Here is a 109,953-nt window from a genome sequence, read left to right as displayed (position 1 = left end):
CGCCGGGGCCGAGGTGCGGGCCGCCGCGGCGGGTCGGGTCGGCTATGTCGGCGATGATCTGGCGGGGCAGGGCCTGACGGTCCTGATCGTCCACCGCGACGGCTGGCGCACGGTCTATGGCCACCTCGGCTCCACCACGGTGCGTGATGGCGACGAGGTGATGCCGGGTCAGCAGGTTGGCACCGTCGGGACGACCGCCGGCGACGGCCGTCCGTCGATCCATTTCGAAACCTGGCGGGTGCGCGGAGACACGCCGTCGGCGGTCGATCCGCTGACCGTGTTGCCGCGATAACGCAGGCCGTTCGGCGCGGTGTGTCGCCGCGTTGCAAAGTGTAACGACGCGCCCTAGGTTCCGCGCCTCATTTTCAGGGGGCGGCGCCGAGGGCGCGCCTCGCGCTTTCGGAGATTCACGTGCAGGAATTCATGGCCGGTCCGGGCTCGATGCTCGTCTTCATGGTCCCCATGATCGTGCTGTTCTACTTCCTGATCCTGCGGCCGCAGTCGCAGCAGGTGAAGAAGCACAAGGCGATGATCGAGGCGATCAAGCGCGGCGAGACCGTGGTTCTGTCCAACGGCATGATCGGCAAGGTCACCCGCGTCGAGAACGACCAGGTCATGGTCGAGATCGCCCAGGGCGTGAACGTCGCCGTCATCAAGTCGATGATCGCCGACGTGCGCAACCGCACCGCCGTCGCCGCCAACGACGCCAAGGCCTGATCGGTCTCCTGAAAGGTTCGGGGCAGCCCGCATGATTCACCTCTCGCGCTGGAAGATCATTCTTCTCGCCCTGTCACTGGTCTTCGGCCTGCTGTTCACGGCGCCGAACCTGCTGACCCAGGCTCAACGGGACGCCCTGCCGGGCTGGCTCCCGAAAAACGCCCTGAACCTGGGCCTCGACCTTCAGGGCGGGTCTTACCTGTTGCTGGAAGTCGATGTTCCGGCGATGCGCGACAAGCGCCTGAACAACCTGGCGGAAGACGCCCGCACGGTTCTGAGCGAGGCCAATATCGGCGTCAGCACCATCGCGCGACAGAGCGACGGCGTCATCGTCACCCTGTCCGATCCGTCGCAGATGCAAGCCGCCCAGGACGCCATGGCGGCTCTGATCAGCGGCAGCCCGCAAGGCGCCGCCGACCGCGTGGTCCAGCGTCAGGGCTCGAACCGCATCCGTTACGCCTTCACCGATGCGACCATGAACGCCATGGGCGCCGACGCGGTCACCCAGTCGATCGAGGTTGTCCGTCGTCGTCTGGACAGCAGCGGCACCAAGGAAATCGCAATCACCCGCCAAGGCGCGGACCGTATCGTGGTCCAGGCGCCGGGGCAGAGCGACCCGGCCGAGCTGGAACGCCTGATCGGCCAGACCGCCCAGTTGACCTTCCAGATGGTCGATGTCGAGAACCAGGCCCAGGCCCTGCAGAGCGGCATCATCCCGCCGGACGCCGAAGTCCTGATGGACGAGCAGGGCGTCCCCTATCTGGTCAAGCGCCGCATCCTGGTCTCGGGCGAGAACCTGACCAAGGCTGAAGTGACGACCGACCAGAACCGGCGCACCGCCATCGGCTTCCGTTTCGACGGCGCCGGCGCCCGCCGCTTCGGCGAGGCGACCGCCGCCAACATCGGCCGTCCCTTCGCCATCATCCTGGACGGCAAGGTCATCTCGGCTCCGAACATCCGCAGCGCCATCACCGGCGGCTCCGGCATCATCGAGGGCCAGTACACCATCGAGGAAGCGTCCGAGATGGTGAACCTGCTCAACGGCGGTGCGCTGCCGGCGCCGCTGAAGGTCGAGGAGCGCCGCGTCGTCACCGCCGAACTGGGGGCCGACGCCGTCAGCAAGGGCGCGCTTTCGACCGCGATCGGCTTCCTGGTCATCGTGGTCTTCATGATCCTGACCTACGGCCTGCTGTTCGGCGGGGTGTCCGTGATCGGCCTGCTGCTGAACGGCCTGCTGATCGTGGCCTGTATGAGCCTGTTCCAGGCGACGCTGACCCTGCCGGGTATCGCCGGTCTGATCCTGACCTTCGCCGTGGCCGTTGACGCCAACGTGCTGATCTATGAGCGGATGCGCGACGAAGCGCGGGCGGGACGCAGCGTCATCGCCTCGATGGACGCGGGCTTCTCCAAGGCCTGGGGCACCATCCTGGACGCCAACGTGACGACCCTGGTGGCCGCGGCGATCATGTTCGTGTTCGGCGCCGGCCCGGTGCGCGGCTTCGCCTGGACCCTGTCGATCGGCGTCTTCACCTCGGTCCTGTCCTCGGTCGTCGTGGCCCAGGTCCTGCTGGCCGTCTGGCTGAAGGTCGCCAAACCCAAGAAACTGCCGATCGCGGACGAGACCCCCGTCTTCGCCGGCAAGACCGTTCCGGCGGCGGAGTAAGACCATGCGTGGATGGCCTCTCATCAAGATCCTGCCGCAGAAGACGAACTTCCGCTTCGTGAAGTACGCCCTGCCGGCCGGCATCATCTCGACGGTGCTCTGCATCGCCTCGCTGGTCGGGTGCTTCTATCCCGGCCTCAACATGGGCATCGACTTCCGCGGGGGCGCCTCGATCGAGGTGTCCAAGCCGGTCGGTCAGGCGATTGATCTGGGCGCTGTCCGCGGCGCCGTCAGCGACCTTGGCCTTGGCGACGTCGGGGTGCAGGGCATCGCCCGCCGCGGCAGCAATGTGGATGACGGCTCGACCGCCATCCTCCGTTTCCAGGTGCCGGAAGGCCGCGACCAGACCCAGGTGGTCCAGCAGGTCGAGACCGCCATCACCGAGGCGGTCGGCGACGTGAGCTACTCCGGCGTCAGCATCGTCGGCTCCAAGGTTTCCGGCGAGCTGTTCACCGCGGGCCTGCTGGCCCTCGGTTCGGCCGTCTTCCTGATGTTCCTCTACATCTGGTTCCGCTTCGAGCCGCAGTTCGGCTTCGGCGCCGTGGCCGGCTTGGTGCACGACATGATCCTGACCTTCGGTCTGATCGTGGTCATGGGGCTGGAGTTCAACCTGACCATGGTGGCGGCCATCCTGACCGTCATCGGCTATTCGATGAACGACACCGTCGTGGTGTTCGACCGCCTGCGCGAGAACCTGCGCAAGTACAAGACCATGCCGCTGCGCGAGGTGATCGACCTGTCGCTGAACGAGACCCTGTCGCGGACGATCATCACCGGCGTCACCGCCGTGGCGGTTCTGGCCGTGCTGGCCATCTGGGGCGGCGAGGCCCTGTTCGGCTTCTCCATCGCCCTGATGATGGGCATCATCATCGGCACCTATTCGTCGATCTATGTCGGCGCACCGATCATCCTGCTGTGGGGCGTGAAGCGCGGCGGTCCGTCCGACGACGCCAAGCCGATCAAGCTGGGCATGGCCTCGCGGCCCTGATCCGGACCGCGACGGAAGACTGATCTGACGGGGCGGGTCTCACGATCCGCCCCGTTTCGCTTGTGAAGGACGCATGACCGATCTCGACGCACAGGTCCGGGAAGCCGATATCGACCGCTGGCTATCCAGTCGGTTCGTCGCTGACCCGCAGGCGCGCGCCGACCTGATCGCCCTGTACGCCTTCGAGGCCGAACTGATGGCCATTCCTACGCGGGTGACCCAGCCGCTGCTGGCCGAGATGCGTTTCACCTGGTGGGCCGAGCAGATGGACGGGGTGTTCAGCGGCGTCGCGCGCAAGGGCCATCCCGTGCTGGAAGCCCTGACCGATCTGGCTGCCCGCCACAGTCTGCCGCGCGCGCCGTTCGACGCCCTGATCGAGGCGCACATCGGCCGTGTGCATAGTCAGCCGCACGATCTGGACGCCTTCTACGTCGGTCCCATGCAAACGGCCGTCCGGATCCTGGCGGGCGAGGGTCATGACGCTGTGGCAGCCGACGCCGCCCGGGTGCGCGGGCTCAGCCAAACGGGACGCCGGGACGAGGCCAGGGCGTTGCGACGCGCCGCCAACGCGGCGCTGAAGTCCCTGCCGATCCACGCCTTCCCGGCCGTCGCCCCCGCCGCCCTGACAAGCCCCGATGCGCCGGAGTTCGTAAAGCGCCTGACGCTCGTGCTGGCGACGGCGCGCGGCCGCATCTGATCCGACGGAGCCACCGATGAACGCCCTCGCCGACATTATCCTTCTGCTGGGTCAGGTCTTCGGTCTGGCCGCCGCGCCCGCCGCCGTGACCGGCGCTGTCATGCGCAACGGTGGCCGCCCGCCGCGCGGCTTCGTCCGGGCCTTCAAGCTGGCCTATGCCCCCTGGCTGCTGGCGATGGCCGCCTATGCCGGGTTCCAGTGGTACTGGGTCTCGATCCTGGGCCGACCCAGCGGCGAGATGCCGGGGTTGGTCATGCTGGGCATTCTCGTCATGGGCGGCTACGGCGCGGTCTATTTCATCCGCGCCGCCGACGGGAAGCTCTGACCTACAGCGTCAGGTGCAGGGCCAGCAGATCCTGAACGGCCTGTCCGGACAGATCATCAATGCGGATATTGAGGGCCATCAGTAGCTCGTGACGTCACGGGGATGGACGCGGACATTCGGCGAGCCCCGGAAGGCCCAGCGGATGAAGCGGGCGGTGGACAGGGCGGCGCCTCGGGTCAGGACGCGTGGCGGTCCGAACGGGCGATCATGCATCGCCTGCGCCCAGTCCGGCAGCAGGTCGAGTCCGGCCTGCATGATCACGCCGGCGGCGGCGTCCACGGCGGGCGAGCCGATCCTGTGGCGCATGACCATCCGCGCGACCTCGCGGGTGCGGGCGTCGGCCTTCAACTGCGGGCGATAGCTCTGGATCAGCGCCTCGGCCTGAGCCCGGGTGCGGGGCAGGGGATCGGCGTGCAGCGCGGCGCCGATCCGGGCCATTTCGTCGAAATAGGCGTCCTGATCGGCCATCGACATGTCCGGCTCCGCATAGCGGATCCAGGCGTCCAGGAAGCTGATCGTCTCGGTCACATGCACCCAGGCCAGCAGGGCCGGATCGGACACCCGGTACGGCGTCCCGTCCGGCAGGACGCCCGCCAGCTTCGCATGGATGCGATTGACCTTGTCGATCATCGCCTGACCGTTCTCGGCGTGATCGTAGGTCGTGGTGGCGATGAATTTGGCGGTCCGGCGCAGGCGGCCATGCATGTCTGCGCGGAAGTCGGAGTGGTCCCAGACCCCCGCCAGCACCGCCGGATGCAACATCTGCAGCAGCAGGCCGGAGACCCCGCCGATCATCATGGTGACGACGTCGCCATTGACCCGCGCCGCCACGCCGTCGGACGGGAGTAGGGCGTCCCCGCGCCGCAGGACCGGCCGCTCGCCCTTGTCGGCGTCATTGAAGACATCGGTGATCTTCTGCCGCACAGCGCGCCGGGCGAAGTCGAAGGAATAACGCTGGTGGTTCATGCCCGTCATTTCGTGCAGGATAGGAGGGATTGAGGGGTTTCGCGACTGTCGGAGGGGAAATGAAACTGCCTGTAAATGCCGGAGTGATGCTGATTGCAGCCGCGATTCTCGCCGGGCCGGTGAGGGCACAGGAGACAGACGACGGTTGGGATCTTGCAACCGATCCCGCGACCGATTCCGTCAGCGCCAGCGTCTCCTATGCGTCCGGGGCGTCCATCATCGTCCTGTGTCGCGCCGGAACCTTGCTGACCGGCATCTCCGGGACGCCCCTGTCGCGCGACTCTTCGCGTCGGGCCCTGCTCACGCGGGGCGATGATTTCTCCACGGAGGGGCAATGGGACCGCTCCGCTGACGGCAGGCTTGGCCTGAGCAATGCCCCGATGACAGCCCGCTTTCTCCGTCTGGGCGGGTCTGTGACGCTTCAGTCCATCGACGGGGATCCCGCGCCGTTCAACGTCGCTTTCGCCCTTCCGGCGTCAGGGGCCGTGGTGGATCAGGTTCTGACGGCCTGCGATCAGCCCCTGACCCGCGAACACGATCGGGCGACGGACGTGTCGGATCTATTGCTGCAGGGGTTAGCGATAGAGATGCCGGCGACGGCGGCCCCGAGGACCGGCGGCGTGCAAGCCATCTCGCTGACCTGCCTGATCGCGGGCGGGCGGCTGACCGGATGTGTCTCGGAGAGCCAGCAGCCGCCGAACCCCGAGGGCGGAGCCGCGACGGCGCGGCGCGCGAACGGCGAGCGTGCACGGTTCAGCAACGAGGCGGCGGCGGAGGGCGGACGCGTCGAGATCGTGGTGACCGGCGCGCGGATCAGGAGGTAGGCGGGGCTGAAAGGGGCTCAGGCCTGACCGGCCGGCGGCTGCAGGCTCAGGATCTTGCGATCCAGCCGGGCCACCTCGTCCTCCAGCCGCGCCTTTTCCGACGCCATATCGACGGGCGTGCCGTCGTCATAGGCGATCTGCGCGCCCTTGGAGATCAGGTCGAGGCGGTAGATCAGGGTCGTGCGGCGGTCGATCAGCCGGCCCAGTTCGGTCTGTTCCGCCATCAGTTCGCGTCCCGCCAGGCCTTCAGGGCCTCCAGTCCCCGGACGCTCATCAACCGCTTCTTGGCCCGACCGCGTTCCTTGGGATGGATGCGATTGCCGTCGGCGTCCTTGCGCGGCGCCTCCAGCGGCGGCAGCAGGCCGTAGTTGATGTTCATCGGCTGGAATTTGGAGCCTTCCATGTGGCCCCCGGTGATGTGCTCGACCAGGGCGCCCATAGCCGTCTCCGGCGGCGGCGCGGACAGCTCGCGGCCCAGCGCCTGGGCGGCGGCGAGGCGACCCGTCAGCAGGCCCATGGCCGCGCTCTCGACATAGCCCTCGACGCCGGTGACCTGGCCGGCGAAGCGCAGGCGCGGCACGGCCTTCAGGCGCAGCTGCTTGTCCAGCAACTGCGGGCTGTTCAGGTAGGTGTTGCGGTGCAGGCCGCCGAGGCGGGCGAACTGGGCGTTCTGCAGGCCCGGGATCATGCGGAAGGTCTCGGCCTGCGCCCCATGCTTCAGCTTGGTCTGGAAGCCGACCAGATTGTAGAGGGTGCCCAGCGCATTGTCCTGACGCAGCTGAACGATGGCGTGCGGCTTGACCGTCGGATTGCGCGGATTGGTCAGGCCGACCGGCTTCATCGGACCATGGCGCAGGGTCTCGCGACCGCGCTCGGCCATGACCTCGATCGGCAGGCAGCCGTCGAAATAGGGGACGTTCTCCCAGTCCTTGAACTCGGCCTTGGGCCCGTTCAGCAGGGCGTCGATGAAGGCCTCGTACTGCTCCTTGTCCATCGGGCAGTTGACGTAGGCGGCGGCGTCTCCGCCCGGGCCTTCCTTGTCATAGCGCGACTGACGCCAGGCGATGTCGAAGTCGATCGAGTCGGCGTGGACGATGGGGGCGATGGCGTCGAAGAACGACAGGCTCTCTTCGCCGGTGGCCTCCAGGATGGCTTCGGCCAGTGCGGGCGAGGTGAGGGGGCCGGTGGCGACGATGACATTGTCCCACTCTTCCGGCGGCAGACCGGCGATCTCCTCGCGCACGAGGGTGACCAGCGGATGGGCTTCCAGCTTGGCCGTCACGGCCTGTGAGAAGCCCTCGCGGTCCACGGCCAGGGCGCCGCCGGCAGGCACCTGATGAGCGTCGCCGCAGGCCATGATGATCGAGTCCAGCGCCCGCATCTCGGCGTGCAGCAGGCCGACGGCGTTGTATTCCCAGTCGTCCGACCGGAAGGAGTTGGAACAGACCAGCTCGGCCAGGCCGTCGGTGTGGTGGGCGTCGGTCTTCACGCCCGGCACGCCGCGCATCTCGTGCAGGATGACGGGAACGCCGGCGTTGGCGATCTGCCAGGCGGCTTCGGAACCGGCGAGGCCGCCGCCGATGACGTGAACGGGAGAGGGGGAGGTGGTCGTGCTCATGGCGGGGTTCTAGCGGCCTCATCGCCAGATGCCAGCGCCCATTGACGGGTTCGTCCTCGCGACCGCTCGCCGCGTCCGGATGGATTTCCACTGACACCCGGCGGACCGGGCACTAGAACGGGCCGCGAGTCACGGAGAACATGATGAAAATCGCCGCCACTGAAGCCGCCTTCGAAGGCTTCCGCCTCAGCCGGCGGCGTCCCGGCGCTGTCGCCCTCTGGGGCGCCGTCTGGCTGGTCGGGCTGATCGCCATGCTGCTGGCGGTCATGCCTCTGCTGGCGCCGCACATGGGAGAGCTGGGGGCCTCCGGCGGCGATCCCGCAAAACTGTCTCCGGCGGCGACGGCGGCGATGCAGCGCATCACCTGGGTCACGATCCCCGTGCTGATCCTGCTTCAGGCCGTGCTGGCCCCGGCAGTCTATCGCGCGGTGCTGCGACCGCAGGAGAAAAGCTTCGCCTCTCTCCGCGTCGGTCGGGACGAGGGCCGGCTGCTGATCGTGGCCCTGGTGGTCGGCTGTGTCAGCGCCGTGGCCAATGTCGGCGGCGAGATCATCGTCAATGCATCCGTGGCGGGCGGCGGCATGATCGTCGGCGCGCTGGTCTGGCTGGTGGTGACGGGCGTGACGATCTGGCTGTCGGTCCGCCTGTGTCTCATCGCCCCGCTGAGCTTCCATCGCCGCCGCCTCGCCTTCGTCGAGGGTTGGAAGGTGACGCGTCCGCTGTTCTGGCCGCTGCTGGGGCTGAACATCATCGTCTTCGCCCTCGCGGCGGTCGTGGTCCTGCTGCTGATCCTGATCGGCTGGCCGCTGCAGGTGGTGATGGCCAGTGGCGGGCCCGCCTCGCCGGGAGCCGCCATCGGCGCCCTGCTGATCCTCATCCTGCTGCCGCTCGGCATGGCGATGGTCTCGACCCTGCTGTGGGCGCCGTTCGCGGCCATCTGCCGGGATATTCCCGAGTCGCGCTGATCCGGCCCTGATCCCGAGCGCGGGCGCGGACCGTCAGGCCCGCGCCTTCGCCTTGGCTTTCACCGGCTTGGCCTCAGCGGGCGCAGACAAGCTGGCGACACGCGCCTTGCGGCGCTGCTCGTGCCGGTCCAGCACCTCCTTGAGGTATTTGCCGGTCCAGCTCTTCGGATTGGCCGCGACCTCTTCCGGCGTGCCCACGGCCACGATCTCACCGCCGCCGTCGCCGCCCTCGGGACCGAAGTCCAGCAGGTAGTCGGCGACCTTGATGACATCCAGGTTGTGCTCGATCACCACGATGGTGTTGCCGTTCTCGACCAGCTCCTGCAGCACCTCCAGCAGCTTGCGGGTGTCCTCGAAATGCAGACCCGTGGTTGGTTCGTCGAGGATGTAGAGGGTCTTGCCCGTCGCCCGCTTCGACAGCTCCTTGGACAGCTTGACCCGCTGGGCCTCGCCGCCCGACAGGGTTGTCGCCGACTGGCCGACCTTGACGTAGCCCAGGCCGACCCGCTCCAGCGTCTGCATCTTGTCGCGGATCGACGGCACGGCGGTGAAGAAGCGCGCGGCCTCTTCCACCGTCATATCAAGGACGTCCGAGATGGACTTGCCCTTGAACACGATCTCCAGCGTCTCGCGATTGTACCGCTTGCCATGGCAGACGTCGCAGGTGACGTAGACGTCCGGCAGAAAGTGCATCTCGATCTTGATCAGGCCGTCGCCCTGACAGGCCTCGCAGCGACCGCCCTTCACATTGAACGAGAACCGGCCAGGGCCGTAACCGCGGGCCTTGGATTCCGGCAGACCCGCGTACCAGTCGCGGATCGGGCCGAAGGCGCCGGTGTAGGTGGCCGGGTTCGAGCGCGGCGTGCGGCCGATGGGCGACTGGTCGATGTCGATGACCTTGTCGAACATCTCCAGCCCCTCGATCCGGTCGTGGGGCGCGGGCGCGTCGGACGCATTGTGCAGACGGCGCGCGGCGGCCTTGTACAGGGTCTCGATGGTGAAGGTCGACTTGCCGCCGCCGGACACGCCGGTGACGCAGGTGAACAGGCCGCCGGGGATCTCGCCGGTGACGTTCTTCAGATTGTTGCCGGTCGCCCCGCTGATCTTCAGCATCTTCTTGCGATTGACCGGACGACGCCCCTCGGGCGGCAGCTCGATCTCGCGCTCGCCGGTCAGGTATTTGCCGGTCAGGGAGTTGGGATTGGCCATGACCTCGGCGGGCGTGCCCTGGGCGCAGACCTGACCGCCATGGACGCCAGCCGCCGGGCCCATGTCGATGACATAGTCGGCGGTCAGGATGGCTTCCTCGTCATGCTCGACTACCAGCACCGAGTTGCCGAGGTCGCGCAGGCCCATCAGGCTTTCCAGCAGGCGGGTGTTGTCGCGCTGGTGCAGGCCGATGGACGGCTCGTCGAGCACATACAGCACGCCGGTCAGGCCAGAGCCGATCTGGCTGGCCAGACGGATGCGCTGGCTCTCGCCGCCGGACAGGGTGCCCGAGCTGCGCGACAGGTTCAGATAGTCGAGGCCGACGTTGTTCAGGAAGCCAAGGCGGTCGTTGATCTCCTTCAGGATCCGCCGGGCGATCTCCATCTGCTTGTCGGTCAGCTTGCCTTCGAGGCCCAGGAACCATTCGTGGGCGTGCTTGATCGACAGCCAGGACACCTCGGCGATGTCCTCGCCCGCGATCTTCACCGCCAGGGCTTCCGGCTTCAGACGCTTGCCGCCGCAGGCCTCGCAGGGGGTCTCGGACTGGAAGCGGCCCAGCTCCTCGCGCACCCAGGCGGAGTCCGTCTCGCGCCAGCGACGCTCAAGGTTCGGCAATACGCCCTCGAAGGCCTTCAGCGTCTCGTATTTGCGGGCGTTGTCGTCGTAGACGAATTTGATCTTCTCGCCGCCCGAGCCGTGCAGAACGACGGTCTGCGCCTTGCCCGGCAGCTCGCGCCACGGCTTGTCCATCGAGAAGCCGTAGTGGCTGGCCAGCGACTGCAGCGTCTGGGTGTAGAGCGGCGAGGGGCCGCGCGACCACGGGGCCACCGCGCCCGCGTGCAGGGTCTTGTCGCGATCCGGCACCACCAGATCGGCGTCGAAGGCCAGCTTCACGCCCAGACCGTCACAGACCGGACAGGCGCCGAACGGATTGTTGAACGAGAACAGCCGCGGCTCGATCTCGCTGATGGTGAAGCCCGAGACCGGGCAGGCGAACTTCTCGGAGAAGGTGATCCGGCGCGGGCCGGTCTCGCCCTCCATGGTGTTGGCCCATTCGGCCACGGCGATGCCGTCGGCCAGCCCCAGGGCGGTCTGCAGGCTGTCGGCGTAGCGGCCTTCAAGCCCCTGTTTGGTGACGATCCGATCCACGACGATGTCGATGTCGTGCTTGAACTTCTTGTCGAGCGCCGGGGCGTCCTCGATGGCGTAGAACTCGCCGTCGATCTTCACGCGCTGGAAGCCCGCGCGCTGCCACTCGGCCATCTCCTTCTTGTACTCGCCCTTGCGGCCGCGCACGACCGGAGCCAGCAGCAGCAGGCGTTCGCCGTCGGCCAGGGCCGTCAGCTTGTCGACCATCATCGAGATGGTCTGGCTTTCGATCGGCAGGCCGGTCGCGGGCGAGTAGGGGATGCCCACTCGCGCCCACAGCAGACGCATATAGTCGTGAATCTCGGTCACCGTGCCGACGGTCGAGCGCGGATTCTTCGACGTGGTCTTCTGTTCGATGGAGATGGCGGGCGAGAGGCCCTCGATCAGGTCCACGTCCGGCTTGCCCATCAGCTCCAGGAACTGGCGGGCGTAGGCGCTCAAGGATTCGACATAGCGACGCTGACCCTCGGCATAGATGGTGTCGAACGCCAGCGAGGATTTGCCCGAGCCCGACAGGCCCGTCATCACCACCAGCTTCTCGCGCGGAATGTCGAGGTCGACGCCCTTGAGATTGTGCTCGCGGGCGCCGCGGACGCGGATGAAGTTGTGCTTTTCGGTCATGGAATCCGGAGAACGCGGAGGGGCCGGGGAGGGTCCGGCGCGACAGCGCTATATGGGGTATGTTTCGCTGAAATCAGCAAGAACATTATAGGAACCCTGACCGCCTTTCGCCAGACTGCTGACAGCAGGTGGCAGCAGCACGGTGGCGCGGGGCCTCCGGATCGGTGTCGGGGCGGTCTCCGGAAACCGCCCCGACCGTGTGATCCTAGTAGCGAACGTTCAGGCCCAGCCAGATGGTGCGGCCGGTCTGCCAGGGCTGGCTGGAATAGGCCACGTTCCGGTTGGGAATGGTGTCGAACAGGTTGGAGATGCGAGCCTCGAGACGGGCGCTGCGGTCACCACGCAGGAGCTCGAAGCTGACATTGGCGTCGACATCCAGCGAGGGCTTGTAGGTCACCGGCCCATAGACGTCGTAGGAGGTGCCACTGATCGACTGGTTCACGCCGGTGTCTTCCAGCCGGGTGAAGCTGCCGCGGTAACGCCCCCCGACGGTGACCGTCAGACGATCGTCCAGCCAGACCGACTGCCAGTCCAGATTGCCCACGAACGGCGCCGAATAGTTCTGGCGCTGGTTCTCGGCGAGCAGATCGGTCAGGGAGATGATCTCCCCCTGATAGACCACCATGGTCGCTTCATGGAGGTCGTCGTCGCTGGGATCGTAATAGTCGATAGAGCTGCTGTGGGTCTCGGACCAGCTGGTGCTGAAGGTCAGCGTATGGTTCGCGATGGGTCGGGAATAGCTGAAGTCGATACCCTCGTAGCTGCTCTCGCCGCCGTTCTCCATGCGGTAGCTGTTGACGTTGCGGGGCACGCCCAGATCGTCATGGACGATGCGCTCGACCAGCGAGCGGGAGAACTGCTTGCGGCTTTCGCGATAGATGCCGCGAAGGCGCACGTCCCCGCCGAGGACCGGGCCGGTCAGGGCCAGGGTGGCTTCATCGCTGTAAGGCGTGTCCAGACCCTGGCCGCTGTACTGGGTCGGCAGGGTGTCACGGGTCTGACGCCAGTTGTCGGACCAGACGTTCTGGCCGTTCACGACGGTGGCGGTCCGGGTCCAGGTCTCGGTGTGGCTCAGCTTCTCACGCATGGCGTAACCGAGATAGCTGCGGCCATGATAGCGGTTCAGGCCGAAGGTGGCGTTGAAGCCCCAGGGCAGGGCGCGGGCGACCGACAGGCGCGGCGAGAAATTGTGGTCGCCGAGGAAGGTCTCGTGGTCGTAGCGCAGCCCCAGCCGGACGTCATAGGCGCCCAGGGTGCGGGTCAGCTCGCCCCACAGGGCATAGCTCTGCAGGCTGACCTCGGCGTTGTAGGCCGGATAGATCACCATGTTCGCCAGCGCATATCGACCGGCGACGCAGGCGCGGTCGGTGGCGACGGCGCACACCGTCGCGGCGCTGTAGCTCGGCGCCGAATAGATGTGGGAGTCGCCCAGGCGGATCTTCTGCGCCTCCACATTGCTGAAATCGAACCCCAGACGCAGGTCGCCGCCCCACAGGGGCTGGCTCCAGGTTCCGTTCAGATTGGTGTCCTTCTGGCGCTGGTTGATCGGGCCCATGCCGCCTTCGTAACAGGTGCCGCTCAGGCACCAGTCCTCGCCCTGTGAAGGCCGGGTGTAATAGTCCTGGGCCGCCTCGCGATCATTGTCGGAGAAGGCGTAGGAGGCCTTGACCGACCACTCGGCCATGCCGCGTTCACCGGCCAGCTCCATGCGGGCCGTGGTGCCGCCGCCGTGGGTGACGATCAGCCCGTCGATGGCGCTGGAGCGGGTGGTTTCAGACCGGTAGGGGGCGTGGTTGACCTGCGCCGTGAAACGCAGATCGCCGGGCAGGTTGGTGGCCAGCTTCAGCAGATAGTTTTCGCTGGTGCTAAAGGAGTCATACTCCCCGGCGCCCAGTCCCGCCGACCAGGTGCTGGTCGTATAGGCCTCGGACAGCGAATAGGCGGCCAGCAGGCTGAGGTTCTCGTTGACCGGGAGATCGACCGAGACGTTCCAGCGCTCGCGCCCGTACTGGGGCTTGTCCGGCAGGTTGTCGGCGAGCTGCGCCTCAAGGTTGGGCGACAGCTTGTAGTGGGTGAGGTTGTCGCCGGTGTAGCTGTAGCCGGCCCGCATGCCGAACATCGGCGACGGATCGCGGGTCACGATATCGACCACGCCGCCGGTGAAGCGGCCGAACTCCGCCGACACGTTGGAGTCCCGCACGGTCATTTCGCCGACGAGGCTGGAATCGACCCAGTTGCTCTGGGCGCTGGCGCCGGCGACCGAGTCATAGTGGATGGCCGAGCCGGACGTCAGGGTTGGATCCAGCAGCTCCATCATCGAGTTCACGCCGACGCCGTCGATCAGGAACAGGTTCTCGCTGGGGCGGCCGCCCGAGATCGAGACCTCGGTCGGACGAAGATCGCGCAGACTGTCCCGGGTCGCGGCGGCGGCGCTTCGCGAGAAATGGGCAGTGGGCAACTGGCTCAGCAGCTCGTTGACGTCGCCCGAGCCGGACGCGCGATCCTCGATCGACTTCTGGGTGAAGGTGACGGAGCCGGAATCGAGCAGGTCCCCCAGGCGGTAGGGCCGACCGGCGGCGCCGCGCGTGGCATCATCGACAACGACCGTGGGCACAGCCTCTTCCGCCTCGGCCGGCTCAGCCTGGAGCGGCAGCGAAACTGACTGCGCCGTGGCGGCCCCGGCCAGCAGACAGGCGAGGGTGAGGGTGGAAGCGCCGGTCACGGCGCGGGTGCGATTGCCCATCGGGGTACTCCTGAACGATGGGCGGCCTGATAATAAGATTGAGAGTCACTCTCAAGTAAAAAGGCAGAGCTTGCTCCGCATTCCGGTCAGGTCTCCGGTGACCACGGTCGCCGGTATCTCTCGCCCGGCCCCAGCAGGACGCTGTTGGCGTTGGCCACGCCCAGTTCGAGGCTTTCGGCGATCCGGCGCGCGCGTTCCATGAAATGGGCGACGGCCACGGGCGGGCAGACCTCGCGCGCGGTCTCCTCGAAAAGGGCCAGCCAGCGGTCGAAATGTGTGGCGTCGATCGGCAGCGGCAGATGCTTCGGCATCGGGCGCCCCTGATAGACGCCGGTCGACAGGGCGACCGAGGACCAGAACAGCTTCATCTGGGCCAGATGCGGCGCCCAGTCCTCGATCCGTTCGGCGAAGACGGGGCCGATCAGGGCGTCGTCGCGGACCCGGGCGTAGAAGCTTTCCACCAGACGGTCGATCATCGCTTCGTCGATGCCGGTCTCGGCCCGGATACGATCCGTCGCCGCCTTGCGGCGCTCGGCGAGGGCATCGGCGGTGTCGGTGTGGGTCATGGCGCTGATCTAGGTCTCCCGTCCGCGCCGGACCAGTCCCGTCAGTCAGACGCGATCAGGAAGTCTCCGGCGTTGAAGGTCATGACACAGCGCGCGTCGCCGCCCGCGGCGTCCACGGTGCAGTAGTCGACCCCCACCATGTTGCGCTCGACCTTCGCCGTCGAGCGGTAGCGGCGACCGTCATGTTCGAACGCCGAGCCCATCCGCTCGCTGTGCGGGCCAAGGGCGTCCCAGAAGGCTTGGGCGATCGAGCCGCTGCAGGTGAACAGCAGGAGCTCGTCACCGCCGTCGATCACCTGCCGATAGTGGCCGGCGGCCGCCGCCAGACGAATGCAATCCGCATAAAGCCGGGCGTGCGGCCCCGTCGGTTGGCCGGCCAGCGGCGCATAGTTCGGAGGGGATGGCGGCGCCTCCGGTCCGTGGGCGCAGGCTGCGGTGGCGATCAGGGTCGTCGCGGCGATCAGCCGGAACAGATGACGCATGAACAGTCCTCCCTCCAGCAGCCTTTCACGCTCTCGTCAGGACCGCCAGACCGGAAAGGGCTTGCGCGGGGAACGATCCGCACCCATCCTTCATTCATCGAGTGAGTTCACTGGAGGCACGACGAACATGATCAGCGCACTGGAAATCGGTTTCGCCCTTTCCCTGATGCTGCTGCCCGTGCTCGCCTATGCCCTCGCTCCCAAGCCGAAACCCGTCCGCATCCGCGCTCGTGACGCTCGATCGCGTCGCGGCCCGCACGCCTGACGGCCACACCCTATTTTCTGATCTGAGCCTCGCCTTCGGGCGCGAGCGCACCGGACTTGTCGGTCGTAACGGCTCCGGCAAGACGACGCTTCTGCGCCTGATCGCCGGCCTGGCCTCGCCCGCCGAGGGCGTCGTCAGCCGGACCGGCACGGTCGCCTGGCTGGCCCAGCGCGCCGATCCCGAACCGGATGAGACAGTCGCCGACACGCTCGGCGTCGGCGCCGGGCTGGCCGTGATCGCCCGCGTCCTCGCCGGTGAGGGGACGGCTGACGACCTCGAGGTGGCCGACTGGACGCTGGACGACCGCATCGCCGCCGTTCTGGCGGATGTCGGTCTGGCCGCGCTCGACCTCACGCGACCGACCGACAGTCTCAGCGGCGGTGAACAGACCCGCCTGCGACTGGCGGCCCTGCTGCTGACGCCGCCGGACCTCCTGCTTCTGGACGAACCCACCAATCACATGGACCGGGAAGGACGCGAGCGGATCGCGGACCTGCTGGGCCGCTGGCCGGGCGGGGTGGTGGTGGTCAGCCACGACCGCGCCCTCCTGCGCCGTATGGACCGGATCGTCGAACTGTCCGGTCTGGGCGCGGCGACCTATGGCGGCGGCTACGATCTCTACGCCGAACGGAAGGTCGCTGAACGGGCCTCGGCCGAGCGGGACCTGGATGTGGCCGAGCGTGAAGCCGGACGGATCGCCCGCGAGAGCCAGAAGGCGGTCGAGAAGAAGGCCCGCCGGGATCGGGCCGGGCGGGCCTTCGCCCTGAAGAAGTCCGAGCCCGCCATCCTTCTGGGCGCCATGGCCGAGCGGGCTGAGAGCTCCGGCGCACGCGAGAACCGGCTGGCTGAACGTCGGGTCGAGGCGGCGGAATCGGATCTGGCGGCGGCGCGGGAGAAGATCGAGCGGGTCCGCGCGCTGGACATCCCCATGCCACCGACCGGTCTGGCCGCCGGGCGTTCAGTCCTGATGCTGGAAGACGCGGCATGGACCACGCCTGACGGCCGGCGGATCGTCGGCCCGGTGTCCCTGCGTCTGACCGGTCCGGAGCGGCTGGCCATCACTGGAGCAAACGGAGCCGGAAAGTCGACGCTCCTCAAGCTCATCGCCGGTACGCTGCAGCCGACGGCCGGGCGCGCCGAGCGTCCGGTCCGGGCCGCATTGCTGGATCAGGAGGGCGCGGTCCTGCACTCGGGCGAGACGCTGCTCGAGGCCTACCGGCGGATCAATCCGGAATCCACGCCCAATGACGCCCATGCCGCCCTGGCCCGTTTCCTGTTCCGCAATGTGGCGGCGCAGAAGCCTGTCGATGTGCTGTCAGGCGGGGAACGGCTCCGGGCGGCCCTGGCCTGCGTCACCGGCGGGGCGCATCCGGCGCAACTGCTGATCTTCGACGAGCCGACCAACCATCTGGATCTGGACGCGGTCACGGCGGTTGAGGCCGCCCTGCGGGGCTACGACGGCGCACTGGTCGTGGTCAGCCACGATCCGGACTTCCTCGACGCCATCGGGATCGAACGAACGCTGGCGCTTTAGCCCCAGCCGACGACCTCGCCCTTGCGACGCGAGGAGACCGGCGCGGCCAGAACCGGCGTTTCGGTGGGACGCCCGAACAGCCAGCCCTGACCATAGTTGACGCCGAGCCCCTTCATGATGTCGGCCTGGGCCTCGGTCTCGACCATCTCGGCGACCGTCTGGATCTTCAGTTCCCGGCAGAGGTCCAGCAGGTGGGTGGCGAGGGTCTTCATCTTGGGATCGGTCTCGATCTCGCGCGCGAAGACGCCGTCCATCTTCAGCAGGTCGACGGACAGTTTGCGCAGATAGGTCAGGGAGGCGGCGCCCACGCCGTAGTCATCCAGACAGACCTTGATGTCCGCCTCTCGCAGCGCCTGCAGGCGGCGATTTGCGCCATCCAGATCGCTGACCGCGGCCGTCTCGGTGATCTCGACCATCAGCCGCTTGCGAATCTCCGGACTGCCGGCGGTCATCCGCAGCAGACCCTCGATATAGTGATCGTTGGACAGCGAGACGCCCGAGACATTGATCGCCGCCTTGACCAGGCCGAAGCCGGGCTTGCGAAGCTGGGACACGGCCTTTTCCGCCACGGCGAGGTCGAAGTCCTCGATCAGCCCCAGCTCCTCCGCCATGGCGATGGGGCCAGTCGGTGCCTGCTGCGCGCCGCCGAAGCGGGACAGGGCCTCGAAATGATGCACCAGTCGGGTGTCCAGCGACACGATCGGCTGCCAGGCGAGGGTGAATTCGCGGGCGCGGACGATGCCGCGGAACCGGTCGGCATTTTCGACCGTGCGGCGCAGGCGCTCGCCGAAGCGCTCGCCGGCGGCCGCGCCGTCCTTGAGGCATTCCTCCAGCGCCAGCCGCAGCGTGCGGACCGCGACGGCGGCCTCCGCATGGCCGACCTCGGCCCGGCTGGAGACCGGCGACAGGTTCAGGCCCTCGGCGGCGCCCAGGGCGCGGATTTCGGCGGCCAGATCGGTGACATCGGCGCTGTCCCGCATCAGGGCGAAGCGATCCGGCGCCAGGCGGGCCGCGCTGACCCCGCCGACCGAGGCCGACTGCAGCCGGGCCTCGATCCGCTCGCTGGCCCTGCGATGCAGGTCGTCGTCCAGGGCGTCGAGCCCCGGGATCTCGAAGAAATCGACCGAGAGCTCCGGTCCAGTCCCGCCAACCGCGAGCAGGGAGCCCAGCCGCTTCAGCAGGCCGCGTGCATCCAGCAGGGGCTCGGTCTTCGGCGGCGCCGCCTGATAGGCCACGCCCTGCCAGGCCAGGGCACAGGAAACGAAGGGCGCCAGATCCGGCAGCAGGAAGGCGCGCAGGCTGGCCTTTCGGGCGCGACCGTCGCCGGTCAGCACCTCGACCTCGATGGGCGACGAACGCACGCCGGGCGCCAGGGTGACGACGGCCGCCTTTACCTGCGCGAGGCAGGAGGCCGCCAGGAAGGTCTCGAGTTTCTGGCCCGACCAGGCCGCGCCGGGATCAACGCCCGGGACCGGTCCCGCGCCAAGCGCCAGGGTGACCCGGTCGCCGTCCAGCTCGAAGAGCACGTCGGATGCGGCGAAGGCCATGCCAAGGAGGCGGGATTTGATCGTCATTCCCGATGTTTATCCCGAGGCGCGTTAAGATCGCCTTTGCAACGGATCACGCCGTTCGATTGAACGCCACGGCGCGGCCGTCGCCCGCATTGGCCCGTCCCGACGCGCCATAGGCGGACGGCGAACCGCGCTGGCCGGCGACCTCGGCGGCGATGGTCTGCACAAGGCCTTCGGAGATCACCCGGGCAGCCTCGACGGCTTGGGCATGGCGGCTCAGCACGGCCTCGAAAATCTGGGTCGCCTTGATCAGGGCCGTCCGCTGAGCCGCGGGCGCCGCGGCGATGGCGCCCGGGTTGGCCTTCAGCTGGGCCGATTCGCGACGATAGCTGTTGGCCAGCTCCTGGGTCGCGGCGACGGTCGCGGCGGCGTCCTGCGGACGGTGCGCCTCGAAGGCCTTGGACTCGTCGATGAGGCAGGCGGTCAGGCGCTCGGTCAGGTCGGTCATCTGCTTGACCCGGGCGGTGGCGTTCAGAACGGCGGCGTCGGTCATTGTTGTCCCTGCTCCTGCATCTTGATCATCTGGGCGACGACCTGGTCCGCCAGGCCGATGCCGCCCGCCTTGACGGTCTGTTTGGCCATGGCGTCGATCATGAAGCTGCGCCACTGGCCTTCGGCCTCGCCGCCGCCGAACATGCCGTCGGTCTTCAGGCCCTCGAACATCGGCTTCAGCATCTGCGACAGGAAGGAGGTCTCGAAGGCCTCGGCGGTCTCGCGCATCCGCGCGGTCTCCTGCGAGGCTCTGCCGGCGGAGCCGGGCAGGGCGGCGTTCAGGATGGACAGGTCGGTCATGCTCACATCACCTCGATGTCGGCCTGGAGGGCGCCCGCCGCCTTGATGGCCTGCAGGATCGAAATCATGTCGCGCGGGCTGACGCCGAGGGCGTTCAGGCCGTTGACCAGGCTGGACAGGGACGAACCGCCGCCCAGCATCCGCATCTGCACGCCGCGCTCTTCCTCGACCGAGACGTCCGATTGGGGCACCACCACAGTCTGGCCGCCGCGGCTGAACGGCTCGGGCTGGCTGACCAGCGGATTTTCCTGCACCGAGACCGTCAGATTGCCCTGGGCGATGGCGACGGTGGAGACCCGCACCGCCTCGCCCATGACGATCACGCCGTTGACCTCGTCGATGATCACCTTGGCCGGGGCGTCCACCGTGACCGGCAGGTTCTCGACGCGGCTGATGAAGCCGGCCATGCCCAGGCCTTCGGGAGCCCGCAGGGCGACCACGGTGCCGTTCTCGGCCAGGGCGGTGTTCGGATAGGACTGGTTGATGGCGGCGGCGACCCGCTGGGCCGTGGTGAAATCCGGATTGCGCAGCGTCAGCCGCACCTCATTCATATTGGCCAACTGAAAGCCGGTCTCCAGCTCGACCGTGGCGCCCGAGGCGATCCGGCCCGCCGTCGGCACGCCGCGCGTCACCGACGAACCCGACGCGCCCGAGGCCGAGACCGAGCCGGTCTGGATCGAGCCCTGCGCCACCGCATAGACCTGACCGTCCGCGCCCTGCAGGCCCGTGACGATCAACGATCCGCCCAGCAGGCTCTTGGCATCGCACATGGAGGAGACGTTCACGTCGATCCGCGCGCCCGGCGTGGCGAAGGCGGGCAGGTCGGCGGCGACCATGACGGCGGCCATGTTCTTGGTGTTGGCCGTGGCGCCGCGAATATTGTTGCCCAGCCGCTCGCTCATGCCCTCCAGGGACTGGCGGGTGAAGGGGCAGTTGCGCAGCGAGTCGCCGGTGCCCGCCAGACCGACCACCAGGCCGTAGCCGATCAGCTGGTTGGAGCGGACGCCTTCGATGGCGGCGATGTCCTTGATCCGCGACTGGGCCATCGCCGGGGCGGCGAATCCGGCCAGGGCGGCGGCGGTCAGGAGGGAGGCCAGCAATTTCTGCATCGGTCAGGTGTCCGGTGAACAGTCGATGCGCCACAGAATGCCAAGGTCGTGCCAGACGGAAAGTTCAATGAAAACAGTCAATGGCTGTCGAACGGTCCCGGCGCCGGCGGCAGATTCTGCCGGGGCGTTAACCAAACAGTGACCAGCCCCCGCGATGGTCGCTCATGTTCCGGAGTCGCACCGCATGAAGGTCACCGGCCCAACAGGCCCCTCGGCGTCCCAGAGCTCACGGCCCACGAAGGCCGTGGGTGGTTTCTCCGTGCCGGGCGCGGCCAGCGCGGCTCCCGCCGGCGCCCCCGCCGCGGCGTCTTCGGTATCAGGCGTCGCCGGAATGACCGCTCTGATGGCGCTGCAGGGGGTGGAGGACGCCACCGAGCGTCGCCGCCGGGCTGTCCGGCGCGGCAGCGGTCTTCTGGACCGGCTGGACGAACTGAAGATGGCGCTTCTCGCCGGCGAGGCGGGGGAGGGCGCGCTGGAGCGTCTGGGCCGTTCCCTCAAGGAAGAACGGCCCGATGACGCCGATCCCGGCCTCAAGGCTCTGCTGGATCAGATTGATCTTCGCGCGCAGGTTGAGCTCGCAAAGGCCGATCTTCGCAGAAACGTCGCCTGATCCGGCGAAATATTGCCCTGAAACACCCGCGCCGCGCGACGGGTGATGAAGAAATGTCACGGTCAGGGCTGCGGATTAATCTTTATCGCTCACGCTCGCGAGAGGCGTGTTGCCGCGACTCCCTCGCATCCGTATACGCAGCGATGCGCCACAGGGGGGCGCTGTTTAAGAGCGTGAGTGCGATGAACGCATTGGCGTCCGTGATCGAGCCGGCTTCGTACAAGCCGTCCGACGACGAGCCGTTCATGAATGAGCGGCAGCTGTCCTATTTCAAGGGCAAGCTCATGGACTGGAAGGATGACATCCTTCGCGAGTCCAAGGGCACCGTGACCAACCTGAAGGCCGAGACGGAGAATCATCCGGACATCGTCGATCGGGCGTCTTCGGAGTCCGACCGCGCGCTGGAGCTGCGCACCCGGGACCGTCAGCGCAAGCTGATCTCCAAGATCGACGACGCCCTGCGCCGGATCGAGGACGGCTCCTACGGCTACTGCGAGGAAACCGGCGAGCCGATCAGCCTTGGCCGTCTCGAAGCCCGCCCGACGGCGACCCTGTCGGTCGAGGCCCAGGAACGCCACGAGCGCCGCGAGCGGGTCCACCGCGACGACTGATCGTTCAGGCGGTCAGCGCCGCCTGGATGTCCGTCTGATTGAAGTCCGCGCCCTTGTAGAGCAGGGGCGCGCCAAGCTCCTTAGCCAGGGCATAGGCGAAGCAGTCGCCCATATTGAGTCGGGCGCGCGTGCGCTTGCCCCAGTCCGCCTCCGCGCCGCAGGCCAACAGGGTCGTTGCATGGGTCACTGGCGTGATCCTGATCGCCAGTCCGCTGATCACCTCGTTCAGCTCGACGAGACCCGCATCTCCACGCAATCCGCGAAGGCGCGTCGCCGCCTCCCAGTAGCCGACCGGGGAAAGCCGGACATCATCGTCCATCAGCATCCGCTCGCGGAAAGCATCGGCCTCAGGTTCATCCAGCAGGATCGCGACAAGCGCCGACGCATCGACCACGATCACTTCGGCAACCCGTCTTCGTCATAGAAGTCGTCGTCGCTCAGCAGAGGGCCCACGACCGGCAGAGCGTTGAAACGCCTGACCGCCTCCTGAACAGCGCGTCGGCGTTTATCGATATCCGCCTCACGCGCCGCCGTCAGCCGCTCATCCCGTTCGCGGACCATTTCCTCGACGAGATCGGTGATGGACTTGCCCTCAAGACGCGCCAGTTCACGCAGGCGTTCCGCGACTTCGGGCTTACGGATTTGCACAGGGGCGTTCATGACGGCGCTTAGCCTATCATGAACGACGTTCTGTCCCAAGTCGGAGCCAAGCCACGCCTTGACTTCGCCGGGTTGCAGCGCGACCTACGCGCCTCGCATTCCAAGGTTGCTCTTCCCATGACCGTCAAGGTTCGTTTTGCCCCGTCGCCGACGGGTAAGCTGCACGTCGGCAACGTCCGCACCGCTCTCGTGAACTGGATGTTCGCAAAAGGGCAGGGCGGTTCGTTCGTCCTGCGCATCGACGATACCGACCTGGCGCGCTCCACGCCCGAGTTCGAACAGGGCATCGAGGATGACCTGACCTGGCTGGGTCTGGTCTGGGACGAGCGGGACAACCAGTCGAAGCGGTTCGACCGCTACGAGGAAGCCGCCGCGCGCCTGAAGGCCTCGGGTCGCCTCTACGCCTGCTACGAAACCTCCGAAGAGCTGGATCGCCGCCGCAAGGTGCAGCTGTCGCGCGGCCTGCCGCCGATCTACGACCGCGCCGCGCTCGAGCTGACGGACGCCGAGAAGGCCGCCTATGAGGCCGAGGGCCGCCGCCCGCACTGGCGCTTCAAGCTGGAAGGCAAGCGCGTCGCCTGGGAAGACCTGGCCCGCGGCCACGCCGAGGTGGACACCGCCTCGATGTCGGACCCGGTCCTGATCCGCGAGGACGGCCTGTTCCTCTACACCCTGCCGTCCGTCGTCGACGACATCGACATGGCCATTACCCACATCATCCGGGGCGAGGATCACGTCACCAACACCGGCGCCCAGATCGAGATCTTCGAGGCGCTGGGCGCGACCGTGCCGGGCTTTGCCCACATGCCGCTGCTGGTCGGCGCCGACGGCGCGGCCCTGTCCAAGCGTCTGGGCTCCCTGTCGATCAGCGACATGCGCGATCAGGGCTATGAGCCGATCGCCATCACCAGCCACCTCGGCAAGATCGGCACCTCGGACGCGCTGGAAATCGGCGCCTCGGTGCAGGCGCTGGGCGAGAGCTTCGCCTTCTCCAAGATGGGCCGCTCGCCCGCCCGCTACGACGTGGCCGATCTGGACCGTCTGAACGCCCAGGCCCTGCACGCCATGGACTATGCGACGGCGCAGCCGCGTCTGGTCGCGCTGGACGCCGATCTGGGCGAGGCCTTCTGGGAGATCGTGCGCCCGAACCTGCAGAAATTCGCCGATGTGGTCGGCCTGGCCGCCATCGTGCGCGGTCCGGTCACCCCGGTGATCGAGGACGCCGCCTTCGCCGCCGCCGCGCTGGAGGTCCTGCCGGAGACGGTGGACGAGACCCTGTGGCCGACCTGGACCAATGCGGTGAAGGAAAAGACCGGCGCCAAGGGCAAGGCCCTGTTCATGCCCCTGCGCCTGATCCTCACCGGCCAGCCGCACGGCCCCGACATGGCCGCCATCGCCCCGATGATCGGCCGCGAGCGCATCGTGCAGCGCCTGAAGGGCGAAACGGCCTGAGCCGTTTCCGGATCATCGGACAGCAAAAAGGCCGCCCCTCGCAGGGCGGCCTTTTCATTTCAACGACGCGCTGGCCGATCAGGCGGCGTTGCAGGCCGTCAGTTCTTCAGCGGTCAGGGCCGTGCCCTTGTAGGTGAAGGCCGAAACGGCGCCGAAGCGGGCGACGACGCGGCGGCAGGCGCGGGTGGCGGTCTGGTTCGAACCGCCCGTGGCGGTGCACGATGCGCCTTCGCAGCGCCAGGTGGCGCCGTCGATGATGGTGCGGCCGGCCGGCGCCTTGGCGGCGTCGGTCAGGGTGGCGCTGGTGCCGGCGGATTGGGCGAAGGCGGGGGCGGCGACCAGCAGGGCCGCGGCGACGAGGAAGGCGCGCATTACAGGGGATCTCCGATGAGGTCGGGCGCGCTCTCGCACCCACCATCTCAGTGTGCGTTGTTATTCAAAACTGTCAAGAGCGCGTTGCCAAACGAAACGCGGTCACGCGACCTGATCGATGTTCACTTAACGCAGATCATGTTGCAAGTGAGGCAGATCGTCAGCCGACTGCATAAGCGCGATGGCCTCCTCGACCGTGTTCACCACGCTATAGGCGTCGCGGAAGCTGTCGGGCGTCATCTTCTGGTCGATGCCGGTTTCAATCGCCGCCAGAAGCGTGTCCCAGAAGCCATTGATGTTCAGGAAGATCACCGGCTTGTGGTGCAGGTCCAGCCGCTTCCAGGACAGCACCTCGATCACTTCCTCCAGCGTGCCGACGCCGCCGGGCGCCACCACGAAGGCGTCCGACTGGTCGTACATGATGGTCTTGCGCTCGTGCATCGAGGTCACGACCAGGGTCTCGACCTCGTCGAACAGACGCTCGCGGCTGCGCAGGAACCCGGGCATCACGCCCAGCACCCGACCGCCAGCCTCATGCGCCGCCCGGGCAGAGGCGCCCATCAGGCCCACGCCGCCGCCGCCATAGACCAGCCGCCAGCCCGCCGCCGCCGTCTGCGCGCCGAACGCCTGCGCGGCGACGGTGTAGGCCGGGTCGGACCGGTCGGAGGAGCCGCAGAACAGGCAGACGGACTTGCCGTCGAACGGCTGGATGGAAATGCTCATGAACCCTCGGGATCGAATGGGAAGACAGCGGCGGCCCCGCCGCGCTATCGGGGGCGTATTCCTAGCTGCGGGAGAGACAGGATGAAACGGGCCATCTGCACCGCGGTCGCCATGGTCGCTTTCATGGGGACCGTCGCGGGCTGCATGCCCGAGCCCGAGCGCCCGGCGCGCGATGTCGCCGGCAACACCACGGGCTGGACCCAGCCGCCGCAGATCCTGTCGGTTCAGCAGGCCGACGCCAGCCTGATCTTTTCGGGCAGCGCCGAGCCGGGCGCCCGCGTGGTCCTGCGCAACGACGAGGGCGCGGCCTATGCCGCCGCCGCCGATGCCGAGGGCCGATTCGAGATTCGCATGGCCACGCCCCGCGGCGCCCTGCTGCTGCGTCCTGAAACCCAGATCGGGCAGGACGCGGCCCTGTCACCGGACCGTCTGCTGATCATCGAGGGCGGACGCGGGCCGATCATCGTGCTGCGCGCCGGGGGACCGACCCGACGGCTGGATCCCGCACCCACCCTCGGCGCCATCGACAGCGACGCCGGCTCCCTGCTGGCCTCCGGACGAACCGGAGGGAACGCCCAGACGGTCGAGGTCTCGTCCGGCGATGACACCCTCCAGGTCCTGTCAGGCGAAGGCGGCCGCTGGAGCGTGCTGCTGGGCGCGGTGCCGCCCGGCGGCACGGTGCGGGTGGGCGAACGGGCCTTCGTCTGGCCCGGCCCCGGTGCGGACACCGGCCCCCTCCAGGTCGAGCGCGCGGGGCAGGGCTGGCGGGTCGGCTGGACCGGCGCGGGCGGCGCCCGTCAATGGACCTGGCTGCCGGATGCCGCCGCCGCGAGCTGATTTACGATCGGTTAACCAATTCGGTCGCACGGAGGGATGTCTTCTCTTCTTCGAGGACACCCACCATCACCGAACTTCTTCAGCCCGGCGTTCGCGTCGGGCTTTTTTCTTGTCGCTTGGCGTTTGCGGCCGCCTGCCGGATTCGCAGGATCCCCGCGGCGCGCCGCTCCGGCGTGTGGGTGGCCAGAACATAGGCCTGCGCCGCCCGCGCCATGGCGATCCGGCCCTCGGGATCGGCGATCAGGCGGTTGATGGCCTCGGTGATCGCGCGGGGCGTGACCGCATCCAGATACAGGGCGTGATCGCCGCTGGCCTCGCGCAGACCGCCCGTGCCGGACGAGATCAGGGCCGCGCCCGCCGCGTGCGCCTCAACCGCAGCCAGACAGAAGGGCTCGGCCCAGACCGAGGGTGTCAGGGCGATGGCGGCGGTCCGCATATGGGTGCGCACCTCGGCCAGCGGGGCCGACTTCAGGATGGTCACCCGCTCGCCATAGCGCTCCAGCGGCGTCACATGCGGCGCCGCCCAGGCCTGGTGATCCTTCCAGTCGTTCAGCATCAGGACGACGCGCCATTCCGGATGCTGGTCCAGCACGGCCGGCAGGGCCGCGCACAGGACGTCCAGACCCTTCTCGGGCATGGCCCGCCCGGCGAAGGCGATCACGGGCTCCCGCCGCTCCGGAGAGGCCAGCCAGGGCGTCGCATGGATCGGATTCGGCGCCGCCAGAGCCTTGGCCGCCAGTCCGGGATAGTCGCGCCGGAACAGATCCCGCTCCGCCTCGCTGACGAAGACAAAGCCGTCCAGCGGGTTCAGCCGCCGGGTATAGCGCCAGGCGTCGAACCGGCTTGCCGGCGTCTTCAGTCCGTTGTGCCGGTACAGCAGGTGCGCCACGCCGGGCAGGGCGCGGGTCACGGCCAGGGCCTGCTTCACCTGCTGATGGTGCTCGATCACCTCGGGTCTGAACTCACGCAGGCCCGCCAGCAGGATCGGCAGCCGATTCTTTCCGTCCGGCAGGGTGTGGACGTTCGCCATCTCGTGATCGGTTGCACCCTCGCAGCAGAAGATTCGCACCTCCTGATCCGCCAGCGGCCCCGCCAGGGTCCGCACGACCGTTTCCATGGAGTTGGGCGACGCCGCCGAGAATCGTGATCCGGACGGCATCAGGATTGCGGTGCGGACCCGCGGCCTCTGGTCATTGGCGACCTCGACCTCGGGCCAGGGCTCCGGCCGGGGGCGGGTCAGGGGAAGCAACGACGTCATGGCGAGGGTCCGACAAGGCGCCACCGCGCGGCGCCCGGATCAGGACGCCACCGACGGCGCGAAGCCTTACGCCGCGCGCACGGAAACGCCCCGCGAGGTGACGTCTGAAGGCTGGATTGTCCGGGACACCCACTTCCCGACGGCGCATGCCGTGGGAAGGATCGGGCGAATGGCTCCGCAGGTAGGATTCGAACCTACGACCAGCCGATTAACAGTCGGCTGCTCTACCACTGAGCTACTGCGGAACAGGTTTCGCTCGGGAAGGCGGGCGCTATAGCAACGGGAATCGAATGTAGGCAACAGGAAATGTCGGACTTTGAAAAACTTCCGCATCGAAAACCCCGATGACCCCCGGATCGCGGGCTTCCGCGACATCCGCGAAAGAGACCTGACCGGGCGTCAGGGCCTGTTCGTGGCCGAGGGGGAGGTGGTGCTGCGCGTCCTGACCTCCGCCCACGCCCTGTGCCGCCCCCGCGCGGTGCTGCTGGCCGAGAACCGGGTCGAGGGGCTGGCGGATGCGCTGCAGGGGTTGCCGGAGGATGTGCCGGTCTATGTGGCGGGGCAGGGGGTGCTGGACGCCATCGCCGGCTTCCCGCTGCACCGGGGCATACTGGCGCTGGGCGAGAAGCCGCCTGTGCCTGCCTTGCCGGACGCGATTGATGCCATGGGCGACGACGCCCTGATCGTTCTCGCCTGCGGAATCGGCAACCACGACAACATGGGCGGCATCTTCCGCAATGCGGCGGCCTTCGGGGCGGAGGCGGTGCTGCTGGACGCCCGCTGCTGCGATCCCTTCTACCGCAAGGCCATCCGGGTCTCGGTCGGGGCCGTGCTGCGAACGCCGATGGTGACCGGGCTGGAGCTCGTCGCGACGGTCGACGCCCTGAAGGCCTCGGGCTTCCGCGTCCTGGCCATGACCCCGTCCGCGACGATGACGCTGGATCAGGCGCCGGTCGGCGGGCGGACCGCCATTGTGTTGGGACCGGAGGGCCCGGGCCTCGATTCGCAGATCATCGCGCGTTGCGAGCCGGTCGGGATTCGCATGTCCGGCGGCTTCGATTCCCTCAATGTCGCCGTCGCGGGTGCAGTGGCCCTGCATCATTTCGCGCGTCGGGCGTAAAACGATCACCAAATCGCGATTAACGATTCATACACCTTGCTGAACTGCCGGAGCTGTGTCGCTCTGGCGGCGTCCGGGGAGGGTAGGCGTATGGTTGGCGGCATTCTCGTATTTGTTCACCGCAACGCGCGCGTCGGCATCGCCGTCGCCGTGGTCGCCGCCGCTGTCGGCGCGGCCGGCGCGATCGGCTGGATCACCGCCCCGATCGCCTGATTTCGCGGAAATCCCGACGGGAAAGCCCGGCGAAAGCCGGCGCGCTCCTTCGTGCGCCCAACGCCGACCGGCGCCGCAACCCGTTCGATAAAGGGAAATTCTCGCGATGGAGGCCTGAGCCGGAATCGAACCGGCGTACACGGATTTGCAGTCCGCTGCGTAACCACTCCGCCATCAGGCCGAGAGCCCTGGAGAAACCAAGCCGTCCATCGCGAGGCGGGTTCGCTATCAGATCGGATTGTCCGCTGCAACGCACAGACCTATAAGCGCGCCAGATTTCAGCAGGATTCTTTCAAGATGGATTTCACCGCCGCACGCAAGGTCATGGTCGACAGCCAGGTTCGGGTGAATGACGTCACCGACCGGGCGCTGCAGGCGGCGCTGCTGTCGGTGCCGCGTGAACGCTTCCTTCCGGCCGACCGCGCCTTCTCCGCCTATGCCGAGGTCGAGCCCGAGATCGCCGCCGGCCGCCGCCTGATGCTGGCCCGCGACCTGTCCAAGCTCCTGATGGCCGTCGGGGCGAAACCGGGCGAGCGCGCCCTGTCGATCGCCGGCCCCTATGCCGCCGCCACCCTGGCGCAGATGGGCCTGAACGTCACAGCCCAGGAATCGGACGCCGCCGTGTTCGAGGTGACCGGCCCGGCCCTGGCCGACGCGGGCGTCGCCGCCGTGGTCGAGCCGTTCTCGGCCCCCGCCGGCGAAGGCTATGATGTGATCGTGTCCGAGGCCGCGGTGCCCGGCCGTCCCGAAGCCTGGCTGCAGGCCCTGTCGATCGGCGGCCGTCTGGCCGTGGTCGAGCGCACCGGTCCCGCCGGCAAGGCGGTCCTCTATGTGCGGGGCGAGCAGGGCGTTTCGCGCCGCGAACTGTTCGACGCCGCCCCGCCGGTGCTTGCGGAACTGGCGCCGGAGCCCACCTTCGCGCTCTGAGGTCGTCGCTCCGACGGAGCGGCAGGCTTCGTGCGTGAAAAAAACTTAACTGGCGCGGGGCTGATCCGTCCCGCATCAGGCCATGGGATACGAAGGGCGCGATGTCCGCGCCAGGCAGGAACAATCATGCTGAACCGCTCGCGTGCGCTTACCTCGGTCGCCGTCATCGCCATGGTCACGGGCGTCAGCGCGCCGGCCTGGGCCGAGACGCTGCAGGAAGCGATCGCCCTGGCCTATCGCACCAACCCTTCGCTGCTGGCCCAGCGCGCCAACCAGCGTGCGCTGGACGAGAGCATTGTTCAGGCCCGCGCCGGCCTGCGCCCGACGCTCGATCTGACGGTCAGCGGCAGCTACACCCGTGACTACAGCGACGGCCCGCTGGTCGATCCGGACAACGACAGCGCCGCCGCCTCGGTCGGCGTCAGCCAGAACCTGTGGACCGGCGGCCGCATCGGCCATTCGATCACCGCCGCCGACGCCCAGATCCTGTCCGGTCGCGAAGGTCTGCGCGAAACCGAGCAGTCGGTTCTGGCCCTGGTGATCCAGTCCTATGCCGATGTGATTCGCGACGGCGAGATCCTGCGCATCCGCGAGGCCAACCTCGGCGTCCTGCGCCGTCAGCTCGACGAATCGACCGCCCGCTTCGAGGTCGGCGAGATCACCCGCACCGACGTCGCCCAGTCCGAGGCCCGTCTGGCCCAGTCGGAAGCCGATCTGGCCAACGCCCGCGCCCAGTTGTCCGTGTCGCGCGCCGCCTACGCCGCCGTCGTCGGCCAGAGCCCTGGTGATCTGGCTCCCATGCCGGTCCTGCCGGGCGTGCCCTCCGATTTCGACAGCGCGCTGGATGTGGCCCTGATCGACAACCCGTCCATCCGCGCCGCCGGCTATGACCTGCAGGCCGCCGAGGCCAATGTCGCCGCCGCCAAGGCCGAGTATCTGCCGTCCCTGCGCGCCACCGCCAGCTACGGCGGCGCCAACAACGACTTCGACCGTTTCGGCGACATCGCCGACAACACCCGCCTGACCGCGGGGGCCACCCTGTCGGTGCCGCTGTTCACCGGCGGCCTGAACTCGTCGCGTGTCGCCCAGGCCCTGGAACGCGCCAACGCCGCCCAGATCGCCGTCGAGGGCGAGCGCCGCAACACCCTGCAGTCGGTCAGCTCGGCCTATGCCCAGTCGATTTCGGCCCGTTCCACTCTCCAGGCCGGTCAGGAAGCGGTTCGCGCCGCCACCGTCGCCGCCGAGGGCGTGCGTCAGGAAGCCCAGGTCGGCCTGCGCACCACGCTGGACGTGCTGAACCAGGAGCTGGAGCTGCGCAACGCCGAGGTCACCCTGGCCAGCGCCCGCCGCAACGAATACGTGGCCCAGGCCAATCTGCTGGCCGCCATGGGCAAGCTGGAAGGCCCGGATCTGGATCCGACCCTCGAGGCCTATGACCCCGCCGCCAACTACAACCGCGTCCGCAACCGTGGCGGCCTGCCGTGGGACGGCGTGCTGGAGACCATCGACCGCGTCGCCGCGCCGCCGATCGTGCCGGCCGCGGATGCCGAGGACGCACCTCTCGACGCCCAGCTGAAATCGGAGATCGTGCGGACCGCTCCGCGCGACTGATTTCGGACGCTCGCTCGCCTGTTTGGGGAAAACGCCCGTTGATTCCGGCGGGCGTTGATGCGACGACATTTCCGTGGGGAGGGGCCCGCCTTTCCCCATCCGCAATTCGTTCAGTCCGCACGCACATGCGTTCGCCCGGGATTTCGACATGACCGACCAGACCGCCCAGGAACCGACGATGGAGGAAATCCTGGCGTCGATCCGCCGGATCATCTCCGAGGATGACGCGCCGGCCGAGACCGCCGCCGCGCCCGCCGCTGCGCCGGAACCCGCGCCTGCGCCGGCTCCCGAGCCTGAACCCGCGCCGGTCGTTGAGGTCGCCGCGCCTGCGCCCGCGCCGGAGCCGGAACCCGAAGCGGTCGAGGACGATGTCCTCGAGCTGACCGAGACCTATGAGGCGCCGACCGAAAGCATCGGCGATCTGGACGTGTCCGCCGCCGAGCCCGAGCCGTTCCCGGCCGAACCCGTCAGCGAGTCGGCTTTCGCCCCGCCGCCGGAGGTCCACACGCCGGAGCATCCGTCGGTCCCGACGACCAGCTACGACTCGCTCGTCGGCGAAAGCGCCGCCGCCAGCGCCGCCTCGGCCTTCGCCGGTCTGGCCGCCAGCTTCCAGAAGCCCGCCGCTCCGGCCCCCGCCGGCGGTCCGGACCTCAACTTCATCAGCGGCAACAGCGTCGAGGCCATGGTCGCCGACATGCTGCGCCCGCTTCTGAAGGAATGGCTCGACGCCAACCTGCCGGGAATCGTCGAGGCCCAGGTACGCAAGGAAGTCGAACGCATCGCCCGCTCGGCCGGCTAGCCTTCACCTGCGCACCGATCTTCACTAGATCATTCCAGGGCGGCTCCGGCGGGGCCGCCCTTTCGCTTTTCTCGCCCGCCCTCAAGCAGCGAGGCCCCGCCGGGCCGAGCGCCAGGGCAAAAGAAGATGACTATGCTCGACAAGACCTTCGATCCAAAAGCGGCCGAACCGCGCCTTTACGCCCAGTGGGAAGAGAGCGGCCTGTTCGCCCCCCGCGCGGCGGTAGCGACCGACGGCGCGGCCGACGCCTATTCGATCGTCATCCCGCCGCCCAACGTGACGGGGTCGCTGCACATCGGCCACGCGCTGAACAACACGCTTCAGGATATTCTGGCCCGCTATCACCGGATGAAGGGCAAGGCCGTCCTCTGGCTGCCGGGCACCGACCACGCGGGCATCGCCACCCAGATGGTCGTCGAGCGCCAGCTGGCCGCCGCCGGCAACGCGGGGCGGCGCGAGATGGGCCGCGAGGCCTTCGTCGACAAGGTCTGGGAATGGAAGGCCGAGTCGGGCGGAACCATCGTCCGCCAGCTGCGCCGTCTCGGCTCGTCCTGCGACTGGTCGCGTGAGCGTTTCACTCTCGACGAGGGCCTGAACGCCGCCGTCCGCAAGGTCTTCGTCCAGCTGCACAAGGACGGCCTGATCTACCGCGACAAGCGTCTGGTGAACTGGGATCCACATTTCCAGACCGCCATCTCGGACCTTGAGGTCGAGCAGAAGGAAGTCGACGGCGCCTACTGGCATTTCGCCTATCCGCTGGCCGATGGCGTCACCTACCAGCACCCGGTCGCCTTCGATGACGAGGGCAAGGCCACCGAGTTCGAGGCCCGCGACTACATCGTCGTCGCCACCACCCGGCCTGAGACCATGCTGGGCGACACCGGCGTCGCCGTGCATCCGACCGACGAACGCTACGCCGGTCTGATCGGCAAGTTCGTGACCCTGCCCATTGTCGGCCGTCGCATTCCGATCGTCGCCGATGATTACGCCGACCCGACCAAGGGCTCGGGCGCGGTGAAGATCACGCCTGCGCACGACTTTAACGACTTCCAGGTCGGCAAGCGCGCCGGTCTGGCGACGCTGAACGTCATGGACTCGCTGGCCCGCATCACCGCCGCCGACACCCCGGACGTGCCTGCCGAGTTCGAGGGCATGGACCGCTTCGCCGCGCGCAAGGCCATCGTCGCCCGCGCCGAGGAGGAGGGCTGGCTCAAGGACATCGAGAAGACCAGGCACGCCGTCCCGCACGGCGACCGCTCGGGCGTCGTCATCGAGCCCTGGCTGACGGACCAGTGGTACGTCGACGCCCATACTCTCGCCCAGCCGGCCATCAAGGCGGTGGAGCAGGGCGACACCACCTTCGAACCGGCCAGTTATTCCAAGATCTATTTCGAATGGCTCCGCAACATCGAGCCCTGGTGCATCAGCCGCCAGCTCTGGTGGGGCCACCGCATCCCGGCCTGGTACGACGCCGAAGGAAACATCTACGTCGCAGAGACCGAGGCTGAAGCCATCGCCCAGTCGGGCGGCAAGGCCCTGACGCAGGACGAGGACGTCCTCGACACCTGGTTCTCCTCGGCCCTGTGGCCGTTCTCGACCATGGGCTGGCCCGAGAAGACCGAGGATCTCGAGCGCTTCTACCCGACCAGCGATCTGGTCACCGCCGCGGACATCATCTTCTTCTGGGTCGCCCGGATGATGATGATGGGACTTCACTTCATGGATGAGGTTCCGTTCAAGCGGGTCATCATCAATGGGCTGGTCCGCGACGAGAAGGGCCAGAAGATGAGCAAGTCGAAGGGGAACGTCATCGACCCCCTCGGCATCATCGACGAGCTGGGCGCCGACCCGCTGCGCTTCACCATGGCCATCCTGTCGGGCACGCGCGACATCAAGCTGTCGAAGCAACGCATTGAAGGCTATCGCAACTTCGGCACCAAACTGTGGAACGCCGCCCGCTTCAGCCAGATGAACGAGGCGAAGCGCGTCGAGGGCTTCGATCCCGCTACCGTCCAGCAGTCGATCAACCGCTGGATCCGCGGCGAGCTGACCAAGGCCGAGCGCCAGGTGTCCGACGCCATCGAGGGCGGCCGTTTCGACGACGCCGCCTCGGCCCTGTACCGCTTCGTCTGGAACGTCTTCTGCGACTGGTATCTGGAACTGGCCAAGCCGGTCTTCCAGGGTTCGGACGAGGCCGCCCGTGCCGAGACCCGCGCCATGACCGCCTGGATGCTGGACCAGACCCTGAAGCTGATGCACCCCGTCATGCCCTTCATCACCGAAGAGCTGTGGGACAAGCTGGCGGAGGAGGGCGCCCCGCGCGAGGAGGCCATGCTGATGGGCGCCGCCTGGCCGGTGCTGCCGGACAGCTTCATCGACGCCGCCGCCGACGCCGAGATCGGCTGGCTGGTCGATCTGGTCACCGAGGTGCGCCAGCTTCGCGCCGAGATGAATGTGCCGCCGTCGGCCAAGCCGCCGCTGACCTTTGTCTCGCCGTCGGCCGGGAACGCGCGTCTGATCGACCTGCACCGTCCGCTGATCCTGACCCTGGCCCGCGTGTCCGAGGTGTCGGTCGCCGACGCCCTGCCGACCGGCGCGGTCTCGCTGGTCGTCAGCGGCGACACGGCGGCCCTGTCGCTGGCCGACATCATCGACCTGACCGCCGAGAAGGCCCGTCTGGTCAAGGAGATCGGCGTCTTCGACAGCGACATCGGCCACGTGAACAAGAAGCTGGGCAACCCGAACTTCGTCGCCCGCGCGGCGCCGGAGGTGGTCGATGAACAGCGCGAGAAGCTGGCCGAGGCCGAAGCCGGCAAGGCCCGCCTCGAGGCCGCGCTGAAGCGGCTGGAAGCGCTCTGAACCGATGAAGACGCGGCTGGACCAGCTGCTGGTCGCCCGTGGTCTGGCCGAAAGCCGGGCCCGGGCGAAGGCCGCGATCGAGGCGGGCGGCGTCACCGTTGACGGCCAGCCCGCCAAAGCCGCGTCACAGTCCGTGGCTGACGACGCGGATATCACCTTCGTGGAAGCCCACCGCTTCGTCGGTCGCGCCGCCCTGAAACTCGACCACGCCCTGACCCTGTGGCCGGTCGCGGTCGAGGGCAGGGTGGTGCTCGACGTCGGCGCATCCACCGGCGGCTTCACCGAGGTCTGTCTGGAACGGGGCGCCGCCCATGTGTGGTCGGTCGACGTGGGGCAGGGGCAGTTGCACCCCCGCATCGCCGCCGATCCGCGTGTGACCAATCTGGAGAAGACCGACGCCCGCGACCTGACGCCGGACCTGATCCCCGACGCGCCCGAACTGATCGTCTGTGACGCCAGCTTCATCGGCCTGTCCAAGGTCGTGCCGGTCGCCCTGGCCCTCGCCGCGCCCGGCGCCGATCTGGTGACCCTGGTGAAGCCCCAGTTCGAGATGGACACCCGCGCCGACGTCGGTCGGGGCGGGGTGGTCAAGGACGCCGAGGCTCGTCAGGCCGCTCTGGCCCGTGTCAGCGATTGGATCGCGTCACGCGGCTGGACGGTTCAAGCCACCGCCGAGAGCCCCATCACGGGCGGTGACGGCAACGTCGAATACCTGCTGTGGGCGACCCGCACCTAGCTCTTGCGATCCGACCGCGCCGAGGTCCGGTACCAGCCTTCCTCGGCGGTCACGAGCCGCTGGATGCGCCGGCGATCAATGGCGTCGGCCTCGGTCTCCACGCCGATCTCGGCGGTGATCTCCGCCCGCCGGAACGGGATCACCTGGATCAGCGGCGTCCCGCGCTCGAGCACATGCAGGCCGTCCTCGCCGGTGGCGATGAAGGGAAAATGGATCGGCGCCGTGTAGCTGTCGGTGTCCACCACGCCGGCGAAGCACTCGAAGGCGGGGTGCGGCCGGTTCAGCGGCGGTACGAACAGACAGCTCCAGCCCGGCGCCGTGCGGATGGTCCAGAAATTGTGGAACTTGTTCGGCGGGCGCGGCTCGTGCGGCCCGCCCGCGACCTGATGGACGCCGTGATTGCTGACCAGCGTCCGGTCGAACTGCCAGCCCGTGTCTACCGTCCGGCCGCCGTCGCGGATCTCCATCTTGACCGTTGCCGCCAGCGGGATGACCCAGCCTTCCATCATCGCGTCGAGGAAGGGCATGCAGCGCTTGACGGTCAGGCCGGTGTCGGTGATCGACCTCTGCTCCGGTGTGACCGGCGGCAGCCGCTTGAACCAGTCGGGCAGGGCGGCCCTTGCCGGCGCCGGCGGCGGGATCACCCCCTCATCCTCTGGCGCGCACACAAAGCGGATCACGGTCGTTTCGGTCATCGCCCCTCCAGCGAAGGCCGCGCCCCGGCCGAAGCAGGGGCGCGGCCCGTCCGATCAATCGTCGTCGTCGGACGAGTTGCTGCTCGAGTTTGAGCTCGAGTTACTGCTCGAATTCGAGCTGGAGTTGCTGCTCGAGTTCGAACTGCTGTTGGAGTTCGAGTTGGAGTTCGAGCCCCGGTTCCAGCGGCGCTCGTCCCGGCGCTCGCGCCAGCGGTCGTCGTTGTTCGAGTTGGAATTCGAGCTGGAATTGCTGCTCGAGTTCGAACTGGAGTTGCTGCTCGAATTGGAACTGCTGTTCGAACTCGAATTGCTGTTGGAATTGGAGTTGGAGTTCGAACGGCTCTGGGGCTCGGCGAAGGCCGACGCGCCTGTCCGCGCCTCCACATGGTCGGCATGGCTTGCCGCGGCAGCGACACCCCCTGCGGCCAGAACCCCTGCGGCGGTGATCAACGCTACTCTGTGCTTGGGCATTGCAGGTCTCTCATCGTAGGCCCACCCTGTCCGTGGATTAGCGCAGCATAATGTGTCCGGTTCCTGACACTGGTTGCAGATTGAGCAATTCGTTGCGCGAAAAAATGAAAAGCCCCCGGCGGATTGCTCCACCGGGGGCCTCCGTCACATCGCCGATCGACAGGGGGGCTGAAAAATAACCGGCGACGCGATCTCGTCAGTAGCCGTTGCAGACTTCCTCGAAGCGGGTGACCAGACGGCCGTTCCAGTCGCGCGTCCGGGTCTCGACCGTGCGGCAGCCGTAGCGGTCGCTGCGATAGTTCGACCGGTCGCCATAGCTGTAGCGGTCGCCGTAGCTGTAGCGGTCGTCCTGACGGTAGCGGTCATCGTAACGGGCGTCGTAGCTGTACCGGTCGTCATACCGGTTGTCGTAGCCTTGGTAGCTGTAGCCGCGGTCGTCATAGCGCTCGCAGTCCTGGGCCGAGCTGTTGCCGACGGCGCCGCCGACGACGGCCCCGAGCACGCCGCCCAGGATGCTGCCTTCAGTGCGGCGGCCTCGCGCGGCGGTCTGCGAGCCCGCGATGGCGCCCAGACCCGCGCCGATGGTGGCGCCCGCGGCGCGACGCTGGCCACGGTCGCTGCGGCAATAATCATAGCTGTCGCGATAGCGGTTGTCGTAACGGTCGCCGTAATTCTGGCCGTAATAGTCGTACCCGCCCTGCGCATACGGATAGCTCTGGGCCGAGGCGCTGGCGGGGACCAGCATCAGGCCGGCGGCCGCGACGGCGGCGGCGCCACAGGCGGTCTTGCTGGCGAGGGAAGCGAACATCGACGACATCCTTGATGGGTTCAGACGTCAACCGAACAATCCGGCCTCGCATCTGTTGCATCCCTTATGAGCGCGCCAAGCTGAACGGCCTTTGATCGCGCCGTTCATCTTCGTTCATGTTTCGCTTGTGGCCGCTTTGCCTCTAGAAGCCCCCGGATGACGGACACACTGACCATCGCGCGCGTGGGCGGGCAGGGCGACGGGATCGCCGCAACCCCCAACGGCCTGATCTTCGCCCCCCTGACCCTGCCCGGAGAGACAGTGCGGGGAACCGTGCGCGAGGGTCGGCTGGAAGACGTCGAAATCCTGACCGCCAGCCCCGACCGGATCGCGCCCGTGTCGCCCCAGTACGGCGACTGCGGCGGCTGTTCGCTGCAGCACTGGGCGGCGGAGCCCTATCTGGACTGGAAACGCGAACAGGTGCGGCTGGCCCTGGCCCGCGAGAAGATCGACGCCGAGGTCGAGCCGACCGTCCCCGTGCCCGCCGGCTCGCGCCGCAGACTGGCCCTGCACGCCCGGCGCGGTCCGGACGGCCGCGCGATCCTCGGCTTCAAGGCGCGCAAGAGCTGGCGGCTGGTCGAGGTCAACAGTTGCCCGGTCGCCGATCCCCGGCTGGTCGCGGCCCTGCCGGCGCTGGCGAAGGTGGCCGAACCCTTCCTCGAACATCCGAAATCGGCGCCGACCCTGCACGTCACCCTGACGCTCGACGGGCTGGATGTGGACGTCACCGGGGTTGAACGCCGGTCGGGCGGCGGCCTGTCCCGCGACGCCCAGATGAAGGCCATCGAAGCCGCGGCCGCCGCCGATCTGGCCCGGCTCAGCCTGGCGGGCGAGACCCTGGTCATGGCGCGCCAGCCGCACGTCCAGTTCGGCCCGGCCACCGTGCCGGTTCCGCCCGGCGGCTTCCTGCAGGCCGCCCCCCCGGCCGAACAGGCCATGGTCGAGCGCGCCGTCGCGGCGGTGAAGGGGGCGAAGAAGATCGCTGACCTGTTCTGCGGCGCGGGCACCTTCACCTTCCCGCTGGCCACGGTCGCGCCGGTCATCGCCGCCGACGGCTCCGCGCCCGGCATCGCCGCCCTGAAGGCCGGCTTCCGGACGGCGAAGAAGATCAAGACCATCGAGGCCCAGGCGCGTGACCTGTTCCGCCGCCCCATGGCCCCCTACGACCTGCGCGGCTGCGACGCCATCGTGCTGGACCCGCCGCGCGCCGGGGCGCTGGAGCAGACCCAGCAGATCGCCCAGACCAAGGCGACGACCGTGGTCTATGTGTCCTGCAACCCGGTCACCTTCGCCCGTGACGCCCGCGTCCTGCTGGACGCCGGTTTCCGGCTGGAGACCGTAACCCCGGTCGACCAGTTCCTGTGGTCGGCCCACGTCGAACTGGTCAGCGTCTTCCGGCGCTAGTTCGCCAGCGCCGTCGTCAGCCGGGCGACGAAATCCGGCTGACGACCGACGTCGTTGTGCCCGGCGGTCGGAAAGACAATCCGTTCCACCCGATTGCCCTGTGCCTCCAGACGGCGGGCGAGAGCACGGCTGAGAGGGGCGGGCAGGGTGTCGTCCCTGCTGGCCTCCAGCACCACCACCTTGCCCGGATAACCGTTCAGGGCGGCGGGGATGTCCACCGTCTCCAGCGCCGGAGCCAGGGTCACGCGCACGAAGGGCCGCATCAGCCCGACCTGCTGGTTCACGGTCGCGCGGGCGCCCGGCGTGGTCGTCTCCAGCACCAGCAGATCGGCGCGGGTGCGCACCGCCATCTCGGAACAGACGATACCGCCCAGCGAGTGGCCCCAGACGATCAGGCGACGGCCCTCGGCGTCCGCCTGACGGCGCGCCTCATCGGCCACCACCTCGCCTACCGCGCGGAAGTTCGCGAAGGTGTCCAGACCAGCGGTGTCGCCATAGCCGGGATAGTCGAACATCAGGACGTCGCCGAACGGGGCCAGGATCTCCGCCCGCGATCCGCCCGCCGCCTCACGCCGGAACATGTTGCCGCCGCAGAACAGGATCAGCGGCCGCGCCGCCTCCGCCGACCGCACCCGCGTCGCCCCGATCGCGCCTTCCGCATAGCGCAGAACCAGGGTCTCGGACCCCGCGGGCGGCGGATTTGAGGGCAGCCTGATATTCTCCCGCGCCAGCCGCGCATCCGGCCAGAAGAAGGCCCGCTCGGGCACATTGACCTTCACGCAGGCGGCGAGGGTGAAGGCGGCGACGGCAATCAGCCCCGTCACCCATGTCTTGCGCAGGACCATCATCGCCTCACTGAAGCGAACCTTGGCAGTTCGCGCCCGGAATCGCTGTTTGTCCAGCGCCGTCAGGCCGCGTCGAACAGGTCCATCTGCTTGCGCGCCGAGGCCGGGACACGGAATTTCGTCTCGTCCAGCAGATGCCGCGGCGCATCCAGCCCGTAGCGTTTCACCGCCGCCCTGAACCGCGTGCCGATCAGCTCCGCGACCGGCCCGGTGCCCTTCATCCGCTGGGACCAGTCGGCGTCATAGTCCTTGCCGCCGCGCGTCTGGCGGACCAGCGACATCACCCGCGCCGCGCGGTCCGGGCGGGCGTCCGCCAGCCATTCGCGGAACAGGTCCTTGATCTCCAGCGGCAGGCGCAGGGTCACATACATGGCCGTGGTCGCCCCGGCCTTGGCCGCCGCCTCCAGGATCGCCTCAAGCTCGTGGTCGTTCAGTCCGGGAATGACCGGCGCGAAGCCCACCCCGACCGGCACGCCCGCATCCGCCAGCCGGGCGATGGCCTCCAGCCGCTTGGTCGGGGTCGAGGCGCGCGGCTCCATCGCCCGCGCCAGTTTGCGGTCCAGGGTCGTGATCGAGACGAAGGCCGAGGCCAGCCCCTCGCGCCCCATGGGCCCGAGGATGTCCACGTCGCGCGTGATCAGCACCGATTTGGTGATGATGCTGAACGGGTGATTGAACCTTTGCAGCACCTCCAGGATCGAGCGGGTCGACTTCAGTTCGCGCTCGACCGGCTGATAGGGGTCGGTGTTGCCGCCTATGTGGATGCGCTTGCAGACGTATCGCGGCTTGCAGAGTTCCTGCTCCAGCAGACCTGCGGCGCCCGGCTTGAAGAAGAGCCGGCTCTCGAAATCCAGGCCCGGGGATAGGCCCATCCAGGCATGGGACGGACGGGCGTAACAGTAGATACAGCCATGTTCGCAACCTTTGTACGGGTTGATGGACCGGTCGAAACCGATGTCCGGACTGGTGTTCCTGGCGACGATCGTCCGGGCCGTCTCGGGCGTCAGGGTGGTGCGCAGCGGCGCCGCCTCGGCATCCTGATCGGTCCAGCCGTCATCGAAGGCCTCGACGGCTTCCGGTTCATAGCGCCCGGTCGCATTCGACCGCGCCCCCCGTCCTTTCGCCGCTTCGACCATGAACAGGAGGATACGCCGAAATGAGAACAAAGCAAGAACTATGAGGGCGACAAAAAAGCCCGCTCTGAAGAACGGGCCGATACACCCTCAAGCAACAAGCGCCGCGCGACGAGCGACGAGCGATAGGGAAAGAACCCGGCCCTCAGGCAGCGAGCGACCGCGTCGCGAGCGATAGGGCGAAAAAGCCCGCACTCAAGCAGCGAGCCGCCGCGCGGCGAGCGATAGGGCAAAAAGAAAGCTGGTGCGGATGAGAGGACTCGAACCTCCACGCCTCGCGGCGCTGGAACCTAAATCCAGTGCGTCTACCAGTTCCGCCACATCCGCATAGGTTCTGCCGGACCGTCTAGGCGAGGTCGCGGCAAAGGAAAAGGCCCGGGATCACTCCCGGGCCTTCTTTGGTCCTTGATCCGGAGATCAGGTCGTCGCCGGCGGCGGCGGGATGTCGCTGTCCTGCTCGTGGACCTCGACCAGACCGCGGCCGACGTGGCTCTTGCGGACGCCGTACAGGAAGTAGATCAGCAGGCCGACGCCGCCCCAGATCGGCAGCACCATCTTGGCGTCGTGCGGCAGGTTCCAGAACAGGAAGGCGCAACCGGCGGCCGACAGCGGCGCGATGATCCAGACCAGCGGCATGCGGAACGGACGTTCGCGATGCGGGTCCTTCACGCGCAGCATCATCACGGCGATCGAGACCATGAAGAAGGCGAACAGGGTGCCCGAGTTCGAGATGTCGGCCAGCTGACCGACCGGGAACAGGGCGGCGCCGATGGCGACGGCCAGGCCGGTGAAGATGGTCACGACGTACGGCGTCTTGAACTTCTTGTGCATCTTGGTCAGGCCTTCCGGCAGCAGACCGTCACGCGCCATCACGAAGAAGATGCGGGTCTGGCCGTAGATCATCATCAGGATGACCGAGGGCAGGGCCAGCATGGCGGCGACGCCCAGGGCGGTGCCGACCTGCTCATGACCAATCACGCGCAGGACGTGGGCCAGGGCCTCGTTCGAGCAGACCAGACGCTCGCTGTTTTCCGCCAGGGCGCACGCCGCGACGAAGGCGGCCGAGCCCGGCTGGACAGCCGAACCGTCAGCACCGAGCACCGGCTGGGCGCCGATGGCGCCGGCGGCGCCGAGGGCGACCAGCAGGTAGAAGACCGTACAGAAGGCCAGCGAACCGATCAGGCCGATGGGCACGTTCTTCTGCGGGTTCTTGGTTTCTTCGGCGGCCGTCGAGACGGCATCGAAGCCGACGTAGGCGAAGAAGATCGACGCGGCGGCGCCGACGATGCCCATGCCCGAATAGGCGCCGAACAGGCCGTTCGGCGCGAAGGGCGACAGGTTGGCCGACTTGATGACCGGCAGGGTCAGCACGACGAAGATGGTCAGGGCGATGACCTTCACGGCCACCAGGATGGCATTGACGCGGGCCGATTCCGTGGTGCCCAGCACCAGCAGGCCGGTTACCGACAGGGCCACGATGATCGCCGGAACGTTGACCACGCCCGCCGAGAAGTCCGGCGTCGGGATCCAGCCGTTCATCGACCAGGTCGGTCCTGCGGACAACAATGCCGGGAAGTCGAATCCTAGCCCTGTCTCGATCAGCCCGAGCACATAGCCCGACCAGCCGACCGACACGGCCGAGGCCGCCACGGCGTATTCCAGGATCAGGGCCCAGCCGACGCACCAGGCCAGCAGTTCGCCCATCACGGCGTAGGTATAGGTGTAGGCCGAGCCCGAAACCGGGGCCATGGCCGCCAGTTCGGAGTAGCAGAGCGCCGCCACGGCGCAGACGGCGCCGGCGATGACGAAGCTGAGCATCATGCCCGGGCCGGCCTTCTGCGAGGCGGCGGCGGTCAGAACGAAGATCCCGGTGCCGATGATGGCCCCGATCCCCAGAAGCGTGAGTTGGACCGGACCCAGCGACCGATGAAGCGACTTCTTCTCGGCCGTGGCCAGAATCGCGTCTAGCGACTTAACGCGCCACATGAATTACCCCTCCGACGTATTATGGAGGCAGCCCTCTCGCTGCCGTATCTGAAGCAGCCCTCTCGCTGCTTTGGGCGGACGCTAGCGGCGCGAAGGAGCGGTGGCAACGCGGTTTCCGATGCGTGAACGTGAGACGACGCTTTCGTGAACCGGCCCGTTGCCGCTAGACCGCACCCCGATGCTGCCGATCCACGCCGTTCTCGACCCTCTGAAGGCCGCCCTCGCGAAAGGGAATGTCGCCGTGCTGGCCGCGCCTCCGGGGGCAGGCAAGACCACGGTCGTGCCCCTGGCTCTGCTGGACCAGCCGTGGTTGGGCGAACAGCGGGTGCTGGTGCTGGAGCCGCGACGCCTCGCCGCACGGGCCGCAGCCGACCGGATGGCCTCATCATTGGGCGAGCAGGCGGGCGGGACCGTCGGCTACCGCACCCGCCTGCAGTCCCGCATCGGCCCGAAGACCCGGATCGAGGTGATCACCGAAGGCGTCTTCACCCGCATGATCCTCGACGACCCGGCGCTGGACGGCGTCGGAGCCGTCCTGTTCGACGAGTTCCACGAACGCAGCCTCGACGCCGACCTCGGCCTGGCCCTGGCGCGGGAGGCCCAAGGCCTGATCCGCGACGACCTGCGCCTGCTGGTCATGTCGGCGACACTGGACATCGCGGGCGTCTCGAAACTGCTTGAAGGCGCGCCGGTCATCGAGGCCGAGGGCCGGATGTATCCGGTCGAGACCCGCTATCTGGGCCGCAACCCCGCCGAGCGGTTCGAGGACGCCGTCGCCCGCGCCGTCCGTCAGGCCCTGTCCGACGAGACCGGCTCCATCCTCGTCTTCCTGCCGGGGCAGGGGGAAATCCACCGCACCGCCCGGGCGCTCGGCGATCGCCTTCCCGCCAATGTCGATCTGGTCCAGCTTTACGGCGGTCTCGACAAGGGCGAGCAGGACCGGGCCATCGAACCGGCCGCGCCGGGCCGTCGCAAGATCGTGCTGGCCACCTCGGTCGCCGAGACCAGCCTGACCATCGAGGGCGTCCGCGTGGTCATCGACGGCGGCCTCTCTCGCGTGCCCCGGTTCGAGCCCTCCAGCGGCCTGACCCGGCTGGCGACGGTCAAGGTCAGCCGCTCCTCCGCCGAACAGCGCCGGGGTCGCGCCGGTCGTGTCGAGCCGGGCGTCTGCTACCGCCTGTGGGACGAGGAACAGACGCGAGGTCTGGTGGCCCATCAGCGCCCCGAAATCCTCGAGGCCGACCTGACCGCCTTCGCACTCGACCTGGCCCGCTGGGGCGCCCGCTCGCCGGACGGGCTGGCCCTGCTGGACCCGCCGCCCGCCGGGGCCTTCGCCGAGGCGCGCAAGGTGTTGACGCGACTGGACGCCCTCGACGCCGACGGCGCCCTGACGGACCACGGCCGCCGCCTGACGAAAATCCCCCTGTCGCCGCGTCTGGCCCATATGGTCGCCGTCGCCAGCGATGAGGGCGACGCCCGGCTCGGCGCGAACATCGCCGCCGTTCTCAGCGAGCCCGGCCTCGGCGGAAACGGCGTCGATCTGGCCGAGCGCCTGCGCGGCTTCGACCGCGAGATCGATCGGTCTCCACGAGCACGGGACGCCATGAAGCTGGCTGATCGCTGGGCCAGGGCGGCCGGAGGCGGGAAGGGTGGTCACCCGGACGCAGGCACCCTGCTGGCCGAGGCCTTCCCGGAACGAGTCGCCAAGGCGCGCGGAAAGCCCGGCGAGTTCCTGCTGGCCTCGGGACGCGGCGCCTTCCTCGAGCCGACCGACGTCATGGCTCGCGAACAGTGGCTGTCCGTCGCCGAACTCGGCGGCGGCGACGCCCGCGACCGCATCCGTCTGGCCGCGCCGGTCGAATTGTCCGCCCTGGAGCATCGGCTGGAGATCGAGGACCGGCTGTCCCGCGAGCCTTCGGGCCGGATGGTGCTGAAGCGCATCCGCCGGATCGGCGCCGTGGTCGTCGACGAGAAGCTGATGGGCGCGCCCGACCGCAAGGCGATCACCGCCGCCCTCAAGACCGAGATCGAGGCGGACGGACTGAAGTCCATCCGCTGGGGCGAGCGCGCCTCGGCCCTGCGCGCCCGCCTGGCCTTCCTGTCCGCTCTGGAGGAGGGCTGGCCCGACATGTCCGACGAGGGCCTGCTGGCCGGGCGCGAGACTTGGCTGTGGCCGCTGCTGGAGAATGTGCAGTCGCTTGAAGCCATCCCCGACGGCGCTCTCAGCGACGGCCTGCGCGCCCTGATCCCGTGGGACCGCCAGCGCGCCCTGAACGACCTGGCTCCCGAGCGGCTCGAGACCCCGCTGGGCTCCGCCGCCATCGACTACGCCGCCGAGGGCGGGCCGCGCGTCGATATCCGGGTGCAGGAGCTGTTCGGGGTGAAGACCCATCCGACGGTCGGCCGGGGCACGCCGCTGACGCTCGCCCTGTTGTCGCCCGCGAGGCGTCCTATCCAGATGACGAAGGACCTGCCGGGCTTCTGGGCCGGGTCATGGAAGGACGTCCGCGCCGACATGCGCGGCCGCTATCCGCGTCACCCCTGGCCTGAAGACCCGTCCGTCGCCGAGGCCACCAACCGGGCCAAGCCGCGCGGGACATAAGATCAGGTCGACGCTTGCCTTTTCGCCCCATCCCGACTAAACGGCCCGCGCACTTCGCACGTGGGCGTGGCGCTTTCGGGGGAGAAATCCTCGTCAGCACCGTTCCGAGGGGCCATCCGGTCCTTTAACCGCCCACGCAACGTCTATCGGAAAAAGGACAAGACGATCATGGCTCTGCCTGAATTCTCCATGCGTTCGCTGCTCGAAGCCGGCGCGCACTTCGGTCACCAGACCCACCGCTGGAACCCGAAGATGGACCGCTACATCTTCGGCGCCCGCTCGAACATCCACATCATCGACCTGTCGCAGACCATCCCGCTGCTGCACCAGGCCCTGGTTGAAGTCCGCAACGTCGCCGCCAAGGGTGGCCGCGTTCTGTTCGTCGGCACCAAGCGCCAGGCCGCTGACCCGGTCGCCGAGGCCGCCAAGCGCTGCGCCCAGTACTACATGAACAACCGCTGGCTCGGCGGCACGCTGACCAACTGGAAGACCGTTTCGGGTTCGATCGCCCGTCTGCGCGAACTGGACGCCCTGCTGGAGTCCGGCGGTGAAGGCCGCGTCAAGCGCGAGCTGCTGAGCCTGCAGCGCGAGCGTGACAAGCTGGACGCCTCGCTGGGCGGCATCAAGGACATGGGCGGCATCCCCGACATCATGTTCGTGATCGACACCAACAAGGAAGCGATCGCGATCCAGGAAGCCCGCAAGCTGAACATCCCGATCATCGCGATCCTGGACACCAACTCGGATCCGGACGGCATCACCTACCCGGTCCCCGGCAACGACGACGCCGCCCGCGCCATCCAGACCTACTGCGACCTGATCGCCGACGCCGTCCTGGACGGCCTGGCCGCCGGCCAGTCGGCCTCGGGCGTTGACCTGGGCGCTGCCGTGAACCCGGAAGAGCCGATGCTGCGCGAGGCTTCGGCCCCGGTCGCCGCTGACGCCGCCCCGGCCGGCACGGAAGCTGTCGCCGCCGAGCTGGAAGCCGCCGCTGAGCCGGCCGTCGCCGACGAAGCCGCGCAAGCCGCGACCTCGGAAGCCAACGACGCCGTCGAAACCGACAAGGCCGCGGTCTAACGATCGCACCAGGGCCTTCCCTGAAGGCCTACGTCGAACTGACACACGGCCGGGGCACAACACCCCGGCCGTTACCGCATACGAATACCCCTCCAAGGAGACTGAACATGGCCGAGATCACTGCCGCCCTCGTCAAGGAACTGCGCGAGCGTTCGGGCGTCGGCATGATGGACTGCAAGAAGGCCCTGCAAGAGAACGACGGCAACATCGAAGCCGCGATCGACTGGCTGCGCGCCAAGGGCCTGTCCAAGGCCGCCAAGAAGGCTGACCGCGTCGCCGCTGAAGGCCTGGTCGCCGTCGCGTCGAAGGAAGACGGCAAGGGCGAAGTCGCCGCCGCCATCGAGTTCAACGCGGAAACCGACTTCGTCGCCCGCAACGAGCTGTTCCAGAACGCCGCCAAGTCGTTCGCCCAACTGGGCCTGGAGCACCACACGGTCGAGGCCCTGCACGGCGCTGAACTGGAATCGGGCAAGACCGTCCAGGACGAAGTGACCAACATGATCGCCACCATCGGCGAGAACATGCAGCTGCGTCGCGCCGCCCGCCTGTCGGTCGAAGAGGGCGTGGTTTCGACCTACGTCCACAACGCCGTCTCGCCGGGCGTCGGCCGCATCGGCGTGCTGGTCGCCCTGAGCGGCGAAGGCGACAAGACCGTCCTGCGCGAGCTGGGCCGCAAGATCGCCATGCACGTCGCGGCCACGGCGCCGCTGTCGCTGAACACCGACGACCTGGACCCGGCCGCCATCGAGAAGGAACGCGCCGTTCTGATCGAAAAGGCCAAGGAAGAAGGCCGCCCGGAAAACATGATCGAGAAGATCGTGGAAGGTCAGATCAACAAGTTCCAGAAGGACGTGGTGCTGTCCAAGCAGCCGTTCGTCATGGACCCGGACGTGACCATCGAGCAGCTGGTCGCCAACTCGGCCAAGGAACTGGGCTCCTCGAACCTGCACCTGGCCGGCTTCGTCCGCCTGGCGCTGGGCGAAGGCGTCGAGAAGGTCGAAGGCCCGGACTTCGCTTCGGAAGTCGCCTCGATGATGGGCGGTCAGTAAGACCGACTGTCCTCAGGGACTGAAATCAGGCCGGCGCTCGCGAGGGCGCCGGCCTTTTTTCTATGTGATTACCGAAGCTCGGCCCGCAGCCGCATCATCAGCTGGGCTGGCGGGCGGTCTGCGTAGACCACGACGGCGCGGCGAGTGTCCGAGCGACACCCAAGCCCGAGCGTGGTCATCACCAGATTGTCGCCGCTCCATCCCGCGCCTGTCAGTTGCGCAGTCGGCGTCGCCGCAACCAGCCGGACAAGATAGGGCTTCTGGTCGCCGTCAGCTCTTGTCCCGGTCGCTCCCAGAAATGCTTCCGCTTCCTCGGCCGTGAGCGCGATGACGGACTGATCTCCCAACCTGCGCAGGGCTTCAGCCTCACGGTTGAGGACGTAGGAGATGTCACCGACGGGAACCGGCTCCAGCACGGCGCTGTGTGTCGGCGTTTCCCGTACCCAGGAATCAGGGACGACGGCGGGGCAGTTAAATTGCGCCTGTAGAACGCTGGTCAGGAGCAGGGCCGATACAGACAGTTCGAGCGGCGACATGACGAGTCCGATCTTGTTGCCTCTGCACTCTGGCACCGTCCGCTGTATGTTGTCCCGCTCAAACCTGACTCGGAGCCACCGGTGAACGGCCCAGAATACTTCGATGCAGACACTGAAGACGGCGGCGGCTATGACGCTGACGACTGGTCCCGCTTGACGCCCTTCAACGGCCGCATCGCCACGCTCGACGACGTGCAGGCCAAACAGGCCGTCTTCGCCCTGAACGACACCGCCGATCCGCGCCTGATCGACATGGACCTGCCCCAGCCGGTGATCTGGTGGGAGGAGGGCGGCGAGCAAGCCGCCGTGGTCGTCCAGGCCGAAAGCCATATCGGTCCCGAGGGCGACGAGATGGACGTGCTGGGCCTGATCCTGCCCGACGGCGGGGCCGCCGTGGCCCTGATGGAGGACTGCGATCTGGTCGATGACACCGATCCGGTCTGGCGCAAGCTGGTCGAGGACGCCATCGATCCGGACGCCGCCACGGACTGACCGCCTCCGGACGATCTTCCTTTGCACTGGGGCGAGGCTTGCAGTCTTATCGCCGCCGTTCAGTGATTCAGGGGATCCGCCATGCGTCTTGCCGCCTTGTTGTCCGCCACCGCCATTGCGCTGACGGCTGTTCCGTTCGCCACCGCCGCGACGGCCCAGTCGCCCGATCTGGTCGCCGTGAACGGCATCATCGACCAGGGCCTGAACCACAGCGAGGTGATGCAGACGGCGGCCTATCTGACCGACCGGATCGGCGGCCGCATGACCAACTCGCCCCAGATGCGTCAGGCCGAGGCCTGGACCGCCCAGCAGTTCCGCGACATGGGCCTGAGCAACGTCCGCGCCGATCCGTTCGACTTCGGTCGCGGCTGGTCGGTCGTCCGCTCCAGCGCCCGCATGATCGCGCCGCGCCCGCTGGACCTGCGCGCCATCCCCATCGCCTGGACCCCGTCCACCAATGGCGTCATCTCGGGCGAGGTCATCGTCGCCCCGATGAGCACGCCCGGCGACTTCGCCCGCTGGCGTGGCAAGCTGTCCGGCAAGATCGTGCTGGTCTCGCGCCCCAACGCCGGGTCGGAACAGACCGAGGCGCCGTTCCGCCGCTGGACCGCCGAGGAACTGGCCGAGCGCGATATCTACAACATGCCCAACCACGCCGCGCCGTCGACCGACAGCCTGCGCGGCCCCGACTTCGCCCGTCAGCTGGACGCCTTCCTGCAGGAAGAGGGCGCTCTGGCCTGGGTCCGCATGTCCCAGCGTGACGGCGGCCTGCTGCACGGCAGCGGCTCGGGCTACCGCATGGACGACAAGCGCCTGACCCCCGGCATGGAACTGGGCGCCGAGGACTATCGCCGTCTCGCCCGTCTGGCCCTGACCGATGACGCGAAGCCGACCCTCGAACTGATGAGCGAAGTCCAGTTCCACGAGGAAGACACCAACGCCTACAACATCCTCGCCGACATTCCGGGGACCAACCGCTCGGGCGAATACGTCATGGCCGGCGCCCACCTGGACAGCTGGGCCGCCGCGGACGGGGCCGTCGATAACGCCGCCGGCAGCGCCGTGGTCATGGAGGCCGCCCGCATCCTGCGCGCCCTCAATGTCCGGCCCAAGCGCACCATCCGCTTCGCCCTGTGGAACGGGGAGGAGCAGGGACTGTGGGGCTCGCTGGCCTATGTCGACAAATATCTGGCCACCCGCGCCCCGCTCGGCGACGCAACGCTGGACGCCCTGCCGAACAACCGCACCTGGCGCCAACGCTGGCCGATCCAGCCGCGCGCCGGCCACGGCGATCTGGTCGCCTACTTCAACCTCGACAACGGCTCGGGCAAGATTCGCGGCATCAACGCCGAGGGCAATGTCGCCGCCGCCCCGATCTTCCAGCAGTGGCTGGAGCCCTTCCACGCCATGGGCGCCGAGACCGTCTCCATGCGCACCTCGGGCGCGACCGACCATGTCTATATGCAGACCGTCGGCGTCCCGGGCTTCCAGTTCATCCAGGACCCGCTCGACTACGGCGCCCGCCTGCACCACACCTCGATCGACACCTACGACCACATGCGGGCCGAGGATCTGCGCCAGGCCGCCATCATCATGGCGACCTTCCTGCTGAACGCCGCCAACTCGGACGAGCCGCTGCCGCGCATGCCGGTGCCGACGCAGCCGACCCCGACGGATCCGTTCCCGTTCCAGTAAGACGGATCCGACAGACGACTGAGGGAGGGCGTCGCGGCTTCGGCTGCGACGCCCTTTTCCTTTGGAGGGGGGCGCGACACCCGTTAAGCAACCTCCTCCATCCCGAGAGTGGAGCCCCCTGATGCCCATCGGTCCCCTGACCATGATCGCCATCTACATCGTCGTCTGGTGGACGGTGCTGTTCGCCGTCCTGCCGATCGGCATGAATCAGCAGGGGCAGGAGAAGCCGACCGACGGCGCTCAATGGGGTGCGCCGGAGAACCCGCAACTGAAGAAGAAATTCATCACCACCACCTGGGTCGCGGGCATCGTCTGGGCCTTCATCATGGTGCTGGTCTTCATCGGCTGGATGCCCCTGCCGCCGATGGCCCCGCCGGTCTAGGAGCCGCCCCATGACCGACCGTCTCTACCTCCTGAACCCCGACTGGCATGACGAGGCCGGCGGCCCGTGGTTCTGCCCGCCCGGAGCCTTCGTCGAAGGCGTCCTGTCCTTCTATCCGGACCTGCGCGAACAGCTCCTGATCACCTATCTGGATCACCCGCGTCCGCGCCCGCCTGTCATCGCCGAGGTCGGCGAGGCGCACCAGAGCTGCCCGCTGCTGGTGCTGGACGGAACCTTCGACTGGCCCGACGCCGAAACCAGCGAAGCCACCGGCCGCCGCTTCCTGCAGGACCGGGACATCATCCCCTACCTCTCGGCCCGCTACGGCATCGGCCTGCCGCATCCGTAGGGAAGGTGACGCGTTAGGCGCTGACCGCCTAGCTTTCGCCCCGTCCTCCCGGCTACACCTCCTGTCCAAGCTTAACTCGCGGATTCCCGACCATGCGCCTGTCGCGCTACTTCCTGCCCACGCTGAAAGAGGCGCCTTCGGACGCCCAGATCGTCTCCCACCAGCTGATGCTGCGCGCCGGCCTGATCAAACAGGAAGCGGCGGGCATCTACGCCTGGCTGCCGCTGGGTCTGCGGGTGCTGCGCAAGATCGAGCAGATCGTCCGTGAGGAGCAGGTCAAGGCGGGCGCCGTCGAGCTGCTGATGCCGACCCTGCAGCTGGCCGACCTGTGGCGCGAGTCGGGCCGCTATGACGCCTACGGCCCGGAGATGCTGCGCATCACCGACCGCCACGAGCGCGAGCTGCTGTACGGACCGACCAACGAGGAGATGATCACCGACATCTTCCGCGGCTTCGTGAAGTCCTACAAAGCCCTGCCGCTGAACCTCTTCCACATCCAGTGGAAGTTCCGCGACGAGCGCCGTCCGCGCTTCGGCGTCATGCGCGGCCGCGAGTTCCTGATGAAGGACGCCTATTCCTTCGACATCGACGAGGCCGCCGCCCGCGTCGCCTACAACCGCATGTTCACCGCCTATCTGAACACCTTCGCCCGCATCGGGCTGAAGGCGGTTCCGATGCGCGCCGACACCGGCCCCATCGGCGGCGACCTCAGCCACGAGTTCATCGTTCTGGCCGAGACCGGCGAGAGCGAGGTCTTCTGCGACCGCAAGCTGGTCGAGATGCCCGCACCGGGCCACGACTTCAGCCCCGAGGCTGTGCAGGCTGTCTTCGACGAGCGCACGGCCCTCTACGCCGCCACCGAGGAAATGCACGACGCGGCGGCCTTCGAGGCCCAGACCGCCGAGGGCGACCGCCTGTCGGCCCGCGGCATCGAGGTCGGCCACATCTTCTACTTCGGCACCAAATACTCCGCCGCCATGAAGGCCAACGTCCAGGGCCCGGACGGCAAGGAAGCCCCGGTCCACATGGGCTCCTACGGCGTCGGCGTGTCGCGCCTGCTGGGCGCCATCATCGAGGCCAGCCATGACGCCGGCGGCATCATCTGGCCGGACGCCGTGGCCCCGTTCGACGTGGTGGTCATCAACCTGCGCGCCGGCGACGAAGCCGTCTCGACCGCCTGCGAGGAGGCGGTCCACCGCCTCGAGGCCGCGGGCAAGGACGTCCTCTATGACGACACCGACGAGCGTCCGGGCGGCAAGTTCGCCACCGCCGACCTGATCGGCGTGCCGTGGCAGCTGACTATCGGGCCCAAGGGTCTGGCGGACGGCGTGGTCGAGCTGAAGCGCCGCGCGACGGCTGAGAAACTGACCCTGCCGCTGGACGAAGCAATCTCGAGGCTCATCGGATGACGAACGCCGCGCCGGCCGCCCAGCCGACGAAGCCGATAAAGCCCGCCGGGCCCTTCTCCGCCTGGGAGCTGGGGCTGGCCGTCCGCTACCTCCGCGCCAAGCGCAAGGAGGGCGGCATCGCCCTGATCGCCATCATCTCGTACGTGGCCATCGCCCTGGCGGTGATGGCGCTGATCACGGTGATGAGCATCATGGCGGGCTTCCGCGCGACCCTGCTGGACCGGATGCTGTCCTTCAACGGGCATATGTACGTCTCCGGCGACCTGCTGCGCTCGCCCGAGCGGGACGCGGCCGTGGCGCGGATCAAGGCCGTGCCCGGCGTGGTCTTCGTCACCCCCATGACCAACGACCAGAGCATCGTGCGCGCGGGCGGTGCGACCACGGGCGCCATCGTCCGCGGCATCGCGCCCGGCGACCTGCGGTCGATGCAGTATGTCTACGACAGCCTCTCCGACGACGCCCGCCGGACATTCGGCCAGGGCGACTACGGCGGCGACAACATCCTGATCGGCAAGGCGCTGGCCGAGGGCCTTGGCCTGCGCGTCGGCGATCCCATCACCCTTTATTCGCCCACCGGCGCCTCCAGCGCCTTCGGCAACCTGGGCGGGCTGGAGAAGGCGTACCGCGTCGGCGGAATCTTCAGCTCCGGCACCATGGACTTCGACCAGGCCTTCATCTTCATGCCGCTGGAGCAGGCCCAGCTCTTCTACGGCAAGGAAGCCGCCTGGGACGTAATCGAACTGAAGATCGACCAGCCGGACCGCGTCGAGGCCCTGCGCACCCCGGTCCAGCAGGCCGCCGGCCAGACCGGCCTCGTCACCGACTGGCGCGACCGCCTCGCCGCCTTCTGGGGCGCGCTCAAGGTCGAGCGTGTGGCCATGAGCATCATCCTCGGCCTCGTCGTCGCCATCGCCGCGCTGAACATCATCTCCGGCATCGTCATGCTGGTGAAGAACAAGACCCGCGACATCGCCATCCTGCGCACCGTCGGGGCCAGCCAGTCGTCGATGCTCCGCGTCTTCTTCCTGTCCGGCGCCATGATCGGCGTGGCGGGGACCCTGACCGGCCTGATCCTCGGCCTGCTGTTCTGCCTGAACATCGGCTCGATCCAGCATTTCCTGGAGTGGGTCTTCCAGACCGAGCTGTTCAACGCCGACGTCTACATGCTGGACGCCGTGCCCGCCCTCGTCGATCCGGTCGACGTCTTCTGGGTCACCGTCTGGTCCTTCTTCATGAGCTGCGTCGCCGGGCTGATCCCGTCCTGGCAGGCCGCCAAGCTCGATCCGGTCGAGGCCCTCCGCTATGAGTAAGTCCAGCGTGGCTCCCGTCCTCTCGGTGCGCAATCTGACCCGCACCTACGACACCGCCGACGGCGGCCTGACCGTCCTGCGCGGGGTCAATCTCGACATCATGCCGGGCGAGATCGTCGGCCTGATCGGTCCCTCGGGCTCGGGCAAGTCGTCGCTGCTGCACGCCGCCGGCCTGCTGGAGCATCCGACCGAGGGCGAGGTGAAGATCGACGGGGAGGCCGTCGCCGACCTCAGCGACCGCGAACGCACCCGCATCCGGCTGGACCGCATCGGCTTCGTCTATCAGTTCCACCACCTGCTGCCCGAGTTCGACGCCCGGGACAACGTGGCCCTGCCGCTGCGCATCGCCGGCTACAGACAGCCTGACGCCCGCGCCCGCGCCGAGGAACTGCTCACCGCGCTCGGCCTCAGCGACCGCCTGACCCACCAGCCGTCGCAGATGTCGGGCGGCGAGCGTCAGCGCGTCGCGGTCGCCCGCGCCCTGGCCAACCGTCCGCGGCTCCTGCTGGCCGATGAACCCACCGGCAACCTCGACCCGGCCACCAGCCAGACGGTCTTCGAGGCCCTGCACGACGTGGTCAAACAGACCGGCGTCGCCGCCCTGATCGCCACCCACAACATGGAGCTGGCCGGCCACATGGACCGCGTCTTCGCCATCAAGGACGGGCATCTGGAAGAGCGGCCTGCGGAAGCGCACGCCTACTAGACCGAGATCAGTTCCTCCCCCTTGGGGGAGGGGGACCGCGCAGCGGTGGAGGGGCGCCAGACACCCGCGCAGTTGCGCACCTCTTGACGCGAACAGAATGAGAACATAGAACAGACCCGGAACATCACTCCGGGAGCAGTCTCATGGCGCGTTGGGTTCGGGAATCTCTGTCGCTGGCGTCGTGCGCCGGGTTCGTGCTGCTGGTCTGGCAGGCGGTCCTTCTGCTGCCGGCGGCCTGATCGAGGGCCGAAAGTGAACTCCGGCGCGTGCGAAATTGTACAACGCTCGCCGGCGGGATCGTCGGTTTTCAGGGGCTTGAGCCCTGAATCTGGTCGATCTGGTCAATCTGGACCGCATTTTTTCCGCCCACATTTTCAGACCCGTCCGGGCGCGCCCGCCCGTCCACAAATCATCCCCCGTCGCATGAGCGTGCGCGTCGCTTTCCGGTGTCTCCGTCGGGCCGGATGTGAGACTCGGTTCAGCATGGACGGATGGCGGACGAACGGAGCGGCAGGGCGGTGAGCGAGGCGTTGAACAGTCAGGGCTTCATCCACCTGCGGGTCCGCTCGGCCTATTCGCTGCTGGAAGGCGCGATCAAGGCGGGCAAGATCCCGAAGATGGCGGCGGACAACGGCATGCCCGCCGTGGCCGTGGCCGACCGCGCCAACCTGTTCGGCGCGCTGGAGTTTAGCCAGGCCGCCAAGGATGCGGGCGTCCAGCCCATCGTCGCCTGCGCCCTGCCGGTCACCGGCATCGGCGGGCAGGGGACCGACCGCTGGACCAAGGTGCCCACCGTCGTCCTGATCGCCCAGAACGAGGCCGGCTGGCTGAACCTGTGCAAGCTGTCGTCCTCGGCCTACCTCGACATCGCCCCGACCGACGAACCCGGCGTGCCGTGGAACACCGTCGTCGAGCATTCCGACGGCCTGCTGCTGCTGTCCGGCGGCCCCGACGGTCCGGTTGATCCCCTCTATGCCCAGGGCAAGGTCCGCGACGGCGACGCCGCCCTGAACGAGATGTTCGCCACCTTCGGCGACCGCCTGTACGTCGAGCTTCAGCGCCATGGCCTGCCGACCGAAGCCCAGGCCGAGCGCGGTCTCGTCGCCTGGGCCTATGAGAACGACGTCCCGCTGGTCGCCACCAACGACGCCTATTACGCCAAGGCCTCGCAGGCCAAGTCGCACGACGCCCTGCTGTGCATCGCCGACGGCGCCTTCACCGGTCAGGAGGATCGCCGCCGTATCACCGGCGAGCACTGGTTCAAGACGCCCGCCGCCATGCGCGAGCTGTTCGCCGACCTGCCCGAGGCCTGCGACACCACCCTCGACATCGCCCGCCGCTGCGCCTTCCTGGTGAAGACCCATGCGCCGATCCTGCCGCGCTTCGACACCGGCGCGGGCCGGTCCGAGCCCGACGAACTGCTGCATCAGGCCCGCGAGGGGCTGAAGGTTCGCCTGACCGAGGTCACGCCCGCCGTGCCCGAGCAGGACTACTGGGACCGCCTTGAGTGGGAGGTCGGGATCATCACCCAGATGGGCTTCCCCGGCTACTTCCTGATCGTGGCCGACTTCATCAAATGGGCCAAGAACCACGACATCCCGGTCGGACCGGGCCGGGGCTCCGGCGCCGGCTCGCTGGTCGCCTGGGCCCTGACCATCACCGATCTGGACCCGCTGCGGTTCGGCCTGCTGTTCGAACGCTTCCTGAACCCGGAACGCGTCTCCATGCCCGACTTCGACATCGACTTCTGTCAGGAGCGGCGCGAAGAGGTCATCACCTACGTCCAGCAGCACTACGGCAAGGACCGGGTCGCCCAGATCATCACCTTCGGCACCCTGCAGGCCCGCGCCGTGCTGCGCGACGTCGGCCGCGTGCTGCAGATGCCGCTGGGTCAGGTCGACCGCCTCTGCAAGATGGTGCCGAACAACCCGGCCGCGCCGGTCACCCTGGCGCAGGCCATCGATCTTGAGCCCCGCCTGAAGGAGGCCCGGGACGCCGAACCGGCGGTGCGCAACCTGCTGGAGACGGCGCTGGAGCTGGAGGGGCTGTACCGCAACGCCTCCACCCACGCCGCCGGCATCGTCATCGGCGACCGCCCCCTGACCGAGCTGGTGCCGCTCTATCAGGACCCGCGCTCGGACATTCCGGCCACCCAGTTCAACATGAAATGGGTCGAGCCGGCCGGTCTGGTGAAGTTCGACTTCCTCGGCCTGAAGACCCTGACCACCCTGGACCGCGCCCACGGCTACCTGTCCCGGCGCGGGCTGGCCCCGATCTGGAACCAACTGCCGCTGGACGACGCCCGCACCTACGAACTGATGGCCTCGGGCCAGACGGTCGGGGTGTTCCAGCTGGAATCCCAGGGCATGCGCGACACCCTGCGCAAGATGCGCTGCGGATCGATCGAGGAAATCACCGCCCTGATCTCCCTCTACCGGCCCGGTCCGATGGAGATGATCGACACCTATATCGACCGGAAATTCGGTCGGGCCGAGGTCGACTATCTCCACGACACCCTCAAGGAGACCCTGACCGAGACCTACGGCGTCATCATCTACCAGGAACAGGTGATGAAGATCGCCCAGATCCTGGCCGGCTACTCCCTCGGCGAGGCCGACCTTCTTCGCCGGGCCATGGGCAAGAAGAAGAAGGAGGAGATGGATTTCCAGCGCCTCCGCTTCGTAAAGGGCGCGGCCGAGAAGGGCGTTTCCGAGCAGCAGTCGGGCGGCATCTTCGATCTGGTGGCCAAGTTCGCCGGCTACGGCTTCAACAAGTCGCACGCCGCCGCCTACGCCCTGATCTCCTTCCAGACGGGCTGGCTGAAGGCCAATCATCCGGTCGAATTCTTCGCTGCGTCGATGAGCCTCGATCTCAGCAACACCGACAAACTGGCTGTTTTCTATCAGGATTGTCGCCGCTTTGAGATTCCGGTGAAGGCCCCGGACGTCAACCGCTCCTCGGCCGACTTCGACGTCGAATGGCTGGAGGGCAAGGACGGGCCCGAGGGCTCGGTCCTCTATGCCCTGGGCGCCGTCCGCAACGTCGGCCTCGAGGCCATGAAGCATCTGGTCGAGGTGCGCGAAGCCGGCGGGCGGTTCACCGACATCTTCGACTTCCTCGAGCGGGTCGATCCGAAATTCGTCAACAAGCGCGCGCTGGAGAACCTGGCCCGCGCCGGCGCCTTCGACAGCTTCCATTCCAACCGCCGCCAGCTGTTCGAACAGGCCGACAAGCTGATCGCCTACAGCCAGAGCGTGGCCGCCGAGCGCGCCTCGTCCCAGGTCTCCCTGTTCGGCGGGGATCAGGTCGCCGCGGGTCGGCCGCGCCTGCAGCCGGTCGAGCCCTGGGTCGGGCCGGAGAAGCTGGATCAGGAGCTGGCCGCCGTCGGCTTCTACCTGTCCGGGCACCCGCTGGAGGACATGGCCCCGGCGCTGAAGCGCAAGCGCGTCACCTTCGTCGCCGAGGCCACCGCGCTCGCCGAAAGCGGGCACGAGGCCTTCATGATGGCCGGCGTCGTCCGCCGTCGTCAGGAGCGGGCCAGCGCCAAGACCGGCGAGAAATTCGCCTTCGTCACCTTCTCCGACCCGACCGGCGAGTTCGAATGCCTGTTCCCGCCCGAACAGCTGCGCAAATGCCGCGACGTGCTGGAGGCGGGCGCCTCGGTCATGGTCAAGGTCCGGGCCAAGAGCTCGGACGGCGAGGTCCGCTTCTTCGGTGACGACGCCAGCCGCCTCGACGCCCTGATCGACGACGGCCGCATGGGCCTTCGCATCCACGTCTCGGCCCGCGCCGCCGACGCCCAGGCCCTGCGCACCCGGCTGGAGCGCGCCGCCGCCGAGGGCGGCAAGGGCGGCGAGGTCTATCTGGTCGCCTCGCTCGACAGCCGACGGGAGATCGAGATGAAGCTGCCCGGCCGCTACCGCCTCGACGGCGCCCTGCGCGGCGCCCTCAAATCCGCCCCGGGCGTCAGCTATCTGGAGGACGCGTGATGCTGGCCCCCATGGTCGCCGCCATCGTCCTCGCTTTCGCGCCACAGGAGGCTTCCGTGTCCCATCAGGCCTCGGGGACGTTCAACGTCTCCATCACCCCGGTCGCACCCGCCGACGGCGCGGCGACGGACCTGCCGGGCCGCATGACCCTGGCCAAGACCTTCCACGGCGGCCTGACCGGAACCGGGGAGGGCGAGATGCTCGGCGCCATGGGCCCGAACCAGTCCGGCGCCTATGTCGCCATGGAGCGGGTGCGCGGCGCGCTCGATGGCCGCGACGGGACCTTCCTGCTGGTCCACCGGGGCGTCATGGATCGCGGCGCGCAGGAACTGCTGATCACCGTCGTTCCGGGCTCCGGCACGGGCGCGCTGGAGGGTCTGACCGGCGTCTTCCATCTGACCATCGCGGACGGCGAGCACCGCTACGTCCTCGACTACACCCTGCCGACGGAGTGAGACGATGACCGAGGTCCAGACCCATCAGGGCTCCTGCCACTGCGGCGCCGTCGCCTATGAGGTCGACACCGACCTTCAGGGCCTGATCGAGTGCAACTGCTCGCACTGCTACCGGAAGGGGCTGGTGCTGAACTTCGTCGCCCCGGACGCCTTCCGGCTAAAGGCGGGCGAGGGGGCGCTCAGCACCCACACCTTCAACACCCACAACATCCAGCACCGCTTCTGCGAGACCTGCGGCGTCCAGGCCTTCGCCGAGGGCAAGACCCCCTCCGGCCACCCCATGATCGCGGTCAACATCCGCACCCTGACCGACATCGAACCCTTTGACTGGAAAGCAGAAAGGATCGACGGGCGGAGCTTCTGATGCGTCAGGGGCAGACGTTCGCGTACCGCGCCCGGCTGTCGGTCACCCGCCCGTCCTCCGCGGTCCAGGCCGCATGGATTTCGTGGGCGCAGAAGCCGTGACTCCAGTCGTACCGGGCCGTCCGGGCGGCGGGATCGACCTTGAAGCCTTCATCCTGGAGGCGCTGGATCACAACCGCCTCCGGGGAGCCGCTCGGGAAGGTCGCGTTCATTCGGGCGACCCAAGCACCATCGTTGATGAAGTCCTTGGACACATCCGCGAACAGCGCCGGCGGATCGCCCGCACTGGCTTCGGTCCAGACCCAGAGCGCTCCAAAGGCAAGCACCGGCAGGGCCAGCAGCCCCAGCACGATCGCCAGTAGAATCCGCCTCAGTCGATTGTCGCTGTCCATTGTCATCGCACCGGCTCGAACAGTTCCCGCGGCGTCCCGTCCACGGCGTAGAGCCGCTCCACCGGCAGCTTGAGCACCAGCCCGGAGTGCTCCAGCCGAAGGTCGTAGACGGCGCCCAGCAGGCCCGCCATCCGGTCGCCCTCAACCCGCGCGCCCAGCGCGTCCATCCCGACCGCCAGCCCTTCGCCCATGCTGCCGGTCCAGCGGCCCACCCGCACCACGACCGGCCCCTCGAACCGCTTGCCCGGCCGGGGCAGGACCTGCTCGACCCACTGCCGGGGCACGCCGGTCTCCCGCTCCTCGGCGGGCAGGCGATGGACCTGATAGGGCCGGGCCTCGCTGACGAACCAGCCCATGACGCCCCGCGCCACAACCGTGTTGCCCCCACTGGCGGTGTCGGTCAGGTCCAGCACGACCGTCTGCCCCGGCCGCGCCCGCGCCATGGCGGCGTCGAAGGCGGGGATGGTCTCGCCGTTGCCCAGCGAGTCATTGAACCGGATCACCAGCCGGTCCCCGGCCTCGCTCGCCGACACCGGCGGTCGCTCGCCGCCGCCCGCCACATAGAGGTTGGGCAGGCTCAGCCGCCGCCCGGAGATGGTCAGGTCCCGAGGCCGGTCCCGTCGCCCCGCCGCCAGCACCCGCGCCGCACAGCCGTCCCGTTCGCCGCCGGGCTCCAGCCCCAGCTCGCCCCAGAAGGCCCGCACCGCCTCGCTCGTGGCCACACCCCCGACCGCATCCAGAGTCTCGCCGACCCGCACACCCGCCGCCTCCGCCGGAGAGCCCTCGCGCACGGCGGTGATCCGCCACACGCCGACCTCCGGCTCGATCCAGAGGTCCGAATAGCTGGGAACCAGCCCCCAGTCGTCGCTGAACGAGCTGCCGGTGATCGCATGGTGGTCCGCCAGCGCCGTGATCGCATGCCCGGCGTAGCGCAGCAGGCTCGCCCGATCATGCACCGCCGCCGCCTCCGCCCGCAGGACGTCGCTCATCGGCATGACCCCGCCGGGGAACCGCTCCAGATAGGCGTATTGGCTGTTGACCAGCCCCTCGATCGACAGCGCGTCGGCCCGGTACGCCTCAGGCGTCAGCGCGGCTGTCTGGGCCTGAGCGGAGCCCGCGAAGGGCAGGAGGGCGGCGAGGAGCAGGAGAAGGCGCATGGCGGCGAAGCTTCACCCGTCCGGTCCTCCCGGCAAGTGAAACTCCCGTCACCTTCCGGCTCAGGCTTCGCCCTCAGGCCGCGCCCTCAAGCGGCGTCGGTCACCGCGTAGACCATGACACCCGTGGCGATGGCCAGGTTCAGGCTGTCGGCCCGACCGCGCATGGGGATCTTGACGTTGACGTCACAGGCGGCGGCCAGGGTGTCCGTCAGCCCGGCCTGCTCGTTGCCCATCAGGATCAGGGCCGGATGCTGGACCGGAGCGTCGCGGTAGCCGTGGGTGGCGTCCAGCCGGGTGCCGATGACGCTGCCCGGCCACGACGACCGCCAGGCGATGAACTCGGCCGTCGTCGCCTTCGCGATGGCCACGGCGAAGACCGAGCCCATGGTCGCCCGCACCGCCTCGGTGGAGTAGGGGTCCACGCAGTCGTCGATCAGGATCACCCCGCCGCAGCCCGCCGCATCAGCGGTGCGGATGATGGTGCCCAGATTGCCCGGGTCCCGCACCTGCTCCAGCGCCACCCAGCAGGGCGCGCTCTTCGGATTGATCGCCGACAGGGGCGTATAGACCTGCTCGAACACGCCCAGCACGGTCTGCGGATTGTCGCGGCGGCTGATCTTCTCGAGGATCGGGTGGGTGACCACCACGACCTCGCCGCCCGCCTTGCGGGTTTCGGCCTTGGCCCGGTCCAGCAGCGGATGCTCCCGCGCCTCCATCCCGACCAGCAGTAGCTTCGGCGTCTGGCCCTGATCCAAGGCCTCGCCGATGAACTTCAGCCCCTCGGCCAGGAAGCGCCCGGTGCTCTCGCGCTCCTTGCGCATGTTCAGGGCGCGCACGGCCTTGACCGTGTCATTGGTCAGTGAGGTGATCAGGCGATCGCTCATCAGCGGCTCCCGTCCCAGCGGGCAAAGAAGCTCAGGCCAATGGCCCGGCCGTCTGTCCCATGCTCGGCCAGCGCCAGTTCACCCCAGTCGATGGTCCCGCCGCGATCCGCCGTCGCCTCGGCCATCATGTGCGACAACGACAGGCCCGAGATGCGGGCGGCATAGGCGTTCAGCAGCAGGAAGGAGGCGTCGTCCGACAGCAGGGCCGCGCAGTCCTTCAGCAGGCCCGGCAGATCCTCGAACAGCCGCCAGACCTCGCCCGTCGGCCCGCGGCCGTATTTGGGGGGATCGAGGATGATGCCGTCGTACTTCACGCCCCGACGGACCTCGCGGGCCACGTATTTGCGGCAGTCCTCGACAATCCAGCGGATCGGCCGGTCGGCCAGACCCGACTGCTCGGCGTTCTCGCGGGCGTAGGCGACGGACTTCTTGGAGGCGTCGACGTGGGTCACCTCGGCGCCCGCCGCCGAACAGGCCAGCGAGGCCACGCCGGTGTAGCCGAACAGGTTCAGCACCTTCGGGCGCTTGAGAGTGCGCACCCGCGCATCCAGCCACTCCCAGTTCGCGGCCTGCTCCGGGAAGAAGGCCAGGTGGCGGAAGGGGGTGAAGCGTCCGGTGAAGCGCACATCGCGCCAGGCCAGCGGGAAGGTCTCGATCGGCTTGCCGGCGAACCGCCAGCGGCCGTCGTCGTCCTCATCCTGCGCCTGCGGGGCGAAGGTCGCGTCGGCGCGCTCGAAGGCCGCCGGATCGCGCGGCGACCAGAAGCATTGCGGCTCGGGCCGGACCACGGTGAAGCGGCCGTAGCGCTCCAGCTTCAGCCCGTTTCCGCTGTCCAGCAGGGCATAGTCCTCCCAACCCCGGGTGACGAGCGTTTCAGGAGACGGGTTCAGGCGCGGCGACATGGGCCGCTGATAGGCCGGACGGGGCGGCTTCGTCCAGCACGGCGTCAGCGGAAGGCGCCTCGCGCCGGTGCCGCGTCTTGTTCCAGACGAAGGGCTCGACCGCCAGCCGCCACAGGGCATGGACGAAGGCGAGGCTGAGCAGGCACCAGTAGAGCGGCGCCCGAACCATGTCCCAAGGCCCGTAGGCGACGCCCGCCCGCCGCGCCCCGACCTTGCAGGAGATCCAGGCCGTCACCGCGCCCAGCACCAGAACGCTCAGCGCCAGCCGGGACGTCTCGGGCGGCAGCCCGGCTGACAGGGCCACCAGCACCGACGCCGCCACCCACGACAGGGTGGGGCCATAGAGGGCGGCCGAGACCAGGGCGACGCCCAGGGTCATGCACAGGGCGAACAGCCCCCGCGGCCCCAGACCGGCGGGATCCCGCGTATGCACGCCCCAGGTCTGCATATAGCCCTTCAACCAGCGGGTCCGTTGCGGCAGCCAGTCGTAGAGCGGGCCGGGCGGCGTCTCCCAGGTCGGCCGCTCGATTATCCCGGCGCGCCAGCCTTGCCGCCACAGCCGGAAACCCAGGTCGGCGTCCTCGGTCACATTCCACGAATCCCAGCCGCCGATGGCCCGCAGCACATCGACGCGGAAATGGTTGCTGGTGCCGCCCAGCGGGAAGGGCAGCCCCAGTCGGGCCATGCCGGGCAGGGTGGTCTCGAACAGGGCCGCGTATTCGGCGGCGAACTGCCGGTCGATGAAGGGGGAACGCGAGCCCTCGACCGGGCGGATACGCAGCGGCGCCTGCAGACAGGCCAGCCGCCCTCCAGCGTCGGCCATGAAGCGCCGCGCGGCTTCCTTCAACTGACCGGGGTCGGGCGCATCCTCGGCGTCATAGACGGTCAGCAACGCGCCGGTGGCGTAGGGCAGGGCGCAGTTCAGGGCGCGCGGCTTGGTCGACGGAGCGCCCGGCGGGGCGATGAAGATCTCCAGCCACTCGGGACGATGCGCGGCAAGGGCGGCGGCGCGCGTGGCCGCATCCCGCGCCTCCAGCACCAGCAGTCCCTGCAGCCGGTCCGGCGGATAGTCGAGGGCGGCCAGCCGGGCGATCAGCTGATCCACCATCTCCGCCTCATCATAGAGGGCCGCCAGCACGGTATAGCGGGGCCAGAGCTCCGGCTCCGGTCCCTCACTCGCACGGGCCGGACGCAGCGACGCCACCACCAGCAGGCAGCGCCAGGCCGCGAAAACGAGGAAGGCTATGCCCGCGAGCGCGGCCAGTTGCTCGAACAGATCGCGCGAGGCGTTGCGGACAATCCAGCCAAGGCCCGCGACCAGGACCAGCACACCGATCCACTGGATCAGCGACAACCGCCGCAGCGCCGCGCTGCGGGCGCGCGAAAGCCCTTCCGGCGAGCGCTGTCCGGCAGGACTCCCGTTATTGCTGCAAGCCCCCGCTTCCACACGCGGAAGTTAACGTCAGGTTGCGCCGCTTTGCAACCGCTTGGCGTGGAGCCCCGAAAGCCGCTATTCAGATCGCAGACGTCCGGAGTCCCGCGTGACCACCACATCCGCCAGCGCCAAATCCGCCCGCAAACCCAAGGGGGAGGGGCACGAGCGACGCGCCGAGATCCTCGCGGCCGCCGAGCGCATCTTCGTCGAGCACGGCTATGAGGGGGCCACCATCCGCAAGATCGCGGACGAGGTCGGCCTGTCCTCGACCGCGCTCTACATGCATTTTTCCGAGAAGGGCGAGATCCTCCAGGAGATCTGCCGCCAGACCTTCGAATCCCTGCTGGCGGTCAACCGGGCGGCCCTGGCCGAGCCGGGTTCGCCCGAAGAACGGATGCGCAAGATCATGCGCGCCTATGTCGACTTCGGCTTCAACAATCCCAATGCCTATCGGCTGGTCTACATGACCAGTCCGGCGGAACTGCGCGAAGGCGCGCAGGATGCCGCGCAGGTCATGGGCGCGGAGCTCTTCGACGCCTTCCTGCAGGTCATCCGCGAGCTGGAGGCCGCCGGGCGGCTCAAGAGCGACGCCCGCACCACGGCCCAGGCCTTCTGGGCCGGCGGCCACGGCGTCATCTCCCTGATGATCGCCAAGCCCTATTTCGACTGGGTCGACCGGGAACAGTTGATCAGGACCCTGTTGGAGGGGCTGTTCGCGGGCCTGCTCAAGCCTTGAGGCGACGGGCGGCCATCGCCGCCGGGGGACTGCTGATCCTGACCGCGACCGTCGCCGAGGCCCGCCCCCTGCGGGTGATGGCGCTGGACCAGTGCGCCGACCAGTATGTGCTGGCCCTGAGGCCCGACGCTGAACTGGCCCTGTCACCCCGCGCCGACGATCCGGACGCCTGGCTGCGCGAGGCCGCGAAGGGCAGGGCGCGGGTGCGGCCGACGCTTGAGGCCGCCGTCGCCTTCCAGCCGGACGTCGTCGTCCGCTACTGGGGCGGCGAGCCGCGTCTGCTGACCCGGCTGGAGGCGCGCGGAACCGCGACCGCGACCATCGCCGACGCAACCGATTTCGACGGTATCCGCACCAACATCCGCGCGGTGGCCCAATCTCTCGACGCCGTGGATCGGGGCGAGGCCCTGATCGCCCGCATGGACGCCCGTCTGGTGCAGGCGGCGTCGGGACGACCAGCGCCGGGAGCGGAGCGGCCCTCCGCCCTGTACCTGACCCCGGGCGGCTTCACCGCCGGCAAGGACACCTTGATCGACGCCATCCTCAACGCCGCCGGCTTCCGCAACGCCGCCGACAGGCCCTTCTTCAGTCCGGTCAGCGTCGAGCGGATCGCCCTGTTCCCGCCGGTGCGCTTCGTGCTCGGCTTCTTCGACCAATCGCGGGCCGACTGGCGCGGGCCGGGACGCCATCCGGTCGTGCGCGACGCCGCGCGTGGCAAGGTCGCCGCGCGCCTGCCCGCCGCCGCCCTGACCTGTCCCGCCTGGTTCGCCGCCGACGCCGCCGCGATGCTGAAGGCCGACCGGGGGTGACCCGACTGACCCTGATCCTTGCGGCGGGCATCGTCCTGGCGCTGATCCTCGCGATCAGCTTCGGCGAAAGTCCGCTGTCGGCCGTCCAGTTCGCCCAGGCCTTCACCGACCCGGCTTCCGGGCCGGGCGAGGTGCTGTGGGCCGTCCGCGCGCCGCGCGCCGTGACCGCCTTGCTGGTCGGCGCCGCCCTGGGGCTCTCCGGCGCGGTGATGCAGGGCCTGTTGCGCAATCCACTGGCCGATCCCGGCGTTCTGGGCGTGTCCGCCGTCGCGGCCCTCGGCGCGGCCAGCGCCATCGTGCTGGGCGCCGCGGTCCTTCCCGGCGCGGTCGAGGCCTCGGCCCTGACCGGCGCCGGCCTGGCGGGCGGACTGCTGATCCTGTTCTCCAGCCGGGTGCGCTCGCCCGAGGCCCTGATCCTGTTCGGCGTCGCCCTGTCCAGCTTCGCGGGCGCGGCCACGGCCCTGATCTTCAACCTGTCGCCGTCCCCCATCGCCTCCGCCGAGGTGATGAGCTGGCTGCTCGGCTCGGTGCAGAACCGCAGCTGGATCGATGTCCTCTGGGTCGCCCCCACGCTCGCCATGTCCGCCGGCCTGTCCATGCTTGCCGCTCCGGGCCTGAAGATGCTCAGCCTCGGCGAGGAGACGGCCCAGACCTCGGGCCTGCCGATGGCGCGCCTGCGCCTGCTGGCCCTGCTGGCGGCGGCGCTGGCGACCGGGGCGGCGGTGGCGGTGGCCGGCGTGATCGGCTTCGTCGGTCTGGCCGCGCCGCATCTGGTGCGGGCGGCGGTGCGTGGCGATCCCGCCCGCCTGCTGGTTCCGGCGGCGCTGGCGGGCGGGCTGATGCTGGTCGGCGCCGACCTGCTGGCCCGGATCACCCCAACGGATCAGGAGCTGAAACTGGGCGTCTTCACCGCCCTGGTCGGCGCGCCCCTGTTCGCCCTGATCGCCTGGCGCGCGGCGCGGGAGTGGCGGCTGTGAAGGGGCTGGAGCTGATCAACGCCTCGGCCCGGCTCGGCGGCCGCGAGGTGCTCAAGGCCGTCAGCCTGACCGTCGCCGCCGGCGAACTGGTCGCTGTGGTCGGGCCCAACGGCGCCGGCAAGTCCAGCGTCATCCGGGCGCTGGCCGGGCTGCTGCCCCTGACGTCAGGCGAAGCACGGCTGGGCGGCGAGGCCCTGTCCCGGCTGTCCGCCCGGAGCCGCGCCGAACGGGCCAGCTACCTGCCGCAGGAGGGCCGCATCGCCTGGAACCTGCCCGCGATCGAGCTCGCCGCCCTGGGCGCGCCCTTCCTGTCCGCCTCCGACGCCCTGGCTCGCGCGCGGACTGCGCTGGAAGAGGTCGAGATCGGACATCTGGCGGATCGTGGCGTGGCGGAGATGTCCGGCGGAGAACGCGCCCGCGTCCTGCTGGCCCGCGCCCTGACCGCCAGCGCCGGAGCCCTGCTGGCGGATGAGCCGGTAGCCGGGCTGGATCCGGACGCGCAACTGCTGGTGCTGGATTGTCTGCGAACACGCGCGCAGGCCGGGCAGGCGGTGCTGGTCAGCCTGCATGACCTGACGCTGGCCGCCCGCTATTCGGATCGGGTCGTGGTGCTGGACGAAGGGCGGGTCGTCGCCGACGCCGCGCCGCTGATCGCCCTGACGCCCGAGGCCATGGCCTCGGTCTTCGGCCTCAATGCGCGCTGGATCGAGGGGCCCGACGGGCCCCTGCTGTCCAGCCTGCGTTACTCGCCCGAGGCGGGCTCCGGCGTCCGGTAGGGCTCCTCGCCCGACACTCCGGCATAGGGCTGCGGGCCACGCGGCACGCCCCGCCGCAGATCCTGCGACAGGCTCAGCGGCGCGGTCCCGCCGTTCAGCCGGGCCTTGTAGATCGACATGTTCTCCATGACCCGCATCATGTAGTTGCGCGTCTCGGTGAAGGGCGCGCATTCGATGAAGTCGATCGGATCAGTCGAGCCCGCGCGGGGATCGCCGCAACGCGCGATCCACTGCGGCGGCCGCGCCGGACCGGCGTTGTAGGCCACCGTCGCCAGCAGCATCGAGCCGTTGAAATTGTTGGTCAGGTCGCCGAGGTGGAAGCTGCCCAGCGTCATGTTGAAGTCCGGGTCATAGAGCCGCTCTTCGGAGAAGGGCAGGCCCAGCTGACGCGCCACGGTCCGGCCTGTCGCGGGCAGGAATTGCATCATGCCGCGGGCGTTGGCGTGCGAGCGGGCGCGGGGATCGAAGCTCGATTCCTGACGGGTGATCGCCTGGGTGAACTCCAGGGGCGCGGCGCCCGGCACGACCGGCGGGATGCGGATCGGGTACTGCCGTTCGGGCATCAGATAGCCGCGCTGGCTGGCCGCGCGCCCGATCATCATGGCCGTGAAGCCTTCGCCATAGCCGCGCGACGTGTCCATCATCAGGGCCAGTTGCTCGATGGTCGGGACATCGTCGTCCAGCTGATAGGCGAAGACGCGGAACAGGCTGGCCTCGCCGGTCTCGCCCAGCACGCGCCAGGCGCGAACCACCTCATTGCGCTCGAAGGCGGCGCGGTCGGCGTTCGACGGGTTCGGATCCGCCGGCAGGTTGATCGTCGTCAGCCCGGCCTTCTCGGCGGCCAACTGGCCGTAGAAGGTCTGGAAGTGACGCGCCCCGGCCCGGTAGAACTCGACCGCCGCCGGGGTATTGCCCTGGGCCTCGGCCGAACGGCCCAGCCAGTAGAGGGCGCGCCCCTGGGTGATCGGGGTCGAGGACGCTTCGCGCAAGGTCTCGAAGTGGCGCGCCGCGCGCGCCGGATCGTTCAGCTTGGTCAGGGCCACCCAGCCGGCGAAGAACTCGGCGTCCACCATCCGGTCGCCGGCGGTGAAGCCGTGACCGTTGAAGGCGTCATAGGCGCCCTGCCAGTTCCGCATCCGCAGGGCGTCCAGGAAGTAGTTCCGACGCTCCGACCACAGGGTGTTCTGCGCATCGGTGGAGGAGGGGGCGGCGGGCAGGTAGCGCAGGATGCCGAAGGCCTCCGACTGACGGTTCTGCGAGCGCAGGATCCGCACCCGCTCCAGCGCAACGGCGGGATCGACGGCCTGCGTCGGCGAAAGACCCGCTACGACGGAGTCGGGGCTGTAGGCGCTGCGCAGGGCCATGGCCGCATTGGCGACCGACTGCCGCTCGGGCGACACCATGCTCACCATGGCGCGGGTCGCAGGGCCATGGGGCCCCAGCAGCAGCATGTTCAGCCGCGTCTCGTGGTCGTCCTGCGTGAGGGTCGAGCCCCAGCGGGTCAGAATGCGCGCCTGCTGATCGGCTTCGAAGCTGCGGGTCCGCCACCACTCCTTGATCAGGCGGCGGGCCTCGTCGCCGCGACCGCGCTGGTCCAGCGCATCGGCCAGGGCGAAGGCGCCCTGCACGGTGACCGGCGCATCCCGGCTGAACAGGGCGATGGCGGCGTCGGGTCCGGCATAGGCCCGATCCAGCGCCTGCTCGGCGGCCTGACGGCGGGCGTCGGCGCGCGGCCATCCGGCGAAGCGGGTGTTTACATCCGCCAACTCGCCCCACGACATGCGGTCGGCGCTGGTGTCCAGCAGCGCCCACTCGACCAGCTTGCGGGCGGCCGGATCGCTGATCTGGGCCATTACGGCGCGGGCGCCGGGAATGTCACGGGCGCGGGCGGCGGCCAGCCCCTGCCGGAAGAGGGCGGTGTCCTGATCGTTCAGCGTGCGCGGCTGGTTGCTGACGGCATTGCCGGGCGTGGAGGCATAGTAAGGCGTCTCCTGCGAGAGCAGCATCTCAGGCGCGGGAGAGAGGGCCAGTACGGCCGCCAGGCTGATTCCGATCATTCCGTGTCCGATTCCCATTCGTCGCGGTTGCGGTCGCCGGTCCGGCGACCTACCCTCAAGCGCTTCTATTCAGGCGACTATCGCCCAACTCCACGCAGGACCATCGTTTCAATGACCGCCCCCTTGTTCAAGGGTGTGATCACCGCCCTGATCACACCACTTCGTGACGGAAAGGTGGACGAAGCCGCCTTCACCACGCTGCTCGAACGCCAGATCGCCGCCGGGGTTCACGGGGTCGTGCCGATGGGCACGACCGGTGAGAGCGCGTCCCTGCATCCCGAGGAGCATCAAAGGGTTGTCGAGCTGTGCGTTCAGGTCGCAGCCGGTCGCGTGCGAGTCATCGCCGGCGCCGGTTCGTCTTCGACCGACAAGGCCATCGAACTCGTCCGCCACGCCAAGACCGTCGGCGCGGACGGCGCCCTGGTGGTGACGCCCTACTACAACCGTCCCTCGCAAGCGGGCATGGCCGCGCATTTCGAGGCCATCGCCGAAGCCGTCCAACTGCCGATCCTGCTCTACAACGTCCCGGGTCGCACCGGTGTCGACCTGGCCAATGAGACCGTCGCCCGACTGGCCACGCATCCGAACATCGTCGGCATCAAGGACGCCACCGGCGATCTGTCGCGGATCAGCTGGATGCGCACCAACATTGACGGCCAGTTCGACCTGATCTCGGGCGATGATCCCAGCTACCTCGGCTATCACGGCCAGGGTGGGGTCGGGGTGATCTCGGTGACGTCGAACGTCTCCCCCGAAGGCATGGTCGCCCTGCACAATGCGGCCCAGTCCGGCGACTACGCCACGGCGCGCCAGTGGCAGGATCGCCTGATCGGCCTGCACAAGGGCCTGTTCCTGGACAATTCGCCGTCGCCCACCAAATACGCCCTGTCGCGACTGGGCCTCTGCACCGAGGAGGTGCGTCTGCCGCTGGCGCCGACCTCCGACAGCGTGAAGCCCGCGATCGACCGCGCGATGGCAGACGCCGGGCTCTGACAGGATTAAAAGGCTGATGGCCTCCGACAAACCCAAGATGAAGGTGATCGCCGAGAACCGGCGCGCCAAGTTCGACTACTTCCTCGAGGACTACACCGAGGCCGGCATCGCCCTGCTCGGAACCGAGATCAAGGCGCTGCGTGACGGTCGGGCCAATATCGCCGAGAGCTATGCGGCGGTGGAGGGCAGGGAGATCGTGCTCGTGAACGCCGACATCCCGCCCTACAAACAGGCCAACCGCTTCAACCACGAGCCGCGCCGGCACCGGAAGCTGCTGCTGCACCGCAAGCAGATCGACAAATTCATCGGCGCGGTCCAGCGCGACGGCCAAACCATCATTCCGGTCCGGCTGTATCTCAACGAAGCCGGCAAGGCGAAGCTCGAGATCGCGCTCGCCAAGGGCAAGAAGCTGCACGACAAGCGCGAGGCCAGCGCCGAGCGCGATTGGCAGCGCGACAAGGCGCGCCTGATGAAGGAACGGGGCTGAGCCCCGTCCGCTTCGGGATCAGCCGTTGAACGGCGTGGCGTCCAGCACCCCCGGCGCGGCGGCCGGCGCATAGGCGTCAGCGCCGCCAAGCGACGGCTTGAGCAGCGGCTGCAGGGCGATGCCCCCGAGCGCCACCGCCGCGGCGGCCAGTACTGCGATAAGCGCGGTTCTCCGTTCGCGGGGGGAGAAGACCCCGTTGCCCCTGATCATGACAGCCTCCAAAGCTGTCCGGTCAACGCCGCCATGGGGCGAGCGTTCCGCCGCCGTCGATCACGGTTTTACGACGCCTGATTCGCGTGGCGCGGCGGACACACCGGCGCCCGTCGCCGGTCAGTCCCGCAGCGTCGCCCCGCCCGAATTGCGCGGTCGCCCGATCTCGGACAGCAGGTCGTTCAGGTCCACGAAGGCGTCGGCCTGACGGCGCAGTTCATCAGCGATCTGGGGCGGCTGGCTCTTCACGGTCGAGACGACGGTCACCTTGACGCCCTTCGCCTGCACGGCCTGCACCAGACGCCGGAAATCGCCGTCGCCCGAGAACAGCACGATATGATCCAGCCGGGGCGCCAGCTCCAGCATGTCGACCGCGATCTCGATATCCATATTGCCCTTGGTGCGGGTATGCCCCTGAGCGTCGGTGAACCGCTTCACCGGCTTCTTCACGACGGTGAAGCCGTTGTAGTCCAGCCAGTCGACCAGGGGCTTGATCGGCGAGAATCCCTCCCCCTCGATCACGGCGGTGTAATACAGGGACCGAACCAGATCGCCCTTGGCGCGATACATCTCCACCAGCTTGCGGAAATCGAGGTCGGTGTTCAGGGCCTTGGCGGCGGAGTAAAGATTGGCTCCGTCGATGAACAGGGCGGTGCGGTCAGCGGGATTAGGCGTCATGGAAAAGGTCTCCGCGAAAACGGGCGTCCAGCCCCCCGTCGAAATAGACGGCGAGCCTGATCCGGACTCTGCCGTCATCGTCGCGCTGGGCTGCAATGACAAGGGCGTCTGGGCCGATTGCCGCGAGGCGCTGGAGGCCGCCCTGGCGCGCTTCCGGACCGAAGGCGTCGATGTCGTTGCGCGATCCTCGTGGTGGCGGTCCGCCGCCTGGCCCGATCCGACCGATCCCCCGTTCCTGAACGGCGTCGTCATCGTCCGCACCGCCCATGACGCCCATGCCCTGATGGCCGCGCTGGGCCGGATCGAGGACGCCTTCGGCCGTCAGAGGTCCGTCGCCAACGCCCCGCGCACCCTGGATCTGGACCTGATCGCCTATGGCCGTCTGAGCGGCGACCTGGACGGCCTGATCCTGCCACACCCCCGGGCGCACCAGCGTCTGTTCGTCATGGGACCAGTCGCCGAGGTCGCGCCGGACTGGCGTCACCCGGACAGTAACGAAACAGCGGCGACCCTCGCCGGCGCCGCCACCGTCGGAACAGACGCCACACCGGTGAAGGACACGCGGCAATGTTGATCATACTGGCCTCGCTCGCGCTCCTCACCGCGCAGGAACAGCATCCGCAGCCCGCGTCCCCGCCCGCCGGAAGGCCGCTGGTCATTCACGAAGCCGATGTCATGGTGCGCCAGCCGCCGCCCCATCGCGGCGAGGGGATGAGCACCGCCTACCGGATCTCCGACAGCGCCCCGAACCGGGCGATGGAGTTCCGCAAGCGCGTCCTGCATCCCGGCGCCTCGATCGGCGTGCATCCCATCGCCCATGACGAAGTCTATTACGTCATCTCCGGGACGGGAGAGTTGACAGCGGACGGCGTGGTCACCCCGATGACGACCGGCGACGCCGCCTATCTGTACGACGGCAATGTCGTCGGCATTCGCCAGACAGGCGAGGTTGATCTGATCCTGATCATCGCCTATCCGCTGGCCGAAAGGGCGCGCTGACGCCGTATTTGCGCCCATGTGGCGTTGCACAAGTCCTGCTGAATCTATATTTTGCGCGGTTCTATCCCGCGTCCGAGGAAATTCATGGCCCGCGTCACTGTCGAAGATTGCATCGAAAAGGTGCCGAACCGCTTTGGTCTGGTTCTGCTGGCCGGTCACCGCGCCCGCAACATCGCCAACGGCGCCGCCCTGACGATCGACCGCGACAACGACAAGAACCCGGTCGTCGCCCTGCGCGAACTGGCCGACGACACTGTCGCCCCGGCCGAGCTGCTGGAAAACATCGTCGTCACGCTGCAACGCGTCGATGAGCGCACCGAAGCCGAGGACGAGGCCGAAGTCGTCGCCCTGCTGGCCGAACCGCAGCACATGAACATGGCGGAAGCCGAGCTGATTCGTGCGCTGCAGAGCGACCGCGACGGCGGGCAGGAGGAGCGGTACTGACGGCCGACCCCGCCAACGGTATCACCATCCTGCCGGCGCGGCAGTCCGCGCCGACACCCGAAGCTGCCAATCTGAATGAACCGAACAGCGTTCCGCCTCCAATCCCGGAAGCGGAACCTGTCCGAAGCAAGGTTCTGCGCCAGTTCGAACTGATCGAGGCCGTCCAGGCCTATGACCCGACGGCGGACGAGAACCTTCTCAATCGCGCCTATGTCTACGCGATGAAGATGCACGGCTCGCAGTTGCGGGCCTCGGGCGATCCCTATTTCGCCCACCCGATCCAGGTCGCGGGCATCCTCACCGACTACCGGCTCGACACCGCTACCATCGTCACCGCCCTGCTGCACGACGTGGTCGAGGACACCTCGGCCACCCGTGACGACATCGCCCGCATGTTCGGCGAGGAGATCGCCGTCCTCGTCGAGGGCGTCACCAAGCTGTCGCGGCTCGAACTGCAGGCCGAGCACACGCGCCAGGCCGAGAACCTGCGCAAATTCATCCTCGCCATCAGCCGCGACGTCCGCGTCCTGCTGGTGAAGCTGGCCGACCGTCTGCACAACATGCGGACGCTCCAGTATGTGAAGCCCGAGAAGCGCGAGCGCATCAGCCGCGAGACGCTCGAAGTCTACGCCCCGCTGGGCCGCTCGATCGGCATCCACTCGATCGCGTCCGAGCTGGAAGAGCTGGCCTTCACCTATCTGAACCCGACTGCCCGCACCGCCATCGAGCGCCGCCTCGAGGCGCTGAAGCTGGAGCATGGCCGCGCCATCGGCGGCGTGTCGAAAGAGGTGGAGCGGGTTCTCGAGGAAGCCGGCGTCGCCGCCCGCGTTCTGGGCCGGGAAAAGACCCCGTACTCGATCTGGCGCAAGCTGCAGCGCAAGTCGGTCGGCTTCTCGTCCCTGTCCGACATCTACGGTTTCCGGGTGATCGTCGAGGCCGAGGACGACTGTTACCGCGCCCTGGGCGTGATCCACCGCGCCTGGCCGATGGTGCCCGAGCGGTTCAAGGACTTCATCTCGACGCCCAAGTCGAACAACTACCGCTCCCTGCACACCACGGTCGTCGGTCCCGGCGGCCTGCGCATCGAGATGCAGATCCGCACCGACGCCATGGACCGCGTGGCCGAGGACGGGGTGGCCGCGCACTGGCGCTACAAGAACAAGTCCTACGGCTTCGACAAGGAAGCGATGGAGCAGGACGGCGGGCGCGATCCGCTGCAGAACCTGCGCCACCTCGTGCAGGTCATCGAGCACGGCGAGGGCGGCGAGGACTGGGTCGAACACGCCAAGCTGGAGATGTACCTGGATCAGGTCTTCGTCTTCACGCCCAAGGGGTCGTTGATCACCCTGCCGCGCGGCGGCATGCCGCTGGACTTCGCCTACGCCGTCCACACCGAAGTCGGCGATTCCGCCGTCGGGGTGAAGGTCAACGGCGAGCTCAAGCCGATGCGGACCCAGCTCCAGAACGGCGACGTGGTCGAGATCATCCGCGGGGCCAAGCGCGAAATTCCGGCCGACTGGCGCTCCCTGACCGTGACCGGTCGCGCCCGCTCGGCCATCCGTCGCCACATCCGCACCTCTGAACGCGGCGAGTTCCAGAAGCTGGGGCGCGCGACCCTGGAGCAGACGCTGGTCCGGGCCGGCAAGACGCCGGACGAGATCACTCTCAAGCCCGTTCTGGAAACGCTCGCGGTCGCCTCCGATGACGATCTCTATGAGGCCATCGGCCGGGGTCGCCTGTCGGCGGCCAAGGTTGGCGAGACCCTGTTCCCGGCGCTGAAAGGCCGCCTGAAGGCCGGGCCGGACCGCAAGCGCATTGACGACGAGCAGGCCCGCCTGTTCGTGCGCGGCGGCGGGCTGACCCCGGGCGTCAGCGTCCACTTCGGCCACTGCTGCACCCCCGTCCCGGGCGACCGCATCGTCGGCATCATGGAGCCGGACGTCGGCCTGACCGTCCACACCATCGACTGCCAGCGTCTGGCCGACTTCGCCGACGACGACTCCGTCTGGCAGGATCTGCAGTGGACGCCGCAGGCCGAGCAGGGCGCCGTCGCCGCCGCCCGCATCCGCGCCACCATCAAGAACGCCCCCGGCGTCCTGGGCCAGGTCGCCACCCTGATCGGCGAGGCCGGCGGCAACATCCTGAACCTGGTGATGAGCCACCGGCAGCAGGACTTCTTCGACGTCGACATCGACATGGAAGTCGAGGACGCCAAACACGCCACCATGATCATGGCCGCCCTGCGCGCCAATCCCTCCGTCGATACAGTGGAGCGCGCCCGCGGGTGAGTGAAGACCGTCCCTCCAACGCCGCCCAGATGGCGTCGCCTTCCTACCGCCTCGCCGCCCTTGATCAGGACTTCGTGCTCAGCGAAGCTATGCGCGGCGCCCGCTTCCTGATGGAATACGAGAAGGCCGAACAGGCGCTCAAGGCCTGGGGCGTCCGCTCCACCATCGTTGTCTTCGGCAGCGCCCGCGTCGGCGAGGACGCCAGCCCCAGCCACGCCCGCTGGTACGCCGAGGCCCGCAAATTCGGCCGCATCGCCTCCGAGCGGGGCGGGGCCATGCGCGGTTCGGTCGGCCAACCGCGCGACAACGTCATCGCCACCGGCGGCGGACCGGGCATCATGGGCGCGGCCAACCGGGGCGCCAACGACATCGGCGCCCCGTCGATCGGCTTCAACATCACCCTGCCGCACGAGCAGGAGCCGAACCCCTGGTCGACGCCGGAACTGACCTTCCGCTTCCACTACTTCGCCATGCGCAAGATGCATTTCGCCATGCGCGCCAATGCGCTGGTCGTCTTCCCGGGCGGGTTCGGCACCTTCGACGAGTTGTTCGAGATCCTGACCCTGCGCCAGACCGGCAAGGAGCGGGCGATTCCCATCGTGCTGGTGGACGAGGCCTACTGGAAGGCCGTCGTCGGCTTCGAGGCGCTGGTCGAGCACGGCATGGTCGCGCCTGCGGACCTCGAACTGATCAGCTTCGCCGAGGACGCCGAGGACGCCTGGGCCGAGCTTCTGGCGCGCGGTCTGAACCCCGGCGGTGAAAACAGCACCGATCCGGCGCAACCGGCCCTTCAAAGCGAGACCGTGACAGGGTAGGGGACGCGCATGACCTCCGAAGACGTACTCAACGAATTCCGTGACGCCGGCGCCCTGCGCGAAGGCCATTTCGTCCTGTCGTCCGGCCTGCACAGCCCGACCTTCCTGCAGAAGAACCTCGTCTTCATGGACGCGGAACGCTGCGCCCGCCTGTGCAAGGCGCTGGCGGAGAAGATCACCGCCGCCGTCGGCCCGGTGGACGTGGCCATCTCGCCCGCCGTGGGCGGCATCATTCCCGGCTACGAGACCGCCCGCTGGCTCAAGGTTCCGTCGATGTACGTCGAGCGCGTGGACGGCGAGTTCAAGCTTCGTCGCGGCTTCCACGTCGAGCCGGGCCAGAAGGTCGTGATGGTCGAGGACATCGTCACCACGGGCCTGAGCTCGCGCGAGTGCATCGCGGCCATCAACGCCGCCGGCGGTGAAGTCGTCGCCGCGGCCTGCATCGTCGATCGCTCCGGCGGCCGCGCCGACGTCGGCGTGCCCCTGATCGCCCTGGCGACCCTGGACGTGCCGGCTTACCCCGCCGACGCCCTGCCGCCCGAACTGGCCGCCATCCCGGTCGAGGATCCGGGCAGCCGCCGGCTGTCGAAAGGCTGATTGAATGAGCGAACGGGTCCGGCTGGGCGTCAATATTGACCACGTCGCCACCGTGCGGAACGCGCGCGGCGGCCAGTACCCTGATCCGGTCCGCGCGGCGCAGGACGCCCTGATCGCGGGCGCGGACGGCATCACGGCCCACCTGCGCGAGGATCGCCGCCACATCTCGGACGCCGATATCGACAGCCTCTCCGCCGTCCTGCGCGATCAGGCCCGGCCGCTGAACCTCGAGATGGCGGTCACCCAGGAGATGCTGGCCATCGCCCTGCATCACCGGCCCCACGCCGTCTGCCTGGTGCCGGAGAAGCGCGAGGAGCGCACGACCGAGGGCGGCCTCGATGTCGTCGGCGGCCACAACTGGATCACCCCCGTCGTGCGTCAGTTGGCCGAGGCCGGTTCGCGCGTCTCCCTGTTCATCGGCGCGGACCCCGCCCAGATCACGGCGGCGCACAGTACCGGCGCGGCCGTGGTCGAACTGCATACCGGCGCCTACTGCGACGCCGTGCGCGAAGGCCGCGTTGAGGAGGCCGAGGCTGAACTGGCGGCCCTGCGTGCTGGCGCCGCCCAGGCCGCCGCACTGGGTCTGGAAGTCCACGCCGGCCATGGCATCGACTACGACACGGTCACGCCGGTCGCCGCCATTCCCGAGATCGTCGAGCTGAATATCGGCCACTTCCTGATCGGCGAGGCCATCTTCGTCGGCCTGGGCCCCGCCATCAGCCGGATGCGCGAGCTGATGGACCAGGCCCGCGGCCTCGAGGTCGCGGCATGATCCTGGGCGTCGGCGCGGACCTGTCGGACATCCGGCGCATCCAGCAGTCGCTGGACCGCTTCGGCGACCGCTTCCGCAACCGCTGCTTCACCGAACTGGAGCGCACCCGCTCGGACCGCAAGCCGGACCCGGCGTGGAGCTACGCCAAGCGGTTCGCCGCCAAGGAGGCCTGCGCCAAGGCGCTGGGCACCGGGATGCGCTCGGACGTCTACTGGAAGGACATGGGGGTGGTGAACCTGCGGTCGGGCCAGCCGACCATGGCCTTGACCGGCCCGGCGGCGGATCGTCTGGCGCGGATGACGCCGCCCGGACATGAAGTCCGTATCCATCTCACCCTCAGCGACGAGCATCCGTATGCACTCGCCTTCGTGGTGATCGAAGCCTTGCCCGTCGATTAATCAGGCTATACCGCTTGCGCCGCACAAGACCGCGCCGGCGGCTGGGGGATGAGAGCGAAGATGAGCGACGAGCACAAACCGCACGACGACCACGGCCAGACGCCGGACGCCGGTCAGGACACGCCTGAAACACCGGCGCCTGACGCTGTCGTGACGCCTGAAGCGCCCCTCGCGGACACGCCCGAGACCCCGACCGTCGAAACCGTCGAGGAACCGGCTGAAGCGCCGACTCCGGTCGAGGATGTCGTGGCTCAAACGCCCGCGCCCGTGACGGAGCAAGCCGCCGAGGCCGAGACCGTCGAACCCGCATCCGCTGATCCGGCGCCCGCCGCTGAGGAGCCTGTTCCGGCCGAGACCGTCGCCATCGGCGCCGCAGCCGCGGCCTTCACGGTCGCCGCCGCCAGCCAGCCCGAAAAACGCCCCGTCTGGAGCGACGACGGCGACGCCCCGTTCGAGGATGTCGACACCACGCCGGTCTACGCCCGGACGAAAAAGTCGAAGAAGGCCAAGCCCGCGAAGAAGGAGCCGACCGGCTTCTTCGGCGAACTGTGGGAAATCGCCAAGACCATCGCCGTCGCCCTGCTGATCGCCCTGGTCCTGCGCGTCCTGCTGTTCCAGCCCTTCACCATCCCGTCCGCCTCGATGGAGCCCAACCTCTATCAGGGCGACTACATCGTCGTGTCGAAATGGTCCTACGGCTATTCGAAGCATTCGATCATCGGCAGCCCGTCGATCTTCGACGGCCGCATCCTCGAACAGACGCCCAAGCGCGGCGACATCGTGGTGTTCAAGCTGCCGAGCGACAACCGGACCGACTACATCAAGCGCCTGATCGGCCTGCCGGGCGACCGGGTCCAGATGATCGACAATGTACTGCACATCAACGGCCAGGCCGTGCGTGACGTGGTCGTTTCGCCGCCCGACCTGACGGATGCCTTCGACCGTCCGATCACCCAGCTGGACGAGACCTTCCCGGACGGCTCCAAGACCTACCGCATCCAGGACTTTGGCCCCGGCAACCTGCTGGACGACACGCCGGTCTTCATCGTGCCGCAGGGTCAGTATTTCATGATGGGCGACAACCGCGACAACTCGATCGACAGCCGTGTCGATCCGGCCCAGAGCGGCGTCGGTCTGGTCCCGGCCGAGAACCTGATCGGCAAGGCCGAGATCATCCTGTTCTCGTGGAACGAGGGCGCCTCGCTGCGCAACCCCGTGTCGTGGTTCACCAAGGTTCGTCTGAGCCGCTGGTTCAAAGTCCTGCACTGATGACGGATCGCCGGGCCGAGGCTGTTCGTGCGCTCACGCGCAACCTCGGCCATGACTTCGCCGATCCGACCCTGCTCGAACAGGCCCTGACCCACGCCAGCGTGGGCGAGGGCGCCGAGCGGGACGCCCGCGGCCGCCCCTTCCTGGACAATCAGCGGCTGGAATTCCTGGGCGACCGGGTGCTGGGCTTGCTGGTCGCCGACCGGCTGATGCGCGACTTCCCCGAAGCCGACGAGGGCGACATGTCCGCCCGTCTGCACGCCCTGGTCGACAAGGCCGCCTGCGCCCGCGTGGCGGAGCGGCTGGGCGTCGGACCGGCCATGCGCCTGTCGCCGGGCGAGGCCAAACAGGGCGGTCGCCGCCGCGAAGGCGTGCTGGGCGACGCCATGGAGGCGCTGCTGGCCGCCGTCTGGCTGGACGGCGGCATCGAGGCGGCGCGCAAGGTCTTCGCCCACGCCTGGCAGCCCGAGTTCGCCGCCAATCCGAAGAAGGCTCTGACCAACCCCAAATCCGCCCTGCAGGAGTGGGCGCTGGGGCAGGGGCGGGCGCTTCCGACCTATCGAATTGTCGAGCGAACGGGCTCTGACCACGCCCCGACATTCACTGTTGAAGCAAGCGTAGCCGGATATCCGCCCTTGACCGCACAGGGGCGATCACGTCAGGACGCGGAGAAAGCGGCCGCGACGGCCCTTCTCCAACGTGAAGGCGTGATTTGACCGAGATCCAGAACCAGCGCGCAGGCTTCGCCGCCATCATCGGCGCTCCCAACGCGGGCAAGTCCACGCTGGTCAACCGGCTGACCGGGACCAAGGTCTCGATCGTCACCCAAAAAGTGCAGACCACACGCTTCCCGGTGCGCGGCATCGCCATCTATGGCGACGCCCAGATCGTGCTGGTCGACACCCCCGGCATCTTCAGCCCGCGCCGCCGTCTGGACCGCGCCATGGTCGCCTCGGCCTGGGGCGGGGCGGATGACGCCGACGTTGTCGTCCACCTGATCGACGCCGCCTCGCACATCGCCGCCGAGACCAAAGACGGTCAGGCCGCCGACCGCCGCTCGGCCGAGGACACCCAGACTATCATCGCGGCCCTCAAGGAGGCCGGAAAACAGGTCATCCTGGCGCTGAACAAGATCGACGGCATGCGCCGCGACACCCTGCTGGCCCTGTCCCAGTCGCTCTATGACACCGGCGTCTACAGCGAGGTCTTCATGATCTCGGCCCTCAGCGGCGACGGCGTCGACGATCTGGGCCAGCGTCTGGCCGAGGCCATGCCCGCCGGGCCGTGGCTCTATCCGGAAGACCAGTCCGCCGACGTGCCCATGCGCGTCCTGGCCGCCGAGATCACCCGCGAGAAGGTCTATCTGCGCGTCCACGAGGAACTGCCCTATTCGGCGGCCGTCGAGACCACCTCCTTCGAGGACAAGCCGGACGGCTCGGCCCGCATCGAGCAGACCATCTATGTCGAGCGTGAAAGCCAGCGCCCGATCGTCCTGGGCAAGGGCGGCCAGACCCTGAAATGGATCGGCCAGAAGGCGCGCGAGGAGCTGACCGAGCTGATGGACCGCCCGGTCCACCTGTTCCTGACCGTCAAGGTCGATCCCAAATGGCAGGACAGCCGCGCCCTCTACGCCCAGTTCGGGCTGGACTACGACGTCTGAGAGTTCGCGTTCGGTGTTCAACGTCCCCCGTCGCGCCGGGAACCACCCCCGGCTCGCCCTCGCAATTCTGTCGGTCCTCTTCCTGGCCGTCGTCGGGCTAGTCGGCTGGAGCCTGATCCGCCCCGCGCCGTCGCCCGAGGCGCGGAGCGAGCCCCTGCCGCCGCGCCCGCCGGTCGAGGTCGTCGAGACCCTGCCCGGACTGAAGGGCCAGCTGGATCACTGGGGCGCCACCGGCCAGTTCACCGGCGGCGTGCTGGTGGCGAAGGGCGATCAGGTCCTGTTCCGTCAGGTCTATGGCCCCGCCAACCGCGAGGAGGGTCGGGCCATGGCGCTGAACACCCGTTTCCGTCTCGCCTCGATCAGCAAGCAGTTCACCGCCGCCGCCATCCTGCGCCTGCAGGACGAGGGCCGGCTGTCGGTCGATGATCCGGTCTGCCAGTACATCCAGCCCTGTCCGGCGGCCTGGCAGCCGATCCGGCTGCGCCATCTGCTGTCCCACACCTCCGGCATTCCCGACCTGATGGCCCGGCCCGGCTGGGGCGTCCGCCGCGTCACCCCCGCCACGCCCGCCGAGCTGACCGAGGACTCGAAGCGCTTCGGCCTGCAGTTCGAGCCGGGGACCAAGGTTCGCTACAACAACGCCGGCTTCAACCTGCTGGGCGCCGTGGTCGAGGAGATCACCGGCATGGGGCTGCATGACTATCTGCGGCAGGCCTTCTTCGATCCGCTGGGCATGGCCGACACCGGCTATGACGACGGCGGCCCCGACATGGCGATGGGTTATGCCAATCTGGTCGGCGGGATCGCGCCCCAGCCGAAAGCCAACGTCAGCATCGTCTATGCCGCCGGAGCGCTCTACTCGACCCTGGATGACCTGCTGATCTGGGAACGCGCCCTGCATCGGGGCCATGTCCTGTCCGAGACCAGCTACCGACAGATGATCGCCGACCACGCGCCGGACGACACTCCCGACGAACGCGGCAAGCCTCGCCGCCTTTGGGGCTACGGCATCTACGAGAAGGCCTTGGGCCGTCAGGTCCAGCCCGCCTTCGACGACAACCAGATCTTCCACACCGGCAGTTGGTCCGGCTTCCGCAACCTGATGACCTATCAGCCGGATCAGGACGTCACCGTGATCGTGCTGTCGAACAACTATCACCAGCGTGAAGCTGTCTTCCTCCTGTCCCAGCAGGGCATGGCGGAAGCGCTGGGCCGGGACTTCCCGACCGTGGTGGCGCGTTAGGCCTGACGGTCCTCGCGCGCCCAGCGTTCGCGACGGGCCAGTTCGGCCGGACCGGGCTCCTGTTCCGCCACCGATCCGGTCACCACCTCGCCAGCCAGTCGATAGACGCTGACCACCACGCCGGTCGCGGACGGGGTGCTTTTCTCCAGCGTCCAGCTGCGCGGACTGGCCCCGTCGTCAAACAGCCGCTTGCCGCGCCCCAGCATGATCGGGAAGGTGAGGGTGGTCAGCTCGTCGATCAGGCCCGCGCCAAGCAGCGCATGCACCAACTCGCCGGAGCCCTGGATCAGCAGGTCGCGCCCCTCGGTCGCCTTCAGCGCCCGCACGGCCTCGACCACATCGCCCTCCAGCCGGTGGCTGCCCGCCCAGCTCATCGGCGTTTCCGGCCCGGCGGCGACGTATTTGTTGATGGCGTTGAAGGTGTGGCCGATCTCGTCGTCCATCGTCGGCCAGTAGGCGGCGAAAATCTCATAGGTCCGGCGACCCAGCAGCAGGTCGTAGTCCTCGCCCATCGCCTCGCCCATCAGCCCGCCGACCGCCTCGTCGAAATGCGGCCAGACCCAGCCGCCGTGGCCGAAGCCGCCGGTCGTGTCTTCTTCGGGCCCGCCCGGCCCCCTGCATCACGCCGTCGATGGAGAGGAAGGTCGCCAGTCGGATCTTGCGCATCGGAAGTCTCCCTTGATCTTCACAAGCGGGCGGTGGGATCGCCCAGTTCCAGATTCAGGTCGATGGCGGCCCGGACCAGTCGGGACATCGCCCCGACATCCACCGGATCACCCTCGCCAAAGGTCATGTTCGCCAGCTCGTACTTGCCGCTGGCCTTGAGTGCGGGCGTCAAGTCCCGCAGGCGCTTGCCCCGCCAGAGGCCGAACAGCACCCGTTCGTCCTCGGCGCGGATCAGGCAAACCGGCCCGGCGGCGAACAGGACGATATGGCCCCATTTGATCCGCTCGTCCGATCCGCCGCCGTCCTTCACCGCCTGCCGCAGGGCCACGACGGCCTCACGCCGCCAGCCGTCCTGCGCGGCCTCATAGGCGTCCGGGTCCGCTCCCCGGAAATTGTGCCTCATGCCCGCGGTCGAGCCGTTCACGGGACGCGCCGGACCGGCAGGCGCTGGCGCAGGTCCGCGTCGCGCAGCCACAGGCCGCCCCACATCACCAGCCCCAGCCAGACGCCGAACAGGGTGTGACTGAACAGGGGGCTTCCGGCGTTCATATGGGTGGCGATGGCGCCGCCCAGGATGGCGGTCATCATGATCGCGCCCAGCAGGGCCGTCCGTCGCCAGACGTAGAGCAGGGTGGCGACCAGTTCGAGCACGCCGATCAGCAGGATGGCGCTTCCGGGCACGCCCTGCGGCGAGGCCTCCCGCGCGATGTCGGGCATCAGGAATTTCGGGGCGATCGACGCGCCGAGCATGAACAGGACGAACAGTCCGCTCAGCACGCGTCCGGTCCAGACCATGGGGGTGGCCTTCATGGGTGCCTCCGGCGATGAAAGGGAAGAGCGGGGCGGCCCGAAACCGCCCCGGAGACGGCGTCAGCCCTGCGGCGGCTGCCAGTCCCGCGACGGGATGGTGTTCACCATCCACGGAATGCCGAACCGGTCGACCAGATTGCCGTAGCCCGGCGACCAGAAGGTCTCGCCGAAGGCCATGAGCACTGTGCCGCCCTCGGACAGAGCGTCGAACCAGGCCTTCGCCTGCGCCGCGTCCTCGGTGTGCAGGGTGACGTCAAAGCCGTTCTTCGGCTTGTCGATGTTCGGGCCGAACTCCGGCGGGATATCCGCGCCCATGATCGACTGGTCGCCGACATCCAGCCAGCAGTGCATCAGCCAGTCCTTGTACTCCGGCCCGATCGGCATGTCCGGCGGACCGTCGCCGAAGGGATAGGCTGCGGTCACCTTGCCGCCCAGGACGCGGGCGTAGAAGTCGAAGGCCTCGCGGCATTCGCCCTTGAAACTCAGACTCGTCACGATCTTCATGGTCGTCTCCTCCTCTGTGTTCTTTGTCAGTCGGGGTTGGCCGCCAGCCAGGCCTCCAGCCGGTCGGCGGTGCTGTTCCAGCCGTATCTGTGGCCGGTCAGGCTCTGTTCGGACTTCAGGCCCTGATGGGTAAAGTCCATTACCGTCCGCCCGTCCGAGGTCTCGGCCAGTTCGACAGTCACCAGCGTGTCGACCGGCGGGCCGTCCTCATGGCTCTCGTCCCATTTGAAGGTGAAGACGAGGCGTTCGGGTTCGACGATCTCGCGATAGGTCCCGCCCTGCCACAGATGCTCACCGGTCTCCGGCGAGGTCAGGCGGATGCGCCATTCGCCGCCGACCCGGAAGTCGGTCGTCACATGGGTGGCGGGCCACTCGACCGGCCCCATCCACAGGACCAGCACCTCCGGCTGGCTCCATGCCCGCCACACCAGGGCGCGGGGGGCGTCGAAGGTCCGTTGCATCCTCAGCGTCGGCCGGGTCTCGAGGTCTTCTGCAAGGGTCATCGCGTCTTTCCTGAAACCGGCCGGGCGCGGCGTTCAAACGTCAGAGCGTCTTGATCAGTTCGTTCAGCTGGTCGGCCACCTGGCCCCAGCCTTCGTGGAAGCCCATGGCCTCGTGCTGCTTCATGGTCTCGGCGTTCCAGTGGCTCGCGGTCGCGGTGTATTTGGTCTTGCCGTCGGCGGTCGGCTCGAACTCGATCCGCGCCACCATGAAGGGCTGGCCGGACGGTTTCCAGTCGGGCGTGAAGGCGTCGGTCGAGATCAGGCGGCGGTTCTCGACCACCTCCAGGAAGATCCCCGAGTTGGGGAAGCGCTCGCCGTCCGGGCCGTTCATGACGAAGTTGAACCGTCCCCCGGCGCGCGGCTCCACCACCGCATCGGTGATGCTCCACGGCTTGGGCGCGAACCACTGGCTCAGGATCGCGGCGTCCGTATAGGCGCGGAACACCTTCTCCGGCGGGGCGTCGATGATGCGCTCCAGCACCAGGTCAAAGGCGTGGGCGACGCCGTCGGTGTCGCACGGATTGTTGTCAGTTTCGGTTGCCATCGTCGTTTCCTTTCTGAACCTTGCGCAGATAATCTTCCAGACGATCGAAGCTCTTCTCCCAGTAGCGGCGATAGTGCTCCAGCCACTCGGCCATGCCCTTCATGGCCATGGGCTCCAGCCGGGCGGGTCGCCACTGGGCCTCCCGACTCCGGCTGATCAGGCCGGCCTTCTCCAGAACCTTCAGATGCTTCGACACGGCCGGGAGGCTCATGTCGAACGGCTCGGCCAGCTGGTTGACGCTGGCTTCGCCCTCGGTCAGCCGCGCCAGGATGGCCCGACGGGTCGGGTCGGCCAGGGCGGCGAACTTGGCGGAGAGCGGATCGGTTTCCATCGGGGCGCTTCGTATCTAACTGAGAAGTTAAATGCGCCCACCCCGCCCCATTGTCAACCGTTCGGTTAAATAGAAGACGAAGAGGCCCGCCAAGGCCTCCGGGCTTACGCCCGCATCGAGCCGGTCTCGATGAACCGCTGGTGCCAGGACAGGGCCTCGGGCAGCAGGTGCGGGGTCTGCAGGCCGTACGATCCGGCCAGCGCCCGGGCGTGATAGTCGGCCAGGGCGTCGCGATAGTCGGGGTGGCCGCAGTTCTGGATGATCACCTTCGCCCGCTGCTTGGGCGACAGGCCACGCAGGTCGGCCAGCCCCTGTTCAGTGACGATGACCTGCACGTCCTGGGTGATGTGGTCGACATGGCTGGCCATCGGCGTGATGGCCGAAATCTTCCCGCCCTTGGCCGTCGAGGGCGACATGAAGACCGAGATGTAGGCGTTGCGCGCGAAGTCGCCCGAGCCGCCGATGCCGTTCTGGATGCGCGACCCCATGACATTGGTCGAGTTCACATTGCCGTAGATGTCGGCCTCGATCATCCCGTTCATGGCGATGCAGCCGAGGCGGCGGATCAGTTCGGGATGGTTCGAAATCTCCTGCGGCCGCAGGATGATCTTCGAGCGGAAGGCCGCCATCTCGTCGTTCAGCCGCGCCGCAGCCTCCGGGCTCAGCGAGAAGGCGGTGGCCGAGGCGACGGTCAGCTTGCCCGTCTCCAGCATGTCCAGCATCCCGTCCTGCAGCACCTCCGTATAGGCGGTCAGACCCTCGAACGGACTGTCGTTCAGACCCGCCATCACCGCATTGGCGATATTGCCGACGCCCGACTGCAGCGGCAGCAGGGTCGCGGGGATGCGCCCCAGCTTCACCTCATGCTGCAGGAACTCGATCAGGTGGCCGGCGATGGCCCGGGCAGACGCGTCCGGCGCCGCGAAGGGCAGGTTGCGGTCCGGCGCATCCGTCTCGACGATGGCGGCGATGCGGTCCGGGTCGACGCGGAAGGTCGGCTGGCCGATGCGCTGGTCGCTGCGCACCAGCGGGATCGGCACGCGCGCCGGGGGCAGGGCGGTGCCGTAGTAGATGTCGTGCATCCCCTCCAGCGCCGGGTTCTGCCAGCGGTTGACCTCCAGGATGATCTTCCCGGCCCGGTCCAGCCAGGTCTTGTTGTTGCCGACCGAGGAGGAGGGGATCAGCTCACCGTCGGCGGTGACGCCCGACACCTCGACCACAGCCGCATCCAGCGGGCCGAGGAAGCCCTGCCACGCCACCGGCGCGACCTGGCTCAGGTGCATGTCCAGATACTCCATTTCGCCATTGTTGATCTTCTCGCGGGCGATGGGATCGGAGTTGTAGGGCAGGCGGAACTCGATGCCGTCGGCCTTGGCCAGGGCGCCGTCCAGTTCAGGCCCCGTCGAGGCGCCGGTCCAGACCTTCAGGCGGAAGGCCTCGCCGCGCTCATGGGCCGCCTCCATCCGCGCCGCCAGCGCCGTCGGCACCGCCTTGGGATAGCCGGAGCCGGTGAAGCCGCTCATGCCGACGGTCGAACCGGGCGTGATCAGGGCGGCGGCGTCCCCGGCGGACATGACCTTGGACTGCAGGGCGGCGGAGCGGATGCGGGACATGGGGGAGGACCTCTGACGCTACGGTGACGCTGGGGGTCTAGGCCTCTGCCGGAGCCGGGTCCACCACCCGATGTTCACAGGCGACAAGCGAACGCCGTCGCGTCATCCTGCCTCTCTGATCGGGAGACTGAGCTCATGAAGACCCTCGCCGCCGCGACCGCCGCCCTGCTGCTGCTCGCGCCCGCCGCCTTTGCCCAGACGGGGACCCAGACCGCCGAGGCCGACATCGGCCGGGTGCTGGACCAGCTCAACATCGCCTCAACCGCCGCCGACACCACGGCCTATTTCAGCCTGTTCACCCCCGACGCCCGCTTCATCGGCACGGACGCGACCGAGCGCTGGTCGCTGCCGGAATTCCGCGCCTACACCGAGCCCTATTTCGCGCAGGGGCGGGGTTGGACCTACACGCCGCGCGACCGGGTGATCACCATCGCCCCGATCGACTGCCGCTGCCTCGCCTGGTTCGACGAGGTGCTGGACAACGCCAGCTACGGCGTCACCCGCGGCTCGGGCGTCCTGCGCCTGACCGAAGACGGCTGGAAGATCGAGCAGTACGTCCTCAGTTTCACCATCCCCAACGACAAGGCCCGGGCCGTCGTCGATGTGGTGCGCGCCGGTCAGTAGCGGGCGGACGCGGCCCTGATCCTCTGTTCCTGAGCGACCATACGCTGGTCCAGTTCGGCGGAGATCTGCTGGACCCGCGTCGCATGGATGTTGAAGGCGTTCATGTCGGACGTGCTGGTGAAGGCGATCTGACCGTACTCCACCAGCCAGCGACGCCGCTCCAGAATAGTCAGTTGGCTGTCCATCTCGTCGAACAGCATGGTGCTGAGTTCGGCCCCGATCGCCGTCTCGGCCTTCTCGTGCGCCACGCCTTCCTCGAAGCTGCGGAGCATCTGGGCCCGACGCGGGCCGGACACCGGCATGGCGGCGATCTCGTTGCGGGCCTGAGCGCGCAGACCCTCGTCCTGCACATTGGCCCGGGCCTGCATTTCGCGCAGGGCTTGCACCTTGTCGCGGGCCCGGCGCAATCCACCCGGCTCGGCCAGATCAACGGCCTCGAAGAAGTCCTGGCCGACCAGGGCGTCACGCTCCGCGAACATGCGTTCGCGCGCGGCGGCGCGGCGCTCCGCCACGCCATGACGGATGGCGACCATCGCGTCCTGTTCGGCCGCCATGCCCGCACCGATCACCCGGAAGCCGGACGCCGGCACCGCCCCCACGACCGCGACGCCGCCCAGAACCGCCAGCAGCACCAACCCCTTCGACGTCTTGCGACGCCCCAGCACGAACTGCAGGAACAGCCAGACGACCAGCGCCCCCGCCAGACCGCCCGCCAGACCGACGCCGAGCCCCAGCGCCAGATCCGCCGGCATGCTGGCCGTGCCCGTCACCTTCGTCAGCGACTGACCGACCGAGAAGGCGAAGGCCCAGACGAAGACGGCGATACCGCCGAACACCGGCCCGGAATAGCTCTTGGGCTTGCGGGCCTGACGCCGCGAGTTGGACGTCGGAAAATCAGTCAAGGCATGCCCCCCGGCGAACACTGAACGCCGTCAGGCTTACCCCGCGCCGCCCGCCTTGCACAGCGAAGCTTTCAGGAAACCGATGCCGTCTGTTCCCCGGACGTTCCGCGCGCTAGAGCAGGGACATGGACTTCACCGAAGACGCCTTCGTCCTCTCCGCCCGCGCCCACGGCGACACCGGGGTGGTGGTCGATCTGCTGACCGAGGGGCAGGGACGTCGCGCCGCCTATGTGGCCGGCGGCGCCTCGCGCAAGATGAAACCCTTCCTGCAGCCCGGCGCCCGCGTCGTCGCCGAGTTCCGCGCCCGGACCGCCGACCAGTTGGGCTCGGCCCGACTGGAGCCGGTAGGCGAGGGGCCCAGCGCCCTGTTTGACGATCCGCTGGCTCTCACCGGACTGGCCGCCGCCGCCGCCGTCGCCCAGGGCGCCCTGCCGGAGCGCGAGCCGCACCCCGGCGCCTTCCTGGCCTTCGAGGCCCTGATGGGCGCCTTCATTCTGCCGGAGGTCTGGCCCGCCGTCTTCGTGCGCTTCGAGGCGGGCCTGCTGGAGGATCTGGGCTTCGGCCTCGACCTCAGCCGCTGCGCCGCCACCGGCTCGACCGACGACCTCTGCTGGGTCAGCCCCCGCACCGGCCGCGCCGTCAGCCGCGAGGCCGGAGAGCCCTATGCGGGAAAGCTGCTCAACCTGCCGCCCTTCATGCTCGGCGCCCAGGCGGGGTTGGCGGACGGCGACATCGGCCACGGCTTCGAGCTGACCGGCCATTTCCTCGAGCAGTTCGTCTTCCACCCGCTGGACCGCCCCCTGCCGCCCGCCCGCGTCTGGATGATCGACAAGTTGCGCGAGGCGGGGCGGCTCTAGCCGAAGGTGAAGGCGAAAACCCGGGCGCCGGGATCGAGGAATTCGATCTCGAACGTGCGCTCGCGCACCTCGCCGGTCTGACGCACCAGCTGATACAGACGCTCGCCGTCGATCCGGCCCAGCCCCTGCGCATCAATATCCATGCCCGCGTCGCGTCCCGGCGCCTGGCCGTCGATCCGGACGCGGAAGCGCGGCGTCTGTCCAGACGCGCCAGGCCCCATGACCAGATGCAGGTCGCGCGCCCGGAAGCGGAAGACGACACGGCCGCCCGCCGCCCGGAGGTCGGCGTGCTCCTCCGTCACCCGCCAGCGCCCCGCAAGGCTCCAGTCGTTCAACGACAGGGGGCGGGCGGCGTAGTCCTTCTCCGCATCGCGCGCGAAGCCGCCGGCCGAGCGGAAATTCTCGGCCCGGCCATAGCCGACATAGGTCTCCGGCGAGGCGACCCGGGCGAAGTCGGCCGGCGCCGCCGCGCCCTGCGCCTCCACCCGCACCGTCCCGTCTGCGACCTGCGCGCCGGCCTCCCTCAGCAGTTGCTGGATGACCCGCTCCGAACCCGCGTAATCGCCCTCGCCGAAATGGTGGTGGCGGATGCGCCCCTGCGCGTCGATGAAATAGTGGGCGGGCCAGTAGTTGTTCCGGAAGGCGCGCCAGATGGCGAAATCGTTGTCCATCGCGACCGGATAAGTCACCCCCAGCCGCTCGATGTTCTGGCGGACATTGTCTTCGGACTTCTCGAAAGCGAACTCGGGCGTGTGGACGCCGATCACCACCAGACCCTGGTCCCGGTACTTCTCGGCCCAGGCTTTGACGTAGGGGATGGAGCGCAGGCAGTTGATGCAGGAGTAGGTCCAGAAGTCGACGACCACGACCTTGCCGCGCAGTTGCTCGGTCGTCAGGGGCGGGGAGTTGAGCCAGGTCGTCGCGCCTCTCAGCGGCGGCATGATGCCCTCCACCGGCAGGTCGCTCACATCGTCCGGCGCCCGGTTCGCGGGCGCGCCTTGCCCCACAGAGGTCAGCAGGGCCTGTTCGATGCGTCCGGTGCCGGCGGCGGAGATGCGGGTCAGCAGCCCGGTGTCCAGCCCCAGACCGATGGCGACCACCCCGGCCAGCACCAGCGCGCCCAGACCCCGCCTCAGCCATTCTCCGGCCCCCAGCGCGCCTTTCATCGCCCTGAACACCCGTCCGCCTGTCAGCAGGGCCAGCGCCAGCGAGGTGGCCGCCCCCGCGGCATAGGCCAACAGCAGGACCGTCGAGCCCACGCCCGCCCCCTGCAGCGCCGCCCCGGTCAGGATCAGGCCCAGGATCGGCCCCGCGCAGGGCGCCCACAGCAGGCCGGTCGCCACGCCCAGCAACAGGGAGGTTCGAACATCGCCCTCATCGCCCGACTGCCGCTCCGCACGATCGGTCAGCCACGATCCTGCGGCCACGAACGGCCGCATCAACCGGTCGCCGACGGAAGGAACAAGCAGGCTTAGCCCCAGCACCGCCATGACCGCCAGCGCGATCCAGCGGCCGACCTCATTGGCCCGGACCGCCCATCCGCCGCCCAGCGCCGCGAGGGTGGCGACCCCGGCGAAGGTGACCGCCATCCCGACCAGCAGGGGGAAGCCGTTGCGCACGAACGGGCGGTCCGCGCGGGCGAAGACGAACGGAAGAACCGGCAGGATGCAGGGACTGACGATGGTCAGGGCCCCGGCCAGATAGGAGAGCAGAAACAGGATCATGCGAGGGCCTCGCCCATGCGGCTATGGTCTGGATACGTCGCCCGGCCGGATCGGATCACCGCCGGGCGTCACGATCACCCAGTCGCGCCAGGACCTGATCCATCTCCGCAGCCAGCGTCTCCACCAGCGCCCCCGCCGGCATCGCCCGACCCAGCGGCGCGCCCTGACCGGCCCAGTTTGGCATGTAGCCGGTATCTCCCGCCGCCGTGGCCGCCGTGTTCAGCGTCTTGCCGATGTCGTAAGCGAAGGGGTAGGGCGCGATCCGGGTCTCGTCGGCGCGGCGCATGAAGGCGTTCTCCAGCCCCCGCGCCGGACGGCCCGAGATCGCCGCGCTGACCCGCGTCCGTCCCGCCTCCGGCCCGGCCAGCTTCGCCCGATAGACTGCACCGGCCGCGCTTTCCGGACAACTGACGAAGGCGGTGCCCAATTGGGCGCCCGCCGCCCCCAGCGCCAGCGCCGCCGCGATCCCCGCGCCGTCCATGATTCCGCCCGCCGCGATCACCGGAATGTCCAGCGTCGTCGCCAGCAGCCGGGTCAGGGGCAGGGTGGCGAAGCGCGGATCGTCCGCCGGATCGAACACCCCGCGATGCCCGCCGGCCTCGACGCCCTGCGCCACCACCACGTCGATCCCCGCGGCCTGCGCCGCCCGGCCTTCCTCCGGCGAGGTGGCCGTGGCCAGCAGCACGATCCCCGCCGCCTTCAACGCCGCGATCCGGGCCGCGTCCGGCAGGCCGAAATGGAAGCTGACCACGGCGGGTCGTTCCGCGATCAGCAGGGCCAGGGCGTCATCGTCCACCCGGAAGCTGCGGTAGATGTTGTTCAACGCCGCCGGCGGCTCGGCCCCGAACGCCGCGAACAGCGGCCGCAGGCTTTCGATCCAGTCGGTATTGCGCGCCGGATCGGCCTCGGCCGGGTCGTGGCAGAAGACGTTCACATTGAACGGCCCGTCCGTCAGCGCCCTTGTCGCCCGGATCGCCGCCCGGGCTTCGTCCGTCCCGACCGAGCCGATGGCGATGGAGCCCAGTCCGCCCGCTGTCGTCACCGCCGCCGCCATCTCCGGCGTCGAGGTTCCCGCCATCGGCGCCTGGATGATCGGATGGCGCAGGTTCAGGCGGCGGGTGAGGGCGGTCTGCATGGGCGATACTCCAATGATCCCCAGATAGGCGGCGCTTCGTCCCCCGCCAGTCCAAGGCTGCGCTAGACTTGTCGGCTCAGATTGCCGATTCGGAACCCATGAGCATCCACACGCCTCCGCCCGAGGGCGGCCGCATTGTCGAAGAGCCGATGGGCGATGCGCTGTCCAAGCGCTACCTCGCCTACGCCCTGTCGACCATCACCAACCGGGCCCTCCCGGACGTGCGCGACGGCTTCAAGCCGGTCCACCGCCGAATCATGTACGCCATGCACCAGATGCGGCTGAACCCGCAGGCGGCGGCGCGCAAATGCGCCAAGGTCGTCGGCGAGGTCATGGGTGGCTATCACCCGCACGGCGACGCCTCGATCTATGACGCCCTGGTGCGTCTGGCCCAGGATTTCTCCCAGCGCTATCCGCTGGTCGACGGGCAGGGCAATTTCGGCAACATCGACGGCGATAGCGCCGCCGCCATGCGCTACACCGAGTGCAAGCTGACGCCCGCCGCCGTCCTGCTGATGGACGGCATCGACCAGAACGCCGTCGACTTCCGCCCCACCTATGACGACCAGGACGAAGAGCCGGTCGTCCTGCCCGCCGGCTTCCCCAACCTGCTGGCCAACGGCTCGTCGGGCATCGCCGTCGGCATGGCCACCTCGATCCCGCCGCACAACGTCGGCGAACTGATCGACGCCTGCCATCTGCTGCTCGAAAACCCCGAGGCGACGACCGAGGAACTGGTGCAGATCGTGCCCGGCCCGGACTTCCCCACCGGCGGCGTCTCGGTCGAGGGTCACGCCTCCATCCTCGACGCCTATGAGACCGGCCGGGGCGGCGTTCGCCTGCGGGCCCGCTGGGAAACCGAGGATCTGGGCCGCGGCGTCTGGCGCATCATCATCACCGAGATCCCCTATCAGGTGCAGAAGTCGCGCCTGATCGAGGCGCTCGCCGACCTGATCGAGAACAAGAAGGCCCCGCTGCTGGGCGACGTGCGCGACGAGTCGGCGGAAGACATCCGCCTGATTCTCGAGCCCAAGACCCGGACGGTAGAGCCTGAAGTTCTTATGGAAAGCCTGTTCAAGCTTTCCGATCTGGAAGTCCGCTTCCCGATCAATATGAACGTGCTGGACGCCACCGGCACCCCCCGCGTCCTTGGCCTCAAGGCCTGCCTGCGCGCCTTCCTCGATCACCGCCAGGAAGTCCTCATCCGCCGCGCCCAGTGGCGGATCGAGCGCGTCGAGAAGCGCCTGCACCTGTTGGAAGGCCTGCGCATCGTCTTCCTCAACCTGGACGAGGTCATCCGCATCGTCCGCGAAGAGGAACAGCCCAAGGCCGTCCTGATCGCCCGCTTCGGCCTGTCGGAGATGCAGGCGGACTACATCCTCGACACCCGCCTGCGTCAGCTGGCGCGGATCGAGGAAATGGCGATCGAGAATGAATTCAAGGAACTGTCCGAAGAACTTGCCAACCTGCAGTCACTGTCCACCTCGCCGGCGAAACAGTGGAAGCAGATCGGCAAGGATCTGGAGGTGGTCCGCAAGGCCCTGATCTCGCCGCGTCGCACCACCATCGCCGAGGCCGTCGACACCTCCGCCTTCGTCGCGCCCGAAGCCTTCATCCCGCGCGAGGCCATCACCGTCATCCTGTCGGAACGCGGCTGGATTCGCGCCGCCAAGGGCAAGGTCGAGGATCCGTCGGAGCTGAAGTTCAAGGAGGGCGACAGCCTGGCCTTCCTGGTCCCGGCCTATACGACCGACAAGCTTCTGGTCGCCGCCTCGGACGGCCGCATCTTCACCATCGGCGCCGACAAGCTGGCCTCGGGCCGCGGCCACGGCGAGCCGCTGCGCCTGATGATCGAGCTGGACGAGAAGGCCGAGATCATCAACCTGCTGGCCCACCAGCCCGGCGGCAAGCTGCTCATCGCCTCGAAGGCCGGCTACGGCTTCATCGCGCCGGAAGACGACCTGCTGGCCCAGAAGCGCGGCGGCAAACAGGTGCTGAACGGCGACCTGCTGGCCGCGATCCGCGTGCCCCAGTCCCCGGCGGGCGATCACGTCGCCACCATCGGCGAAAACATCAAGGCGCTGATCTTCCCGCTCGCCGAACTGCCCGAAATGGGCCGCGGCAAGGGGGTGAAGCTGCAGAACTTCAAACAGGGCGGTCTGGTCGATGTCGCGGTGTTCAACGCCGAACAGGGACCGGAGTGGGCCGACGGCGGCGGCCGTCGCCGCAACTGGCCCGACTGGAAGGACTGGCTGGGCAAGCGGGCCCAGGCCGGCCGTCAGGGACCGCGCGGCATGCGGAAATTCCGCTAGGATGCGACCAAAGGTGACGCCGATTTCACTACCGGTCGGCGTCACCAGCCACGATAATCACTGAAGGCCGGGCGTCCGGCCGCTTTGGAGAGCCTCATGCTCATCACCCTGATCGTCATCGGCGTCATCGTCGCCATCCTGCTGTTCGTCGTCATCGGCGGCTACAACAAGCTGGTGGCCCTGGATCAGCGCGCCGACCAGTCGTTCGCCGACATCGACGTCCAGCTGAAGCAGCGTCAGGATCTGATCCCGAACCTGGTCGAGACGGTGAAGGGCTATGCGGCGCACGAGCGCGGCACCCTGGACGCCGTGACCCAGGCCCGCGCGGCCGCCGCCGGCGCCACCTCGGTCAATGACAAGGTGCAGGCCGAGAACATGCTGACCGGCGCCCTGGGCCGCCTGTTCGCCGTCGCCGAGGCCTATCCGGACCTCAAGGCCAACACCAACTACCTCGAACTGCAGCGCGAGCTGTCGGACCTCGAGAACAAGCTGGCCGCCGCCCGCCGCTTCTTCAACAATGCGGTCAGCGAGTTCAACGCCGTCCGTCGTCAGTTCCCGACCGTCCTGTTCGCCGGCATCGTCGGCTTCGGTTCGGACAAGCCCTTCTTCGACGTGGGCGCAGCCGAGCGCGCCGCGCTGAACGCCGCGCCGCCGCAGGTGCAGTTCTAAGTCGATCCTGCCATGGGCGCTGTCGGGCTCCAGACCCATATCTGGGCGAACAACACACGGTCGATCCTGCTGCTGGCGACCTTCCCCATCCTGGTCGGCTTCATCCTCTACGGGGTGCAGCTGATCCTGATGGGGTTCGGCGTCCTGCCGGGCAGCGGCAAGGGGCTGGGCGATGACATGGCGCTGGCCGCGTCCTGGCTGACCTTCACCGTGCCCGCCGCCTTCGTCATCGCCGCCGTCTGGTTCGCCATCGCCTATTTCGGCAGCCAGACCCTCGTCGACATGCTGACCGGCGCCCGCAAGGTCGAGCGCAAGACCGAGCCGGACCTCTATAACCTGCTGGAGAACCTGGCGATCTCGCGCGGCCTTCGCACGCCGACCCTGCGCGTCATCGACAGCGACAGCCTGAACGCCTTCGCCACCGGCCTGCATGAGGGCCAGTACAGCGTCACCGTCACCCGCGGTCTGGTCCGGACCCTGACCCGCGACGAGCTCGAGGCCGTGCTGGCCCACGAACTGGTCCACGTCATCAACAAGGACGTGCGGACCATGATGATCGCCTCGATCTTCGCGGGCATCATCAGCGTCATCGCCGAGATGGTCTTCCGGGCGCTGCTCTATTCCGGCGGCGGCCGTCGCCGGGACGACAACAAGAACGCCATGCCTCTGATCCTGATCGGCATCGCCTTCGCCGCGATCGGCTTCCTGCTGGCCATCGTGATCCGGATGATGCTGTCGCGGACCCGGGAGTATGTCGCCGACGCCGGCGCGGTCGAGCTGACCAAGAACCCCGACGCCATGATCTCGGCCCTGCGCAAGGTCGAGGGCCGGTCCAGCGTCAAGGGGCCGGACGAGCTGCAGCAGCTGTTCCTGGACAACCAGCCGGACGGCGTCGGTCTGGAAGGCCTGTTCGCCACCCACCCGCCGATCCAGAAGCGGGTCGATGCTCTTGTGAAATTCGGAGGAGGGCGCGATCCCGGCCCGTGGTCGGGCGAGCCGTCCCCGTCGGCGTCCCCTTCAGCGTCGGGCTATTCGACCTCGGTGCCGCTGGCCGGTTGATCGGTCAGCCGGGCCCAGCCGAACCGGGTCAGTTGCTCCATCGGCCGGAACGACGCCTTGTAGTCCATCTTCTGCGAGCCCCGGACCCAGTAGCCGAGATACAGGTACGGCAGGCCCACGGCGGTGGCCTGACGGATGTGGTCCAGGATGGCGAACCGGCCCGGACTACGGTCCTCCAGCGCCGGATCGAAGAAGCTGTAGACCATCGACAGCCCGTCCGAGAGCAGGTCGGTCAGGCAGACCCCGACCAGATCCCCCGGCCCGCCGTCCGGGGAGGGCAGGCGGTACTCGATCAGATGGGTGCGAACCGCCGTGTCCTCGACCATGGCCACATAGTCGGCCCAGCCCATCCCGTTCATCCCGCCCTCGGCATGCCGGGCGCCCAGATAGCGCCGCAGCAACTCGAACTGCTCCGCCGTCGCCTCGGCCTCGACCAGATCCCGCGACAGGTCACCGTTCCGCTTCAGGATGCGCCGCTGCGAGCGGGAGAAGGCGAACTCGCCCACCGGCACCCGCACCGAGACGCAGGCGTCGCAGGTCTCGCAGGCCGGGCGGTAGGCGATGTTCTGGCTGCGCCGGAAACCGGCCTGGGTCAGCTCGTCATTGACGTGGGCGCCATCGCTGAACGGCAGGTTGGCGAACACCTTCCGCTCGGTCTGGCCGGGCAGATAGGGGCAGGGCGCCACCGACGTCATGTAGAAGCGAAGCTGGCGCTGGGGAACGAAGGTCACGGAGTCATCTCCGCACCTGAAGGCGTCCGAATTCCGGCGAACCGCTCATGTCCGTATCTGGCGCCGCAATGCAGCGAGGCGCAAGCCCGTTCGCCCGTCGCCCGAACCCGGCGCGACAGGCGGGCGGTCACAGGCTGGTGTCCGTCGGCAGGACCGGCGCCTCGCGCAGCAGCACGATGGCGATCCGGCGGTTGCCCGCCAGCGTCGGATCATCGGGGTACAGCGGGTCAGAGCCCGCCTTGCCCGAGACCTGATAGACCCGATCCGGATCGACGCCCGCGGCCTGCAGCACCAGACGCGAGGCGTTGGCGCGCTCGGAAGACAGGCTCCAGTCCGCCGGCGCCGTGGCCCGGTTCGAGCCCGGCGAGGCCGAGGTGTGGCCGGTGATGGAAATACGGTTCGGCAGCTGGTTGATCACCCGCGCCACCGCCCGCAGCAGCACCTGGGCGCGGGCGTTGGGCCGCGACGAGTTCTGCTCGAACATCGACCGGCCCTCCTGATCGACCAGCTGGATGCGCAGGCCTTCCGGCGTCTGGTCGATGATCAGCTGTTTCGACAGCTCGGCCAGTTCGGGCATCGACTGCATCGCCTGGCGCAGCGATTCGGCGGCCGAGGCGAAGTCGGCGGCCTCGCGGCGGGCGATCTCGTCGCGCAGTTGCTGCTCGCTGGCGCCGGTCAGGTCGGAGCTCTGTCCGGCCTGTTGCGAGTCCAGCGGCGCTTCCGGGGCGAGTTGGGTGATGACCGCGTTGGAGCCCGACGACTTCGCGCCGTCGTCGCCCAGGGCCGTGCCGCCCAGGATGCCGCCCGAGCCCGAGGTCGTCGCCGACACGCTGGCCGGAGCGAAGTATTCGGCGATGCCGCGCTTCTGTTCCGGGTCGGTCGTGTTGATCAGCCACATCAGCAGGAAGAAGGCCATCATGGCCGTCACGAAGTCGGCGTAGGCCACCTTCCACGCGCCGCCGTGGTGGCCGTGCCCGCCACTCTTCTTGATCTTCTTGATGAGGATCGGACGATCGCTCATGGACATGGGAACAGGCCTTCGGACGGCGGAACTGTCCAAACATGGGACAACAGGGTTAAGGCGACGTTTCCCATATCGCCTTCCGGCCTGATCGCGCTTGTTTTGCGGGGCAGGGGACCGTAGGCACGGGGCGTGACGCTTGAACCGCCGCCAGAGCATCCGACCGACGAGACCCGGGCCTATCGCCGGGCGCTGGGATCGTTCGCGACCGGCGTCTGCGTGGTCACGGCCGACAGCCCGCAGGGACCGCTCGGGCTGACCATCAACTCCTTCACCTCGGTATCGCTGGAGCCGCGCCTGCTGCTGTGGTGCATCGACGAGCGCTCCGAGCGCTGGCCCATCTTCGCCGCCGCCGAGCATTTCGCCGTCCATGTGCTGCCGGCGGAAGACCAGGCGACCGCCGAGCGCTTCGCCAAGGGCGTGGCCCTGCTGCAGCCCGGTGAGTACGAGCGGCGCGAGAACGGCCCGCCCTGCCTGCCAGAGGCGCTCGCCCGGTTCGAGTGCGCGGTCCATGACCGCATCCAGATGGGCGACCATATGGTCGTCGTCGGCCGGGTGCTGGCCTTCGACACCGCCGAGGGCGACGCCCTGACCTTCTGGCGCGGCCGGTTCGGGTCGCTGGGAGCAGACCAATGAAGACCGCCTTCGCAGGCCTCGGCGTCATGGGCGCCCCCATGGCGCGCCACCTGATCGCGGCCGGCTATCCGGTCACCGGCTACAACCGCTCGCCGGACAAGGCGCGGGCCTGGGCTGAAGCCCACAGCGGCGCTTTCGCCGCGACCGTGGCCGAAGCCGCCAGCGGCGCCGAACTGTTCATCCTGTGCGTCGGCAATGACGAGGATGTCCGTCAGGTCGTGACCGAGGCCCTGCCGCATCTGGCGAAGGGCGCGGTCATCGTCGACCACACCACGACCTCTGCAAAGGTGGCCCGCGAGATGGCTGCGCTGGCGGCGGGGCAGGGGGCCGTCTTCCTCGACGCCCCGGTCTCCGGCGGTCAGGCGGGCGCCGAGAACGGCCAGCTCAGCGTCATGACCGGCGGCGACGCCGACGCCCTTTCCCGCGTCGAACCGGCGCTGAAGGCCTATTCCAAGGCCATCAAGCACATGGGCCCGGCGGGCGCCGGTCAGCTGACCAAGATGGCCAACCAGATCTGTATCGCCGGCGTCGTGCAGGGCCTCGCCGAGGCGGTGCATTTCGCCCAGTCGGCCGATCTGGACACCGACGCCGTGCTGGACGCCATCTCCAAGGGCGCCGCCCAGTCCTGGCAGATGGAGAACCGCTGGAAGACCATGGCGGCCGGCCAGTTCGACTTCGGCTTCGCCGTCGACTGGATGCGCAAGGATCTGGGGCTGGTGCTCGACGAGGCCCGCGCCAACGGCAGCCACCTCGCCCTGACCGCGCTGGTCGACCAGTTCTATTCCGAGGTCCAGGCCATGGGCGGCGCCCGCTGGGACACGTCCAGCCTCGCCGCCCGTCTGCAGGATCGCAAGCCGACCGCCTGACGGTCAGTAGCGATACCTCAGCGCCAGCGAATAGATCGTCTCCTCGCGGCGGACATCCCGCTGATAGAGCCCCCCGCCGTAGTCGAAGAAGGTCTCGAACGGCTCGCCCAGCAGGTTCGAGGCGTCAAACGCCAGCGTGATCTGCTCCGTCGGCGACCAGCTGGCCGAGACGTCCAGCCGGCCGACGTCATCGACATACTCGCCGACCACGCCGTTGCCGTACCGGGTCCGCAGGTTCCAGGCGACCCGCGCCGAGAACGGACCGGTCTCATACAGGCCGACCAGATTGTAGGAGTATTTCGACACGAACGGCAGGTCGCCGTCGATGTAGGTCCCATTGATCTGCACCCCGAACGGCCTCAGCCACTCCGGCGCGCTCTCGTAGTCCAGGAAGGTCGTGAAGGCGGCCTCGACGCCCTGCAGCGTGGCCGCATCCAGATTCTGGGGGCGCGTGATCCGCAGTTCGCCATAGACCGGATCCTCGACGTCGACCGTCTCATTGACGATGAAGCCGTCGATCTCGCGCCGGAACACGCCCAGCGTCGCCCAGCCCCGGTCCGAGAAATAGTACTCCAGCGTCGCGTCATAGTTCACCGACTCGATCGGCTGCAGGTCGATGTTGCCGCCGCTGGCGACGCGCAGGCCTGAGCTGTCGGGATTGGGCGAGACGAACAGGCCGGGGTTCAGCTGGCCGAAGGCCGGCCGGGTGCGCGTCTTGTTCGCCGCGAAGCGGAGTTGCATCTGCTCCGACAGCGGCATCCGCAGGTTCAGGCTGGGCAGGACGTCGACATAACGGCTGGTGCGGGAGACCGGCGTGAAGGTCTCCTCGTCGCCCACCGTATCGCGGGTCGTGCCGTTGACGGTGACCTCGGTCTCCACCACCCGGACCCCGACATCGCCTTCGAGCGAGAAGCCGAGGAAGGGGAGGGCGAACCCGGTCTGGACATAGCCCGCGAGGGCTGTCTCTCCGGCGCTGAAGCTCTGCTCGGGAATGATCGGCGGATTGCCCGGGGCGAAGCCGGCGAGGGCGCGCAACTGCTCGATGTTGCGCCGGATGCTGTCATAGGTCGGCGTCACCCAGGTCCGCACCGGCTGCACGCCGTCGCCGTTGAACCCTTCCTCGGCCAGCACCAGATCCAGCGGCAGGGCGCTGAGCGGCAGGCCCAGCTCTTCCTGGTTCAGATAACGCTCGCCGTTCTCATAGGCGGCGTTGCGATCCACATAGCGCAGGCCGACCCGCAGATCGGTCAGCAGATCCCCGTTGATCTGCCAGTTCAGATCGGTGCGGACCTGGATGTCGTCGCCGCGGCCCTCATGGCGGCGATCGAACAGGCCGCGATAGATGTAGTTGGCGGGATCGGTCAGATCGACGTCGCGGAAGCCGAAGACCACGCCGCCGTCCTCACGCGGGGTGTCGAAGTCGATGTCCACCACGGGCGTGGACGCCAGCGCCGTATCAAAGCTGTTGATCGAGTTGCCGAAGGTGCTGTCGGTCCGGGCCAGGTCAAACGACCACTCCAGATCACCGGTCGTATAGACGCCGCCGATCGCCACCTGCCAGGTGTCGGTGCGGCCCGCATTGGCGCCCTGCCACATCTCGGGCCGAAGGCCGCCGGAGGCGGTCAGGCTGCGGACGTCGCCGCCCGGGCGCAGGACCACATTCTCGAACACCGTGCCCTCGGCGTAGAGCGGGACGGTGAACTGCCGGTCCGAAACCTTGCCGCGATAGCCCTGGTACAGGCCGTCGATATAGAGCTCCAGCGCCTCGGAAGGCCGCCATTGCAGGGCGATATTGGCCGAGGGCCGCCAGCGGTCGCCCGTGCCGTAGAAGACGCCCACCGCGTCCGGGAAACGGGCGCCGACCAGCGCCGGATCGGCGCTCTGGTCGGTTACAGTTCCAACCACCCCGGAACCCCAACGCACGGAATCCAGATAGTTCAGGCTGGTGTAGGACAGGTTCACCAGCGCCCCGATCTCGCCGACGCCGGTGCTCCACCGGTCGCTGATCAGGATGTCGGCGTTGGGGTCGTAGGATCCGGACTGATTGGCGTAGGTGTAGCGGACCCCGCCGGCGATCTCGCGCCCGTCGAAATCAAACGGCCTGCGCGAACGCACGTTGATCAGTCCCGCGATGCCGCTTTCCAGTCGCCAGGCGGAGCTGGACTTGAACACCTCCAGCGCCGCGACGGCCGACGCGGGGAAGTCCTGCATCGCCACGCCGCGGCCTTCGGCGGTGAAGATATCGCGGCCGTTGTAGCTGGTGGCCACGTCCGGCAGCCCTCGCACCAGAACCCGACCGGCTTCACCGCCGCCGCGTTCGACCTGGACGCCCGTGACCCGCGCCAGAGATTCCGAGGCGTTGCTGTCCGGCAGCTTGCCGATATCCTCGGCGACGATGACGTCGATCACCTCGTCGGCGTTGCGCTTGAGGTTCCGGGCGCTGGTCAGGCTGTCGCGCGAGCCCGTGACGACGACTTCGTTCAACTGGGTCGCCGGCGCCGTCGGTGACGATGCAGACGGGTCGGGCGTCTGACCGCGTGGGGTCTGGGCGACGGCGGCTGAAGCGAGAACAAGCGGAGAAAGAGCGGCGCAACACAGCAGCCGGTGTACTGAAGTCATAGGTCGTCCAGGGCGCGCACCGGACCCCCGTCTGATGCGAACTTGGTTTCGGGGAGTTTCCGAACAGCCCGGTCCGAACGTCACAGGTCCGGTACGGTTTCAACCCTGGGCCAGTATATTTGTTTCGCATAATATATATTAGGCGACAAACGGACCGGACTTGAAACCCGCGCCTTCCTGCGGCCCTATGCCATCATGACCGACAAGCCCGTTCTCCTCTCCGGTGACAATCCGCAGATCGCCAAGGGCGATGGCGATGAACCGGTGCAGGCCTGGATATCCGCAATCCCCGGCTGGAAAAGCGATCTGTCGCGTCGTCTGGACGCGCTGATCGTTCAGGCAGTCCCGGACGTTCGCAAGGCCGTGAAATGGAACTCGCCGCTGTATGGCGCGCCCGGCGCTGAAACCTGGTTCCTCGGACTTCACGGCTTCACCCGCTACGTGAAGGTCAGCTTCTTCAACGGCGCCGAACTGGACCCACCGCCGCCCGGGGCGTCAAAACAGAAGCTCGTTCGATACCTCGACATCCCCGAGGATCATGAGCTTGATGAGGCGCAGTTCATCCAATGGGTGAAGTCTGCCGCGGCGTTGCCGGGAGCGAAAATGTGAGCCGGCTGCTGGCGACCGCCCTGCTCCTGGCGGCGATCGCCGGCTGCGCCTCCCTCCCCGACCCCGAGCCGCGTCTGGCGGCGTTCGAGGCGCGTGCGGAGATGTGCGCCCATTGGGGTGGCGAGTACGACTATGACGCGGAACGCGCAGCCCAGATCCGCGCCGCGCTCAGCAAAGGCCGCTGTGACGCCCTGGACGATGACGCCGGCGCGCTGAAGGCCGCCTATCGATCAGACCCCGCCGCCCTTGCGCGGATCGAAGCCGCCATGGCGGCCTTCCAGTAGAACGAAAGCCGCCCCCGACCGGAGGCGGCTTCGGTCCTTACATGTGCAGCATGCGGCCGTAGGCGTCGAGCTGGGCCTCGTGCATGGCTTCCGACATGGTCGGGTGCGGATAGACGATGCCATGCATGTCCTCCTCCGTCGCCTCCATGGTGATGGCGGTGACGTAGCCCTGAATCATCTCGGTGACTTCGTGGCCGATCATGTGGGCGCCGATCAGCGCGCCGGTCTTCGCATCGAAGATGGTCTTCACGAAGCCCTCGGTCTCGCCGGCGGCCACGGCCTTGCCGTTCACCTTGAACGGGAAGCGACCGACCTTGACCTCGCGCTTCTCGGCGCGGGCGGCCTGTTCGGTCACGCCGACCGAGGCGACCTGCGGCTGGGTGTAGGTGCAGCCGGCGATGGGCGAGACCACGTTCGGGGTCTTGAAGCCGGCGATGTATTCGGCGGCGTGGATACCCTCGTGCGAGGCCTTGTGGGCCAGCCAGGGTGCGCCGGCGCAGTCGCCGATGGCATAGAGGCCAGGCAGATTGGTCTGGCAGTGGCTGTCGATCTTGATGTGGCCGCGGTCCAGCTCGACGCCCAGCGCCTCCAGACCAATGCCGTCGGTGTTGGCGGTGATGCCCACGGCCGAGATGCAGACCTCGGCTTCCAGCGCCTCGGCCTTGCCGCCGATCTCGACATCCACCTTCACGCCCGAGGCCGTCTTGGAGACCTTGGTCACCTTGGCGCCGGTGCGGAATTTGATGCCGCGCTTCTCCAGCGCCTTCTGGGCGGCCTTTGAGATTTCCTCGTCCTCGACCGGCATGATGCGCTCGACGGCTTCCACCACGGTCACTTCCGAGCCCAGGGCGCGATAGAAGCTGGCGAACTCCAGACCGATGGCGCCCGAACCGATGACCACGAAGGTCTTCGGCAGCTTCTTGGGCGCCAAGGCGTCGCGATAGGCCCAGATCTTGTCGCCGTCGGCCTCGAGGCCGATCTGCGGCAGGGCGCGGGCGCGGGCGCCGACGGCCAGCATGACGTTCTTCGCCTCGACGGTGCGCGAACCGCCCGCCTTCAGGGCCACGACGACCTTGGGCGTTCCGGCGGCCTTCTCCAGCTTCGCCTCGCCCTCGATCACCTCGACCTTGTGCTTCTTCATCAGGAAGGTGACGCCCTTGTTCATCGTCGCCGCGACGCCGCGCGAGCGCTGGATGATGGCGTCGAAGTCGAACGACGCGCCGGTCGCCGACAGGCCGTAGTCCTTCAGGTGCGACAGGCTCTCGTACTTCTCGCCCGACTTCAGCAAGGCCTTGGTCGGGATACAGCCCCAGTTCAGGCAGATGCCGCCCAGCGATTCACGCTCGACGATGGCGACCTTCTGGCCCAGCTGCGAGGCGCGGATGGCGGCGACATAGCCGCCCGGGCCCGAACCGATGATGACGAGATCGAATTCAGCAGCCATGGTCAGATCAACTTCTCAATGTCGGCCTTGATGGCCTTGGGTTCGACCTGGGGCGCGTAGCGGGCGACCACCCTGCCCTCCCGGTCGGTCAGGAATTTGGTGAAGTTCCACTTCACGTCGCGCGTGCCCAGAAGGCCGCGCTTCTGGCGGGTCAGCCAGTCGTAGAGCGGATGCCGGTCCGGGCCGTTGACCTCGATCTTGTCGAACATCGGAAAGTCGACGCCGTAGGTCGTGGAGCAGAAGCTGGCGATCTCGTCCGCCCGCCCCGGCTCCTGCGCCCCGAACTGGTTGCAGGGGAAGCCCAGCACCTCGAACGGCGCATCGGCCAGTTCGCGGTGCAGGGTTTCCAGGCCCTCGTACTGCGGGGTGAAGCCACAGCGTGAGGCGACGTTGACGATCAGCAGGGCCTTCCCCGCGAACCGGGACAGCGGAACCTCGGTCCCGTCGATCCCGGCAGCGGTGAAGTCATAGACCGAGGTCATGCCCTGCCCTCGCCTTACGCCAGCATCGTGACGGGATCTTCGATCAGCGGCTTGAACGCCTGCAGGAAGCGGGCGCCCGTCGCACCGTCGACGACGCGGTGATCGCAGGTCATCGTCACCGTCATGACGGTGGCGACGGCCAGCTGGCCGTTCTTGACGACCGGACGCTGCTCGCCCGCGCCGACGCTCATGATCGCGCCCTGCGGCTCGTTGATGATCGACGAGAACTGCTTGATGCCGAACATGCCCAGGTTGGACACCGAGAAGGTGCCGCCCTGGAACTCTTCCGGCTTCAGCTTGCGGTCACGGGCGCGCTTGGCCAGGTCCTTGGACTCGGTGGCGATCTGCGACAGCGACTTCAGCTCGGCCTTGCGGATGATCGGGGTGATCAGGCCGCCGTCGATCGCCACCGCCATCGCCACGTCGGCGTTGTGGTGCATGGCGATGCCTTCGGGCGTGTAGCTGGCGTTGGCTTCCGGCACGGCCTTCAGGGCCATGGCGGCGGCCTTGATGACGAAGTCGTTGACCGAGACCTTCACACCGTCCTTCTCGAGCAGCGCATTGATCTTCGCGCGGGCCGCCAGCAGGGCGTCCAGCTCGACGTCGATGAACAGCGGGAAGTGCGGCACCTGCTGGATCGACTCGACCATGCGGCGAGCGATGGCCTTCTTCATACCGTCCAGCGGGATCAGGTCGTAGCTGCCGTCCGGAATGCCCATCTGGGCCAGCGACTGGACCGGACGCGAGGCGATGCCCGAGGCGGCGGCGGCCGGAGCGGGCTTGGCGCCGCCCTTCGGCGCGGCCTCGACGTCGCGCTTGACGATCCGGCCGTGCGGGCCGGTGCCCTTGATCGACGTCAGATCGACGCCATTCTGGGCGGCCAGACGGCGCGCCAGCGGCGAAGCGAACAGACGACCGCCGTCAGCGGTCTTTACCGGAGCCGGGGCAGCCTTCGGGGCTTCAGCCTTCGGAGCCGGAGCAGACGCTTCAGCCTTGGGCGCTTCAGCAGCCTTGGGCGCATCCGCCTTCGGGGTCTCGGCCTTGGCGGGGGCAGCGGCGCCGCCCTCGTCCTTCAGACGCGCGATCGGGGTGTTCACCTTCACGCCCTCGGAGCCTTCGGCCACGAGGATTTCGGCAATCTCGCCCTCGTCCACGGCCTCGACTTCCATCGTGGCCTTGTCGGTTTCGATCTCGGCGATCACATCGCCCGCCTTGACCACGTCGCCCGCCTTCACGTGCCACTTGGCCAGGACGCCCTCCTCCATGGTCGGAGACAGGGCGGGCATCAGGATGTCGGTCACGCGGTCTCTCCCTGAGCGCCCCCCGCCGCCAGGCGGTGCGCTTCTTCCCAGCCGTTGAGGATCTGCTGGAAGGCTTCCTCGCGGTCGAGACCGACGTTGGCCTCATAGGCGCGCGAGAAGTTGTAGGCGAGTTCCGCCAGGATGGCGCCGGCCAGCTTGGGATCCTTCGGCGCCGGGCGGATGATCGCCTGCGGGCGTTCGCCGACCCACCAGACGCGGATCAGTTCGATGACCTCATCCAGATTGCCGTGCTGCAGCGCGGGATCCGGGATCGGCAGAGCCTTGGTTTCAACCGACATAAGTCACCTTCCGGACAGCGTCCACGATCTTGTCCACGCCGGGCAGAGACAGCGCTTCCAGGTTGGCTGCATAGGGCAGAGGCACGTCTTCCTGGTGCACCCGCAGCGGCGGCGCATCCAGATAGTCGAAGGCGTGTTCGATGACGCGAGCCACCACTTCGGCGCCGACGCCCATCGGTCCCCAGCCTTCCTCGGCCGAGACCAGACGGTTGGTCTTCTTGACGCTTTCGACGATGGTTTCGTGGTCCAGCGGACGCAGGGTGCGCAGGTCGATGACCTCGACGCTGATCCCCTCCTCCGCCAGCTTCTCAGCCGCCTGCAGCGCGAAGCCGACCATGCGGCTGTGCGCCGTGATGGTGACGTCCGTGCCCTCGCGACGGACCTTGGCCTTGCCGATCGGCACGACATAGTCGTCGCCTTCCGGCACGTCGAACTCGAGGCCGTACATCATCTCGTGCTCGAGGAAGACGATCGGGTTCGGGTCGCGGATGGCGGCCTTCAGCAGGCCCTTGGCGTCGGCGGCGTCATAGGGCGCGATGACCTTCAGGCCGGGCACCTGCGCATACCAGGCCGAATAGTCCTGGCTGTGCTGGGCGCCGACGCGCGAGGCCGCGCCGTTCGGGCCACGGAAGACGATGGGCGCCTTGATCTGACCGCCCGACATATACAGCGTCTTGGCGGCCGAGTTGATGATGTGGTCGATCGCCTGCATGGCGAAGTTGAACGTCATGAACTCGACGATCGGCTTCAGGCCCGACATGGCGGCCCCGACGCCCAGGCCGGCGAAGCCGTGCTCGGTGATCGGGGTGTCGACGACGCGGCGGTCGCCGAACTCGTCCAGCAGACCGCGGCTGACCTTGTAGGCGCCCTGGTACTGGGCGACTTCCTCACCGATCAGGAAGACGTTCTCATCACGGCGCATTTCCTCGGCCATGGCGTCGCGCAGGGCGTCGCGGATCGTCGTCTTGACCAGTTTGGCGTCGGCAGGGATCTCCGGGTCCTTCAGCTCGACCTTGGGCTTGACCGGCGCATCCGCGGCCGCGCCTTCGACCGGAGCCGCGTCAGCCTTCGGAGCCTCTTCGGCCTTGGCGGCCTCGGCCTTCGGAGCCGGGGCAGCCGCGCCGTCCTCGCCCGCCAGACGGGCGATCGGCGTGTTGACCTTCACGTTCTCGGAGCCTTCGGCCACCAGGATTTCGAGCACCTCGCCCTCGTCCACGGCCTCGACTTCCATCGTCGCCTTGTCAGTCTCGATCTCGGCGATCACCTGGCCGGCCGACACGGTGTCGCCCGCCTTGATGTGCCATTTGGTCAGCGTGCCCTCTTCCATCGTGGGGGACAGCGCCGGCATCAGAATGTCGGTCACGGATCAGGCCTCCACGTACACGTCAGTATAGAGCTCGGACGGATCCGGTTCCGGGCTCTCTTGGGCGAATTGAACGGACTCGGCGACGATCGCCTTGATCTCGTTGTCGATGGCCTTCAGCTCCTCTTCGGTCGCCTTGGCCTGTTCCAGCAGCATCTTGATGTGGTCGATCGGGTCGCGGGTCTTCTTGACCTCGTCGACCTCTTCCTTGCTCCGGTATTTCGCCGGATCCGACATCGAGTGGCCACGGTAGCGATAGGTCTTCACCTCGAGGATGTAGGGGCCGCCGCCTTCACGGGCGCGCTTCACGGCGCGGGCCGTGGCGTCGCGGACCGCCAGCACATCCATGCCGTCGACCTGCTCGCCCGGGATGCCGAAGCTGGCGCCGCGGTTGTAGAGCTCGGTCGTGGACGACGAGCGCTCGACGCTCGTGCCCATGGCGTACTGGTTGTTCTCGATGATGTAGATGGCCGGCAGCTTCCACAGCTGGGCCATGTTGAAGCTCTCGTACACCTGCCCCTGGTTCGAGGCGCCGTCGCCGAAATAGACGAACGAGACCGAGTCATCGCCGCGGTACTTGCCGGCGAAAGCCAGGCCGGTGCCCAGCGCCACTTGGGCGCCGACGATGCCGTGACCGCCGTAGAAGCCAGTCGGCACATCGAACATGTGCATCGAACCGCCCTTGCCCTTGGACGAACCGCCGATGCGGCCGGTCAGCTCGGCCATCACCTCATTGGGGCTCATGCCGGCGGCCAGCATGTGGCCGTGGTCACGGTAGCCGGTGATGATCTTGTCGTGGCCCTGCTTGACGCTCTCCTGAACGCCGACGGCCACGGCTTCCTGTCCGATGTACAGGTGGCAGAAACCGCCGATCAGGCCCATGCCGTACAGCTGGCCCGCGCGCTCCTCGAAGCGGCGGATAAGGACCATCTCGCGATAGAAGCGCAGCAGGTCCTCTTTCGAGGCTGCGGGTCCGTTTGGAATTGTCTTTGATTCAGTCTTCGCGGCGGGGGCTTTCGCCATCCGTGATCTCCCGGTGGGACCCCGCTAGGCAGGGACGCTTGTCGTTACGGAAAGGGGCTTTAGCAGCCTTCGTTCCCGAAACGCAAAGCGCACCGGCAAAGCTGTAACCAAAGTTCAGGAGGCCTGCGGCTTGACGTCACGCGGGTTTGAATGCGCGACCCTGATCACATAGTCGCGAGGGTCCGCGAAGCCCAGCACGGCGCGGGCCCGTTCTTCCAGCAGATCACGCGAAAGGCTGCCCCGGCGCAGATAGCGCATGCGGACTTCCAGATCCTGCTTTTCTTCAAGGATATTGGCCAGTTGGGCCTCGCGACGCTCCAGCATCGCATCCCGCTCGCCCCCGCTCAGCAGACCACGCTCCCCGGTCAGGGCCTGAACGCCGAGATAGGCGATCAGCAGCAGCAGTATGCAGGAAGGTAGATAGGGCTTCATCCGTTCGGGCACTCGACCGCTCCTTCTGAGCGTGGACTCGTGATTGACGAGTCATGACCGAAAAGCCCTAACGAACCGTAGCTTGGCCGTAGAATCTACGGCCAGAGCCACGATTTTTCCGACCTTATTTCAGCAGCATGCCGCCGCCGAAATAGTCCGCCTGGTCGCCCAGCATCTCCTCGATTCGCAGCAGTTGGTTGTATTTGGCCGTGCGGTCCGAACGGGCCAGCGAGCCAGTCTTGATCTGACCGCAGTTGGTGGCGA

115 protein-coding genes and 3 tRNA genes (2 of these 118 cut by a window edge) are annotated in these 109,953 nt (G+C 68.2%); 63 read left to right on the top strand and 55 right to left on the bottom strand.

What is annotated here, in order from left to right:
• The 6 genes from ACFQQC_RS14220 to ACFQQC_RS14195 form a co-directional block, all read left to right on the top strand.
• Positions 1–292: the end of a peptidoglycan DD-metalloendopeptidase family protein gene (locus ACFQQC_RS14220; protein ID WP_376863098.1), read on the top strand. Its footprint begins 854 nt before the window's first position; the window shows 292 of its 1,146 coding nt (coding positions 855–1,146); its start codon lies off the left edge, out of view; the stop codon is at positions 290–292.
• Positions 293–423: 131 nt separating this feature from the next.
• Positions 424–717 carry a preprotein translocase subunit YajC gene (gene yajC, locus ACFQQC_RS14215; RefSeq protein WP_376863241.1) on the top strand — a complete coding sequence of 98 codons (294 nt, stop codon included), beginning with the start codon at positions 424–426 and terminating at the stop codon, positions 715–717.
• A 31-nt stretch (positions 718–748) separates the two neighbouring features.
• Positions 749–2,380, top strand: coding sequence for a protein translocase subunit SecD (gene secD / locus ACFQQC_RS14210; protein WP_376863097.1), 1,632 nt, complete (start codon positions 749–751; stop codon positions 2,378–2,380).
• A 4-nt stretch (positions 2,381–2,384) separates the two neighbouring features.
• Positions 2,385–3,368, top strand: a complete 984-nt coding sequence (gene secF / locus ACFQQC_RS14205) for a protein translocase subunit SecF (RefSeq protein ID WP_376863096.1) — start codon at positions 2,385–2,387, stop codon at positions 3,366–3,368.
• 73 nt (positions 3,369–3,441) lie between these two features.
• Positions 3,442–4,065: a squalene/phytoene synthase family protein gene (locus tag ACFQQC_RS14200; RefSeq protein ID WP_376863095.1), complete on the top strand. Its 624-nt coding sequence runs from the start codon at positions 3,442–3,444 to the stop codon at positions 4,063–4,065.
• Positions 4,066–4,081: 16 nt separating this feature from the next.
• Positions 4,082–4,390 carry a hypothetical protein gene (locus ACFQQC_RS14195; RefSeq protein WP_376863094.1) on the top strand — a complete coding sequence of 103 codons (309 nt, stop codon included), beginning with the start codon at positions 4,082–4,084 and terminating at the stop codon, positions 4,388–4,390.
• Positions 4,391–4,468: 78 nt separating this feature from the next.
• Here ACFQQC_RS14195 and ACFQQC_RS14190 read toward each other — a convergent pair whose 3' ends face one another.
• Positions 4,469–5,356, bottom strand: coding sequence for an oxygenase MpaB family protein (locus tag ACFQQC_RS14190; RefSeq protein ID WP_376863093.1), 888 nt, complete (start codon positions 5,354–5,356; stop codon positions 4,469–4,471).
• A 59-nt stretch (positions 5,357–5,415) separates the two neighbouring features.
• On the opposite strand from ACFQQC_RS14190, the gene ACFQQC_RS14185 reads away from it, so the two are divergent.
• Positions 5,416–6,180: a hypothetical protein gene (locus ACFQQC_RS14185; protein ID WP_376863092.1), complete on the top strand. Its 765-nt coding sequence runs from the start codon at positions 5,416–5,418 to the stop codon at positions 6,178–6,180.
• A 17-nt stretch (positions 6,181–6,197) separates the two neighbouring features.
• Here ACFQQC_RS14185 and ACFQQC_RS14180 read toward each other — a convergent pair whose 3' ends face one another.
• Together ACFQQC_RS14180 and trmFO are read right to left on the bottom strand one after the other, a co-directional pair.
• Positions 6,198–6,404 carry a hypothetical protein gene (locus ACFQQC_RS14180; protein WP_376863091.1) on the bottom strand — a complete coding sequence of 69 codons (207 nt, stop codon included), beginning with the start codon at positions 6,402–6,404 and terminating at the stop codon, positions 6,198–6,200.
• On the bottom strand, positions 6,404–7,798 hold the full coding sequence (trmFO, locus tag ACFQQC_RS14175) for a methylenetetrahydrofolate--tRNA-(uracil(54)-C(5))-methyltransferase (FADH(2)-oxidizing) TrmFO (protein ID WP_376863090.1): 1,395 nt from the start codon (positions 7,796–7,798) through the stop codon (positions 6,404–6,406). The genes ACFQQC_RS14180 and trmFO overlap by 1 nt, the downstream gene beginning before the upstream one ends.
• Positions 7,799–7,941: 143 nt before the next feature.
• Here trmFO and ACFQQC_RS14170 point away from each other — a divergent pair, with 143 nt between their 5' ends.
• Complete coding sequence (locus ACFQQC_RS14170) at positions 7,942–8,763, top strand: hypothetical protein (RefSeq protein ID WP_376863089.1); 822 nt, start codon at positions 7,942–7,944, stop codon at positions 8,761–8,763.
• A gap of 33 nt (positions 8,764–8,796) precedes the next feature.
• Here ACFQQC_RS14170 and uvrA read toward each other — a convergent pair whose 3' ends face one another.
• The 4 genes from uvrA to ACFQQC_RS14150 form a co-directional block, all read right to left on the bottom strand.
• Positions 8,797–11,742: an excinuclease ABC subunit UvrA gene (gene uvrA, locus ACFQQC_RS14165; protein ID WP_376863088.1), complete on the bottom strand. Its 2,946-nt coding sequence runs from the start codon at positions 11,740–11,742 to the stop codon at positions 8,797–8,799.
• A gap of 205 nt (positions 11,743–11,947) precedes the next feature.
• Positions 11,948–14,485 carry a hypothetical protein gene (locus ACFQQC_RS14160; protein WP_376863087.1) on the bottom strand — a complete coding sequence of 846 codons (2,538 nt, stop codon included), beginning with the start codon at positions 14,483–14,485 and terminating at the stop codon, positions 11,948–11,950.
• 86 nt (positions 14,486–14,571) lie between these two features.
• Entirely contained in the window at positions 14,572–15,051 is a 480-nt protein-coding gene (locus ACFQQC_RS14155) for a group III truncated hemoglobin (RefSeq protein WP_376863086.1), read from the bottom strand.
• A 41-nt stretch (positions 15,052–15,092) separates the two neighbouring features.
• Complete coding sequence (locus ACFQQC_RS14150) at positions 15,093–15,533, bottom strand: hypothetical protein (RefSeq protein ID WP_376863085.1); 441 nt, start codon at positions 15,531–15,533, stop codon at positions 15,093–15,095.
• Positions 15,534–15,660: 127 nt separating this feature from the next.
• Here ACFQQC_RS14150 and ACFQQC_RS14145 point away from each other — a divergent pair, with 127 nt between their 5' ends.
• Positions 15,661–15,798, top strand: coding sequence for a hypothetical protein (locus ACFQQC_RS14145; RefSeq protein ID WP_376863084.1), 138 nt, complete (start codon positions 15,661–15,663; stop codon positions 15,796–15,798).
• Entirely contained in the window at positions 15,764–17,332 is a 1,569-nt protein-coding gene (locus tag ACFQQC_RS14140) for an ABC-F family ATP-binding cassette domain-containing protein (protein ID WP_376863083.1), read from the top strand. Before ACFQQC_RS14145 ends, ACFQQC_RS14140 begins: the two co-directional genes overlap by 35 nt.
• Here ACFQQC_RS14140 and ACFQQC_RS14135 read toward each other — a convergent pair.
• From ACFQQC_RS14135 to ACFQQC_RS14120, 4 genes are read right to left on the bottom strand one after another with little or no spacing between them, the layout of a single operon-like run.
• The gene (locus ACFQQC_RS14135; protein WP_376863082.1) at positions 17,329–18,906 is read right to left on the bottom strand and encodes an EAL domain-containing protein; all 1,578 of its coding nucleotides are present in this window, start codon (positions 18,904–18,906) and stop codon (positions 17,329–17,331) included. The two genes, ACFQQC_RS14140 and ACFQQC_RS14135, sit on opposite strands and share 4 nt — an antisense overlap.
• Positions 18,907–18,952: 46 nt before the next feature.
• On the bottom strand, positions 18,953–19,396 hold the full coding sequence (locus ACFQQC_RS14130; protein WP_376863081.1) for a flagellar basal-body protein FlbY: 444 nt from the start codon (positions 19,394–19,396) through the stop codon (positions 18,953–18,955).
• Complete coding sequence (locus ACFQQC_RS14125) at positions 19,393–19,695, bottom strand: rod-binding protein (RefSeq protein WP_376863080.1); 303 nt, start codon at positions 19,693–19,695, stop codon at positions 19,393–19,395. Before ACFQQC_RS14125 ends, ACFQQC_RS14130 begins: the two co-directional genes overlap by 4 nt.
• Before the next feature lie 2 nt (positions 19,696–19,697).
• Positions 19,698–20,804 (bottom strand): flagellar basal body P-ring protein FlgI, encoded by a 1,107-nt coding sequence (locus ACFQQC_RS14120; protein WP_376863079.1) that lies wholly within the window; start codon positions 20,802–20,804, stop codon positions 19,698–19,700.
• A gap of 154 nt (positions 20,805–20,958) precedes the next feature.
• Between ACFQQC_RS14120 and ACFQQC_RS14115 the strand changes: the two genes are divergently transcribed.
• Entirely contained in the window at positions 20,959–21,414 is a 456-nt protein-coding gene (locus ACFQQC_RS14115) for a flagellar assembly protein FliX (RefSeq protein WP_376863078.1), read from the top strand.
• A gap of 182 nt (positions 21,415–21,596) precedes the next feature.
• On the top strand, positions 21,597–22,025 hold the full coding sequence (dksA, locus tag ACFQQC_RS14110) for an RNA polymerase-binding protein DksA (RefSeq protein WP_376863077.1): 429 nt from the start codon (positions 21,597–21,599) through the stop codon (positions 22,023–22,025).
• A 4-nt stretch (positions 22,026–22,029) separates the two neighbouring features.
• Here the strand turns inward: dksA and ACFQQC_RS14105 are convergent, their stop codons facing one another.
• Together ACFQQC_RS14105 and ACFQQC_RS14100 are read right to left on the bottom strand one after the other, a co-directional pair.
• Positions 22,030–22,425, bottom strand: a complete 396-nt coding sequence (locus tag ACFQQC_RS14105) for a type II toxin-antitoxin system VapC family toxin (RefSeq protein WP_376863076.1) — start codon at positions 22,423–22,425, stop codon at positions 22,030–22,032.
• The gene (locus ACFQQC_RS14100; RefSeq protein WP_376863075.1) at positions 22,422–22,724 is read right to left on the bottom strand and encodes a type II toxin-antitoxin system VapB family antitoxin; all 303 of its coding nucleotides are present in this window, start codon (positions 22,722–22,724) and stop codon (positions 22,422–22,424) included. The genes ACFQQC_RS14105 and ACFQQC_RS14100 overlap by 4 nt, the downstream gene beginning before the upstream one ends.
• Before the next feature lie 78 nt (positions 22,725–22,802).
• On the opposite strand from ACFQQC_RS14100, the gene gltX reads away from it, so the two are divergent.
• A complete protein-coding gene (gene gltX, locus ACFQQC_RS14095; RefSeq protein WP_376863074.1) occupies positions 22,803–24,137 on the top strand; it encodes a glutamate--tRNA ligase in 1,335 nt (444 codons plus the stop codon).
• A gap of 78 nt (positions 24,138–24,215) precedes the next feature.
• Here gltX and ACFQQC_RS14090 read toward each other — a convergent pair whose 3' ends face one another.
• Together ACFQQC_RS14090 and ACFQQC_RS14085 are read right to left on the bottom strand one after the other, a co-directional pair.
• The gene (locus ACFQQC_RS14090; protein WP_376863073.1) at positions 24,216–24,509 is read right to left on the bottom strand and encodes a hypothetical protein; all 294 of its coding nucleotides are present in this window, start codon (positions 24,507–24,509) and stop codon (positions 24,216–24,218) included.
• Positions 24,510–24,635: 126 nt separating this feature from the next.
• Positions 24,636–25,232, bottom strand: a complete 597-nt coding sequence (locus tag ACFQQC_RS14085; RefSeq protein WP_376863072.1) for a TIGR00730 family Rossman fold protein — start codon at positions 25,230–25,232, stop codon at positions 24,636–24,638.
• Positions 25,233–25,313: 81 nt separating this feature from the next.
• Between ACFQQC_RS14085 and ACFQQC_RS14080 the strand changes: the two genes are divergently transcribed.
• Positions 25,314–26,069 (top strand): hypothetical protein, encoded by a 756-nt coding sequence (locus ACFQQC_RS14080; RefSeq protein WP_376863071.1) that lies wholly within the window; start codon positions 25,314–25,316, stop codon positions 26,067–26,069.
• A gap of 79 nt (positions 26,070–26,148) precedes the next feature.
• Here ACFQQC_RS14080 and ACFQQC_RS14075 read toward each other — a convergent pair whose 3' ends face one another.
• A complete protein-coding gene (locus ACFQQC_RS14075) occupies positions 26,149–27,327 on the bottom strand; it encodes a glycosyltransferase family 4 protein (protein WP_376863070.1) in 1,179 nt (392 codons plus the stop codon).
• A 170-nt stretch (positions 27,328–27,497) separates the two neighbouring features.
• Positions 27,498–27,572 (bottom strand) — tRNA-Asn (locus tag ACFQQC_RS14070).
• A 71-nt stretch (positions 27,573–27,643) separates the two neighbouring features.
• On the opposite strand from ACFQQC_RS14070, the gene ACFQQC_RS14065 reads away from it, so the two are divergent.
• Positions 27,644–28,447 carry a TrmH family RNA methyltransferase gene (locus ACFQQC_RS14065; protein WP_376863069.1) on the top strand — a complete coding sequence of 268 codons (804 nt, stop codon included), beginning with the start codon at positions 27,644–27,646 and terminating at the stop codon, positions 28,445–28,447.
• A gap of 90 nt (positions 28,448–28,537) precedes the next feature.
• Complete coding sequence (locus ACFQQC_RS14060; RefSeq protein ID WP_376863067.1) at positions 28,538–28,660, top strand: hypothetical protein; 123 nt, start codon at positions 28,538–28,540, stop codon at positions 28,658–28,660.
• A gap of 107 nt (positions 28,661–28,767) precedes the next feature.
• Here ACFQQC_RS14060 and ACFQQC_RS14055 read toward each other — a convergent pair.
• Positions 28,768–28,841 (bottom strand) — tRNA-Cys (locus ACFQQC_RS14055).
• A 116-nt stretch (positions 28,842–28,957) separates the two neighbouring features.
• Here ACFQQC_RS14055 and ACFQQC_RS14050 point away from each other — a divergent pair.
• From ACFQQC_RS14050 to ACFQQC_RS14030, 5 genes are all read left to right on the top strand, one after another.
• Positions 28,958–29,587, top strand: a complete 630-nt coding sequence (locus ACFQQC_RS14050) for a protein-L-isoaspartate O-methyltransferase (protein ID WP_376863065.1) — start codon at positions 28,958–28,960, stop codon at positions 29,585–29,587.
• Between the two features lie 126 nt (positions 29,588–29,713).
• Positions 29,714–31,198 carry a TolC family outer membrane protein gene (locus tag ACFQQC_RS14045; protein ID WP_376863064.1) on the top strand — a complete coding sequence of 495 codons (1,485 nt, stop codon included), beginning with the start codon at positions 29,714–29,716 and terminating at the stop codon, positions 31,196–31,198.
• Positions 31,199–31,346: 148 nt separating this feature from the next.
• On the top strand, positions 31,347–31,997 hold the full coding sequence (locus ACFQQC_RS14040; RefSeq protein WP_376863063.1) for a DUF2497 domain-containing protein: 651 nt from the start codon (positions 31,347–31,349) through the stop codon (positions 31,995–31,997).
• 132 nt (positions 31,998–32,129) lie between these two features.
• The gene (locus ACFQQC_RS14035; protein ID WP_376863062.1) at positions 32,130–34,856 is read left to right on the top strand and encodes a valine--tRNA ligase; all 2,727 of its coding nucleotides are present in this window, start codon (positions 32,130–32,132) and stop codon (positions 34,854–34,856) included.
• Between the two features lie 4 nt (positions 34,857–34,860).
• Positions 34,861–35,592, top strand: a complete 732-nt coding sequence (locus tag ACFQQC_RS14030; protein ID WP_376863061.1) for a TlyA family RNA methyltransferase — start codon at positions 34,861–34,863, stop codon at positions 35,590–35,592.
• Here ACFQQC_RS14030 and ACFQQC_RS14025 read toward each other — a convergent pair.
• Positions 35,589–36,119, bottom strand: a complete 531-nt coding sequence (locus ACFQQC_RS14025; RefSeq protein WP_376863060.1) for a hypothetical protein — start codon at positions 36,117–36,119, stop codon at positions 35,589–35,591. The genes ACFQQC_RS14030 and ACFQQC_RS14025 overlap by 4 nt on opposite strands.
• Here ACFQQC_RS14025 and ACFQQC_RS14020 point away from each other — a divergent pair.
• Positions 36,118–36,777 (top strand): hypothetical protein, encoded by a 660-nt coding sequence (locus ACFQQC_RS14020; protein WP_376863059.1) that lies wholly within the window; start codon positions 36,118–36,120, stop codon positions 36,775–36,777. The genes ACFQQC_RS14025 and ACFQQC_RS14020 overlap by 2 nt on opposite strands.
• A gap of 177 nt (positions 36,778–36,954) precedes the next feature.
• On the opposite strand, the gene ACFQQC_RS14015 is transcribed toward ACFQQC_RS14020, so the two are convergent.
• Positions 36,955–37,566: a glycine zipper family protein gene (locus tag ACFQQC_RS14015; RefSeq protein WP_376863057.1), complete on the bottom strand. Its 612-nt coding sequence runs from the start codon at positions 37,564–37,566 to the stop codon at positions 36,955–36,957.
• A 156-nt stretch (positions 37,567–37,722) separates the two neighbouring features.
• Here ACFQQC_RS14015 and ACFQQC_RS14010 point away from each other — a divergent pair, with 156 nt between their 5' ends.
• Complete coding sequence (locus ACFQQC_RS14010) at positions 37,723–38,970, top strand: class I SAM-dependent RNA methyltransferase (RefSeq protein WP_376863055.1); 1,248 nt, start codon at positions 37,723–37,725, stop codon at positions 38,968–38,970.
• On the opposite strand, the gene ACFQQC_RS14005 is transcribed toward ACFQQC_RS14010, so the two are convergent.
• The 4 genes from ACFQQC_RS14005 to ACFQQC_RS13990 form a co-directional block, all read right to left on the bottom strand.
• On the bottom strand, positions 38,967–39,815 hold the full coding sequence (locus ACFQQC_RS14005) for an alpha/beta hydrolase family protein (RefSeq protein WP_376863054.1): 849 nt from the start codon (positions 39,813–39,815) through the stop codon (positions 38,967–38,969). The two genes, ACFQQC_RS14010 and ACFQQC_RS14005, sit on opposite strands and share 4 nt — an antisense overlap.
• Before the next feature lie 62 nt (positions 39,816–39,877).
• Positions 39,878–40,951 (bottom strand): PA0069 family radical SAM protein, encoded by a 1,074-nt coding sequence (locus ACFQQC_RS14000; protein WP_376863053.1) that lies wholly within the window; start codon positions 40,949–40,951, stop codon positions 39,878–39,880.
• 239 nt (positions 40,952–41,190) lie between these two features.
• Positions 41,191–41,275: transfer RNA gene (locus ACFQQC_RS13995), tRNA-Leu, on the bottom strand.
• Positions 41,276–41,365: 90 nt separating this feature from the next.
• Positions 41,366–42,934 carry an amino acid permease gene (locus tag ACFQQC_RS13990; RefSeq protein ID WP_376863052.1) on the bottom strand — a complete coding sequence of 523 codons (1,569 nt, stop codon included), beginning with the start codon at positions 42,932–42,934 and terminating at the stop codon, positions 41,366–41,368.
• A 178-nt stretch (positions 42,935–43,112) separates the two neighbouring features.
• Between ACFQQC_RS13990 and hrpB the strand changes: the two genes are divergently transcribed.
• From hrpB to tsf, 3 genes are all read left to right on the top strand, one after another.
• On the top strand, positions 43,113–45,536 hold the full coding sequence (gene hrpB / locus ACFQQC_RS13985; RefSeq protein WP_376863051.1) for an ATP-dependent helicase HrpB: 2,424 nt from the start codon (positions 43,113–43,115) through the stop codon (positions 45,534–45,536).
• A 168-nt stretch (positions 45,537–45,704) separates the two neighbouring features.
• A complete protein-coding gene (rpsB, locus tag ACFQQC_RS13980; RefSeq protein WP_376863050.1) occupies positions 45,705–46,613 on the top strand; it encodes a 30S ribosomal protein S2 in 909 nt (302 codons plus the stop codon).
• A 107-nt stretch (positions 46,614–46,720) separates the two neighbouring features.
• A complete protein-coding gene (gene tsf / locus ACFQQC_RS13975; RefSeq protein ID WP_376863049.1) occupies positions 46,721–47,662 on the top strand; it encodes a translation elongation factor Ts in 942 nt (313 codons plus the stop codon).
• A 68-nt stretch (positions 47,663–47,730) separates the two neighbouring features.
• On the opposite strand, the gene ACFQQC_RS13970 is transcribed toward tsf, so the two are convergent.
• Positions 47,731–48,198, bottom strand: coding sequence for a hypothetical protein (locus ACFQQC_RS13970; RefSeq protein ID WP_376863048.1), 468 nt, complete (start codon positions 48,196–48,198; stop codon positions 47,731–47,733).
• A gap of 81 nt (positions 48,199–48,279) precedes the next feature.
• Between ACFQQC_RS13970 and ACFQQC_RS13965 the strand changes: the two genes are divergently transcribed.
• From ACFQQC_RS13965 to ACFQQC_RS13920, 10 genes are all read left to right on the top strand, one after another.
• Positions 48,280–48,690, top strand: a complete 411-nt coding sequence (locus ACFQQC_RS13965; protein WP_376863047.1) for a hypothetical protein — start codon at positions 48,280–48,282, stop codon at positions 48,688–48,690.
• 81 nt (positions 48,691–48,771) lie between these two features.
• Positions 48,772–50,385, top strand: a complete 1,614-nt coding sequence (locus ACFQQC_RS13960) for a M20/M25/M40 family metallo-hydrolase (RefSeq protein ID WP_376863046.1) — start codon at positions 48,772–48,774, stop codon at positions 50,383–50,385.
• A gap of 121 nt (positions 50,386–50,506) precedes the next feature.
• Positions 50,507–50,767, top strand: coding sequence for a DUF1467 family protein (locus ACFQQC_RS13955; RefSeq protein ID WP_376863045.1), 261 nt, complete (start codon positions 50,507–50,509; stop codon positions 50,765–50,767).
• Between the two features lie 10 nt (positions 50,768–50,777).
• On the top strand, positions 50,778–51,116 hold the full coding sequence (locus ACFQQC_RS13950; protein ID WP_376863044.1) for a DUF3088 family protein: 339 nt from the start codon (positions 50,778–50,780) through the stop codon (positions 51,114–51,116).
• A 92-nt stretch (positions 51,117–51,208) separates the two neighbouring features.
• The gene (gene proS / locus ACFQQC_RS13945) at positions 51,209–52,525 is read left to right on the top strand and encodes a proline--tRNA ligase (RefSeq protein WP_376863043.1); all 1,317 of its coding nucleotides are present in this window, start codon (positions 51,209–51,211) and stop codon (positions 52,523–52,525) included.
• Complete coding sequence (locus tag ACFQQC_RS13940) at positions 52,522–53,835, top strand: lipoprotein-releasing ABC transporter permease subunit (protein WP_376863042.1); 1,314 nt, start codon at positions 52,522–52,524, stop codon at positions 53,833–53,835. Before proS ends, ACFQQC_RS13940 begins: the two co-directional genes overlap by 4 nt.
• Positions 53,828–54,541, top strand: coding sequence for an ABC transporter ATP-binding protein (locus ACFQQC_RS13935; RefSeq protein WP_376863041.1), 714 nt, complete (start codon positions 53,828–53,830; stop codon positions 54,539–54,541). The genes ACFQQC_RS13940 and ACFQQC_RS13935 overlap by 8 nt, the downstream gene beginning before the upstream one ends.
• Before the next feature lie 518 nt (positions 54,542–55,059).
• The gene (dnaE, locus tag ACFQQC_RS13930) at positions 55,060–58,530 is read left to right on the top strand and encodes a DNA polymerase III subunit alpha (protein ID WP_376863240.1); all 3,471 of its coding nucleotides are present in this window, start codon (positions 55,060–55,062) and stop codon (positions 58,528–58,530) included.
• Positions 58,530–58,985, top strand: coding sequence for a DUF3224 domain-containing protein (locus ACFQQC_RS13925; RefSeq protein WP_376863040.1), 456 nt, complete (start codon positions 58,530–58,532; stop codon positions 58,983–58,985). The genes dnaE and ACFQQC_RS13925 overlap by 1 nt, the downstream gene beginning before the upstream one ends.
• Positions 58,986–58,989: 4 nt before the next feature.
• Positions 58,990–59,349, top strand: coding sequence for a GFA family protein (locus tag ACFQQC_RS13920; RefSeq protein WP_376863039.1), 360 nt, complete (start codon positions 58,990–58,992; stop codon positions 59,347–59,349).
• Positions 59,350–59,353: 4 nt separating this feature from the next.
• Here ACFQQC_RS13920 and ACFQQC_RS13915 read toward each other — a convergent pair whose 3' ends face one another.
• The 5 genes from ACFQQC_RS13915 to ACFQQC_RS13895 form a co-directional block, all read right to left on the bottom strand.
• A complete protein-coding gene (locus tag ACFQQC_RS13915) occupies positions 59,354–59,746 on the bottom strand; it encodes a hypothetical protein (protein ID WP_376863038.1) in 393 nt (130 codons plus the stop codon).
• Complete coding sequence (locus ACFQQC_RS13910) at positions 59,743–60,897, bottom strand: S41 family peptidase (RefSeq protein WP_376863037.1); 1,155 nt, start codon at positions 60,895–60,897, stop codon at positions 59,743–59,745. Before ACFQQC_RS13910 ends, ACFQQC_RS13915 begins: the two co-directional genes overlap by 4 nt.
• Positions 60,898–60,983: 86 nt before the next feature.
• Positions 60,984–61,781: a TrmH family RNA methyltransferase gene (locus tag ACFQQC_RS13905; protein ID WP_376863036.1), complete on the bottom strand. Its 798-nt coding sequence runs from the start codon at positions 61,779–61,781 to the stop codon at positions 60,984–60,986.
• Positions 61,781–62,683: a class I SAM-dependent methyltransferase gene (locus tag ACFQQC_RS13900; protein ID WP_376863035.1), complete on the bottom strand. Its 903-nt coding sequence runs from the start codon at positions 62,681–62,683 to the stop codon at positions 61,781–61,783. Before ACFQQC_RS13900 ends, ACFQQC_RS13905 begins: the two co-directional genes overlap by 1 nt.
• Positions 62,655–64,037: a glycosyltransferase family 2 protein gene (locus tag ACFQQC_RS13895; protein WP_376863033.1), complete on the bottom strand. Its 1,383-nt coding sequence runs from the start codon at positions 64,035–64,037 to the stop codon at positions 62,655–62,657. The genes ACFQQC_RS13900 and ACFQQC_RS13895 overlap by 29 nt, the downstream gene beginning before the upstream one ends.
• Before the next feature lie 187 nt (positions 64,038–64,224).
• Between ACFQQC_RS13895 and ACFQQC_RS13890 the strand changes: the two genes are divergently transcribed.
• Genes ACFQQC_RS13890 through ACFQQC_RS13875 form a run of 4 tightly spaced genes read left to right on the top strand, consistent with a single transcriptional unit; the run spans position 64,225 to position 67,416 of the window.
• Complete coding sequence (locus ACFQQC_RS13890) at positions 64,225–64,854, top strand: TetR/AcrR family transcriptional regulator (protein ID WP_376863032.1); 630 nt, start codon at positions 64,225–64,227, stop codon at positions 64,852–64,854.
• Positions 64,851–65,663, top strand: a complete 813-nt coding sequence (locus tag ACFQQC_RS13885) for an ABC transporter substrate-binding protein (RefSeq protein ID WP_376863030.1) — start codon at positions 64,851–64,853, stop codon at positions 65,661–65,663. The genes ACFQQC_RS13890 and ACFQQC_RS13885 overlap by 4 nt, the downstream gene beginning before the upstream one ends.
• Positions 65,660–66,640, top strand: a complete 981-nt coding sequence (locus ACFQQC_RS13880; RefSeq protein WP_376863028.1) for a FecCD family ABC transporter permease — start codon at positions 65,660–65,662, stop codon at positions 66,638–66,640. The genes ACFQQC_RS13885 and ACFQQC_RS13880 overlap by 4 nt, the downstream gene beginning before the upstream one ends.
• On the top strand, positions 66,628–67,416 hold the full coding sequence (locus tag ACFQQC_RS13875) for an ABC transporter ATP-binding protein (RefSeq protein WP_376863027.1): 789 nt from the start codon (positions 66,628–66,630) through the stop codon (positions 67,414–67,416). The genes ACFQQC_RS13880 and ACFQQC_RS13875 overlap by 13 nt, the downstream gene beginning before the upstream one ends.
• On the opposite strand, the gene ACFQQC_RS13870 is transcribed toward ACFQQC_RS13875, so the two are convergent.
• Positions 67,383–69,473 (bottom strand): transglycosylase SLT domain-containing protein, encoded by a 2,091-nt coding sequence (locus ACFQQC_RS13870; RefSeq protein ID WP_376863025.1) that lies wholly within the window; start codon positions 69,471–69,473, stop codon positions 67,383–67,385. The two genes, ACFQQC_RS13875 and ACFQQC_RS13870, sit on opposite strands and share 34 nt — an antisense overlap.
• A 111-nt stretch (positions 69,474–69,584) precedes the next feature.
• Here ACFQQC_RS13870 and dapA point away from each other — a divergent pair, with 111 nt between their 5' ends.
• On the top strand, positions 69,585–70,466 hold the full coding sequence (dapA, locus tag ACFQQC_RS13865; protein ID WP_376863024.1) for a 4-hydroxy-tetrahydrodipicolinate synthase: 882 nt from the start codon (positions 69,585–69,587) through the stop codon (positions 70,464–70,466).
• A 16-nt stretch (positions 70,467–70,482) separates the two neighbouring features.
• Complete coding sequence (smpB, locus tag ACFQQC_RS13860) at positions 70,483–70,953, top strand: SsrA-binding protein SmpB (RefSeq protein WP_331045404.1); 471 nt, start codon at positions 70,483–70,485, stop codon at positions 70,951–70,953.
• Positions 70,954–70,971: 18 nt separating this feature from the next.
• Here smpB and ACFQQC_RS13855 read toward each other — a convergent pair whose 3' ends face one another.
• Together ACFQQC_RS13855 and ACFQQC_RS13850 are read right to left on the bottom strand one after the other, a co-directional pair.
• Entirely contained in the window at positions 70,972–71,163 is a 192-nt protein-coding gene (locus ACFQQC_RS13855; protein WP_376863022.1) for a hypothetical protein, read from the bottom strand.
• Positions 71,164–71,283: 120 nt separating this feature from the next.
• On the bottom strand, positions 71,284–71,841 hold the full coding sequence (locus ACFQQC_RS13850; protein WP_376863021.1) for an NYN domain-containing protein: 558 nt from the start codon (positions 71,839–71,841) through the stop codon (positions 71,284–71,286).
• Between ACFQQC_RS13850 and folK the strand changes: the two genes are divergently transcribed.
• The 12 genes from folK to ACFQQC_RS13790 all read left to right on the top strand — a co-directional run bounded on the left by folK (position 71,840) and on the right by ACFQQC_RS13790 (position 82,326).
• Entirely contained in the window at positions 71,840–72,415 is a 576-nt protein-coding gene (gene folK, locus ACFQQC_RS13845; RefSeq protein WP_376863019.1) for a 2-amino-4-hydroxy-6-hydroxymethyldihydropteridine diphosphokinase, read from the top strand. The genes ACFQQC_RS13850 and folK overlap by 2 nt on opposite strands.
• Complete coding sequence (locus ACFQQC_RS13840; RefSeq protein ID WP_376863018.1) at positions 72,409–72,840, top strand: cupin domain-containing protein; 432 nt, start codon at positions 72,409–72,411, stop codon at positions 72,838–72,840. Before folK ends, ACFQQC_RS13840 begins: the two co-directional genes overlap by 7 nt.
• A gap of 84 nt (positions 72,841–72,924) precedes the next feature.
• Entirely contained in the window at positions 72,925–73,284 is a 360-nt protein-coding gene (rpoZ, locus tag ACFQQC_RS13835) for a DNA-directed RNA polymerase subunit omega (protein WP_376863017.1), read from the top strand.
• 221 nt (positions 73,285–73,505) lie between these two features.
• Complete coding sequence (locus tag ACFQQC_RS13830) at positions 73,506–75,572, top strand: RelA/SpoT family protein (protein WP_376863016.1); 2,067 nt, start codon at positions 73,506–73,508, stop codon at positions 75,570–75,572.
• Between the two features lie 29 nt (positions 75,573–75,601).
• Complete coding sequence (locus ACFQQC_RS13825) at positions 75,602–76,387, top strand: TIGR00730 family Rossman fold protein (protein ID WP_376863239.1); 786 nt, start codon at positions 75,602–75,604, stop codon at positions 76,385–76,387.
• A 9-nt stretch (positions 76,388–76,396) separates the two neighbouring features.
• Positions 76,397–76,984 (top strand): orotate phosphoribosyltransferase, encoded by a 588-nt coding sequence (gene pyrE, locus ACFQQC_RS13820; protein WP_376863015.1) that lies wholly within the window; start codon positions 76,397–76,399, stop codon positions 76,982–76,984.
• Positions 76,985–76,988: 4 nt separating this feature from the next.
• Positions 76,989–77,756 carry a pyridoxine 5'-phosphate synthase gene (locus ACFQQC_RS13815; protein ID WP_376863014.1) on the top strand — a complete coding sequence of 256 codons (768 nt, stop codon included), beginning with the start codon at positions 76,989–76,991 and terminating at the stop codon, positions 77,754–77,756.
• Complete coding sequence (acpS, locus tag ACFQQC_RS13810; protein WP_376863012.1) at positions 77,753–78,154, top strand: holo-ACP synthase; 402 nt, start codon at positions 77,753–77,755, stop codon at positions 78,152–78,154. The genes ACFQQC_RS13815 and acpS overlap by 4 nt, the downstream gene beginning before the upstream one ends.
• A gap of 546 nt (positions 78,155–78,700) precedes the next feature.
• On the top strand, positions 78,701–79,423 hold the full coding sequence (lepB, locus tag ACFQQC_RS13805; RefSeq protein ID WP_376863238.1) for a signal peptidase I: 723 nt from the start codon (positions 78,701–78,703) through the stop codon (positions 79,421–79,423).
• Positions 79,423–80,139, top strand: coding sequence for a ribonuclease III (rnc, locus tag ACFQQC_RS13800; protein WP_376863011.1), 717 nt, complete (start codon positions 79,423–79,425; stop codon positions 80,137–80,139). The genes lepB and rnc overlap by 1 nt, the downstream gene beginning before the upstream one ends.
• On the top strand, positions 80,136–81,083 hold the full coding sequence (era, locus tag ACFQQC_RS13795) for a GTPase Era (protein WP_376863010.1): 948 nt from the start codon (positions 80,136–80,138) through the stop codon (positions 81,081–81,083). Before rnc ends, era begins: the two co-directional genes overlap by 4 nt.
• A 13-nt stretch (positions 81,084–81,096) precedes the next feature.
• Positions 81,097–82,326 (top strand): serine hydrolase domain-containing protein, encoded by a 1,230-nt coding sequence (locus ACFQQC_RS13790; protein WP_376863009.1) that lies wholly within the window; start codon positions 81,097–81,099, stop codon positions 82,324–82,326.
• Here ACFQQC_RS13790 and ACFQQC_RS13785 read toward each other — a convergent pair.
• The 8 genes from ACFQQC_RS13785 to ACFQQC_RS13750 form a co-directional block, all read right to left on the bottom strand.
• Positions 82,323–82,850, bottom strand: a complete 528-nt coding sequence (locus ACFQQC_RS13785) for a dihydrofolate reductase family protein (RefSeq protein ID WP_376863008.1) — start codon at positions 82,848–82,850, stop codon at positions 82,323–82,325. The two genes, ACFQQC_RS13790 and ACFQQC_RS13785, sit on opposite strands and share 4 nt — an antisense overlap.
• Before the next feature lie 161 nt (positions 82,851–83,011).
• The gene (locus tag ACFQQC_RS13780) at positions 83,012–83,416 is read right to left on the bottom strand and encodes a DUF1801 domain-containing protein (RefSeq protein ID WP_376863007.1); all 405 of its coding nucleotides are present in this window, start codon (positions 83,414–83,416) and stop codon (positions 83,012–83,014) included.
• Positions 83,413–83,802, bottom strand: a complete 390-nt coding sequence (locus ACFQQC_RS13775) for a DoxX family protein (RefSeq protein ID WP_376863006.1) — start codon at positions 83,800–83,802, stop codon at positions 83,413–83,415. The genes ACFQQC_RS13780 and ACFQQC_RS13775 overlap by 4 nt, the downstream gene beginning before the upstream one ends.
• A gap of 60 nt (positions 83,803–83,862) precedes the next feature.
• Positions 83,863–84,306, bottom strand: a complete 444-nt coding sequence (locus tag ACFQQC_RS13770) for a VOC family protein (protein WP_376863005.1) — start codon at positions 84,304–84,306, stop codon at positions 83,863–83,865.
• Positions 84,307–84,332: 26 nt separating this feature from the next.
• Entirely contained in the window at positions 84,333–84,809 is a 477-nt protein-coding gene (locus tag ACFQQC_RS13765) for an SRPBCC domain-containing protein (protein WP_376863003.1), read from the bottom strand.
• Positions 84,810–84,849: 40 nt separating this feature from the next.
• Positions 84,850–85,353, bottom strand: a complete 504-nt coding sequence (locus tag ACFQQC_RS13760; RefSeq protein WP_376863002.1) for an SRPBCC family protein — start codon at positions 85,351–85,353, stop codon at positions 84,850–84,852.
• On the bottom strand, positions 85,337–85,684 hold the full coding sequence (locus tag ACFQQC_RS13755; RefSeq protein ID WP_376863001.1) for an ArsR/SmtB family transcription factor: 348 nt from the start codon (positions 85,682–85,684) through the stop codon (positions 85,337–85,339). The genes ACFQQC_RS13760 and ACFQQC_RS13755 overlap by 17 nt, the downstream gene beginning before the upstream one ends.
• A gap of 104 nt (positions 85,685–85,788) precedes the next feature.
• Positions 85,789–87,297 (bottom strand): acetyl-CoA hydrolase/transferase family protein, encoded by a 1,509-nt coding sequence (locus ACFQQC_RS13750; protein ID WP_376863000.1) that lies wholly within the window; start codon positions 87,295–87,297, stop codon positions 85,789–85,791.
• Between the two features lie 135 nt (positions 87,298–87,432).
• On the opposite strand from ACFQQC_RS13750, the gene ACFQQC_RS13745 reads away from it, so the two are divergent.
• Positions 87,433–87,921 carry a nuclear transport factor 2 family protein gene (locus ACFQQC_RS13745; protein ID WP_376862999.1) on the top strand — a complete coding sequence of 163 codons (489 nt, stop codon included), beginning with the start codon at positions 87,433–87,435 and terminating at the stop codon, positions 87,919–87,921.
• On the opposite strand, the gene ACFQQC_RS13740 is transcribed toward ACFQQC_RS13745, so the two are convergent.
• On the bottom strand, positions 87,915–88,823 hold the full coding sequence (locus tag ACFQQC_RS13740) for a hypothetical protein (protein ID WP_376862998.1): 909 nt from the start codon (positions 88,821–88,823) through the stop codon (positions 87,915–87,917). The two genes, ACFQQC_RS13745 and ACFQQC_RS13740, sit on opposite strands and share 7 nt — an antisense overlap.
• A 125-nt stretch (positions 88,824–88,948) precedes the next feature.
• Here ACFQQC_RS13740 and recO point away from each other — a divergent pair, with 125 nt between their 5' ends.
• Entirely contained in the window at positions 88,949–89,680 is a 732-nt protein-coding gene (recO, locus tag ACFQQC_RS13735) for a DNA repair protein RecO (protein ID WP_376862997.1), read from the top strand.
• On the opposite strand, the gene ACFQQC_RS13730 is transcribed toward recO, so the two are convergent.
• Together ACFQQC_RS13730 and ACFQQC_RS13725 are read right to left on the bottom strand one after the other, a co-directional pair.
• A complete protein-coding gene (locus ACFQQC_RS13730; protein ID WP_376862996.1) occupies positions 89,677–91,404 on the bottom strand; it encodes a cytochrome c biogenesis protein DipZ in 1,728 nt (575 codons plus the stop codon). The two genes, recO and ACFQQC_RS13730, sit on opposite strands and share 4 nt — an antisense overlap.
• Positions 91,405–91,459: 55 nt before the next feature.
• Entirely contained in the window at positions 91,460–92,539 is a 1,080-nt protein-coding gene (locus tag ACFQQC_RS13725) for an NAD(P)H-dependent flavin oxidoreductase (protein ID WP_376862995.1), read from the bottom strand.
• A 98-nt stretch (positions 92,540–92,637) separates the two neighbouring features.
• Between ACFQQC_RS13725 and parC the strand changes: the two genes are divergently transcribed.
• From parC to ACFQQC_RS13710, 3 genes are all read left to right on the top strand, one after another.
• Positions 92,638–94,851: a DNA topoisomerase IV subunit A gene (parC, locus tag ACFQQC_RS13720; RefSeq protein WP_376862994.1), complete on the top strand. Its 2,214-nt coding sequence runs from the start codon at positions 92,638–92,640 to the stop codon at positions 94,849–94,851.
• A gap of 96 nt (positions 94,852–94,947) precedes the next feature.
• Complete coding sequence (locus ACFQQC_RS13715) at positions 94,948–95,520, top strand: LemA family protein (RefSeq protein WP_376862993.1); 573 nt, start codon at positions 94,948–94,950, stop codon at positions 95,518–95,520.
• 12 nt (positions 95,521–95,532) lie between these two features.
• Positions 95,533–96,579, top strand: coding sequence for a M48 family metallopeptidase (locus ACFQQC_RS13710; protein ID WP_376862992.1), 1,047 nt, complete (start codon positions 95,533–95,535; stop codon positions 96,577–96,579).
• Here ACFQQC_RS13710 and ACFQQC_RS13705 read toward each other — a convergent pair.
• Both ACFQQC_RS13705 and ACFQQC_RS13700 read right to left on the bottom strand, forming a co-directional pair.
• A complete protein-coding gene (locus ACFQQC_RS13705; RefSeq protein ID WP_376862991.1) occupies positions 96,549–97,310 on the bottom strand; it encodes an arginyltransferase in 762 nt (253 codons plus the stop codon). The genes ACFQQC_RS13710 and ACFQQC_RS13705 overlap by 31 nt on opposite strands.
• A gap of 127 nt (positions 97,311–97,437) precedes the next feature.
• Positions 97,438–98,337 (bottom strand): flagellar motor protein MotB, encoded by a 900-nt coding sequence (locus ACFQQC_RS13700; RefSeq protein WP_376862990.1) that lies wholly within the window; start codon positions 98,335–98,337, stop codon positions 97,438–97,440.
• A 126-nt stretch (positions 98,338–98,463) separates the two neighbouring features.
• On the opposite strand from ACFQQC_RS13700, the gene ACFQQC_RS13695 reads away from it, so the two are divergent.
• Positions 98,464–98,967, top strand: coding sequence for a flavin reductase family protein (locus ACFQQC_RS13695; RefSeq protein ID WP_376862989.1), 504 nt, complete (start codon positions 98,464–98,466; stop codon positions 98,965–98,967).
• A complete protein-coding gene (locus tag ACFQQC_RS13690; RefSeq protein ID WP_376862988.1) occupies positions 98,964–99,833 on the top strand; it encodes an NAD(P)-dependent oxidoreductase in 870 nt (289 codons plus the stop codon). The genes ACFQQC_RS13695 and ACFQQC_RS13690 overlap by 4 nt, the downstream gene beginning before the upstream one ends.
• 3 nt (positions 99,834–99,836) lie before the next feature.
• Here the strand turns inward: ACFQQC_RS13690 and ACFQQC_RS13685 are convergent, their stop codons facing one another.
• Positions 99,837–102,317: a TonB-dependent receptor gene (locus ACFQQC_RS13685; RefSeq protein ID WP_376862987.1), complete on the bottom strand. Its 2,481-nt coding sequence runs from the start codon at positions 102,315–102,317 to the stop codon at positions 99,837–99,839.
• A 330-nt stretch (positions 102,318–102,647) separates the two neighbouring features.
• Here ACFQQC_RS13685 and ACFQQC_RS13680 point away from each other — a divergent pair, with 330 nt between their 5' ends.
• A complete protein-coding gene (locus tag ACFQQC_RS13680; protein WP_376862986.1) occupies positions 102,648–103,061 on the top strand; it encodes a DUF1801 domain-containing protein in 414 nt (137 codons plus the stop codon).
• Entirely contained in the window at positions 103,058–103,345 is a 288-nt protein-coding gene (locus ACFQQC_RS13675; RefSeq protein WP_376862985.1) for a hypothetical protein, read from the top strand. The genes ACFQQC_RS13680 and ACFQQC_RS13675 overlap by 4 nt, the downstream gene beginning before the upstream one ends.
• 37 nt (positions 103,346–103,382) lie before the next feature.
• On the opposite strand, the gene lpdA is transcribed toward ACFQQC_RS13675, so the two are convergent.
• From lpdA to eno, 8 genes are all read right to left on the bottom strand, one after another.
• Positions 103,383–104,789, bottom strand: a complete 1,407-nt coding sequence (gene lpdA / locus ACFQQC_RS13670; protein ID WP_376862983.1) for a dihydrolipoyl dehydrogenase — start codon at positions 104,787–104,789, stop codon at positions 103,383–103,385.
• Positions 104,790–104,791: 2 nt separating this feature from the next.
• Complete coding sequence (locus ACFQQC_RS13665) at positions 104,792–105,271, bottom strand: glutathione peroxidase (RefSeq protein ID WP_376862981.1); 480 nt, start codon at positions 105,269–105,271, stop codon at positions 104,792–104,794.
• 14 nt (positions 105,272–105,285) lie between these two features.
• The gene (locus ACFQQC_RS13660) at positions 105,286–106,557 is read right to left on the bottom strand and encodes a pyruvate dehydrogenase complex dihydrolipoamide acetyltransferase (protein ID WP_376863237.1); all 1,272 of its coding nucleotides are present in this window, start codon (positions 106,555–106,557) and stop codon (positions 105,286–105,288) included.
• Positions 106,558–106,568: 11 nt separating this feature from the next.
• Positions 106,569–106,871 (bottom strand): DUF5076 domain-containing protein, encoded by a 303-nt coding sequence (locus ACFQQC_RS13655; protein WP_376862980.1) that lies wholly within the window; start codon positions 106,869–106,871, stop codon positions 106,569–106,571.
• Positions 106,861–108,234 carry a pyruvate dehydrogenase complex E1 component subunit beta gene (locus ACFQQC_RS13650; protein ID WP_376862979.1) on the bottom strand — a complete coding sequence of 458 codons (1,374 nt, stop codon included), beginning with the start codon at positions 108,232–108,234 and terminating at the stop codon, positions 106,861–106,863. Before ACFQQC_RS13650 ends, ACFQQC_RS13655 begins: the two co-directional genes overlap by 11 nt.
• A gap of 3 nt (positions 108,235–108,237) precedes the next feature.
• Positions 108,238–109,257 carry a pyruvate dehydrogenase (acetyl-transferring) E1 component subunit alpha gene (gene pdhA / locus ACFQQC_RS13645; RefSeq protein WP_376862978.1) on the bottom strand — a complete coding sequence of 340 codons (1,020 nt, stop codon included), beginning with the start codon at positions 109,255–109,257 and terminating at the stop codon, positions 108,238–108,240.
• Between the two features lie 114 nt (positions 109,258–109,371).
• Positions 109,372–109,689, bottom strand: a complete 318-nt coding sequence (locus ACFQQC_RS13640; RefSeq protein WP_376863236.1) for a septum formation initiator family protein — start codon at positions 109,687–109,689, stop codon at positions 109,372–109,374.
• A 124-nt stretch (positions 109,690–109,813) separates the two neighbouring features.
• Positions 109,814–109,953: the end of a phosphopyruvate hydratase gene (gene eno, locus ACFQQC_RS13635; RefSeq protein WP_376862977.1), read on the bottom strand. Its footprint extends 1,138 nt past the window's final position; only the last 140 of its 1,278 coding nucleotides appear in the window; its start codon lies beyond the right edge, outside the window; it ends in the stop codon at positions 109,814–109,816.

It is taken from the genome of Brevundimonas sp. GCM10030266, assembly GCF_042666595.1.
GTDB lineage: Bacteria > Pseudomonadota > Alphaproteobacteria > Caulobacterales > Caulobacteraceae > Brevundimonas.
The sequence above is the reverse complement of the archived record's forward strand: the minus strand, read 5'-3'. Positions and strand labels throughout refer to the sequence as shown.

Coding starts and splice junctions, on each gene's coding strand:
- yajC (WP_376863241.1), top strand. CDS start 424: ATGGCCGGTCCGGGCTCGATGCTCGTCTTCATGGTCCCCATGATCGTG.
- secD (WP_376863097.1), top strand. CDS start 749: ATGATTCACCTCTCGCGCTGGAAGATCATTCTTCTCGCCCTGTCACTG.
- secF (WP_376863096.1), top strand. CDS start 2,385: ATGCGTGGATGGCCTCTCATCAAGATCCTGCCGCAGAAGACGAACTTC.
- ACFQQC_RS14200 (WP_376863095.1), top strand. CDS start 3,442: ATGACCGATCTCGACGCACAGGTCCGGGAAGCCGATATCGACCGCTGG.
- ACFQQC_RS14195 (WP_376863094.1), top strand. CDS start 4,082: ATGAACGCCCTCGCCGACATTATCCTTCTGCTGGGTCAGGTCTTCGGT.
- ACFQQC_RS14190 (WP_376863093.1), bottom strand. CDS start 5,356: ATGAACCACCAGCGTTATTCCTTCGACTTCGCCCGGCGCGCTGTGCGG.
- ACFQQC_RS14185 (WP_376863092.1), top strand. CDS start 5,416: ATGAAACTGCCTGTAAATGCCGGAGTGATGCTGATTGCAGCCGCGATT.
- ACFQQC_RS14180 (WP_376863091.1), bottom strand. CDS start 6,404: ATGGCGGAACAGACCGAACTGGGCCGGCTGATCGACCGCCGCACGACC.
- trmFO (WP_376863090.1), bottom strand. CDS start 7,798: ATGAGCACGACCACCTCCCCCTCTCCCGTTCACGTCATCGGCGGCGGC.
- ACFQQC_RS14170 (WP_376863089.1), top strand. CDS start 7,942: ATGAAAATCGCCGCCACTGAAGCCGCCTTCGAAGGCTTCCGCCTCAGC.
- uvrA (WP_376863088.1), bottom strand. CDS start 11,742: ATGACCGAAAAGCACAACTTCATCCGCGTCCGCGGCGCCCGCGAGCAC.
- ACFQQC_RS14160 (WP_376863087.1), bottom strand. CDS start 14,485: ATGGGCAATCGCACCCGCGCCGTGACCGGCGCTTCCACCCTCACCCTC.
- ACFQQC_RS14155 (WP_376863086.1), bottom strand. CDS start 15,051: ATGACCCACACCGACACCGCCGATGCCCTCGCCGAGCGCCGCAAGGCG.
- ACFQQC_RS14150 (WP_376863085.1), bottom strand. CDS start 15,533: ATGCGTCATCTGTTCCGGCTGATCGCCGCGACGACCCTGATCGCCACC.
- ACFQQC_RS14145 (WP_376863084.1), top strand. CDS start 15,661: ATGATCAGCGCACTGGAAATCGGTTTCGCCCTTTCCCTGATGCTGCTG.
- ACFQQC_RS14135 (WP_376863082.1), bottom strand. CDS start 18,906: ATGACGATCAAATCCCGCCTCCTTGGCATGGCCTTCGCCGCATCCGAC.
- ACFQQC_RS14130 (WP_376863081.1), bottom strand. CDS start 19,396: ATGACCGACGCCGCCGTTCTGAACGCCACCGCCCGGGTCAAGCAGATG.
- ACFQQC_RS14125 (WP_376863080.1), bottom strand. CDS start 19,695: ATGACCGACCTGTCCATCCTGAACGCCGCCCTGCCCGGCTCCGCCGGC.
- ACFQQC_RS14120 (WP_376863079.1), bottom strand. CDS start 20,804: ATGCAGAAATTGCTGGCCTCCCTCCTGACCGCCGCCGCCCTGGCCGGA.
- ACFQQC_RS14115 (WP_376863078.1), top strand. CDS start 20,959: ATGGTCGCTCATGTTCCGGAGTCGCACCGCATGAAGGTCACCGGCCCA.
- dksA (WP_376863077.1), top strand. CDS start 21,597: ATGAACGCATTGGCGTCCGTGATCGAGCCGGCTTCGTACAAGCCGTCC.
- gltX (WP_376863074.1), top strand. CDS start 22,803: ATGACCGTCAAGGTTCGTTTTGCCCCGTCGCCGACGGGTAAGCTGCAC.
- ACFQQC_RS14090 (WP_376863073.1), bottom strand. CDS start 24,509: ATGCGCGCCTTCCTCGTCGCCGCGGCCCTGCTGGTCGCCGCCCCCGCC.
- ACFQQC_RS14085 (WP_376863072.1), bottom strand. CDS start 25,232: ATGAGCATTTCCATCCAGCCGTTCGACGGCAAGTCCGTCTGCCTGTTC.
- ACFQQC_RS14080 (WP_376863071.1), top strand. CDS start 25,314: ATGAAACGGGCCATCTGCACCGCGGTCGCCATGGTCGCTTTCATGGGG.
- ACFQQC_RS14075 (WP_376863070.1), bottom strand. CDS start 27,327: ATGACGTCGTTGCTTCCCCTGACCCGCCCCCGGCCGGAGCCCTGGCCC.
- ACFQQC_RS14060 (WP_376863067.1), top strand. CDS start 28,538: ATGGTTGGCGGCATTCTCGTATTTGTTCACCGCAACGCGCGCGTCGGC.
- ACFQQC_RS14050 (WP_376863065.1), top strand. CDS start 28,958: ATGGATTTCACCGCCGCACGCAAGGTCATGGTCGACAGCCAGGTTCGG.
- ACFQQC_RS14045 (WP_376863064.1), top strand. CDS start 29,714: ATGCTGAACCGCTCGCGTGCGCTTACCTCGGTCGCCGTCATCGCCATG.
- ACFQQC_RS14040 (WP_376863063.1), top strand. CDS start 31,347: ATGACCGACCAGACCGCCCAGGAACCGACGATGGAGGAAATCCTGGCG.
- ACFQQC_RS14035 (WP_376863062.1), top strand. CDS start 32,130: ATGCTCGACAAGACCTTCGATCCAAAAGCGGCCGAACCGCGCCTTTAC.
- ACFQQC_RS14030 (WP_376863061.1), top strand. CDS start 34,861: ATGAAGACGCGGCTGGACCAGCTGCTGGTCGCCCGTGGTCTGGCCGAA.
- ACFQQC_RS14020 (WP_376863059.1), top strand. CDS start 36,118: ATGCAGCGCTTGACGGTCAGGCCGGTGTCGGTGATCGACCTCTGCTCC.
- ACFQQC_RS14025 (WP_376863060.1), bottom strand. CDS start 36,119: ATGCCCTTCCTCGACGCGATGATGGAAGGCTGGGTCATCCCGCTGGCG.
- ACFQQC_RS14015 (WP_376863057.1), bottom strand. CDS start 37,566: ATGTTCGCTTCCCTCGCCAGCAAGACCGCCTGTGGCGCCGCCGCCGTC.
- ACFQQC_RS14010 (WP_376863055.1), top strand. CDS start 37,723: ATGACGGACACACTGACCATCGCGCGCGTGGGCGGGCAGGGCGACGGG.
- ACFQQC_RS14005 (WP_376863054.1), bottom strand. CDS start 39,815: ATGGTCCTGCGCAAGACATGGGTGACGGGGCTGATTGCCGTCGCCGCC.
- ACFQQC_RS14000 (WP_376863053.1), bottom strand. CDS start 40,951: ATGGTCGAAGCGGCGAAAGGACGGGGGGCGCGGTCGAATGCGACCGGG.
- ACFQQC_RS13990 (WP_376863052.1), bottom strand. CDS start 42,934: ATGTGGCGCGTTAAGTCGCTAGACGCGATTCTGGCCACGGCCGAGAAG.
- hrpB (WP_376863051.1), top strand. CDS start 43,113: ATGCTGCCGATCCACGCCGTTCTCGACCCTCTGAAGGCCGCCCTCGCG.
- rpsB (WP_376863050.1), top strand. CDS start 45,705: ATGGCTCTGCCTGAATTCTCCATGCGTTCGCTGCTCGAAGCCGGCGCG.
- tsf (WP_376863049.1), top strand. CDS start 46,721: ATGGCCGAGATCACTGCCGCCCTCGTCAAGGAACTGCGCGAGCGTTCG.
- ACFQQC_RS13970 (WP_376863048.1), bottom strand. CDS start 48,198: ATGTCGCCGCTCGAACTGTCTGTATCGGCCCTGCTCCTGACCAGCGTT.
- ACFQQC_RS13960 (WP_376863046.1), top strand. CDS start 48,772: ATGCGTCTTGCCGCCTTGTTGTCCGCCACCGCCATTGCGCTGACGGCT.
- ACFQQC_RS13955 (WP_376863045.1), top strand. CDS start 50,507: ATGCCCATCGGTCCCCTGACCATGATCGCCATCTACATCGTCGTCTGG.
- ACFQQC_RS13950 (WP_376863044.1), top strand. CDS start 50,778: ATGACCGACCGTCTCTACCTCCTGAACCCCGACTGGCATGACGAGGCC.
- proS (WP_376863043.1), top strand. CDS start 51,209: ATGCGCCTGTCGCGCTACTTCCTGCCCACGCTGAAAGAGGCGCCTTCG.
- ACFQQC_RS13940 (WP_376863042.1), top strand. CDS start 52,522: ATGACGAACGCCGCGCCGGCCGCCCAGCCGACGAAGCCGATAAAGCCC.
- ACFQQC_RS13935 (WP_376863041.1), top strand. CDS start 53,828: ATGAGTAAGTCCAGCGTGGCTCCCGTCCTCTCGGTGCGCAATCTGACC.
- ACFQQC_RS13925 (WP_376863040.1), top strand. CDS start 58,530: ATGCTGGCCCCCATGGTCGCCGCCATCGTCCTCGCTTTCGCGCCACAG.
- ACFQQC_RS13920 (WP_376863039.1), top strand. CDS start 58,990: ATGACCGAGGTCCAGACCCATCAGGGCTCCTGCCACTGCGGCGCCGTC.
- ACFQQC_RS13915 (WP_376863038.1), bottom strand. CDS start 59,746: ATGACAATGGACAGCGACAATCGACTGAGGCGGATTCTACTGGCGATC.
- ACFQQC_RS13910 (WP_376863037.1), bottom strand. CDS start 60,897: ATGCGCCTTCTCCTGCTCCTCGCCGCCCTCCTGCCCTTCGCGGGCTCC.
- ACFQQC_RS13905 (WP_376863036.1), bottom strand. CDS start 61,781: ATGAGCGATCGCCTGATCACCTCACTGACCAATGACACGGTCAAGGCC.
- ACFQQC_RS13900 (WP_376863035.1), bottom strand. CDS start 62,683: ATGTCGCCGCGCCTGAACCCGTCTCCTGAAACGCTCGTCACCCGGGGT.
- ACFQQC_RS13870 (WP_376863025.1), bottom strand. CDS start 69,473: ATGATCGGAATCAGCCTGGCGGCCGTACTGGCCCTCTCTCCCGCGCCT.
- dapA (WP_376863024.1), top strand. CDS start 69,585: ATGACCGCCCCCTTGTTCAAGGGTGTGATCACCGCCCTGATCACACCA.
- smpB (WP_331045404.1), top strand. CDS start 70,483: ATGGCCTCCGACAAACCCAAGATGAAGGTGATCGCCGAGAACCGGCGC.
- ACFQQC_RS13855 (WP_376863022.1), bottom strand. CDS start 71,163: ATGATCAGGGGCAACGGGGTCTTCTCCCCCCGCGAACGGAGAACCGCG.
- folK (WP_376863019.1), top strand. CDS start 71,840: ATGGAAAAGGTCTCCGCGAAAACGGGCGTCCAGCCCCCCGTCGAAATA.
- ACFQQC_RS13850 (WP_376863021.1), bottom strand. CDS start 71,841: ATGACGCCTAATCCCGCTGACCGCACCGCCCTGTTCATCGACGGAGCC.
- ACFQQC_RS13840 (WP_376863018.1), top strand. CDS start 72,409: ATGTTGATCATACTGGCCTCGCTCGCGCTCCTCACCGCGCAGGAACAG.
- rpoZ (WP_376863017.1), top strand. CDS start 72,925: ATGGCCCGCGTCACTGTCGAAGATTGCATCGAAAAGGTGCCGAACCGC.
- ACFQQC_RS13830 (WP_376863016.1), top strand. CDS start 73,506: ATGAAGATGCACGGCTCGCAGTTGCGGGCCTCGGGCGATCCCTATTTC.
- ACFQQC_RS13825 (WP_376863239.1), top strand. CDS start 75,602: ATGGCGTCGCCTTCCTACCGCCTCGCCGCCCTTGATCAGGACTTCGTG.
- pyrE (WP_376863015.1), top strand. CDS start 76,397: ATGACCTCCGAAGACGTACTCAACGAATTCCGTGACGCCGGCGCCCTG.
- ACFQQC_RS13815 (WP_376863014.1), top strand. CDS start 76,989: ATGAGCGAACGGGTCCGGCTGGGCGTCAATATTGACCACGTCGCCACC.
- acpS (WP_376863012.1), top strand. CDS start 77,753: ATGATCCTGGGCGTCGGCGCGGACCTGTCGGACATCCGGCGCATCCAG.
- rnc (WP_376863011.1), top strand. CDS start 79,423: ATGACGGATCGCCGGGCCGAGGCTGTTCGTGCGCTCACGCGCAACCTC.
- ACFQQC_RS13785 (WP_376863008.1), bottom strand. CDS start 82,850: ATGGGCGAGGCGATGGGCGAGGACTACGACCTGCTGCTGGGTCGCCGG.
- ACFQQC_RS13775 (WP_376863006.1), bottom strand. CDS start 83,802: ATGAAGGCCACCCCCATGGTCTGGACCGGACGCGTGCTGAGCGGACTG.
- ACFQQC_RS13770 (WP_376863005.1), bottom strand. CDS start 84,306: ATGAAGATCGTGACGAGTCTGAGTTTCAAGGGCGAATGCCGCGAGGCC.
- ACFQQC_RS13765 (WP_376863003.1), bottom strand. CDS start 84,809: ATGACCCTTGCAGAAGACCTCGAGACCCGGCCGACGCTGAGGATGCAA.
- ACFQQC_RS13760 (WP_376863002.1), bottom strand. CDS start 85,353: ATGGCAACCGAAACTGACAACAATCCGTGCGACACCGACGGCGTCGCC.
- ACFQQC_RS13755 (WP_376863001.1), bottom strand. CDS start 85,684: ATGGAAACCGATCCGCTCTCCGCCAAGTTCGCCGCCCTGGCCGACCCG.
- ACFQQC_RS13750 (WP_376863000.1), bottom strand. CDS start 87,297: ATGTCCCGCATCCGCTCCGCCGCCCTGCAGTCCAAGGTCATGTCCGCC.
- ACFQQC_RS13745 (WP_376862999.1), top strand. CDS start 87,433: ATGAAGACCCTCGCCGCCGCGACCGCCGCCCTGCTGCTGCTCGCGCCC.
- recO (WP_376862997.1), top strand. CDS start 88,949: ATGGACTTCACCGAAGACGCCTTCGTCCTCTCCGCCCGCGCCCACGGC.
- ACFQQC_RS13730 (WP_376862996.1), bottom strand. CDS start 91,404: ATGATCCTGTTTCTGCTCTCCTATCTGGCCGGGGCCCTGACCATCGTC.
- ACFQQC_RS13725 (WP_376862995.1), bottom strand. CDS start 92,539: ATGCAGACCGCCCTCACCCGCCGCCTGAACCTGCGCCATCCGATCATC.
- parC (WP_376862994.1), top strand. CDS start 92,638: ATGAGCATCCACACGCCTCCGCCCGAGGGCGGCCGCATTGTCGAAGAG.
- ACFQQC_RS13715 (WP_376862993.1), top strand. CDS start 94,948: ATGCTCATCACCCTGATCGTCATCGGCGTCATCGTCGCCATCCTGCTG.
- ACFQQC_RS13710 (WP_376862992.1), top strand. CDS start 95,533: ATGGGCGCTGTCGGGCTCCAGACCCATATCTGGGCGAACAACACACGG.
- ACFQQC_RS13700 (WP_376862990.1), bottom strand. CDS start 98,337: ATGTCCATGAGCGATCGTCCGATCCTCATCAAGAAGATCAAGAAGAGT.
- ACFQQC_RS13690 (WP_376862988.1), top strand. CDS start 98,964: ATGAAGACCGCCTTCGCAGGCCTCGGCGTCATGGGCGCCCCCATGGCG.
- ACFQQC_RS13680 (WP_376862986.1), top strand. CDS start 102,648: ATGACCGACAAGCCCGTTCTCCTCTCCGGTGACAATCCGCAGATCGCC.
- lpdA (WP_376862983.1), bottom strand. CDS start 104,789: ATGGCTGCTGAATTCGATCTCGTCATCATCGGTTCGGGCCCGGGCGGC.
- ACFQQC_RS13665 (WP_376862981.1), bottom strand. CDS start 105,271: ATGACCTCGGTCTATGACTTCACCGCTGCCGGGATCGACGGGACCGAG.
- ACFQQC_RS13660 (WP_376863237.1), bottom strand. CDS start 106,557: ATGCCCGCCCTGTCTCCGACCATGGAGGAGGGCGTCCTGGCCAAGTGG.
- ACFQQC_RS13655 (WP_376862980.1), bottom strand. CDS start 106,871: ATGTCGGTTGAAACCAAGGCTCTGCCGATCCCGGATCCCGCGCTGCAG.
- pdhA (WP_376862978.1), bottom strand. CDS start 109,257: ATGGCGAAAGCCCCCGCCGCGAAGACTGAATCAAAGACAATTCCAAAC.
- ACFQQC_RS13640 (WP_376863236.1), bottom strand. CDS start 109,689: ATGAAGCCCTATCTACCTTCCTGCATACTGCTGCTGCTGATCGCCTAT.